108 protein-coding genes, 5 tRNA genes, 1 other RNA gene and 1 pseudogene (1 of these 115 running past the window's edge) are annotated in these 111,683 nt (G+C 52.2%); 51 read left to right on the forward strand and 64 right to left on the reverse strand.

The window, feature by feature from the left end; genetic code table 11:
* The 3 genes from ACXJJX_RS08105 to ACXJJX_RS08115 form a co-directional block, all read right to left on the reverse strand.
* Positions 1 to 349, reverse strand: a 349-nt coding sequence (locus tag ACXJJX_RS08105) for a hypothetical protein (RefSeq protein ID WP_456433996.1), incomplete at its 3' end; no start/stop codon positions are given.
* Between the two features lie 8 nt (positions 350 to 357).
* On the reverse strand, positions 358 to 1,284 hold the full coding sequence (locus ACXJJX_RS08110; RefSeq protein WP_456433998.1) for a hydrogenase small subunit: 927 nt from the start codon (positions 1,282 to 1,284) through the stop codon (positions 358 to 360).
* A 9-nt stretch (positions 1,285 to 1,293) separates the two neighbouring features.
* Entirely contained in the window at positions 1,294 to 2,760 is a 1,467-nt protein-coding gene (locus tag ACXJJX_RS08115) for a nickel-dependent hydrogenase large subunit (protein ID WP_456434000.1), read from the reverse strand.
* Positions 2,761 to 2,919: 159 nt separating this feature from the next.
* On the opposite strand from ACXJJX_RS08115, the gene ACXJJX_RS08120 reads away from it, so the two are divergent.
* On the forward strand, positions 2,920 to 3,198 hold the full coding sequence (locus tag ACXJJX_RS08120) for a two-CW domain-containing protein (RefSeq protein ID WP_456434002.1): 279 nt from the start codon (positions 2,920 to 2,922) through the stop codon (positions 3,196 to 3,198).
* Between the two features lie 278 nt (positions 3,199 to 3,476).
* Here ACXJJX_RS08120 and ACXJJX_RS08125 read toward each other — a convergent pair whose 3' ends face one another.
* Both ACXJJX_RS08125 and ACXJJX_RS08130 read right to left on the reverse strand, forming a co-directional pair.
* Entirely contained in the window at positions 3,477 to 4,595 is a 1,119-nt protein-coding gene (locus tag ACXJJX_RS08125; RefSeq protein ID WP_456434004.1) for a CARDB domain-containing protein, read from the reverse strand.
* A 321-nt stretch (positions 4,596 to 4,916) separates the two neighbouring features.
* Positions 4,917 to 5,120 (reverse strand): cold-shock protein, encoded by a 204-nt coding sequence (locus ACXJJX_RS08130; protein WP_166031811.1) that lies wholly within the window; start codon positions 5,118 to 5,120, stop codon positions 4,917 to 4,919.
* Positions 5,121 to 5,372: 252 nt separating this feature from the next.
* Between ACXJJX_RS08130 and ACXJJX_RS08135 the strand changes: the two genes are divergently transcribed.
* From ACXJJX_RS08135 to ACXJJX_RS08145, 3 genes are all read left to right on the forward strand, one after another.
* Positions 5,373 to 6,803, forward strand: a complete 1,431-nt coding sequence (locus ACXJJX_RS08135; protein ID WP_456434007.1) for a 4Fe-4S binding protein — start codon at positions 5,373 to 5,375, stop codon at positions 6,801 to 6,803.
* A 77-nt stretch (positions 6,804 to 6,880) separates the two neighbouring features.
* Entirely contained in the window at positions 6,881 to 7,864 is a 984-nt protein-coding gene (locus ACXJJX_RS08140) for a bifunctional riboflavin kinase/FAD synthetase (protein ID WP_456434009.1), read from the forward strand.
* Positions 7,865 to 7,872: 8 nt separating this feature from the next.
* On the forward strand, positions 7,873 to 8,847 hold the full coding sequence (locus tag ACXJJX_RS08145; RefSeq protein ID WP_456434011.1) for a polyprenyl synthetase family protein: 975 nt from the start codon (positions 7,873 to 7,875) through the stop codon (positions 8,845 to 8,847).
* Here ACXJJX_RS08145 and dut read toward each other — a convergent pair.
* The 14 genes from dut to ACXJJX_RS08215 form a co-directional block, all read right to left on the reverse strand.
* Positions 8,844 to 9,293, reverse strand: coding sequence for a dUTP diphosphatase (gene dut, locus ACXJJX_RS08150; protein WP_456434013.1), 450 nt, complete (start codon positions 9,291 to 9,293; stop codon positions 8,844 to 8,846). The two genes, ACXJJX_RS08145 and dut, sit on opposite strands and share 4 nt — an antisense overlap.
* Positions 9,290 to 10,540, reverse strand: coding sequence for a M16 family metallopeptidase (locus ACXJJX_RS08155; RefSeq protein ID WP_456434015.1), 1,251 nt, complete (start codon positions 10,538 to 10,540; stop codon positions 9,290 to 9,292). Before ACXJJX_RS08155 ends, dut begins: the two co-directional genes overlap by 4 nt.
* Complete coding sequence (gene pnp / locus ACXJJX_RS08160; protein ID WP_456434017.1) at positions 10,541 to 12,676, reverse strand: polyribonucleotide nucleotidyltransferase; 2,136 nt, start codon at positions 12,674 to 12,676, stop codon at positions 10,541 to 10,543.
* Positions 12,677 to 12,705: 29 nt separating this feature from the next.
* Positions 12,706 to 12,975 (reverse strand): 30S ribosomal protein S15, encoded by a 270-nt coding sequence (gene rpsO / locus ACXJJX_RS08165; protein WP_456434019.1) that lies wholly within the window; start codon positions 12,973 to 12,975, stop codon positions 12,706 to 12,708.
* Positions 12,976 to 13,062: 87 nt separating this feature from the next.
* A complete protein-coding gene (truB, locus tag ACXJJX_RS08170) occupies positions 13,063 to 13,983 on the reverse strand; it encodes a tRNA pseudouridine(55) synthase TruB (protein ID WP_456434021.1) in 921 nt (306 codons plus the stop codon).
* Between the two features lie 7 nt (positions 13,984 to 13,990).
* On the reverse strand, positions 13,991 to 14,950 hold the full coding sequence (locus ACXJJX_RS08175; protein ID WP_456434023.1) for a DHH family phosphoesterase: 960 nt from the start codon (positions 14,948 to 14,950) through the stop codon (positions 13,991 to 13,993).
* Positions 14,934 to 15,299: a 30S ribosome-binding factor RbfA gene (gene rbfA / locus ACXJJX_RS08180; protein ID WP_456434025.1), complete on the reverse strand. Its 366-nt coding sequence runs from the start codon at positions 15,297 to 15,299 to the stop codon at positions 14,934 to 14,936. The genes ACXJJX_RS08175 and rbfA overlap by 17 nt, the downstream gene beginning before the upstream one ends.
* Complete coding sequence (locus ACXJJX_RS08185) at positions 15,296 to 15,574, reverse strand: DUF503 domain-containing protein (RefSeq protein WP_456434027.1); 279 nt, start codon at positions 15,572 to 15,574, stop codon at positions 15,296 to 15,298. Before ACXJJX_RS08185 ends, rbfA begins: the two co-directional genes overlap by 4 nt.
* A 14-nt stretch (positions 15,575 to 15,588) precedes the next feature.
* Positions 15,589 to 18,285, reverse strand: coding sequence for a translation initiation factor IF-2 (infB, locus tag ACXJJX_RS08190; RefSeq protein WP_456434029.1), 2,697 nt, complete (start codon positions 18,283 to 18,285; stop codon positions 15,589 to 15,591).
* 13 nt (positions 18,286 to 18,298) lie between these two features.
* On the reverse strand, positions 18,299 to 18,562 hold the full coding sequence (locus ACXJJX_RS08195) for a YlxR family protein (protein ID WP_456434228.1): 264 nt from the start codon (positions 18,560 to 18,562) through the stop codon (positions 18,299 to 18,301).
* A gap of 32 nt (positions 18,563 to 18,594) precedes the next feature.
* On the reverse strand, positions 18,595 to 19,818 hold the full coding sequence (nusA, locus tag ACXJJX_RS08200; RefSeq protein ID WP_456434031.1) for a transcription termination factor NusA: 1,224 nt from the start codon (positions 19,816 to 19,818) through the stop codon (positions 18,595 to 18,597).
* Positions 19,819 to 19,833: 15 nt separating this feature from the next.
* Positions 19,834 to 20,295 carry a ribosome maturation factor RimP gene (rimP, locus tag ACXJJX_RS08205; RefSeq protein ID WP_456434033.1) on the reverse strand — a complete coding sequence of 154 codons (462 nt, stop codon included), beginning with the start codon at positions 20,293 to 20,295 and terminating at the stop codon, positions 19,834 to 19,836.
* 117 nt (positions 20,296 to 20,412) lie between these two features.
* Positions 20,413 to 20,488, reverse strand: a tRNA-Gly gene (locus ACXJJX_RS08210).
* A gap of 49 nt (positions 20,489 to 20,537) precedes the next feature.
* A complete protein-coding gene (locus tag ACXJJX_RS08215; protein WP_456434035.1) occupies positions 20,538 to 22,253 on the reverse strand; it encodes an FAD-dependent oxidoreductase in 1,716 nt (571 codons plus the stop codon).
* Positions 22,254 to 22,397: 144 nt separating this feature from the next.
* Here ACXJJX_RS08215 and ACXJJX_RS08220 point away from each other — a divergent pair, with 144 nt between their 5' ends.
* Positions 22,398 to 22,871 (forward strand): DUF2934 domain-containing protein, encoded by a 474-nt coding sequence (locus tag ACXJJX_RS08220; RefSeq protein WP_456434037.1) that lies wholly within the window; start codon positions 22,398 to 22,400, stop codon positions 22,869 to 22,871.
* On the opposite strand, the gene ahbA is transcribed toward ACXJJX_RS08220, so the two are convergent.
* Positions 22,868 to 23,848 carry a siroheme decarboxylase subunit alpha gene (ahbA, locus tag ACXJJX_RS08225; protein WP_456434039.1) on the reverse strand — a complete coding sequence of 327 codons (981 nt, stop codon included), beginning with the start codon at positions 23,846 to 23,848 and terminating at the stop codon, positions 22,868 to 22,870. The genes ACXJJX_RS08220 and ahbA overlap by 4 nt on opposite strands.
* An 84-nt stretch (positions 23,849 to 23,932) precedes the next feature.
* On the opposite strand from ahbA, the gene ACXJJX_RS08230 reads away from it, so the two are divergent.
* The 3 genes from ACXJJX_RS08230 to ACXJJX_RS08240 are packed head-to-tail and all read left to right on the forward strand — an operon-like array spanning position 23,933 to position 26,610.
* Positions 23,933 to 24,844 carry a glycosyltransferase family 2 protein gene (locus ACXJJX_RS08230; RefSeq protein WP_456434041.1) on the forward strand — a complete coding sequence of 304 codons (912 nt, stop codon included), beginning with the start codon at positions 23,933 to 23,935 and terminating at the stop codon, positions 24,842 to 24,844.
* Between the two features lie 46 nt (positions 24,845 to 24,890).
* A complete protein-coding gene (locus tag ACXJJX_RS08235; protein WP_456434043.1) occupies positions 24,891 to 25,664 on the forward strand; it encodes a dihydroorotate dehydrogenase electron transfer subunit in 774 nt (257 codons plus the stop codon).
* Positions 25,657 to 26,610 (forward strand): dihydroorotate dehydrogenase, encoded by a 954-nt coding sequence (locus ACXJJX_RS08240; RefSeq protein ID WP_456434045.1) that lies wholly within the window; start codon positions 25,657 to 25,659, stop codon positions 26,608 to 26,610. Before ACXJJX_RS08235 ends, ACXJJX_RS08240 begins: the two co-directional genes overlap by 8 nt.
* Here ACXJJX_RS08240 and ACXJJX_RS08245 read toward each other — a convergent pair.
* From ACXJJX_RS08245 to ppsA, 6 genes are all read right to left on the reverse strand, one after another.
* Positions 26,552 to 27,088: a VanZ family protein gene (locus ACXJJX_RS08245; RefSeq protein WP_456434047.1), complete on the reverse strand. Its 537-nt coding sequence runs from the start codon at positions 27,086 to 27,088 to the stop codon at positions 26,552 to 26,554. The genes ACXJJX_RS08240 and ACXJJX_RS08245 overlap by 59 nt on opposite strands.
* Positions 27,085 to 27,903: a ComEC/Rec2 family competence protein gene (locus tag ACXJJX_RS08250; protein ID WP_456434049.1), complete on the reverse strand. Its 819-nt coding sequence runs from the start codon at positions 27,901 to 27,903 to the stop codon at positions 27,085 to 27,087. Before ACXJJX_RS08250 ends, ACXJJX_RS08245 begins: the two co-directional genes overlap by 4 nt.
* Complete coding sequence (locus ACXJJX_RS08255; RefSeq protein WP_456434051.1) at positions 27,900 to 29,000, reverse strand: SO_0444 family Cu/Zn efflux transporter; 1,101 nt, start codon at positions 28,998 to 29,000, stop codon at positions 27,900 to 27,902. Before ACXJJX_RS08255 ends, ACXJJX_RS08250 begins: the two co-directional genes overlap by 4 nt.
* Positions 29,001 to 29,018: 18 nt before the next feature.
* Positions 29,019 to 29,363, reverse strand: coding sequence for a phosphomannose isomerase type II C-terminal cupin domain (locus ACXJJX_RS08260; protein WP_456434053.1), 345 nt, complete (start codon positions 29,361 to 29,363; stop codon positions 29,019 to 29,021).
* An 87-nt stretch (positions 29,364 to 29,450) separates the two neighbouring features.
* On the reverse strand, positions 29,451 to 30,968 hold the full coding sequence (gene wbaP / locus ACXJJX_RS08265) for an undecaprenyl-phosphate galactose phosphotransferase WbaP (protein WP_456434055.1): 1,518 nt from the start codon (positions 30,966 to 30,968) through the stop codon (positions 29,451 to 29,453).
* Between the two features lie 187 nt (positions 30,969 to 31,155).
* A complete protein-coding gene (gene ppsA / locus ACXJJX_RS08270) occupies positions 31,156 to 33,597 on the reverse strand; it encodes a phosphoenolpyruvate synthase (protein ID WP_456434057.1) in 2,442 nt (813 codons plus the stop codon).
* 224 nt (positions 33,598 to 33,821) lie between these two features.
* Here ppsA and ACXJJX_RS08275 point away from each other — a divergent pair, with 224 nt between their 5' ends.
* The 18 genes from ACXJJX_RS08275 (at position 33,822) to ACXJJX_RS08360 (ending at position 49,084) form a co-directional block, all read left to right on the forward strand.
* A complete protein-coding gene (locus ACXJJX_RS08275; protein WP_456434059.1) occupies positions 33,822 to 34,265 on the forward strand; it encodes a hotdog fold thioesterase in 444 nt (147 codons plus the stop codon).
* Positions 34,265 to 35,779 carry an Rne/Rng family ribonuclease gene (locus tag ACXJJX_RS08280; protein WP_456434061.1) on the forward strand — a complete coding sequence of 505 codons (1,515 nt, stop codon included), beginning with the start codon at positions 34,265 to 34,267 and terminating at the stop codon, positions 35,777 to 35,779. Before ACXJJX_RS08275 ends, ACXJJX_RS08280 begins: the two co-directional genes overlap by 1 nt.
* A 12-nt stretch (positions 35,780 to 35,791) precedes the next feature.
* The gene (locus ACXJJX_RS08285; protein ID WP_456434063.1) at positions 35,792 to 36,553 is read left to right on the forward strand and encodes a fumarylacetoacetate hydrolase family protein; all 762 of its coding nucleotides are present in this window, start codon (positions 35,792 to 35,794) and stop codon (positions 36,551 to 36,553) included.
* Between the two features lies 1 nt (position 36,554).
* Positions 36,555 to 37,721 carry an LL-diaminopimelate aminotransferase gene (locus tag ACXJJX_RS08290; RefSeq protein WP_456434065.1) on the forward strand — a complete coding sequence of 389 codons (1,167 nt, stop codon included), beginning with the start codon at positions 36,555 to 36,557 and terminating at the stop codon, positions 37,719 to 37,721.
* A gap of 2 nt (positions 37,722 to 37,723) precedes the next feature.
* A complete protein-coding gene (gene folK / locus ACXJJX_RS08295; protein ID WP_456434067.1) occupies positions 37,724 to 38,224 on the forward strand; it encodes a 2-amino-4-hydroxy-6-hydroxymethyldihydropteridine diphosphokinase in 501 nt (166 codons plus the stop codon).
* Positions 38,221 to 38,475, forward strand: a complete 255-nt coding sequence (locus tag ACXJJX_RS08300) for a YHS domain-containing protein (protein ID WP_456434069.1) — start codon at positions 38,221 to 38,223, stop codon at positions 38,473 to 38,475. The genes folK and ACXJJX_RS08300 overlap by 4 nt, the downstream gene beginning before the upstream one ends.
* 61 nt (positions 38,476 to 38,536) lie before the next feature.
* Positions 38,537 to 39,091 (forward strand): transglycosylase SLT domain-containing protein, encoded by a 555-nt coding sequence (locus tag ACXJJX_RS08305; protein ID WP_456434071.1) that lies wholly within the window; start codon positions 38,537 to 38,539, stop codon positions 39,089 to 39,091.
* A gap of 124 nt (positions 39,092 to 39,215) precedes the next feature.
* Positions 39,216 to 39,425, forward strand: a complete 210-nt coding sequence (locus ACXJJX_RS08310) for a hypothetical protein (protein WP_456434073.1) — start codon at positions 39,216 to 39,218, stop codon at positions 39,423 to 39,425.
* A gap of 145 nt (positions 39,426 to 39,570) precedes the next feature.
* Positions 39,571 to 40,674, forward strand: coding sequence for an inositol-3-phosphate synthase (locus tag ACXJJX_RS08315; protein ID WP_456434075.1), 1,104 nt, complete (start codon positions 39,571 to 39,573; stop codon positions 40,672 to 40,674).
* A 164-nt stretch (positions 40,675 to 40,838) separates the two neighbouring features.
* Positions 40,839 to 42,563, forward strand: coding sequence for a DUF505 family protein (locus tag ACXJJX_RS08320; RefSeq protein ID WP_456434077.1), 1,725 nt, complete (start codon positions 40,839 to 40,841; stop codon positions 42,561 to 42,563).
* A gap of 88 nt (positions 42,564 to 42,651) precedes the next feature.
* On the forward strand, positions 42,652 to 43,119 hold the full coding sequence (locus ACXJJX_RS08325) for an Hsp20/alpha crystallin family protein (protein ID WP_456434079.1): 468 nt from the start codon (positions 42,652 to 42,654) through the stop codon (positions 43,117 to 43,119).
* A gap of 33 nt (positions 43,120 to 43,152) precedes the next feature.
* Positions 43,153 to 43,548, forward strand: a complete 396-nt coding sequence (locus tag ACXJJX_RS08330; protein ID WP_456434081.1) for an Hsp20/alpha crystallin family protein — start codon at positions 43,153 to 43,155, stop codon at positions 43,546 to 43,548.
* Positions 43,549 to 43,622: 74 nt separating this feature from the next.
* Positions 43,623 to 44,111 (forward strand): YqhA family protein, encoded by a 489-nt coding sequence (locus ACXJJX_RS08335; protein WP_456434083.1) that lies wholly within the window; start codon positions 43,623 to 43,625, stop codon positions 44,109 to 44,111.
* An 84-nt stretch (positions 44,112 to 44,195) separates the two neighbouring features.
* On the forward strand, positions 44,196 to 45,143 hold the full coding sequence (gene wtpA, locus ACXJJX_RS08340; protein WP_456434085.1) for a tungstate ABC transporter substrate-binding protein WtpA: 948 nt from the start codon (positions 44,196 to 44,198) through the stop codon (positions 45,141 to 45,143).
* Entirely contained in the window at positions 45,140 to 45,919 is a 780-nt protein-coding gene (locus ACXJJX_RS08345) for an ABC transporter permease subunit (protein ID WP_456434087.1), read from the forward strand. The genes wtpA and ACXJJX_RS08345 overlap by 4 nt, the downstream gene beginning before the upstream one ends.
* Positions 45,900 to 46,619: an ABC transporter ATP-binding protein gene (locus tag ACXJJX_RS08350; RefSeq protein WP_456434089.1), complete on the forward strand. Its 720-nt coding sequence runs from the start codon at positions 45,900 to 45,902 to the stop codon at positions 46,617 to 46,619. Before ACXJJX_RS08345 ends, ACXJJX_RS08350 begins: the two co-directional genes overlap by 20 nt.
* Before the next feature lie 211 nt (positions 46,620 to 46,830).
* Positions 46,831 to 47,775: an aspartate carbamoyltransferase catalytic subunit gene (locus ACXJJX_RS08355; RefSeq protein ID WP_456434091.1), complete on the forward strand. Its 945-nt coding sequence runs from the start codon at positions 46,831 to 46,833 to the stop codon at positions 47,773 to 47,775.
* Positions 47,759 to 49,084, forward strand: coding sequence for a dihydroorotase (locus ACXJJX_RS08360; RefSeq protein ID WP_456434093.1), 1,326 nt, complete (start codon positions 47,759 to 47,761; stop codon positions 49,082 to 49,084). The genes ACXJJX_RS08355 and ACXJJX_RS08360 overlap by 17 nt, the downstream gene beginning before the upstream one ends.
* Here ACXJJX_RS08360 and recR read toward each other — a convergent pair.
* The 9 genes from recR to ACXJJX_RS08405 form a co-directional block, all read right to left on the reverse strand.
* Positions 49,020 to 49,625 carry a recombination mediator RecR gene (gene recR, locus ACXJJX_RS08365; RefSeq protein WP_456434095.1) on the reverse strand — a complete coding sequence of 202 codons (606 nt, stop codon included), beginning with the start codon at positions 49,623 to 49,625 and terminating at the stop codon, positions 49,020 to 49,022. The two genes, ACXJJX_RS08360 and recR, sit on opposite strands and share 65 nt — an antisense overlap.
* Positions 49,626 to 49,632: 7 nt before the next feature.
* A complete protein-coding gene (locus tag ACXJJX_RS08370) occupies positions 49,633 to 49,944 on the reverse strand; it encodes a YbaB/EbfC family nucleoid-associated protein (protein WP_456434097.1) in 312 nt (103 codons plus the stop codon).
* A 3-nt stretch (positions 49,945 to 49,947) separates the two neighbouring features.
* The gene (gene dnaX, locus ACXJJX_RS08375) at positions 49,948 to 51,474 is read right to left on the reverse strand and encodes a DNA polymerase III subunit gamma/tau (protein WP_456434099.1); all 1,527 of its coding nucleotides are present in this window, start codon (positions 51,472 to 51,474) and stop codon (positions 49,948 to 49,950) included.
* A 15-nt stretch (positions 51,475 to 51,489) separates the two neighbouring features.
* An RNA gene (gene ffs, locus ACXJJX_RS08380) (signal recognition particle sRNA small type) lies at positions 51,490 to 51,588 on the reverse strand.
* 15 nt (positions 51,589 to 51,603) lie between these two features.
* A tRNA-Ser gene (locus ACXJJX_RS08385) sits at positions 51,604 to 51,696 on the reverse strand.
* Positions 51,697 to 51,712: 16 nt separating this feature from the next.
* Positions 51,713 to 51,805 (reverse strand) — tRNA-Ser (locus ACXJJX_RS08390).
* 4 nt (positions 51,806 to 51,809) lie between these two features.
* Positions 51,810 to 52,268, reverse strand: a complete 459-nt coding sequence (gene tadA, locus ACXJJX_RS08395) for a tRNA adenosine(34) deaminase TadA (RefSeq protein ID WP_456434101.1) — start codon at positions 52,266 to 52,268, stop codon at positions 51,810 to 51,812.
* 58 nt (positions 52,269 to 52,326) lie between these two features.
* Entirely contained in the window at positions 52,327 to 52,509 is a 183-nt protein-coding gene (locus ACXJJX_RS08400; protein WP_456434146.1) for a DUF8180 domain-containing protein, read from the reverse strand.
* Entirely contained in the window at positions 52,502 to 52,699 is a 198-nt protein-coding gene (locus ACXJJX_RS08405; RefSeq protein ID WP_456434149.1) for a CooT family nickel-binding protein, read from the reverse strand. The genes ACXJJX_RS08400 and ACXJJX_RS08405 overlap by 8 nt, the downstream gene beginning before the upstream one ends.
* A 140-nt stretch (positions 52,700 to 52,839) precedes the next feature.
* On the opposite strand from ACXJJX_RS08405, the gene ACXJJX_RS08410 reads away from it, so the two are divergent.
* The 4 genes and pseudogenes from ACXJJX_RS08410 to ACXJJX_RS08425 all read left to right on the forward strand — a co-directional run.
* Positions 52,840 to 54,603 (forward strand): AMP-dependent synthetase/ligase, encoded by a 1,764-nt coding sequence (locus ACXJJX_RS08410; RefSeq protein WP_456434150.1) that lies wholly within the window; start codon positions 52,840 to 52,842, stop codon positions 54,601 to 54,603.
* On the forward strand, positions 54,603 to 55,748 hold the full coding sequence (locus tag ACXJJX_RS08415; protein WP_456434151.1) for a class I SAM-dependent rRNA methyltransferase: 1,146 nt from the start codon (positions 54,603 to 54,605) through the stop codon (positions 55,746 to 55,748). The genes ACXJJX_RS08410 and ACXJJX_RS08415 overlap by 1 nt, the downstream gene beginning before the upstream one ends.
* Before the next feature lie 145 nt (positions 55,749 to 55,893).
* Complete coding sequence (locus tag ACXJJX_RS08420; RefSeq protein WP_456434152.1) at positions 55,894 to 56,652, forward strand: carbonic anhydrase; 759 nt, start codon at positions 55,894 to 55,896, stop codon at positions 56,650 to 56,652.
* A gap of 238 nt (positions 56,653 to 56,890) precedes the next feature.
* A pseudogene (locus ACXJJX_RS08425) lies at positions 56,891 to 56,998 on the forward strand (hypothetical protein); the annotation flags it as partial.
* A gap of 42 nt (positions 56,999 to 57,040) precedes the next feature.
* Here the strand turns inward: ACXJJX_RS08425 and fbp are convergent.
* Positions 57,041 to 58,183, reverse strand: coding sequence for a fructose-1,6-bisphosphate aldolase/phosphatase (gene fbp, locus ACXJJX_RS08430; protein ID WP_456434153.1), 1,143 nt, complete (start codon positions 58,181 to 58,183; stop codon positions 57,041 to 57,043).
* Positions 58,184 to 58,205: 22 nt separating this feature from the next.
* Positions 58,206 to 58,688 carry a 2-C-methyl-D-erythritol 2,4-cyclodiphosphate synthase gene (ispF, locus tag ACXJJX_RS08435; protein WP_456434154.1) on the reverse strand — a complete coding sequence of 161 codons (483 nt, stop codon included), beginning with the start codon at positions 58,686 to 58,688 and terminating at the stop codon, positions 58,206 to 58,208.
* A gap of 125 nt (positions 58,689 to 58,813) precedes the next feature.
* On the opposite strand from ispF, the gene ACXJJX_RS08440 reads away from it, so the two are divergent.
* The 5 genes from ACXJJX_RS08440 to ACXJJX_RS08460 all read left to right on the forward strand — a co-directional run bounded on the left by ACXJJX_RS08440 (position 58,814) and on the right by ACXJJX_RS08460 (position 64,345).
* Positions 58,814 to 59,872: a class I fructose-bisphosphate aldolase gene (locus tag ACXJJX_RS08440; RefSeq protein WP_456434155.1), complete on the forward strand. Its 1,059-nt coding sequence runs from the start codon at positions 58,814 to 58,816 to the stop codon at positions 59,870 to 59,872.
* On the forward strand, positions 59,869 to 60,699 hold the full coding sequence (locus ACXJJX_RS08445; RefSeq protein ID WP_456434156.1) for an ATP-grasp domain-containing protein: 831 nt from the start codon (positions 59,869 to 59,871) through the stop codon (positions 60,697 to 60,699). The genes ACXJJX_RS08440 and ACXJJX_RS08445 overlap by 4 nt, the downstream gene beginning before the upstream one ends.
* Before the next feature lie 69 nt (positions 60,700 to 60,768).
* Complete coding sequence (locus tag ACXJJX_RS08450; protein WP_456434157.1) at positions 60,769 to 63,567, forward strand: Hsp70 family protein; 2,799 nt, start codon at positions 60,769 to 60,771, stop codon at positions 63,565 to 63,567.
* A gap of 45 nt (positions 63,568 to 63,612) precedes the next feature.
* A tRNA-Leu gene (locus ACXJJX_RS08455) sits at positions 63,613 to 63,701 on the forward strand.
* A 245-nt stretch (positions 63,702 to 63,946) separates the two neighbouring features.
* Positions 63,947 to 64,345, forward strand: coding sequence for a pancreas/duodenum homeobox protein 1 (locus tag ACXJJX_RS08460; protein WP_456434158.1), 399 nt, complete (start codon positions 63,947 to 63,949; stop codon positions 64,343 to 64,345).
* A gap of 1 nt (position 64,346) precedes the next feature.
* On the opposite strand, the gene ACXJJX_RS08465 is transcribed toward ACXJJX_RS08460, so the two are convergent.
* Positions 64,347 to 65,477, reverse strand: a complete 1,131-nt coding sequence (locus ACXJJX_RS08465) for a KamA family radical SAM protein (protein WP_456434159.1) — start codon at positions 65,475 to 65,477, stop codon at positions 64,347 to 64,349.
* A gap of 238 nt (positions 65,478 to 65,715) precedes the next feature.
* Here ACXJJX_RS08465 and ACXJJX_RS08470 point away from each other — a divergent pair, with 238 nt between their 5' ends.
* On the forward strand, positions 65,716 to 66,876 hold the full coding sequence (locus ACXJJX_RS08470; RefSeq protein WP_456434160.1) for a 3-deoxy-7-phosphoheptulonate synthase: 1,161 nt from the start codon (positions 65,716 to 65,718) through the stop codon (positions 66,874 to 66,876).
* A gap of 1 nt (position 66,877) precedes the next feature.
* Complete coding sequence (locus tag ACXJJX_RS08475) at positions 66,878 to 67,588, forward strand: type 1 glutamine amidotransferase (RefSeq protein WP_456434161.1); 711 nt, start codon at positions 66,878 to 66,880, stop codon at positions 67,586 to 67,588.
* An 18-nt stretch (positions 67,589 to 67,606) separates the two neighbouring features.
* On the opposite strand, the gene ACXJJX_RS08480 is transcribed toward ACXJJX_RS08475, so the two are convergent.
* The 4 genes from ACXJJX_RS08480 to ACXJJX_RS08495 all read right to left on the reverse strand — a co-directional run bounded on the left by ACXJJX_RS08480 (position 67,607) and on the right by ACXJJX_RS08495 (position 70,304).
* Positions 67,607 to 68,182: a GumC domain-containing protein gene (locus ACXJJX_RS08480; protein WP_456434162.1), complete on the reverse strand. Its 576-nt coding sequence runs from the start codon at positions 68,180 to 68,182 to the stop codon at positions 67,607 to 67,609.
* Positions 68,183 to 68,226: 44 nt separating this feature from the next.
* Positions 68,227 to 68,634: a Wzz/FepE/Etk N-terminal domain-containing protein gene (locus tag ACXJJX_RS08485; RefSeq protein WP_456434163.1), complete on the reverse strand. Its 408-nt coding sequence runs from the start codon at positions 68,632 to 68,634 to the stop codon at positions 68,227 to 68,229.
* Positions 68,635 to 68,718: 84 nt separating this feature from the next.
* Complete coding sequence (locus ACXJJX_RS08490; protein ID WP_456434164.1) at positions 68,719 to 69,792, reverse strand: NAD(P)/FAD-dependent oxidoreductase; 1,074 nt, start codon at positions 69,790 to 69,792, stop codon at positions 68,719 to 68,721.
* Complete coding sequence (locus tag ACXJJX_RS08495) at positions 69,789 to 70,304, reverse strand: type 1 glutamine amidotransferase domain-containing protein (RefSeq protein WP_456434165.1); 516 nt, start codon at positions 70,302 to 70,304, stop codon at positions 69,789 to 69,791. The genes ACXJJX_RS08490 and ACXJJX_RS08495 overlap by 4 nt, the downstream gene beginning before the upstream one ends.
* 220 nt (positions 70,305 to 70,524) lie before the next feature.
* Here ACXJJX_RS08495 and ACXJJX_RS08500 point away from each other — a divergent pair, with 220 nt between their 5' ends.
* Both ACXJJX_RS08500 and ligA read left to right on the forward strand, forming a co-directional pair.
* On the forward strand, positions 70,525 to 72,204 hold the full coding sequence (locus ACXJJX_RS08500) for a phosphoglucose isomerase-related protein (RefSeq protein ID WP_456434166.1): 1,680 nt from the start codon (positions 70,525 to 70,527) through the stop codon (positions 72,202 to 72,204).
* Between the two features lie 10 nt (positions 72,205 to 72,214).
* Entirely contained in the window at positions 72,215 to 74,242 is a 2,028-nt protein-coding gene (ligA, locus tag ACXJJX_RS08505; RefSeq protein ID WP_456434167.1) for an NAD-dependent DNA ligase LigA, read from the forward strand.
* Here ligA and ACXJJX_RS08510 read toward each other — a convergent pair.
* From ACXJJX_RS08510 to trpC, 11 genes are read right to left on the reverse strand one after another with little or no spacing between them, the layout of a single operon-like run.
* The gene (locus ACXJJX_RS08510; protein ID WP_456434168.1) at positions 74,239 to 75,267 is read right to left on the reverse strand and encodes a bis-aminopropyl spermidine synthase family protein; all 1,029 of its coding nucleotides are present in this window, start codon (positions 75,265 to 75,267) and stop codon (positions 74,239 to 74,241) included. The two genes, ligA and ACXJJX_RS08510, sit on opposite strands and share 4 nt — an antisense overlap.
* 58 nt (positions 75,268 to 75,325) lie before the next feature.
* A complete protein-coding gene (locus ACXJJX_RS08515) occupies positions 75,326 to 75,925 on the reverse strand; it encodes a D-sedoheptulose-7-phosphate isomerase (protein ID WP_456434169.1) in 600 nt (199 codons plus the stop codon).
* Positions 75,922 to 77,115: an aspartate aminotransferase family protein gene (locus ACXJJX_RS08520; RefSeq protein ID WP_456434170.1), complete on the reverse strand. Its 1,194-nt coding sequence runs from the start codon at positions 77,113 to 77,115 to the stop codon at positions 75,922 to 75,924. Before ACXJJX_RS08520 ends, ACXJJX_RS08515 begins: the two co-directional genes overlap by 4 nt.
* Before the next feature lie 16 nt (positions 77,116 to 77,131).
* Entirely contained in the window at positions 77,132 to 77,935 is an 804-nt protein-coding gene (gene dapB, locus ACXJJX_RS08525) for a 4-hydroxy-tetrahydrodipicolinate reductase (protein ID WP_456434171.1), read from the reverse strand.
* Entirely contained in the window at positions 77,929 to 78,690 is a 762-nt protein-coding gene (locus ACXJJX_RS08530) for a DUF4412 domain-containing protein (RefSeq protein ID WP_456434172.1), read from the reverse strand. The genes dapB and ACXJJX_RS08530 overlap by 7 nt, the downstream gene beginning before the upstream one ends.
* 25 nt (positions 78,691 to 78,715) lie before the next feature.
* Positions 78,716 to 79,651: a 4-hydroxy-tetrahydrodipicolinate synthase gene (gene dapA, locus ACXJJX_RS08535; RefSeq protein ID WP_456434173.1), complete on the reverse strand. Its 936-nt coding sequence runs from the start codon at positions 79,649 to 79,651 to the stop codon at positions 78,716 to 78,718.
* 15 nt (positions 79,652 to 79,666) lie between these two features.
* Entirely contained in the window at positions 79,667 to 80,506 is an 840-nt protein-coding gene (gene dapF / locus ACXJJX_RS08540) for a diaminopimelate epimerase (RefSeq protein ID WP_456434174.1), read from the reverse strand.
* A complete protein-coding gene (gene lysA, locus ACXJJX_RS08545; RefSeq protein ID WP_456434175.1) occupies positions 80,499 to 81,761 on the reverse strand; it encodes a diaminopimelate decarboxylase in 1,263 nt (420 codons plus the stop codon). Before lysA ends, dapF begins: the two co-directional genes overlap by 8 nt.
* Positions 81,762 to 81,777: 16 nt before the next feature.
* The gene (locus ACXJJX_RS08550) at positions 81,778 to 82,800 is read right to left on the reverse strand and encodes a fibronectin type III domain-containing protein (RefSeq protein ID WP_456434176.1); all 1,023 of its coding nucleotides are present in this window, start codon (positions 82,798 to 82,800) and stop codon (positions 81,778 to 81,780) included.
* Positions 82,793 to 84,181, reverse strand: a complete 1,389-nt coding sequence (gene argH, locus ACXJJX_RS08555; protein ID WP_456434177.1) for an argininosuccinate lyase — start codon at positions 84,179 to 84,181, stop codon at positions 82,793 to 82,795. Before argH ends, ACXJJX_RS08550 begins: the two co-directional genes overlap by 8 nt.
* Positions 84,182 to 84,190: 9 nt before the next feature.
* Entirely contained in the window at positions 84,191 to 84,955 is a 765-nt protein-coding gene (trpC, locus tag ACXJJX_RS08560; protein WP_456434178.1) for an indole-3-glycerol phosphate synthase TrpC, read from the reverse strand.
* 140 nt (positions 84,956 to 85,095) lie between these two features.
* On the opposite strand from trpC, the gene ACXJJX_RS08565 reads away from it, so the two are divergent.
* The gene (locus ACXJJX_RS08565) at positions 85,096 to 85,431 is read left to right on the forward strand and encodes a hypothetical protein (protein ID WP_456434179.1); all 336 of its coding nucleotides are present in this window, start codon (positions 85,096 to 85,098) and stop codon (positions 85,429 to 85,431) included.
* On the opposite strand, the gene ACXJJX_RS08570 is transcribed toward ACXJJX_RS08565, so the two are convergent.
* From ACXJJX_RS08570 to ACXJJX_RS08585, 4 genes are read right to left on the reverse strand one after another with little or no spacing between them, the layout of a single operon-like run.
* Positions 85,409 to 86,212: a sugar phosphate isomerase/epimerase family protein gene (locus ACXJJX_RS08570; RefSeq protein ID WP_456434180.1), complete on the reverse strand. Its 804-nt coding sequence runs from the start codon at positions 86,210 to 86,212 to the stop codon at positions 85,409 to 85,411. The genes ACXJJX_RS08565 and ACXJJX_RS08570 overlap by 23 nt on opposite strands.
* Positions 86,202 to 87,242: a 2-phospho-L-lactate transferase CofD family protein gene (locus ACXJJX_RS08575; RefSeq protein WP_456434181.1), complete on the reverse strand. Its 1,041-nt coding sequence runs from the start codon at positions 87,240 to 87,242 to the stop codon at positions 86,202 to 86,204. Before ACXJJX_RS08575 ends, ACXJJX_RS08570 begins: the two co-directional genes overlap by 11 nt.
* Positions 87,239 to 89,032, reverse strand: coding sequence for a RiPP maturation radical SAM C-methyltransferase (locus ACXJJX_RS08580; protein ID WP_456434182.1), 1,794 nt, complete (start codon positions 89,030 to 89,032; stop codon positions 87,239 to 87,241). Before ACXJJX_RS08580 ends, ACXJJX_RS08575 begins: the two co-directional genes overlap by 4 nt.
* A 15-nt stretch (positions 89,033 to 89,047) precedes the next feature.
* A complete protein-coding gene (locus tag ACXJJX_RS08585) occupies positions 89,048 to 90,778 on the reverse strand; it encodes a hypothetical protein (RefSeq protein WP_456434183.1) in 1,731 nt (576 codons plus the stop codon).
* Positions 90,779 to 91,010: 232 nt separating this feature from the next.
* Here ACXJJX_RS08585 and ACXJJX_RS08590 point away from each other — a divergent pair, with 232 nt between their 5' ends.
* The gene (locus tag ACXJJX_RS08590) at positions 91,011 to 91,844 is read left to right on the forward strand and encodes a GGDEF domain-containing protein (RefSeq protein WP_456434184.1); all 834 of its coding nucleotides are present in this window, start codon (positions 91,011 to 91,013) and stop codon (positions 91,842 to 91,844) included.
* Positions 91,845 to 91,861: 17 nt separating this feature from the next.
* Here ACXJJX_RS08590 and ACXJJX_RS08595 read toward each other — a convergent pair.
* From ACXJJX_RS08595 to hypF, 5 genes are all read right to left on the reverse strand, one after another.
* Positions 91,862 to 91,936, reverse strand: a tRNA-Val gene (locus ACXJJX_RS08595).
* 48 nt (positions 91,937 to 91,984) lie between these two features.
* Complete coding sequence (locus ACXJJX_RS08600; protein WP_456434185.1) at positions 91,985 to 94,087, reverse strand: PAS domain-containing hybrid sensor histidine kinase/response regulator; 2,103 nt, start codon at positions 94,085 to 94,087, stop codon at positions 91,985 to 91,987.
* A 172-nt stretch (positions 94,088 to 94,259) separates the two neighbouring features.
* A complete protein-coding gene (locus ACXJJX_RS08605; protein WP_456434186.1) occupies positions 94,260 to 94,856 on the reverse strand; it encodes a hypothetical protein in 597 nt (198 codons plus the stop codon).
* 156 nt (positions 94,857 to 95,012) lie between these two features.
* Complete coding sequence (gene hypD, locus ACXJJX_RS08610; protein ID WP_456434187.1) at positions 95,013 to 96,080, reverse strand: hydrogenase formation protein HypD; 1,068 nt, start codon at positions 96,078 to 96,080, stop codon at positions 95,013 to 95,015.
* Entirely contained in the window at positions 96,049 to 98,343 is a 2,295-nt protein-coding gene (gene hypF / locus ACXJJX_RS08615; RefSeq protein ID WP_456434188.1) for a carbamoyltransferase HypF, read from the reverse strand. The genes hypD and hypF overlap by 32 nt, the downstream gene beginning before the upstream one ends.
* A 91-nt stretch (positions 98,344 to 98,434) precedes the next feature.
* Here hypF and ACXJJX_RS08620 point away from each other — a divergent pair, with 91 nt between their 5' ends.
* The 10 genes from ACXJJX_RS08620 to priA all read left to right on the forward strand — a co-directional run bounded on the left by ACXJJX_RS08620 (position 98,435) and on the right by priA (position 110,339).
* The gene (locus ACXJJX_RS08620) at positions 98,435 to 98,632 is read left to right on the forward strand and encodes a YgaP-like transmembrane domain (protein WP_456434189.1); all 198 of its coding nucleotides are present in this window, start codon (positions 98,435 to 98,437) and stop codon (positions 98,630 to 98,632) included.
* Positions 98,633 to 98,647: 15 nt separating this feature from the next.
* Complete coding sequence (locus ACXJJX_RS08625) at positions 98,648 to 99,331, forward strand: 2,3-bisphosphoglycerate-dependent phosphoglycerate mutase (RefSeq protein WP_456434190.1); 684 nt, start codon at positions 98,648 to 98,650, stop codon at positions 99,329 to 99,331.
* Positions 99,328 to 100,926, forward strand: coding sequence for a carbon starvation CstA family protein (locus ACXJJX_RS08630; protein ID WP_456434191.1), 1,599 nt, complete (start codon positions 99,328 to 99,330; stop codon positions 100,924 to 100,926). Before ACXJJX_RS08625 ends, ACXJJX_RS08630 begins: the two co-directional genes overlap by 4 nt.
* Positions 100,914 to 103,679, forward strand: a complete 2,766-nt coding sequence (gene glnE, locus ACXJJX_RS08635) for a bifunctional [glutamate--ammonia ligase]-adenylyl-L-tyrosine phosphorylase/[glutamate--ammonia-ligase] adenylyltransferase (RefSeq protein ID WP_456434192.1) — start codon at positions 100,914 to 100,916, stop codon at positions 103,677 to 103,679. Before ACXJJX_RS08630 ends, glnE begins: the two co-directional genes overlap by 13 nt.
* 78 nt (positions 103,680 to 103,757) lie before the next feature.
* On the forward strand, positions 103,758 to 104,840 hold the full coding sequence (locus ACXJJX_RS08640) for a type IV pilus twitching motility protein PilT (RefSeq protein WP_456434193.1): 1,083 nt from the start codon (positions 103,758 to 103,760) through the stop codon (positions 104,838 to 104,840).
* 2 nt (positions 104,841 to 104,842) lie between these two features.
* Positions 104,843 to 106,006 carry a type IV pilus twitching motility protein PilT gene (locus ACXJJX_RS08645; protein WP_456434194.1) on the forward strand — a complete coding sequence of 388 codons (1,164 nt, stop codon included), beginning with the start codon at positions 104,843 to 104,845 and terminating at the stop codon, positions 106,004 to 106,006.
* The gene (locus ACXJJX_RS08650) at positions 105,981 to 106,625 is read left to right on the forward strand and encodes a hypothetical protein (RefSeq protein WP_456434195.1); all 645 of its coding nucleotides are present in this window, start codon (positions 105,981 to 105,983) and stop codon (positions 106,623 to 106,625) included. The genes ACXJJX_RS08645 and ACXJJX_RS08650 overlap by 26 nt, the downstream gene beginning before the upstream one ends.
* 8 nt (positions 106,626 to 106,633) lie before the next feature.
* On the forward strand, positions 106,634 to 107,293 hold the full coding sequence (locus ACXJJX_RS08655; RefSeq protein ID WP_456434196.1) for a Fe-Mn family superoxide dismutase: 660 nt from the start codon (positions 106,634 to 106,636) through the stop codon (positions 107,291 to 107,293).
* The gene (gene galU / locus ACXJJX_RS08660; protein ID WP_456434197.1) at positions 107,293 to 108,165 is read left to right on the forward strand and encodes a UTP--glucose-1-phosphate uridylyltransferase GalU; all 873 of its coding nucleotides are present in this window, start codon (positions 107,293 to 107,295) and stop codon (positions 108,163 to 108,165) included. The genes ACXJJX_RS08655 and galU overlap by 1 nt, the downstream gene beginning before the upstream one ends.
* 11 nt (positions 108,166 to 108,176) lie before the next feature.
* Complete coding sequence (priA, locus tag ACXJJX_RS08665) at positions 108,177 to 110,339, forward strand: replication restart helicase PriA (protein ID WP_456434198.1); 2,163 nt, start codon at positions 108,177 to 108,179, stop codon at positions 110,337 to 110,339.
* On the opposite strand, the gene ACXJJX_RS08670 is transcribed toward priA, so the two are convergent.
* A complete protein-coding gene (locus ACXJJX_RS08670; protein WP_456434199.1) occupies positions 110,336 to 111,034 on the reverse strand; it encodes a class I SAM-dependent methyltransferase in 699 nt (232 codons plus the stop codon). The genes priA and ACXJJX_RS08670 overlap by 4 nt on opposite strands.
* A protein-coding gene (uppP, locus tag ACXJJX_RS08675) for an undecaprenyl-diphosphatase UppP (protein ID WP_456434200.1) crosses the window boundary here: on the reverse strand, positions 111,031 to 111,683 show its final stretch. It continues 1,111 nt past the right edge of the window; 653 of the gene's 1,764 nt are visible here — the last part of the coding sequence; its start codon lies off the right edge, out of view; it ends in the stop codon at positions 111,031 to 111,033. Before uppP ends, ACXJJX_RS08670 begins: the two co-directional genes overlap by 4 nt.

Below are 111,683 nucleotides of genomic sequence, written 5' to 3' on the forward strand. Positions count from 1 at the left end.
CCTCCCCAGAAAACTCCTTGAGCAGAATCCCATAATCTTGACCGACATTTTCTGGAGATGAAGAATAAAGAACCCTACCCTGAGCATCGATTAAAGAAAGCTCTTTTATACCCTGTTGGTTGGCCACCGTCTTAAGAAGATGTTCAAAAGTCTTCATATTACCTTTTCTCAGAGAATCTACAGCACTAGTAACGCTTATTTGGGCAATATTGTCGACCATTTCAAAAAGCTGGCTTTGATAGAGACGAATCATCCGGTCAAATCCCCAGATGTAAACCGCAAGGAAACATAAAGAGTTGATGATGACCAGACCTATCATTTTATGTTTTAATCCAAGGCGTAATTTCATAGGTCACCTCACTCATCAGTCTGAATGACGATTCGAGCCGGATCTGGATAAAATCCTTCTTCTTTCCCCCAGGGCCAGTCAGGGTGGGCACATCCCACACAAGGAGTGTTGGCCGCCACACACCAAGAAGTCCCTCCATTCCAACGCCTTAAGGGACAGTCCGCACGGGTGACCGGCCCCCGGCAACCCATTCGAAAAAGACAGAATTTTTTCTGGTTGTAGTCTGTAGCGTAGAGATCTTGGACAAAATATTGGTAACGTTGGCAGTTATGATGAATGATATCCTCGTAGTACATGAGAGGACGATTGTCCTTATCCAGTGGTGGTAACTTTCCATAAGCCACAAAGTAGGCCACCGTACCGGTAAATCTTAGCGAATTCATGGGACAACCTGGGATGCGAACCACAGGTTTTCCCAGGCCCCTCTCCTTTACGAAATCAAATATTGAAACAGCTCCAGTCTCTGGGTTGGCCCTAGGGATACCCCCATAGGAGGCGCAGGTTCCGCAGGCAATCACGGCGGCAGCCGAGACAATAACCCTCTCCAAGAGATCAATCAGAGATTGTTCGGCCACGGTACAGGCCTCGGGCATCTTGGTGGGGATGGCCCCTTCAAAGCACAGGACAAATTGTCCCTTTGAGCTCACCTCTTCTATAATCTGGAGAACCATCTCCCCCTGGGCGACCGAAAGGACGGGATGAAACTTTAGATCAACCAGGTTAGTAAGTATGGGTACTAGAGAGGGCGAATCACCATAGACCAGGGAGACGCTGTCTCCCGAACAAGCCTGACCGGTAAGCCAAATAACCGGCACTTCTTTGCGGGCAATCCGGATAAAGGCCTCAGCAAAATCAGACCCTAGGGCCGCATTTCCACAAAAGGCAAGTGCCAAACGACCACAGAACTTCAAAAAATCCCGCCGGTTAAGGTTCATGTCTTCCTCCTAATGAATGCTACAGGCCAAGCAGGGATCAAAACTTCGGATCACCCTCCCCACCTCGATCAGCCCCTCTTTATAGGCCACAGGAGTCCCCAGAATGGCTTTTTCTGCTGGGCCAAGCCGACCCTGTTCATCACGAGGAGAGAAGTTCCAGGTAGAAGGGACTACACACTGATAACGAACGATGCGACCAGAACTGGCCTCAACATAGTGGAGAAGCTCTCCCCGGGCGGCATTAGATAGACCCACTCCCTGACCACTCACCGGAGCCTCAGGGTTGACCATCCGGATGGTCGGCCCTTCCAGGTCAAGGGCCTCAAGGGCCTGAGGAAGGAATTCAAAAAGCATTTCGGCCTCTGTCGCCCGGGCTAAGTGGCGCCCCATGGTAGAGAAGGCAGCATCTGGGCCCTGACCAAGATTCTTTAATCGGGCCAAAAGACGGCTTTGGCCTTCTGGCGTAAGATATATTCGGGAAAGAGGTCCGGTCTCCATAGGGTGTCCATCGTATCTGGGAGCCTTGATCCAGGAGTAAGCTCCACCTTTGTTGGGAATTGGCCTAGTTACTCCTTGGCTAAAGGGGAGAGAACTTCCCTCATAATAGGAATAGGCCACGTGTTCCGTGATTTTGGTCAGCTCAAAAGGATATCTCTGGCCCTCGATGAGAACACCGGGGCTAAAAAGAGGCCTTCCCAGTGAGGCAAATCCCCCATAAGATATGAGGTTTTGATATCCCCGGCCAATTTTAAAGTAGGCCGGATATAGACGAGCTAAACTCATAACATCAGGCAGATACGTAGTGAAGGTAAAGCGCCGGAGCCTGTCGACCAGATCGGCCACCTTAGCCAAGCGATCAGGGGTGAGTTCAATCGTAAGGCCTCCGGGGAAGACCGTATGGGCGAATGGAGCCTTTCCCCCCAGAATGGCCAAGGCCTTGGCCCCGGTAACAACCACCTCTAAAGCCTCAAGATAGTGGACTAGAAAAGGCAAGGCCCTAGAAGGGTCCTGAAGGTAATCCCCTGGAACCTTGCGGGTAAAAAGATAAGGACCCTTATTTTTTACCCATTCTTTTAATCCTTTAAGCTCCGGATCCTGTCCTCTGTAGGCCAGGATGGCTGCAAAATCGACATAGTCGGGAACGGCTAAATGATAAAAATGAAGCACGTGATCGCTGGCCATGTGAATGGCCAAAAGGATGTCCTGGAGAAGGGCCCCATTGGGAGGGAGCTCAATTTTGTAGAGGTCGGCTAAAGCCCTAGCCGAGGCAATACCATGGACTTCGTGGCAGACCCCACAGATACGCTGGGTAATCCTCAGGGCGTCAAAAGGTCTACGACCAGAAAGAATGTTCTCAAAGCCTCGATACATTTCTCCCTTGACCCAGACGTCAACCACCCGCCCATCTCTTATCTCAGTCTTGACAGCAAGATGTCCTTCTATCCTAGTAAGTGGCGCTAGTGTCTTTATGGCCATGGCAACCCCTTCTCCGAAATCTCTAAGCCTTTAGAAAGAAAATATCGACCTGCACACAAAATCCTTAAGGATTTTTGAATCTTCTATTCAGTTTTTTCTAGCGGTGCCGATTATCCTGAAAAGACGAAAGCGCCAAAATTCACTTTCAGGAGGGGATCTATGGGTAAAAAGCTTAACTGTTGGGAGTTCAAAAAGTGTGGCCGTCAGGGAAAGTGCCCAGCCTCAACCGAAAAGAAGGCCCATGGCATAAACGGCGGGCAAAATGGAGGAAGGGCCTGTTGGGCTATCGCCGGAACTTTTTGTGGGGGGAAGATCCAAGGAGTCTATTCCCAGAAGTTGGCCTCCTGCCTCAAATGCGATTTCTATAAACTTGTCCTCCAAGAAGAAGGAAAAAATTTCATAGGAGGACGAGAAATCGTCAAGAGACTCGAGAACTAGAAAGCCTTTGTCTCCAGGGCCAAACCTTTGTCTTGTTTGAAATTTGGATGGACCTTGGCCAAGGCCACCAGTAGCCCCAAAACGCTTTTAATAAGGCCTTGTACATAGAGTTACGCTGGAATGTGCATGAGGGCTACACCTCAAGGCTTCTTGGACCCTGCCTGGGCCATTTTCAACAATAATGACTTTTTATAAGTCAGAGAAATCCGTCAGTATCAAAAGCTTGTAGAAGCGGAGCCGGCACTATCCATTTCCAGGTGGACAGTTTTCCTCCCGATCTACCTCTTCTTCCCCTGACACGATAACCTGACCTCAAGTTTATTATTAGTTTCATTTTTTTCTTGGAGGACGTTATCCTTATCTACTACCGCCCGAACATTTGCTTTACCTCTGAGATATAAATTTGATCTATAAATCAGCACCCCACCCGGATTTATTAAGCTTTTATCAGAATCAATCGTTCTAAGAGCAACACCTCCCCATCCCCGTCCATTCATATAAAGATAGACATTAAGGTTTGAAATCCAAGCAGATTGCGGAATAAATCCGCCCTGATTTTTTATCTTAACTAAAACTCTACAATCACTCCCTAAGTATATTTTTTCAATATATAAGTCCGGAAGTCCAAGACAAGTTAGCTTTTTCTCCATAATATTGTTTTTAAGATCAGCATCAATTATCTTAGGTCCTACGTTAATTTGAGCTTTAATCCTAGCATCCTTGGGAAGGATCATATTACTTCTATAAACTACACTCCCTCCTTTTTTGAGGAGCTTTTTCTGTGGATCAAAATGATCTAAAGACACACCTCCCCAAAATTTTCCGTTTTTATAGAGATTAAGTGTTGGGCTATCCTTTTTCCAAAATCTAGAAAACAATCTACCAGGACCCTTGTTCACTATAGTTATCAATACATGGCATTCTTGATCAAGACTTATATCCTCTATAGCTAAATCTGGATAAACAGATCGTATACCTTCCTCTCCACTCACAGGATAAGCCACCAACACTTCAACTCTCTGCTTTCTTTTTACATCAAAGTTGGAAACAGATATCATAAATTTTTTAGTTTTTTTAAGCAAAATATCATCAATTGAATATTCAATTCTCCCTTTATCTCCTCTAACCTGAGCAAGAAGCTTGTTATCTCCCTCTTCAACAGAAAATAACTTAACAAAAACTAATCTTTTATGCCCTTTTTTAACCTTTAAATAAATACGAATTACACCTGGACTATTAACATTAACATAGAAAAGACGCGTAAATGGATTGGAAGAAGAATTAGCCTTTTCTAAAACAAGATCATATTTCTTCACCTTGGCTGCAGAAATTTCTCCCCAAAATATGGGGTTTAAAAAGACCAAAATAAAAATGACAATCTTCCATATTTTTTTCATCAAAATTCCTCCTTTTTTTAAGGATGACCTTTCAATGGCCAAATAATAGCTTTAAACAGAAAAAGTTCCTACCCTGGAAAAGATTTTTATTAAGTCATTATTTACAACAGCTAAAATCTTAAAATCAAGATTTTTCTAGAAAAATCTACCACAATTCACAAAATATAAGGTTATAGTAAATATTATAGTAAATAATTAAGCTCTTAAAAGGTAGTTTTAACGATTTGGAGATTTGAGATTAGGATTAGGAGGCTTAGGTGGGAATGGAGTGGAAAATTAAAAAGGGGGGCTTTGAGCCCCCCTTGAGTGACCTAAGGGAGTCTAGTCAATAATGACTACATTGGCCGCCTGCTCCCCTTTGGGGCCGTTCTGGATGTCAAATTCCACCAATTGACCCTCCCTCAGGGTGCGGAAACCACGCCCCTGGATGGCTGTGTAGTGGACAAAGACATCACCACCGTCCTCTCTGGAGATGAAGCCATAACCCTTTTTGTCGTTGAACCACTTAACTCTTCCTTTGGCCATTACAACTGTCCTCCTTAAAACTTTAAAACTCTGTAAGCCGTAATGGCCGCCCCAAAGGAGGCATAACCAGCTTACAACTTACAAAGGTCACTTTAGACCCCTACCTAAACTTTGTAAAGGAAAAAGTGTTTTTCTCCTAGGTAACACTTTAAATATCCTGTTTTTTGGGTAATCTTAGGTTTAAATTTGAATTTTTTCACTGAGGGTATAATTTCTCCAGATTAGAGAAGACCTTTTCTAGGAATTTTTTCTTTGAACCGAACGGCTCCTCCCGAAGAAGAATTTCCCCAACGCCCCGAGGCCGGAAGGTCCCGGCTCAAAGAGATCCTGCGGACCATACTTATCTACGATCCAGAAGCCAGGGTAAATCTCTTTGAGGTATTCCCGGCCCTGAGGAGCTTTTTTGCGAATCGACGCTACTTTGCCTGGATCAGGACCGCTACAGACATTCTTTTTGCAAGCCTCATCTTTGCCGGCCTCTTCGGCCCCCAAGATCCGGAACGCAACGCCATGCTTTTTGTTGCCTGGGGCCTCTGGTGGACAAGCGTGGTTATTTCCTGGTTTTTCTTAGGGAGAATGTGGTGTGCTTTTTGTCCCTTTCCTGGCTTGGGACGTCTGCTCCAGGGGCTTTCTTTCTCGCGCAAAAAACTCCCCCCACACTGGTTCTCCCGATACTGTGCCTATATTGCCACTGGCCTCTTGGCCTTCATCATCTGGATTGAGGCCGTAACCGACATGAAGCACTCTCCCATGGGAACGGCCCTCTTACTCCTCTCTATCGCTGTTGGGGCTACAGTCCTAGCCATCTTTTATCGGGGACAAGCCTGGTGTCGGCATTTCTGTCCTATGGGAAAGATCATTGGCTCAGCAGCTACCCTTTCCATCTTGGAATTCCGGGCTGATCACAATCGTTGCCGGGGATGCCGAACCTTCGAATGCAAAAGGGGGCGAGCCGGTACTCCAGGATGCCCAGTCTATTTGGGAGCTTTCAATGTCCGCAACAACCTTATCTGCCTCATCTGTGGTCACTGTGTTCCCCTCTGCCAAAGGGGATCTCCCCGGCTCAATATTCGCCATTCTTTAAACGAGCTCATCCTCAATAAGGGGCGCTATCTCACCTGCACCTATATTATTCCCTTCCTTATGGGCTCTCAGGTGGCCCGATTCCTTCAAGACAGTCGTTGGTACCCAAACTTCCGGAATTTTCTCGGAGGCTCTGAGGCCGTAGCCTTTACCCTCATCCTGACTGCCGGTTTCATCTTTTTCCTGGGGCTTATCAAACTTGGAGCCCGACTTTTTACCGTCCATGAAGACGAACTTTTCGGACGTTTTTCCCCTATGGTACCTGTACTTGTGCCTTTGGCCTTTACCGGAGAGTTAGCCTACCGGCTGGAGTACTTATTAAGGGAGGCCGGAGACTTCCTACCTACCCTGGGAAGGCAATTTGGCTTTTCCTGGGAGCATCTGGCTTTTGAGATCCCTTCAGGCCTCATCGGAGGGCTTTCCATATTTATACTCATTCTAGGGGCCCTAGGCGGGCTACATGTAACCTATGTTTTTTATCGCCAAGAGTTTGAAGGCCTAGTTCCCCAAAAGAACTATTTCCTTATCAATGTCTTGGTGCTCCTCAGCCTGGGAATATATATCTGGATCGGTAAATATTTGGGGTCTTTTTTCCTTTAATTTAAGGATTTGCCAAAAGGCTGAAGACGTCTTATAAATCCATGGCCAACTCCCAAAGATTTGGAGGCTTTAGATCTATGGAGATAATGGAGGGAACAAAGGGCCTCATTCGTCGCCTGCGGAATCCAGTGGTCACTATCGGTAACTTCGATGGGGTCCATCTGGGTCATCAGGCCCTCTTTCAGGAAACGGTCCACCGGGCGCAAAGGTCTGCGGGCGAATCAGTAGCGGTGACCTTTCATCCTCATCCGCTCAAGATTCTCCGACCAGACAATCCAGTTAAACTCATCTGTACCTGGGAAGACAAGGTAGAACTCATCCGCCGGGCTGGGATCGACGTCCTTATCTGGTTTAGGTTCAACCAGAATTTTGCCCAGATAAGCGCTGAAGACTTCGTGCATCGCTACCTAGTAGCGATGCTGGGAACAAAAACCTTAGTTGTTGGCTATGATTATGCTTTTGGTAAAGGGCGTCAGGGCAACATCGATTTTCTTAAAGAGGCCGGGAGAAAATACGGCTTTGAGGTGGTCGTTGTCCCCCCACAGAAGATAGACGATCTGATTGCTTCAAGCAGTAAGGTTAGAGAGCTTGTGGCCAGCGGCCAGATGGCCACAGTAAAAAAACTACTAGGACGTTACTATCAGATCCGAGGAGTTGTCATCCCGGGGCATGGCCGCGGTAGCCGTATCCTAGGCATCCCCACAGCCAACCTCAGGATCTCCGGCGAAGAACTCTATCCGAAGATCGGAGTTTATGTGGTCCAGGTCATTGTTGGGGAACGATGCTATGGAGGAGTTATGAATATCGGCTTCAACCCCACGTTTGCCAATGGTGATCTCTCTGCGGAAGTCCATATCTTTGACTTCAACCAAAACATTTACGGCCAGGAGATAAAGATAAACCTCATCGAACGGCTGCGAGACGAAAAGAAGTTCTCCTCTCCAGAGGAACTGGCCCAACAGATCCGAGCAGATATCGAAAAGGCCCGTAAGATCTTGGCCCGAGAGGCTGGAGCCATGGCTTCGGCCTGTATGGAAGAAATAAAGGCTGCTGCCAGTTAGGATAATCTATGGACAAAGAAAGTCTTCTCAAGGCCGTCTCCCCAGAACTGGCCCGTATAGAAGAACAATTGCGGGCCAATTTTGCCTCCTATGTTCCTTTTATCAATGATGTCAGTCAGTACATCCTTTTTTCCGGAGGCAAGCGCCTTCGGCCCCTATTGATGGTCCTTGCGGCCAAACTCTTTGGACCTCCGGATCCGGAGGTCTATCGAGTTTCGGTAGTCTTTGAATATCTCCATGCAGCCACCCTCCTCCACGATGATGTCGTTGATGAGGCCCACATGCGCCGGGGGCGAACTGCCGCCCGAAAAGTCTGGGGGAACCAGGCTGTCATTCTGGTTGGGGACTTTCTTTACTCCAAGGCCATTCGCATCCTTGTTGAACACGGAAACCTTCAGATGCTTGATGTTGTTTCGGAGACTACGGTCTTAATGAGTGAAGGAGAAGTCCTTCAACTTCTTAACGCCGACAATATTCAGACCTCGGAAGAAGACTATATGGAGGTCATCCGGCGCAAAACGGCTGTTTTGATCGCCGCGGCCTGCCAGTGTGGGGCCCTGATAGCCGGGGCTAAAGGACCGGCTGTGCGGGCCCTAAAAGGCTACGGACTCAATCTGGGATTAGCCTTTCAGATCGTCGATGACCTGCTTGACTATCAAGGGGCTGCTCAGGAAACCGGGAAGGATATCGGCAATGATTTCAAGGAGGGTAAGGTCACCCTGCCCCTGATCATTGCCCTCAGCAGGGCCGATAAAGCCGACCGAAGGCGTCTGATAGAGCTCATTCAGGCTGAAAGGGCCGATGAGGCGGCCTTTAAAGAGGCCTATAGCCTGATTGAAAGATATCAGGGCTTCGAAGAGACTCGCCAGAGGGCTGAAGACCTAGTCTCACGGTCTCTTAACTATATAAAAGAACTCCCCGAGGCCCCGGAGAGGGAAATCCTTGTCGGTATTGCCCGTTATGTGCTTACCAGACGGAACTAACGACCAGTGTGGCCAAACCCCCCTGGGCCCCGGTCAGTAGGGTCAAGGTTAGAGACCGAGACAAGCCTGGCTCGAGCTACCGGAGAGATAACCAACTGGGCAATCCGTTCTCCGCGCTTTATGACCACCTTTTGCTGGCCTAAATTAATGAGTCCGACCTTGATCTCCCCCCGGTAGTCAGAGTCAATCGTCCCCGGAGAGTTGACAACTGTCAGGCCAAACTTTATGGCCAAGCCACTTCGAGGTCTGACCTGACCTTCAAAGCCCTCCGGGATGGCCATCCTGATCCCTGTAGGCAGGAGGACGATCTGTCCAGGTGTAACGGTCACCGGTTCTGAAATGGCAGCCAGAAGATCAAGCCCTGAAGCTCCAGAAGTCATGTATTGAGGGAGAGGAAGATCTTTGGCATGGGGCAAGACCTCTATGGGAATAAGGATCTCTTTCATGACCGGAAGGCCACCAATTTCTCTTCGTCAAGGGGACCAAGAGCCACCAGTGAAAGGGCCTCTCTGGCCAGAAAGTCTCGAGCCACCTGACAGATATCCTCCGGAGTTACAGACTCAATTCGAGAAATAGCCTCTTCGTAAGGGACATAGCGTGAAAAGAGGATCTCGTTTCGGGCCAGCCTAGTCATACGAGTGTCAGAGCTTTCGGCCGAAAGCAGAAGGCCCCCTTTGACATGATCCCGGGCAGCCGAAAGCTCCTCCTCTGTAATATGGTTCTCCCGAAGACGGGCGATCTCTTCGAGAATGATGGCCACAGTCTGGTTGGCGTTCTCCGGAGCCACACCAGCATAGATCCCAAAAAGACCGACATCCTCATAGAGCGAGAGATACGAATATATAGAATAGGCCAGACCCCGTTTCTCCCTTATCTCTTGGAAGAGACGGGAGCTCATCGAGCCTCCCAAAATAACATTGAGTAGAAGCCCAGCGTAACGCCGTTCGTCCCTGGCCGCAGGACCAGGACCTCCAAGAACCAGGTGGACCTGTTCAAGATCCCGAGGATAGATGGCCACAGAGGATCTGATCTCCGGGGTAGAGCGGGCTGAAAGACCATCTTGAGGCGGAACCTCGGCAAATTGAGCCGCAACCATTTCTACAAAACGGGGGTGTTCAAGGCTGCCGGCCCCAGCAATGACGATCTTTTCTGCTGTATAGGCCTGTTGAAGATACTCCCTAAGGCCAGAAGAGGTCATCCGGGAGACAGTCTCTCGGGTACCCAAAACAGAAAACCCCAAGGGATTGTCTCCAAAGACGAGCTGACCAAAGAGATCATGGACGAGCTCATCAGGGCTGTCCTCAACCATGCTTATCTCCTGGAGAATCACCTGCCGCTCCCTTTCAAGCTCTCTTTCTTCAAAACGGGAATGAAGGAAAATATCGGCCAGGAGATCCAGAATTCGGGGCAGGTGTTCGTCGAGGACCTTGGCGTGAAAACAGGTGTTTTCACGAGAGGTAAAGGCATTGGAAAGTCCGCCCACCCGGTCGATTTCTTTGGCAATGTCGAGGGCTGAACGACGCACCGTGCCCTTGAAGACCATGTGTTCGATAAAATGGGCAATACCGTTTATCTCCCTGGTCTCGTCTCGACTGCCGACGTTGACCCAAATGCCCACAGATACCGAACGAAGACCGGGAATCCTCTCTGTAACAACCCTGAGACCGTTGGGAAGGACGGTTTTATGATACATCTAGGTGATGTCCACCGAGTCTTCGTCCTTCTCTTCCCTTAGGCGACGCATAGATTCCTCAAGGGCGGCCCGACGGGACAACTTTATGCGGCCCTGACGATCAATATCGATAACCTTGACTAGAACTTCATCCCCTTCCTTGAGGATATCAGAAACACTTCGGACCCGACCTTTGTCCATCTGGGAGATGTGGATCAACCCGGTTGTTCCCGGAAAAATTTCTACAAAGGCCCCAAAATCGGTAATCCTGGTCACCTTACCCAGATAAAGTTTGCCAACTTCGGCCTCCTGGGTGACGTCCCTGATCATCTTTATAGCCTTCTCTGCAGCCTCCGTATTGGGGGCAAAGATGCGTACCAACCCTGAATCTTCGACCTCGATTTTTACATCCTCACAGGCAGCAATAATCCCCTTAATGGTCTTGCCTCCTGGACCTATAAGATCACGGATTTTGCTGGGACTTATCTGAATGGTTGTAAGCCGAGGAGCATAGGCCGAAAGGGTCTCCCGAGGCTTACTGATGACCTCTCGCATCTTGCTGAGGATGAAGCGACGGGCCTCTCTGGCCTGGGCCAAGGCCTGGGCCATAATCTCTTTAGTAACACCAGTGATCTTGATATCCATCTGGAGGGCAGTGATGCCTTTGTCTGTCCCGGCAACCTTAAAGTCCATGTCCCCCAGATGATCTTCATCACCAAGGATATCCGTCAGGGTGAAGAATTGATCCCCTTCCTTGATAAGCCCCATGGCCACCCCGGCAACCATATCCTTGATGGGCACCCCCGCATCCATAAGTGAAAGAGTACCCCCACAGACAGTGGCCATGGAAGAGGAACCGTTTGACTCCAGAACCTCCGAGACCACCCGAATGGTGTAAGGAAACTCCTCTTGATCTGGAACCACGGCCAAAAGGGCCCTTTCGGCCAAAAGCCCATGGCCAATATCTCGACGCGAAGGTCCCCTAAGAGGGCGGACCTCTCCTACACAATATGGTGGAAAATTATAGTGGAGCATAAAATGTTTAAAAACCTCTCCACCTGGAGCCTCAATCCTCTGTTCATCCTGAGTACTACCCAAAGTAACAATCACCAACACCTGGGTCTCTCCTCGGGTAAAGAGGGCCGAACCGTGGGTGCGTGGCAAAAGGCCAACCTCACAGTTAATGGGACGAACATCGGTAAAGGATCGACCATCAATTCGCCGGCCTTCCTTGGCAATCATGGCCCGCATCATTTCCTTTTCTATCTCTTTGAGAAATCCCAAGACTTCCTTTTCCCGACCGGAAACCTCCTCCCCTAAGGTCTCAAGAACCTTATTTTCAAGTTCCTGGCGTTTGCGGGCCCGTTCGACCTTTGCAACAGTGGTGATCACCTCCCGCAGATCTTCAGAGAAGGTTTCCTTAAGCCGTAAAAGGAGTTCCTCATCGCCTTTAGGCTCTTCAAAGGCCATCTTTGGTCGACCACAGCCCTGACGCAATTCTTCCTGAAGATCTATCAGACGTTTGATCTCCTCATGGGCCCGAAAGAGGGCCTCGAGGACCACCTCCTCTGAGACTTCCTTGGCCGATCCTTCGACCATGCAAATGGCTTCTTTGGTTCCAGCAACAATCAGGTTTAGGTCTGAATCCCTGACCTGAGAGGTTGTCGGGTTGATGATAAACTCCCCATCCACCCGACCAACTCTCACTCCAGCCACCGGTCCAGCAAAGGGTATATGGGAGAGATGAAGGGCGGCCGATGCCCCGGTGATGGCCAGAATATCAGGATCAATTTCTGGATCCACCGAAAGTACCGTGGCAATGATCTGGGTATCATAACGGTAACCCTTGGGGAAAAGAGGGCGCAGGGGACGATCAATTAGTCTAGCAGTGACGGTCTCCTTTTCGCTGGGGCGGCCAATCTCCCGACGGAAATAACTTCCGGGAATACGACCAGCAGCGTAGTACATCTCCTGATACTCTACCAACAGGGGCAGAAAGTCTATCCCCTCCCTAATCTCTTTAGAACTCACCGCCGTCACTAAAACGACCGTGTCTCCGTAGCGAACAATTACCGCCCCACTGGCCTGTCTGGCTACCCGTCCCGTCTCGACGATGAGCTTCCGGCCACCTATCTCCAGTTCAGCTGTTTTGATCATAGACTCTTAAGTACTCCTTCCTGAATGCTTTAACCCCTCAAGCCGAGCTCTTTGATGATCCTCCGATAGCGATCAAAATCCGTCCTTTTAAGATACTGCAGGAGACGGCGACGCTGGCCAACCATCTTTAAAAGCCCCCGACGAGAGTGATGATCCTTTTTGTGAACTTTAAAGTGTTCAGTAAGATGGTTGATGCGGGCAGTAAGCAGGGCAATCTGAACTTCCGGAGAACCAGTATCGGTATCGTGGAGTTTAAACTTCTCAATTACCTCCCGCTTAACCTCTGGTGAAAGACCCATATCTTCCTCCTCAAATTTCCGATTTTGCCAGGCTATTTCTAACACCTACTCGGCCCTCTGACAACGGATGGGCCTCATTATGGCCAATTAGGGATTAAAAACTCGCACCAAGTCGATCTCACCACTGTCACCAGGTTCAGGATACATTACCACCGCTACCAAATCATCATTGACCATCAGACGGAGCCAGGGAATACGAGGGACCCTGACCACCTTTTGAACCCGAAGAAGGTTCCAGATCATCCCAACCCGAGGTCTGAAGCCATGACGGATGCGCCGGGCAAGTTCCTCCCCAATGACTACCGAAGGAATAAAAGAAAGAGCCCGAGGGATAGGAACAAGGTGTTCTTCAAGTTCCCCGACTGAAGCCTTGTCCAGAATCTCCTTAAGCCCCATAGCCTGAGAAATATCAAAGGGCCCCTTTTTAGTTCGCCGCAAACCCTTAAGACAGGCTCCACAGCCCAAGACTTGCCCCAGGTCATGGACCAAGGACCGGATGTAAGTCCCCTTACCACAGGCCACTCGAAAATAGACAAAGGGGGCCTCGTAGGAGAGGATCTTAAACTCCAGAACCTCAACCTTCTTGGGAGGCTTGATAACTGGGGCACCCTTGCGGGCATATTCATAAAGGGGTCGCCCCTTGTGTTTGGCCGCTGAATAGGGAGGAGGACTCTGTTCAATAAGGCCAACAAAGTTGGCCGCTACCCGCTCAAGATCCCCAAGTTCAAGGGACGGAACCTGACGACGGGCTACCACCTCACCCAAGGCGTCATAAGTGTCGGTTTCAATGCCTAACTCCATGACACCTTCATAGACTTTATCTCCCTCAAGGATGAATTGGGCAAGTTTGGTAGCCTTTCCCAAACAGACAGGAAGAACCCCGGTAGCCAGGGGATCCAAGGTTCCCCCGTGGCCTGCCCGCCGGAGCTTGAGCTTTCTTTTAAGAAGGTCGACCACCTTAAAGGAGGTCATCCCTTCAGGCTTATCAACCACCAAGACACCATTCATTCCTACTTCAGACCTCTCTCAACAGCTTTCCAGCGGCCTTCAATAGGGCCATTTTGATCTCCCTGGCTGATGACTTCTTCTTGAAACCTGCTGCCTGAACATGACCACCGCCGCCAAAGTCTTCGGCCAGCCGGGCGACATTCACCCGCTGGGAACGCAGGCTCACAGAGACCTGCCCTGGGTGTTCCTCTCGCACCAAAACCGCCAATTCCACCGTATCAATTGAACGGATCAAATTGGCAAAGCTTTCGGTATCAGATCCCCGAGCTCCGGTCTCAGCAAACATCTCCGGAGTGATAACCATCAATCCCAAGCGCCCTTCATAGTGGAGCTCCAGGCTGTCCAAGGCTCGGGCCAGGAGACGAAAGCGTCTCAGAGGATAGTGTTCAAAAAGTCCCTCAGCGACCTTGGCTGGTTCAACCCCAGCGGCCACCAATTCTGAAGCCATGGCAAAGGCCTCCTGATTGGTCTGTTTGAAGCAGAAACAAACAGTATCGGTAAGAAGGGCAGCATAGAGATTAGTGGCAATACTGAGGGTAAGGGGCCAGGAAAGGGCCTTGAAGATTCTAAAGAGGATCAACCCCGTAGCCGGGGCCTGAGGATCAAGAATGGCTATGTCTCCCAGATCACCCGAGGAAGAATGATGGTCGATGACCACCACCTTGGCCCCAGAGAGGTGCCTTTTCAGAGCCCCTATACGGGAGGCCTCGGCACAATCAAGAAGCACCAAGACCTCAAAGCCTTCCTCCGGGATCCTTGAGCCGACGGCCTCTATGCCCGGAAGCCATTGGTATTGAGAGGGAATCTCATCGTCGACAAAAAGGCTGACCTCTTTTCCTTTGGCCTTTAAAGCCTCGGCCAAGGCCAGAAGGCTCCCCAGACCATCTCCATCTGGATGAACATGAGTCGTCAGGCAGAAGCGCTGGCTTGAATCTATCAAGTTGGCAAACTTAGCGACTTTGTCCATCCTTCTCCCTAGCTTTGGCAAGGAGAGCATCTATCCTCGAGAGGGCCTCCTGGCTCTGATCCAGCTCGAATTCTATCTCTGGCATGAACTTCAACCTCACTCGGTTGGCTAACTCCCGTCGCAGATGTCCCTGGGCTTGACGCAATCCAGCAAGGACCCTTTGACGTTCGGATTCACTACCATGAATATCAAAGAAAAAGACCGCCCGCTTTAGATCAGGACTCACCTGCGCATCAACCACAGTGATAAAGGCCTCTTTGAGACGGGGATCCTTGAGGCCTCGCTGAAGGATAAGAGAAAGTTCCTGTCTAAGGAGTTCGGCCACTCTTTTGGCTCGCTGGCCCTTCATAGGCTGATGATCTCTATCCTGGTCTCGATCACCTCCACCTCTCCAAAGGCCTCGATGTAATCCAAGGCCCGGTCGAGAATGGAGTTTATAAGGCGCTGGTCATTGCCAACCGTGGTCAGACCTATCTGGGCCCGTTGCCAGAGATCGTGATCATCTACCTCGGCCACCGAGACGTTCTTGAACCGGCCGTTTATCTGACGAAGGAGACTCTTAATAACCTGCCTTTTGCCCTTGAGAGACTGATTCTCTGGTATGAAGAGCTGTACCTTGGCCACTCCGACAACCATTACTAAAGCTCCGGTTTGATCTCGACCATCTCGAAGGCCTCAATGAGGTCACCAACCTTGATATCATTGAAGTTCTCAAGACCTACTCCGCACTCATAGCCCGCCGAGACCTCCTTGACATCTTCCTTGAAGCGCCTCAGAGAGGCAATCCGACCGGTATAGATGACCACGTTGTCCCTCAGGAGGCGAATCTTGGCTCCCCGCTCAAGGCGCCCCTCGCGAACATAACAACCGGCCACCACCCCTACCTTGGGGACTTTAAAGGTGGCCCTAACCTCCGCCACACCGATGATCTTCTCCTCATAGGTGGGTTCAAGGAGACCGACCATGGCCTTCTTGACATCATCGACCACATTGTAGATGACATCATAAAAACGCACATCCACCTTCTCCTGTTCGGCCAGTTCCTTGGCCTTGGAAGTCGGCCGGACATTGAAGCCGATGACCACGGCATCAGAGGCCGAAGCCAGCATAATATCACTTTCTGAGATGGCCCCGATGCCCGAACGAATGATGTTGACTCGTACCTCCTCGGTAGAAAGCCTTCTTAAGGCCTCAGCCAAGGCTTCAAGGGTCCCCTGGACATCGGTCTTCAGGATAATCTTAAGTTCCTTGATCTCACTTTCTTTGAGCCTCTCGAAGAGTTTTTCCAAGCTAACCTTGGCCGTCTTGGCAGCCTCGGCCTCCCTCAACTTCCGCTCCCGATACTCGGCCACATCTTTGGCCACTTTTTCGGATTCAACGACAATAAAGTCATCTCCTGCCTGAGGGACTCCAGAAAACCCAAGGACCTCTACCGGATGGGCCGGTCCGGCTTCTTTTACCTTCCGCCCTCGGTCGTCAAACATGGCCCTTACTCGACCATAGTGATAGCCGGAGACAAAGGGATCGCCGATCTTAAGGGTCCCTTCCTGAATAAGAACAGTAGCCACTGGTCCCCGTCCCTTATCAAGCCGGCTCTCTATAACCCGACCTCGCGCCGGACGCCCCGGAGCAGCTTTAAGCTCCATGACCTCGGCCTGAAGCAGAACCAGCTCTAGGAGATCCTTGATGCCGATTTTCTTCTTGGCCGAGACCTCTGCAAACAAGGTCTCCCCTCCCCAGTCTTCAGGAACAAGGCCCAACTCTGCCAGCTGGCTCTTGACTCTTTCGGGATTGGCCTCAGGCTTATCAATCTTGTTTATGGCCACCACCACCGGCACTCCAGCGGCCCGAGCATGGTCAATGGCCTCCCTGGTCTGATCCATGACCCCATCATCGGCGGCAACAACCAGGATGACGATATCGGTTACTTGGGCACCACGGGCCCGCATAGTAGTAAAGGCCTCATGTCCGGGGGTATCAATGAAGACGATCTCCCGACCGTCGTCGAGCTTAACAAAGTAGGCTCCAATGTGCTGGGTAATGCCGCCAGCCTCCCGGGCAACCACGTCTGTCTTGCGGATGGCATCAAGGAGGCTGGTCTTCCCATGGTCGACATGCCCCATTACCGTAACTACCGGAGGTCTTGGTTTAAGCTCTTCAGGACGCGGAGGTTCATACTTGAGAAGCTCTTCCTCCTGAATGCCCGCCCGCTCTACCTCATGGCCAAACTCTGAGGCCAGAACGGCGGCAGTATCATAATCTATGGACTGATTGACGGTGGCCATCACTCCGAGTTCCATCAGCTTACGGATGACCTCTGAGGCTTTGACCCCCATCTGTTTGGCCAACTCTCCCACCTGGATAGACTCATAGATCTTGATCTTTTTCTTGGCCGGACGAGGCGGAGGAGAAGGAGGCGTTTCTTTGGCCTCTTTAGCCTTGCCCTTCTTGGCCTTTTGGGTCTCGGCCTTAGTCTCGGGCTCTTCCGCCGGAACTTCTGGCTGGGGTTCTTCAAGGGAGACTTTTTCAAGTTCCCTTTCAAGCTCTAAAAGCTCCAGACCCTCTTTAAGCTCGCTGACTTCGCTCTTTGGCCGGGCCACTCGCTTTTTGGCCTTCTTCCGGGGAGCTCCAAGATCAAGGCCCTCAACAGTCCGCTTGGCTTTCTTCTTGGCCTTCTCCTCAACAGAAGGGACAACACCCGGAGCCGGCTTGGCCGGAGGAGGAGTAGGCCGGGCCCCAGAGGTCGGCCTGGGCCTGGCAGGCGAAGGGGTCGGAGCCTTCTTGACCACTTTAGCCTCTGGCTCCGCCCGCTTAACCACCCGAGCGTATTCCCGATGCTCGGTCATATCGACCACACGTGGAGCCGGGGGTTTAGGCTTCTCGGCCAGTTCTTCCCGAGGGGTCTCTTCTTGAGGCTTGACCGGAGGCAAAATCTCCTTCGAAGTCTCTTTGGCCTCAGGAGCGGTTGTTTTTTCTTCCTTAGGAACCTCTTCGACCTTGGGTTTACGGATAATCTTGAGCTTCAGACGAGGTTTAACCTCCTTTGGAGACGTGGCCTTCAAGACCCGGGCCTCCTCTGATGGAGCCTTGGCCTCCGAGGGCTCCTGAGCCTGGGGCTGTGGCCGACGGCGAATAACCAGGGGCCGCTTGGCCGCATGGGAACTGTCCTCTTGGACCGGACGCCCCAGTTTCTGCCGAACCATGGCCACTTCTTCTTCGGAGAGCATGCTACTGTGACTTTTTACCTCCAAGCCAATCTGACGTATCTTGGCCAAAAGTTCTTTGCTCTCCAAGCCTACCTCTTTGGCCAGTTCGTAAACCCTCATCTTCGCCATTTTTTGTTACCCCCTAGCCCCGACCTCCGGGGACTGACGAATATTTATTTGGGCCGCAATCAGCCCTAATATCTTTAATCTCTTCTGGAGAAAGTCGAAAGGCCCGTGCTAAAATCCGACGCCCTCTTCTTCGGAAAACCTCCGACCAGCACTCCGGACAGACGTAAGCCCCCCGACCGGCAAGAACCTTCCTTTCATCCTTAAAGACCACACCTTCCCGTACCACTAGCCGGTGCAGCTCTGCCTTGGGTAGATGTCGTCGGCAAAAAACACACATCCTTATGGGAATCGCCGCCACACCTCTTTTGTTCAGAAGGCCCTGGCTGCCTGGATCAGTCTTTCGGCCTCCTCTGGGCTGATTCCAGCAATCTCGGCCACCTTCTCCGGCTCGCTCTGGGAAAGAACCTCAGGCGAATTGATGCCCGCATCATACAGCTTAGCAGCCAAAGATTCTTCTATTCCATCAAGAGAAAGAAGGGCCCTGAAGCCCGGATCCTGACGCCGGGCATACTGAGTCTCGCTACAGACATCGATCTTCCAGCCCAAAAGTCTTGAGGCCAGACGCACGTTCTGCCCCTGTTTACCAATGGCCAGCGAAAGCTGATCATCAGGAACTATCACTTCCAAGGCCTTGTTGGCCTCATCAACGATGACCTTGGAGCACTCCGCCGGAGAAAGGGCATTATAGACATACTTGGCCGGGTCCGGACTCCAGGGGACAATGTCTATCTTTTCTCCCCGGAGTTCCTGAACTATGGCCTGAACTCGCGACCCTCTCAGGCCCACACAGGCCCCAACAGGATCGATGTCGGGATCGCTGGAGACCACCGCGATTTTGGCCCGAGATCCAGGTTCTCGGGCCACCCCCATTATCTTAACAATGCCTTCCTGGATCTCTGGCACTTCAAGCTCAAAGAGCTTGGCCAGAAAGTCTGGGTGGGAACGAGAAAGAACTATCTGGGGATCACGACTGGCCCGTCGGACCTCGATGATCAGGGCCCGGAGGCGATCTCCTCGACGGTAATGCTCTGTGGGAATCTGTTCAGAAACCGGAAGGATAGCCTCCGTACGCCCCAAGTTAATAATGATGTTGCCCCGGTCAAAACGCTGGACACTACCAGCAACAATGTCCCCAACCCGGTCTTTGTATTCTTCGTAGATGAGGTCCCTCTCAGCGCTTTTGATCTTCTGGATGATTATCTGTTTGGCTGTCTGGGCCGCAATCCTTCCCAGATCCCGAGTATCCAGCTTAACCCCCAAGCTGTCTCCCAGTTGGCTTTCCGGATCAAGCTCCCGGGCCTCCTCAAGGGAAATCTCTGTCTCTGGATCCTGGACCTCCTCTACCACCGTGCGGAATTGAAAAACATCTACCTCTCCTGTCTCCTCATTGTACTGGACCTCCAAATCCACCTTCTGCCCATATTTCTTTCGGGCCGCTGAACGAATAGCCTCCTCCACGGCCCCGATGAGGATGGCCCGATCGATACCCTTTTCTTTACTGACCTGGTCAATGATCCTCTTAAGGTCATTCATATATCCACCACCTCACTATTTGAATTCAAACTTTAAATGGGCTTTCTCTACGGCCGAAAAAGGGATCTCCACCCTCTGTCCATCGGCGAGTTCAAGGGATATAAGGCCATCTTTGATCCCCAAGATGATGCCAGTAAAGTTTCGGCGCCCCTTGAGAGGTCTTTTGGTGGTTAATTTGGCCTTGCGACCAGCAAAACGCTCGTAATCCCTCTCCCTGACCAAAGGCCTCTCCACCCCTGGGGACGAGACCTCTAGGTTGTAAGCATGATGGATGAAATCCTCGGCATCAAGAAGGTCTCCAACTACTTCACTCACTTGGACACAATCCTCAAGATTGACCCCGCCGTCCTTGTCTATCAGGAGGCGAAGGACCCACCCCTGAGGTTCCCGGCGAAAATAGACCTCTACCAACTCCAGACCCAAGGCCTTGAGGATAGGTTCAACCAGCTCTTTTACCCTAGAGACGATCTCTTTCATTGGCTCTATAAACAAAAAAGTGGGCAAAAAGGCCCACTTTTTTGAAATCTCCTTTGATTGGCCTACCTAGGCCCACAAAAGCAAGACGCCCCTCGGCGCCTTTTATGGCCTTTAGTTTGGAGCGGGCAACGGGATTCGAACCCGCGACCTCAAGCTTGGGAAGCTCGCGCTCTGCCAACTGAGCTATGCCCGCCCAAAGCAAAAAATATAGTAAAAGTAGCCCCGTTATGTGTCAAGGGGCCCTATTCCTTGAGAAGATCGACACCTTGGCGACGAAGAACGTTCATGCCTCCCTGGATGACCCAGTTCCGGGAAAGACCTACCTGATCCAGAAAACGCTGGACCTCATAGGACCTCATTCCGGAATTGCAGACCAGGAGGAGGTCTTTATCCTGGGGAAGCTCCTGATAGCGTTTACGGACGTGATCATAAGCCATCCAGATCCAGCGACCGGGATACTTGGCCTCGTAGGGTTCAGCTTCTTTTTTATGGCGCAGATCGACAAAAAAAGCGGTCTTGTCGCCGGATCTCAGCCGCTCCACAGCCTCATCTACCTCCACAACCCGCATCCTCCCGGAGACGATATTGTCAGCCACGTTGGCCAAGGCATTGAGGGCGTCCATGGCATTGGCAAATGGCGGGGCATAAGGAAGCTCAAAGTTTGAAAAATCAGCAATAGTCGCCCGATGGCGGATAAGGGCTGCGGCCATTCCTACCCGGGCGAAAACCGCATCTCCAGCCGGCCCCACTCCTTGAACCCCAAGGACCCGCTGAGTACGAGGATCAAAGACCATCTGGAGATGGATAACCGCTGAACCAGGATAGAAATGGGCCCGATCAGTCTGATTATGGAGGGCATGACGGGCCGGAAAGCCTTCCTGACGGGCCCACTGTAGGGAAAGACCAGTGCCTGCCACCGAGAGATCAAAGACCTTCATGACAAAACTGCCCAAACACCCTTCGAAGATCTCCGTACCCCCGGCCAGATTGGTACCGATAATGCGGCCATGTTTGTTGGCCAGTGAGCCAAGAGGTAGGGGGAAACGCTTTCCAGTGAGAAGATGATAATTTTCAATACAGTCGCCGCCGGCATAGATGTTCGGATCAGAGGTCTGAAGGCGATGATTGACGACAATGCCTCCAAAGGGGCCAATCTCCAGGCCAGCCTCCCGGGCCAGTTGGCTGTTGGGCCGAACCCCCACCGACATGATCACTAGATCAGCAGGATAGACACCTTCCTCGGCAACTACCGCCCTTACCCGACCGCCTTCTCCCTGAATCTCTTTAATCCGGGAGTTGGTAACCACCTTGAGTCCCTTTTCTCGCAAGTGGGCCTCAACCATCCTGGCAAAAACGGGGTCAACTATTCGAGGCAGGACTTGGGGCATATACTCAAGTACCGTAACCTCCACTCCCCAAAGATCAGCCAAGGCCTCACTCATCTCCAGCCCGATGGCCCCACCACCAATAACCACCGCCCTTTCTACCTGACCTTTGGCCAAACGATCTTTAATTTCGATAGCCTTGTGGAGGTTGGCTATGGTAAAAACTCCATCAAGATCCTTTCCCGGAATAGGAAGGACGAAGGGATAGCTTCCGGTAGCAATCACTAGTTTATCGTAGGCAATAGCCTCTTCTTTGCCGGAGTCTAGATATCTTACATGGACAAGCTTATTTTTTCTGTCGATAGCAGTGGCCAAGGTCCTGGTGAGAACTTCTACCCCCTTGGCATTTTTAAAAAAGGTCTCATTACGAAGCATATGAAAGGTCGTCGAGCGAAGCTCTTTCTCATCGGCAACGTCACCGGAGACGTAATAGGGGATTCCACAACCTCCATAAGAAATGAGCTCGTCTTTATCAATCAAGATGACCTCGGCATCGGGCCGAAGACGCTTAACCCGGCAAGCCGCTCGAGGACCGGCGGCCACAGCACCTATAATCACAAATCTTTCAGACATGACAGACCTCCCGGATAATTAAAGTTGGAATTCAAATTATTTGTCTATCATAGATGACAGAACCGGGGCAACCTAAAGACAGCCCCCTGAAATCTAACTCAACGAGATGGGGAGTGAATTTTAAACAAAAAGGGAGGATGAGTGATGAAAAAAGACCGAATTTTAAAGAAGGACTGGCCAGAGTTTCTAAGGGGTTTCAATGCCGAGAACCAGTTTCGTCCTGTACGCCTTCTGGTAGACGAACACCTCATGGCCGAAGGGCTACCGTTTATGGGAATAGTCCATGAGGAGAAGAACAAGACGGTAGAGTTCTATGTTGGAGGGACTGATGCCGACCATGTAGAACATCTCATCCATTCCCTCCGATCCCCACGAGCCATCTATGCCCTTAAGGAAGACGGAAGGATCCTTGGTCTTGAGGTCCAATCGGCCCGGGATCCCAAAGCAGCTATTGAATTCATCGGTGGCGCAGAAGAGGCCAAGAGGGTCAAAAGGGAGTTAATTGAAAAGATTGCCTACTCAATTTATGAGAAAAGAGGCCGAGAGGCTGGCCGCGATCAGGAAGATTGGTTCAGGGCCGAAGAGCTCGTGACTAAGATAGCCAAACGCTTCATCTAGGGTTCCTCCCAGAAGAGTTTGAGGCGGCTCTTTTTGAATTCCTTAAGGCTATAAAGGACCAGCGGCTCTTTAAGCCTGGAGAGGGTGATCATCTTCTCCACTATGGCCCGACAGTCTTCCTGATTGCGTCCATGAATCATGGTATAGAGGTTGTAGGGCCAATGGGGATAGGATCGCCGCAGATAGCAATGGGAGATCTCAGACAGGGCGGCAAACTGTGGCCCAACGAGGTCTATTCGTTCTTCTGGACACATCCAGGCCACCATGGCATTGCGGGAGAATCCCGCCCTGGTATGTCGCAAGAGGGCGGCAAAACGACGAATCACCCCTTTTGAGAGCATTTTTTTTATCCAGCCAATAAGAGTCGCCTCCTCAAGGCCAAGCCCGACAGCCAAGGCCTTAAATGGCTCCCTGACCAAGGGAAGGTCTTCCTGAACGGCCCGAGCGATGCGTTCCTCCTCAGGGCTCAAAAGCACCCTGGTCTCAGTAGAAGCAATCTTTGGACCTTCAGGGCCGTTGTTAGACTCAAGATCCAGGATGACCGCAATCTTAAAGGTCTTAACGATGGGTAAGATGAGATAATCTCGGGCCTGGGTCTGACGGACGAATTCTCTTATCTTTCCCTCAAGATCCTTCCCTGGAGGCACAGCCACTGTAAACCAGAGATTGAAGCGATGATTGCGCAGATAATTGTGACTGACCCCGGGATAGGCATTGATTATCTCTGCAGCCTGCTCGATTCCGGACTCCGGAAGGCTTAAGGCCGCAAGGCTGGAACGATATCCGACGGCTGACGGCTGGAAAATAGCTCCTATCAGCCGGATAAGACCTGCCTCTTTAAGGCGAGCCAGGGACCAGAGAACCTCTTCTTCAGAAAGACCAAGGCTTTCGGCTAGACAGAGATAGGGACGCGACTTAAGAGGAAAATCGCGCTGAACTAAAGAGAGAAGTTCTTTCTCCCAATCTTTAAGTTCCATGGGCTAGAACTTAATCAAATTTGACCTTGTTTGGCAAACAAAAGCTGGTTATGAGCAGGGCAATAAACGTCTGTGAGGAAGTATATGCCCAAGGTAGCGGTAGTGATTCCCTGTTATAACGCCGAGACCTTTATCCCAAAAACCTTAGAAAGTGTTTTGGCTCAGGACTTTCCTGATTATGAGATCATTGTCGTTGATGACGGAAGCACTGATTCTACCAGGGCTATACTCCAGGAATACAATAGGCTTTCAAACCTAAAGATCATCCATCAGTCCAATGCCGGCCCTGCCCAAAGCCGCAACACCGGCATCAAAGCCTCGGACTCAGACTACATTGCCTTCCTTGACAGCGATGACCTCTGGCACCCCTTTAAGCTCAGACAGCAGGTGGAAATCCTTGATAACAATCCCGGGGTTGGTCTTTGTTATACGGGAGCGCAAGTCATAGATCTTTCAGGAAAAAGACTTCCTCAACGGGACCGAAAAACAGCCCTTCCGGTCTTTAATAGTCACCGTCGGGCCCTAGAGGCCCTAATGGTAGAAAACTTCATCGTCACCTCCAGCGTTCTCATCCGACGAGGGGTCCTCGAAAAAACCGGACTGTTTTCTGACCAATATCTATATGCCGAAGATTGGGACCTCTGGCTGAGAATTGCTAAAGGCTTTCCCATATTCGGGATCCCGGAGGCCCTGTGTCTCTACAGATGGCATGAAAAAAGCTTCTCCTCAAAAAGGATCGCCCTCCTTGAATCCTCCTACAAGCTGACCCGAAGAAGCCTCTCCTGGCTATCTTCTGAAGGAAGATCAGGCTTTTTAGAAAAAAGGCTACTCCGACGTCTCGGCCTTATAGCCTCGGATATAGGAAAACTTTACCTCAAAGAGAAGAAAAGAACCTCGGCTCTCAGATGGCAGTTAAAATCTATTAGACATCTGCCAACCCACCCTAAACCCTGGCTCCGCCTTCTAAAGGTACTCCTTTTGCCCTTTGATAGTTGATTCTAAAGGTTGGCCGGAAGACTATCCCCTGCTATATGTTTTGAAAATGGAGACTCAAGCTTATACCTCAGCCCCGCCCAAAGAGATTAAGGCCAAAGTTGTTGGACGTCGTCCCTTAAAAAAGGGATATTTTCTCCTTCGCCTGGAAACTCCTCTTCTTGGTTTGGCCCTTCCTGGTCAGTTCATTATGTTGAGGCCCCCGGGAGCTGACCCTCTTCTGCCTCGCCCTTTTTCCATCCATGATCAAGAAGGTCCTTACATCGATCTCCTTATTCAGGTCCGGGGACGATTTACTAGATACTTAAGTCAGGTAGGCAAAGGGGAGGTATTCCAGCTAGTTGGGCCCCTGGGAAAAGGCTTTCCTGAACTTGAATCCCAGGCCATCTTGGTAGCCGGAGGCATTGGGGTGGCCCCTTTTGGACTCTGGCTGAAAAGGTTTGGCCCAGCCCCTCTGATCTACGGAGCCCGGAAGAAAGACGACCTTGTCCGGCTCTCTTTTTTTAAAAGGCTCTCGGCCCCCCTTATTCTAACCACTGAAGACGGCTCTCAAGGAAGAAAGGCCCTGGTCACCGGGCCTCTTGAGGAACTTTTGCAACAAAGGCCCTCTTGGGTTTTGGCCTGTGGTCCCTTACCCATGCTTGCAGCTGTGGCCAGATTAGCCGAGAAAACCTCGACCAAGGTCCTTCTCTCCCTTGAAGCCCAGATGGCCTGCGGCACAGGGCTCTGTCTGGGATGTGTAGTCAAGAAAAAAAATGGAGGCTATCTCCACGTTTGCAAAGAAGGACCGGTAGTCTTGGCCGAGGAGGTGGCTTTTGATTGATTTGAGTGTCAGCCTAGCCGGCCTGGAGCTAAAAAACCCCGTCATCCTGGCCTCAGGTACCTGGGGGTATGGAGAGGAAATCTCAAGATTTCTTGATCTTTCGACTTTCGGAGCCGTAGTCACCAAGGGCATCAGCCTTGAGCCCCGGCCCGGTAATCCTCCTCCCAGGCTGGTGGAGACTCCTTGCGGGCTGATCAACGCCATTGGCCTTGAAAATCCTGGCCTTGAAGTCTTTTGTCAAAGGGTCATCCCCTATTTAAGGAACTTCGGCATCCCCATTGTTGCCAATATCTTCGGCGAAACTCCACAGGAATACGTAGCCCTGACCCACGCACTTTCACCCTTGGTGGAGGCTATAGAAGTCAACGTCTCCTGCCCTAACGTCAAACGGGGAGGGCTCCTCTTTGGAGCCGATCCTGAAGGGCTGGCCCAACTGACCGCAGAGGTAGTAGCCGCAGCTTCGGTACCAGTCATTGTCAAGCTTCCTCCTCAAACCATAGGAATCGCCGCCTTGGCCCAGGCAGCCGAAGCAGCCGGAGCCCAAGCCATCTCTCTCATAAACACTGTTCCAGCCATGGCCGTAGACATCCATCGTCGTTGTTCCCGACTGGGAATCTTAAGTGGAGGGCTCTCTGGGCCGGCGATAAAACCTTTGGCCCTTAGGCTGGTCTATGAGGTTTGCCAGGCGGTAAAGATTCCGGTGATTGGAATCGGTGGAATCTGCAAGGCCGAAGATGTCATCGAGTTTATGCTCGTGGGGGCTAGTGCTATTCAAGTAGGAACAGCAAACCTCCTCTCTCCCACAGCGGGACAAAGCATCATTGAGTCCCTACCTTCAGTCCTTAAGGGGCTTGAGGAGGAAAAGATTTCCGCCATCATTGGAACCCTTAGCCCCGAAGGTGGGAACGTGGCAGAAGACCTGAGGGGTCAACCAAGCCCTGCCTGAAGCCCGCTCCCAGCCCAGAGGCCAGGGCATTGATAGCTACATCGCGGATATCAAAATGCCTCAAGGGATGGAAGCCCTGAATAATCTCATCTCCTAAACCACACAGAGCAGAAATGGCCAAAGCCACCCAGAAAACCCCTTTTTTGAGCCGAAAAGACAGAGCCTGGTGGAGACAGAAGGCCAGAAGTGAATACTGGAGAAGGTGGACTCTTTCCTCAACGATCCGAAGTTGAGATCCGAATAAGGCCATCAGGGAGAGAAAAAACAGACTCTTTATGAAGACCTTCTCTCCCTGCCCCCGAAGCAGAGGGTAAAGAATTAGACCTCCAGCCATAAGTAGCCCCAGGGAGAGCCAGAGTCCAAAGGCCTCTCCAAGGCCTGATTTGGTCAGACGGAGAACCTTGGGCCCCAAGGGGATACTCAAATAAATAAGACCCAGAACCAGGAAAAAAAGTGCCCAAGAACCACGCTCCCTCACTCAAGTACCTCTATCTTTCCGTTGGGAAGGATCATTAGGCTAAAGGTTCCCTTCTGGCCGGTAACCCAAACCTTCCCGACCAGCGCCTCAAGCCTGTCCAGGACCTCTTTTGCCGGATAGCCCCGAGGGTGATCCCTAGCAGCACAAACCACGGCCACCTTTGGGGATACCGCTTTCAAAAAAGACTCACTGCTGGCATCAGCAGCTCCATGATGAGAGACCTTTAGGACCTGAGCCCAAAGCCTATCACCATAGATCTTGACCAAGCGCTTCTCTGTTGAGGCGGGAATATCTCCGGTTAAGAGAAGGCGGCCTTGACCCTCTTCAATCAGGAGGACAAGGCTGTCGGTATTGAAGTTTCCGGAATACTCCCGGGGCCACAAAACCTTGATGGAAAGATCACCTATAAAGAGCACCTCTTCTGCCCGAAGAGGACGATAGTGGGGATGTTCTTTCCGCCAGAGGCCATACCAGCGAAGAAAATCATCCCTAGGGAAAGATGGCAGAGGCTGTCCATTGTCGCTAAAAGAGGCCGGATAAAGGTCACCGTAAAGGCAAAAGACACCGGAGTAATGATCAGGGTGAGGATGGGTGACGATCAGGAGATCAAGCCTGGAGACATTTTCTCGTCTAAGGCTTGCCTTTAGGTTTGAACAGGAGATTACCGGTCCGGAATCGATGAGAATATTTTTCCCTTGAGTCTTGATCAGAATGGCCTCTCCTTCAGGAAGATCGAAGAAGGTAACCTGAAAGGCTTCTAACGGGACCAGAGGCCAGATAAATTTTAGGGCTAATAGCAGTAAAAAAAACCTCATTTCAGTGAATGGCCCCCAGACGAACAACAAGAGGAACTACAGGAGCAAGAGGCCGTCGATGGACGCTGGAGCAGATGGAGCCGTATCTTCAGGGCCAAGTGCCAGGACAGGAGCCCGAGGAGCAAAAAGGCCGAAAAAACAGCTCCCCAAGAGGCTTCCTCCAGCCCCTGCGACGAGGAGGCCCTTAAAAAGGCCCCGGTAGGGAAAAGCCGATCCAGGAGATAGCCTGAAGCCAAAGCCACCCCCACTATACTGGCCAAAAAGATCCCCAAGGCCCTCAGACCAAGGCTAGCTCCGATCACTGAAAGGGCTGTAGTGTTGGTGGCTGGACCACACATGAGAAAGACCAGGGCCGCCCCCGGAGAAAGACCTTGAAGCAGGAGAGCATAGGCCAGGGGGACGGAGGCCGTAGAACACATATAAAGGGGCAGACCGGCTAGAACCATGAGAAAAAGCTGACCTAGCCCCGGTGAAACCAAGCGGCCAAGAAGGCCGGGGGGGAGAATAACAGCCACCAGAGTAGCGATGATCAGACCCCCCAAAAGAGGGAGGGCAATCTCAGCCAGCAGTTCTCCAAAACCATAAGAAAAGGCCGCCCGAATTCTCTGAAAAAACGAATGCCCGCCCTGACAAGGCTCCTGACCACAGACCCCACAAAGCCCCCGAATGTCGGCCTTCTCCTCCGGAGCCTCCTTGACCAAGGCCTCTGTGAGAAGACCTCCTAGAACTCCAGAGACCAAGGCGGCCAAGGGTCTGGCCACGGTAATTACCGGTCCTAACATGGCATAAGTTACCATAATGGAGTCAATGCCGGTCTGAGGAGTGCTTATGAGAAAGGCCACCGTCGCCCCTTTGGTAGCCCCCTGGCGATGAAGGGCAATCCCCGTGGGGAGAACCCCACAAGAACAGAGAGGAAGAGGGATACCGAAGAAGGAAGCTTTAAAGATCCCCAGCCAGCCCTGACCACCAAGGTGTCTGCCAACCTGTTCCGCCGGGACAAAGACCCTCAGAAGGCCGGCCACTAGAAGCCCAAAAAGAAGATAGGGGGCCATCTCCAAAGTAAGCTCCCAGAATTCGTAAAAAATACTCCCTAGCAAGGCATTCCTCCGAAAAACTTACTTCAGACGACCAAAATCATCCTCCAGACGAACGATATCATCTTCTCCAAAATAATCTCCGGTCTGAATCTCAATAAAAACCAGCTCCTCCTGGCCAGAATTGGCTACCCGATGAGGTGTGCCCACCGGAATGTCCACTGCTTGACCAGGAAGTAGGAAGATCTCCTCCTCACCCAAGGTCACTCGGGCCTTCCCCCGAACCACAAACCAGTGTTCGTGACGGTGGTGATGATATTGCAAAGAAAGCCTTTTACCAGGATAGACAACGATCCTTTTGACCTTATGGTCCGGCTCGTCTGAAAGAACCTTGAAATAACCCCAGGGGCGATGATCTTCAAACATCTGACCTCCTTAATAGGGTTCTCAGGGTTTGCGGATCTGAAGGGAAGAATTTTAACCTAAAAAACCCTTTAAGGTAACACCGAAGCCCTAGCAGCTTCCTTCTCGTTTTAAGACCGCCCGGATGGTACGGATGAGGATGGTGAGGTCAAGCCATAGAGACCAGTTCAGTACATACCAGACATCCATTTTGAGACGATCCTGAAAGGTGAGATTGTTACGACCCGAGACCTGCCAAAGGCCGGTTATGCCTGGTCTGGTCAGAAGAATAATATTTTCAAAGCCGTTCATATCCTCTTGTTCTTCAGGGAGATAGGGCCTTGGACCGACCAGGGACATCTGCCCCTTTAAGACATTTATAATCTGAGGCAGTTCATCAAGAGAGGTCTTCCTTAAAAACCTTCCGACCCTGGTCACCCGGGGGTCGCCATGGCGGAGCTTTCGGTATTGAATCCACTCTCTCCGGGCCTCGGGGTTTTCCTTCAGATAATCTTCTAGGAGGGCGTCAGCGTTTTTATACATGGTTCGAAACTTATAGATTCGAAAACGCCTACCGTTGTGGCCTAAACGTTCCTGAGAAAAAAGTGGTCCTCCTCTAGAATCAAGGACTATCAAAAAGGAGATCAGGGCCATGATCGGCAGGAAAGCAGGGAGGAGACAAAAGGCCAAGAGGAGATCAAAACACCGTTTTAGAATCTGATTTACGGGGGACTTGAGGTTATTCTGGATCTTGATAAGCAGAAGTTTTTGATTAAAGAGGCAGGAAAGCTCGGCGTTCAACATGCCAATGTCGCGCAACTCCGGGACAACAGAGACCTCTTTGACCAGGCTTTGAAGATAGGCAAAAATTTCTGAAATCCGGTGCGGGGAAAACGAGGGCATGGCGATAAAGACACTATCAACCCCCAGGAAGCGAACGAATCTTCCTGCCCGTTCAATAGGACCGTAGACCTTTTTGCTGGCTATCTTTCGACCCCACTTCCGGGAATCATCATCCAGGAAGCCCACCACCTCGTAGCCAAGATACCTCTCCCGGTCTAGTCCTTGGGCCAGGGTAGCTCCCAGATGCCCCGCTCCGAGGATAAGGACCTTGCGTCGAAAAAGAGCAAAGCAGAAAAGGCATCTTTTAATAAGGTAGCGTCCCAAAGGCACGGCCACCATACTGAAGACAAAAAAGAGCCCGATCTGGATCCGCGAAATCTGAAAAACCTTTCCCATAGAAATCAGGGCGAAGACAAAGATAAAGCCCAAAAAAAGGGCCGCCATGATCTCTTTGGTCTCCTCCCAGAAAGGAAGGCGTCGATCATAGGTCCGACGATAGGCAAGGGCCAAGGGAATGGGGATAAAGGTCCACCAATAAAGTTTGAGGTTATTAAGGGCAGAGTCTAAAGAAAGGAAAGAAAAGGCCTCTAAGTTCCCTAAATAAAATCTTCCTAAAGAGGCCAAAAGGGCAGCCAGCCCCAGGGCCAAAAGATCAACCCCAACCAAGGCCAGATAATATTCCAGACGCTCCCGACCCGGCTTGGGAACTACCAGGGGATAGGAGCGAAAGACCTGCCCCCAGATATCTCGCCTCTCAAGGCGCCTTTTATCCCCGGAGAAAACCACCGACCAGAACCTTATAAATTTAAATTAAGAATTAACCTCTTGTACCCCACCTTAAGGTAAAGGAAAAAGCCTAGAAAACGTGGTTATGATGAAATTTTTTCGCTAAATTGTCAAATTTTAAAGAATATCTCTAAAAGGAAGGGGCGCCAAGCGCCCCTTCCTAGCCCAATTGATAGGGTTTAAAAACTTACTTTATTCCCAGCTCTTTTTCCTTCTCGGCCACGATCAACCTGGTCTTTACGGCCGTATCTGGGGTAAGACTCATGGAGTCAATACCACACTCCACCAGAAAGGCGGCAAAATCCGGAAAATCACTGGGAGCCTGACCGCAGATACCAATCTTACGGCCCACCTTCTTGGCTACCTGAATGACCTCACGTATAAGCTTCTTGACGGCCGGATTACGCTCGTCATAGAGGTGAGCCACAAGCTCGGAATCTCTGTCAAGCCCTAAGGCCAGCTGGGTCAGGTCGTTGGAGCCGATAGAGAAGCCATCAAAGACCTTGGCAAACTCCTCGGCCAAGATGACATTGCTGGGGATCTCACACATAACGTAGATCTCCAGGCCATTTTCTCCCTGTTTGAGGCCGTATTTATCCATCACCTTGATGACCTTGCCCCCCTCTTCTACCGTCCGGCAGAAGGGAATCATTACCTTAACGTTGGTCAGGCCCATCTCGTCTCGAACCTTCTTCAGGGCTTTACATTCCAAGGCAAAGGCTGGCTCAAAATGAGGATCATAATAACGGGAGGCCCCACGCCAACCTATCATCGGATTGTGTTCTTCTGGCTCATAGAGATAGCCTCCAACGAGGTTAGCATACTCGTTGCTTTTAAAATCAGAAAGGCGGACGATGACGTCGTTGGGCCAGAAAGCCGCCGCTATGGTTCCCACACCCTGAGCCAGTTTATCCACAAAGAAATCGGCCTTATTCTCATAGGCTGAGGTGTGTTCGTTGATATACTTGACCACCTCTTTAATTTTGGCATCCCGCCGGGCCTTACGTTTGAGCTCATCATAGTTGATAAGGGCCAGGGGGTGAATGCCAATATGGGAGTTGATGATGAACTCCAGTCGGGCCAATCCCACACCATCGTTGGGGATCTGAGCCTGGGTGAAGGCCTGCTCAGGGATGCCCACGTTCATCATTATCTTGGTCTTAGGACGGGGAAGTTTCTCAAGGTCAATTCGCTCCACTTCGTAATCAAGGAGCCCTTTATAAACGTAGCCTTCCTCACCCTGAGAGCAATCAACGGTGACATCCTCCCCGGACTTGATGACCTTAGTAGCGTTGTCTGTGCCCACGATACAAGGAATTCCCAGCTCTCGGGAGACAATAGCTGCGTGACAGGTCCGGCCGCCGCGATTGGTGACAATGGCTGCGGCAATCTTCATAATAGGCTCCCAGTCGGGATCGGTCATGTCGGTAATCAGGACCTCACCCTTCTGGAAATCATGGATATTGGCTACACTTTCAATCACTCGGGCTTTACCTTGACCAATCTTGCTTCCTACAGCCTTACCGCTACAAAGAACTTCGCCCGTCTCCTTGAGACGATAGGTCTCAAAAAACTTTTGATCTTTCTGGGCATGAACAGTCTCCGGTCGGGCCTGGACTATAAAGAGTTCCCCAGTGCCCACGTTGGCTCCATCTCCATCCTTGGCCCACTCGATGTCCATGGGCTTTTGGTAGTGTTCCTCGATAATGATCGCCCACTCAGCAAGCTTAAGGAGCTCATCATCGGAAAGGACAAAGCTTTGCCTCTCCTTTTTAGTAGTCCGGACGTTTTTGGTGGGTTTGTCCGGATTATCAGTATAGATCATTTTCTTTTGTTTGAGCCCTAGCTTCTTAGAAAGGATAGGACGTTTACCCATTTTGAGGGTGGGCTTGAAGACGTAAAATTCATCGGGGTTTACGGCCCCCTGAACCACATTTTCCCCTAGCCCCCAAGAACCGGTTATATAGACAACATCGCGAAAGCCGCTTTCGGTATCCAGGGTAAACATAACCCCTGAACAGGCAGCATCACTACGAACCATTTTCTGGACAGCAATAGAAAGATAGACATCAAAATGGCTAAAGCCCTTGTCTTCTCGGTAGGAAATGGCCCGGTTGGTGAAAAGGGAGGCAAAGCATTTCTTGGCAGCCTCAAGGACCCTCTCCGCACCCCGGATATTCAGATAGGTTTCCTGCTGGCCGGCAAAGGAGGCATCGGGAAGGTCTTCAGCAGTGGCCGAAGAACGAACGGCAACGTCGACGTCTTTCCCGTACTTTTTCTCTAGCTGTTTATAGGCCTTAACGATAGCGTCTTTGAGCTTTTTGGGAAATTCGGCCTCCAGGATGGTCCGGCGGCAGGCCTCCCCCCGACGCATCAGATCGCGGATATTGTGGGTATCAAGCCCTTTGAGAATCTCTTTGATCCGGTCTTCAATGCCAGCTTCCCGAATAAAATATTTGTAGGCCTCGGCCGTGATTGCAAAACCATCAGGAATTTTGACTCCTTTGGGGGTAAGATTGCGATACATCTCCCCCAAGGAAGCATTCTTGCCCCCGACCAAGGGAACATCTTTAATAGAGATCTCTTCGAACCAAAGGATTAAAGGACCTACACCAGCCATGCGAATCATCCTCCCTTCTCAAGAGACTTAATAAAATTTTTCTGTTGGGCCTAAAAAGGCTTGATTTAAAGCATGTTTGAGTGAATAAGTTTTCACTCAGCCTGCCACCTTACCAACTGCAAACCTTTATTGTCAACCAAGCCTGCGGCGAAAAAACACCCCGGGCCCTTTATAATAAGGACTCTTTGGGCTATATCCTCTGAGGGTCGGAGATTTTAATTAAGGAGACGACAATGACCAAAGATGAGCTGGCTTGGAAAGTGGCCAGATACATGAGAGAGCATGATAAGGTCGCTGTAAGCTATGAGATGGAGATCAAAGAGGTCTCTCCTGGAAGGGCCACTGTAAGCATGGTTGTCCGGGAAGACATGCTCAATGCTGCCGGTGTTACCCATGGAGCAGTAACCTATGCCTTAGCCGATTTTGCTTTTGCTCTAGCGGCTAACAGCCACGGCCGGATTGCCTTGGCCATCTCTACCTCTATGTCTTATCCGGCTTCCAGCCGGGCCGGAGACACGCTCCTGGCCCAAGCCTTCGAGGAGGCCCTCACCCGACGAACGGGTCTATACAGGGTAGAGGTCAGGCGCAAAGATGGGACTCTAGTAGGCCTTTTTACCGGCACAGTCTTCCGCCGGGACGACGACTTTCTGGGACTTGTCGGCCAGGAGGGAGATTAATGGCCGAGTTAATCATCAACGCTGCCCCCTATGAGACCCGGGTGGCCTTGGTGGAAAACAGCAACATCGTTGAGCTCTATATCGAGCGGCCTGCTGAAAAAGGTTGTGTGGGCAACATTTATAAAGGGCGGGTGGTCCGGGTACTACCGGGGATGCAAGCTGCCTTTGTGGAGATCGGGCTCTCCAGAACGGCCTTTTTATATGTAAGTGATATCTGCGATCAGACCAAAGAGTTCGAACGTCTCATGGGTGAAGACGACTCCGAAGAAGACCTGAGCCCATCTTCGGTAAGCACTCATTCCATAGAAGACCTACTTCGGCCAGGCCAGGAAGTCTTGGTTCAGGTGGCCAAGGATCCTTTAGGTAACAAAGGGGCCCGGGTAACCACTCACATCACCCTTCCAGGACGCCACTTAGTCCTGATGCCCACAATGGGCCATATCGGCATCTCCCGACGCATTGAAGACGAAGCCGAAAGGAAACGCCTCCGAGAGATCATCGAACGCCTGCGGCCTCTCGGCACCGGTTGGATAGTGCGCACAGCGGCCGAAGGGGTGGAAGAGGCCAAGTTGGCCAACGAGATCGACTTCCTCGTCAAGCTCTGGCAGGAGATAAAACGCCGCTCCGAAACCCACTCCTGCCCCGGCCTTATTTATGAGGATCTCGACATCAGTCTTCGGGCTGTTCGCGATCTCTTCGCCCGCGAGGTCCAGCGCTTGGTGGTGGACAATGAAGAGGTCTATCTCAAGATCCTCAATTTCATGGATATCTTCGCTCCCCATCTTCGGGCCCATGTAGATCTTTATCAGGGAGAGGTTCCCATCTTTGAGGCCTTTGGCATAGAAATGGAGGTCTCTCGGGCCCTGTCCAAGAAGATCTGGCTTAAAAGCGGCGGCTATATCATTATCGAGACCACAGAGGCTCTTACCGCTATTGATGTCAACACCGGACGTTATGTTGGCAAAAGAGATCTTGAGGAAACCGTCCTCAAGACCAACCTGGAGGCTGTAAAGGAGATTGCTTATCAGCTTCGGCTCCGAAACATTGGAGGGCTGATCATCATCGACTTTATCGACATGGAAAAGGAAGAAAGCCGAGAGAAGGTTTTTACGGCCCTGAAGGAAGCTCTTAAGAGGGACCGTTCCCGGACCAATATTCTCAGGATGTCAGAACTTGGTCTCATCCAGATGACCCGCCAGCGTCTCCGAGAAAGCCTCTATGACCTTCTATGTGAGCCTTGTTTCTATTGTGAAGGCTCCGGACGCCTTAAAAGCCGCCGGACCGTCTGCTACGAGATCTTCCGGCGACTAGAACGGGAGGCCCGAAGACGGATTGCCAAAAGCATCCATCTTAAGGTTCACCCCCAGGTGGCTGAACTCCTCCTAAACGAAGAGGCCATCCACCTTGAGGCCCTAGAGAAGGGCTTGGGGAAGACTATTATTATTACCTCTTCTCCAGATCTTCACCTTGAAGAATACGAATTGGACTATCTCGATGTGGACATGAAACATTAAAGAGGTATTAGAATGAGAATTGTCCGCTTTCAAGATAAACAAAGACCACGTTATGGAATCCTCGAAGGTCAAGAAATTCAGCCACTCTCTGCAGCCCCCTTTGATGGAGGGCACCCATTAGGTGAGTCCCTTCCTCTTAAAGAGGTAAGACTCCTGGCGCCAGTGGCCCCGAGCAAGATTATCGCCCTTGGTCTCAATTACCGAGACCACGCCGCTGAGCTAAATATGCCCCTGCCTCAGGAGCCGCTAATCTTCCTTAAACCTCCCACGGCCATTATTGGCCCGGAAGAGGCCATAATCTATCCCCAGATGAGCCAGAGGGTAGACTATGAAGCCGAACTAGCCATTGTTATCGGCCGAAGGCTTAAAGGCGCCTCCCCTGAAGAGGCCCGGGAGTCCATCTTCGGCTACACCTGCTTCAACGACGTCACGGCCCGCGATCTCCAGAAAAAAGACGGACAATGGACCAGAGCCAAGTCCTTTGATACCTTTGCCCCTATGGGCCCCTGGATCGAGACCGAACTTGATCCCAATGACGTTCTGATTGAGGCCTATCTCAACGGTAGGCGGCGGCAGTCTTCTCGGACAAGTCAGCTGGTCTTCCCCATCCCTGAAATCGTCAGCTTTGTCTCCCAAATCATGACCCTTCTGCCCGGAGATGTCATCGCCACCGGGACCCCGCCGGGAATAGGTCCTATGCAGCCAGGAGATGAAATAGAAATTCGGATCGAGGGGATTGGTTCTCTCAGAAATTACGTCAAAGAAGGAGGATAGCATGGCCTTTGAACTCTCAGAGCGACTCAAGAAGCTCCCACCCTATCTCTTTGTAGCCATAGATGAAGCCAAGGCCCGGGCCATCGCTGCTGGGGTAGACGTCATTGATCTGGGTGTTGGTGATCCGGACCTTCCCACTCCAGAACACATTGTCGAGCGTTTGGTAAGGGCCGCAAAGGATCCAGCCAACCATCACTATCCTTCAACCCAGGGGATGGCCTCTTTCAGAAAGGCCGCTGCCCGGTGGTGTCAGAGACGCTTTGGCCTGGATCTTGACCCTAACCGGGAGGTCGTCTCCCTGATTGGCTCAAAAGAAGGTATTGCCCATATGCCTCTGGCCTTTGTCAATCCAGGAGACATAGTCCTCGTCCCTACTCCGGCCTATCCTGTCTATCATATCGGGACCCTTTTTGCCGGTGGTCAGACTTATTATCTCCCCCTGAGGGAAGAAAATAGCTTTTTGCCGGATCTTGAAGCCATCCCCTCTGAGGTCCTTGCCAAGGCCAGAATGATCTGGCTCAACTATCCCAACAATCCCACCTCTGCTGTAGCCACCAAAGAGTTTTTTGCCAAGGTGGTCGATTTTGCCAAGGAACACGACCTTATCGTCTGCCACGACGCCGCCTATACTGAGATCTACTACGATGACTTCATCCCTCCAAGCTTTCTAGAGGCTCCTGGGGCCAAAGAGGTGGGCATTGAATTTCATTCTCTCTCCAAGACCTATAACATGACCGGCTGGCGTATAGGTTTTGCCATTGGTAATCCCGAACTGATCGGAGCCTTGACCAGGGTCAAATCCAATGTAGATTCCGGGGCCTTTCAGGCCATCCAGGAGGCGGCCATCGAAGCCTTAAGCAGTGACCAGTCCTGTGTGGCCCGGGCTCGGGATATATACCGCCAGCGCCGAGACGTAGTCGTCAATGGTCTACGGGATCTGGGTTTCTCGGTAAAGGCTCCTAGAGCAACTTTCTATGTCTGGGCTTCTGTCCCAGAGGGATATACCTCTGGAGAATTCGCCACCCGTGTTCTCGAAGAGGCTGGAATTGTGGTTACCCCAGGGGCCGGATTCGGTGAACCCGGAGAAGGCTATTTCCGGATTGCCCTCACCGTAGGTCAGGAACGGCTCTCAGAGGCCATTGAGCGGATAAGGAGGATCAATTTCTAGCCTTGGCCCGGATCTATGTCGGAATAGGCTCTAATCTAGGAGACAAAAGAAAGAACTGCCTCCGGGCCCTCTGTCTCTTGGAGGAGGCTGGAATCTTCATCCTTAAGACTTCGTCTTTTTACCTTACTGAACCAGTAGGATTTAAGTCCCCAAATTGGTTTATCAACCTGGCAATTGAGGCTGAGACCGACCTTGCCCCCGAAGAGCTGGCGACCGTCCTTTTTAAGATAGAGAGGTCTTTGGGAAGAGTTCGCCCTCGCCAAGGGATATCCGACAGGATCATCGACCTTGACCTTCTTTTTTATGATGAACTTGTCCTCAGATCCTCGTTCCTGACCATTCCCCATCCTCGGGCCCACCAACGCCACTTCGTCCTCAAACCCCTGGTAGAAATCGCCCCGAATCTCTGGCATCCGGTCTTTAAAAAGACGGTCTCCCAACTCCTCTCCGAACTTAAAGATCCAGAAATCGTAAGCTTTTGGGATCCAGAGGAAAAAGAATGAAGATCTTTCTCCTCCTGGCAGCCGTCGTTATCCTTTACTATCTCTTCTGGCGCCCCCAGGGGAGAGACCAATCTCCTAAAAGGCCGGATGATCTCTCTCAAAGGCTGGTCCAGGATCCAGTCTGTGGAGTCTATATCCCGGAAAAGGAGGCCATAAAGTGCATAATCCAGGGGGAAACCTATCATTTCTGTAGCCATAGATGTCGAGAACTATTCCTTGAAGGCAAAGGCAAGCCTGGACAGGAGGCCTAAAGCCCAAAACCTCAGCGGTCGAATCTCCAAACTAAAGGCCCTTCTTATCCGGAGGAAAGAGATGCTCCGGAAAGCGCTCTTGTCTTTATTTGTTTTCATCTTCAGCCTTAAAGGCCCCCCAGTCATTGGTGGACAGATTTATTATTTTATAGATGACTCTGGCCGAATCCACTTCAGCAATGCTCCAACGGATCCTCGTTTTCGCCCCTACCGACCCCTTGAGGCCGACCTCAGCCTAGAGAGACATATCGTTGAGGTCTCCCATCGTTACGGTCTTGATCCCGAACTGGTTAAAGCAGTAATAGAGGTAGAGAGCAACTGGTCTAAGTGGGCTATTTCTCCTAAAGGGGCTATGGGGCTTATGCAGATCATGCCCTCAACCGCTAACATCCTCAAACTTTCTGATCCCTTTGATCCCTACCGAAATATTGAGGCCGGGGTCAGATATCTCAAAAACCTCTATGATGAATTTGGCCGCTGGGATCTGGCCTTGGCCGCCTATAATGCCGGGCCGGGAAGAATAAGACGCCAACGGGGGATCCCCCCAATCCCCGAGACCCGTCTTTACGTCCAGAGGGTCCTCAAGCTATGGCGTCAGAATAGATTGCCAAAATAGTTCGATTTTTCCTTAAAAATCGGCCAAAAAACCGCTCCAAATCCCCCTAAAAATCTTTACAACCCCACACCCCATTGGTATGATGCCGGCCAGATTTCCCACAGGCAGTATGTAGGAGGAAAACGTGAAAATATTTTTTGATCCCGATATACCAGAGAGTATACGTGATGAAATAGCTGCTCTTATTAAAGAGCAAATTACATCGTCTTGTAAGTGTGGTTGCGACGAAATATATGTATCCATGACGGATAACATTTTGGATGTTAAGTGTTATGACTGCGGTGAGAGTTTTTTTGAGGTTGCCCTTGAGGCTGAAGAAGAGAGTCAAGGTTGATGTTAATTAACTTTCTTTTTCTTATAGTTTTGCCTTTCTGGGTTTTTCCCTTTTTAAACCCTCATCTAAGTTAGCTTAGAACCATATAATGATCTTATTTACATTGACTTGATATTTACTTTGAACTTCCTTCAAGGAGGAGGCTATGTCCAAGATAAAGCTGGCGGTAGCTGGTGTTGGTAACTGCTTTTCAGCCCTCTACCAGGGCATTCATTATTACCGCCACAAGTCTCCAGAAGAGGCCATTGGCCTGATGCACTGGGATCTTGGGGGGTATAAGCCTTATGATATCGAAGTTGTCGCTGCCTTCGACATTGACGCCCGGAAGGTCGGTCGAGATCTCTCTGAAGCCATCTTTGCTCCTCCCAACTGCACAACGGTATTCTATCGGGACCTTCCACCCTCTGGAGTCAAGGTCTCTATGGGACGCATCTTGGACGGCCTCTCAGACCACATGAAGGATTTTGCCCAGGAGCGTTCCTTTGTTTTGGCCGAAGACCGGGAGGCCACCAAAGAGGACATTGTGGCCATCCTCAAAGAAAGTGGAGCCGAGATCCTGATCAACTATCTTCCTGTGGGCTCTGAAGAAGGTTCCCGTTTTTATGCCGAATGCGCCCTGGAGGCTGGTTGTGCCTTCATCAACTGCATGCCGGTCTTTATCGCCAGTGATCCTGAATGGGCCAAGCGTTTTGAGGAAAAGGGCCTTCCTATCGTGGGAGACGACATCAAGAGCCAGCTTGGGGCCACCATTACCCACCGAACTCTAGCTGCCCTTTTTGCCAAAAGAGGAGTCAAGATTGACCATACCTACCAGCTCAATGTTGGAGGCAATACCGATTTCATGAACATGCTCAAACGAAGCCGCTTGGCCTCCAAAAAGCATTCCAAGACCGAGGCTGTCCAGGCCATCCTCTCGCATCCCCTCCCATCCGAAGATATTCACATTGGGCCAAGCGATTATGTACCCTGGCTCAAAGACCGCAAAATCGCCTTCATTCGAATCGAAGGACGCCTCTTTGGTGATGTCCCTATGGAACTCGAGCTTCGCCTTGTAGTGGAAGACTCCCCTAACTCTGCAGGAGTAGCCATCGATGCCATCCGCTGTTGCAAGCTGGCCCTCGACCGAGGCAAAGGAGGAATACTTTATTCCCCTTCGGCCTATTTTATGAAGCATCCGCCCAAGCAGTTCTCTGACGATCTGGCCTGCCAGATGGTAGAAGACTTCATCTCCGGAAAAAGACAAGATTAATCCTCATTTAAGATTAGCTCCCCAAAAGGGGTAAGGTTTGAGAAACCTTACCCCTTTTTGCTTTTGACCTTCAGCCTTGATCTTACCCAAAGGGTGATTACCGTTTGGGCCGGAAGGTCCTACCAAACAGCTTCCCCAGGAAAATTCTTCAGGAGGAAAAGACGATGATTTTAACCATAGGACACCTGCGTACTCTAAGGCGCTTAGAAAATAGGATTCGAGGGCAAAAAATAGCCGGCCTTGATCAAACAGATCATCAACGGCTAATCCATCTCTGTCTGAGCGGGCTGGTCTTCAGGGATGGAGAAGATTTTGGACTTACCAGATCCGGCCAGCTTATCCTGGAGACCTTTGAGCAGCTTGAAAGAAGAGGTTTCCTTGAGCTTGATGGCCGTGACGAAGAATATCGTCTTTTGAGCTCCAGGATCATCAGCATGTTGGAAGTGGCCAATAGGGCCCAGGGGCGTACTGACTTCTCGGCTTCCATCAATCAAGCTTTAGAGGAACGAGGGTTGGCCAGAGAGGGCCGTCTTCAGCCCCTGGCCCTGAGCATCCTTGAGGCCTATCGGAGTGCTGTCGTATCCCTAGCCATCACCCCCTCCCTGGCCCAAAGCCTCAAAAAGATGCCTCCAGGGCCGGGTCGGAAATCGTTGCTGGTAGATATCCCGGATGAACACCTCCTGGAGCTGGAGGCCCAAAGGCTAATGGTTTTCTCCATCCCCGAGGGGGTCTACTATAGTCTTACCGGCGTTGGCAACCAGATCCGGGCCGCTCTTAGGGCCGGATTAGTTCCGGAGATAACCATAGATCAAAAGCTCCTCCAGGATCTTCTGGAGGATCGAGCCACTGAGACATTAAAGGCCTTGGGGGCAGTTGATGAGACCGGCGGACTGACCTATCCCGGCAAGCATCTCCTCAATGCCGCCCAGCTCTTCTTCGAACCCATTACAGTCAATCCTGCCCTTGACCTTGATCCCATTGACCTGACCGTCCTTGAAAGCCTCTCCGGCCACAAAACAGAAGGTTTTAGCCCTGAAAGCCTTAAAGAACGTTTAGAGAACGCCGGCCTAAGGGACGAAGTCCGGATCCGCCAAGCCCTATATCGCCTGGAAGGCTTTGCCCTCCTTAAAAGGAGCCCGAGTGGCAGATTGAGGCCTACTAATCTGGGGGCTCGACTGCTTAATGAAGGTGATCTCCGACAGGCTCCAGTGGACGCCAGAGAGGTCATGGCCCTGACAACCACCCGCATGGAAAATCTCTCTCCAGATGAAGCCTGGATTAGATTGGCTGAGTCTCACCGAAGCCTAGGACAGGGATACCCTAGCAAAAGGGGGCAGTGTCTGGCAGAGGTAGCCTCTCGAATAGAAAGACTTCCGGTGATAACCGCCGAGGAGCTAAAAACCTTGAGGAAACTCCCACTATGGCGAGGATTCTCCCAAGAGGAACTTCTGGCCACAGGGATCGATTCAACCGAAGAGACCGCAAGGGCCCTGCGAAGACTCATTGCCTCGGGACTAGTCGACGTCTGGCCGGGGCTTCTCTATACCTTATCTCCTGCCGGGGAGAAAGTTAAACAGGGGCTGGCCGGCGTACCCGATGGGGTGGTCTTTCCCCTTACTCCTCACATCTGGCGGCTTCTTTTGGCCTTGAGGGCCGTTGGCCGCTCTCGGCCTGGCGGCCGAAAGATCAAGATCCACGAGGATAAGATCCAAGAAGCCCTTCAACTCTCTGGCCTTGGGCCGGAGGCCTTCTCTGAGGCCCTGGAGACCGCCCGGCTCTGCCGCTATGTCTCTGGCTATGACATTTTAGAACCAGGCGTCCTTCTCCTTGAGGGGCTAGATCTTCTCAAACACCTAGTCACCCGTTGGGAGGAGATAATGGCTGTTTAGGTCTTGCCTCAAAAAAAGAGGTGCTTATCTTTTAAACGCAAAATAAAAGGAGAAATTGGGCAAAATCAAAAGAAAGGAGAGTGATATTATGCTTTCTAGCTTCTGGTCAGATGTATTCGACCCTTTTCGTGAATTTGACCGTCTTCAAGAGGAGCTGGACAGACTCTTTGATCTCACGCGGGCTATTTCTCCCATCAGGGGGGTAGTACGAGGAACATTTCCAGCAATCAACGTGGGGGAGACGACCGATGAGGTCAAGGTCTATGTCTTTGCTCCTGGGGTTGATCCCAACAAGGTAGAACTTACCATTGAGGGCAATCTCCTCTCCATATCCGGAGAGCGGGATGCCAGCGAGGGGCTTAAGGTCCGTGAAGTCAAACCAGAGCGTTTTTATCGACGAGAGCGTTTCTCTGGCCGTTTCCAGAGGATTATCTCTCTTCCGGAATCCATTGATCCCAACAAGGTAGAGGCCCGATATAGCGACGGGATTATCATCATTACTGTGGGAAAAAAAGAAGAAGTCAAACCGCGGCAGATTCCAGTAGAGATCAAATAAAAATCACCATCTTTGCTTAAGGAGGGATGCAATATGGCTGAGACCAAAGAAGTGGCCACTCGTTCAGAGGCCTCTCCGGCTGAGGCCAGCAGACGAATCCGGCCCATGGTACCATCAGTAGATATCTATGAGGATGAGGAAGGCATTGTCCTTTTGGCGGACATGCCAGGGGTCTCCAAAGATGGCCTGGAGCTCAAGATAGACAAAAACGTCCTCCATATTCGGGGGGAGATCTCCCAGATTGCCGGTGAAGAGGTGAGTCCCCTCTACGCCGAGTTTGTCGGCAAGGAGTACTATCGAGCCTTTACCCTAGGGCCAGAGGTGGATCAGGACAAGATTCAGGCGACTATGTCTGGTGGGGTCTTGCGTCTATTTCTGCCTAAGGTTGAGGCTGAAAAACCCCGCAAGATTGAAATTAAGGTAGGCTAGGATCCTCATATAGGGAGACCGACCCCAGGGGTCGGTCTCCCGAATTTTATAACATAAATGAAGGAGTTCCCTCCTTGATCTTTGTCTTAAGGCTCAGTTTTTTATTCATTAAATTGGCAGTTATTCTTCTGGCCCTAGCCTCCATAGCTACTACCTGCTGGGTAAGCTTAAAGGCCACCTACGACATAATTCATATGGCCTATGAGGCCACGCGGGCCAATTTCGCCCATGTTTTGGTCAACATGGTAGCCATTGTTGATGGCTATCTCTTGGCAGTTCTTCTTTTCCTGGTAGCCTGTTCCCTTCATGAACTTTTCTTTAAGGAAATACCTTGGCTTCCAAACTGGCTTAAGGTCAAAAATCTCGAAGACCTAAAACATAATCTCTCCAGCGTGGTCACGTTGATGTTAGCCGTCATCTTTATGGAACATCTCTTCTCTTGGCAGAAGCCCCTGGCTACCCTTTACTTTGCAGGAGCTATCTTTTTGGTCATGGTAGCTCTCATCCTCTATTTAAAAGTCAAGATAGAAGCCCTCCGTTTCGGACTCAAGGGTAAGGTCTAAGTCCTCTTATAGACACCACCGCCTTTGCCGGTAATAATAGCTCTGTTTTTTTGAAAATCCTTAGATCTACTTTAGGAGCCGGCGATGAAGAAGGTCCTTGCTCTCTTTGTCTGCCTTCTGATGTTCCCTGGCCTAGCGGAGGCCCGAAAGCTGGTTATCATCTTTCATGCCGGAAGTCTAAGCTCTCCTTTGGCCGCCATAGAAAAGGCCTTTGAGGAGCGCTATCCTGACATAGACGTCCGCCGCGAGGCCAGCGGCTCACTCTTGGCCATAAGGAAGATCACTGATCTTGGTAAAAAGGCCGATATCGTCATCAGTGCCGACTATCGCTTGATTCCCCAATTTCTCTTTCCCCATTTTTCCGAAGAGGCCTATATTTTTGCCCAAAACAGTATGGTCCTTTGTTATCGCCAGGAGGTTACCCCTCCTGATCCTCAGAACTGGGCCCAACCACTTCTTGAGCCCCGGGTACGCTGGGCCTTTTCAGACCCTAACCTTGATCCCTGTGGCTATCGTTCCCTGATGAGCTTGGCCCTCTGGACCCTGGAAAACCAGGAGTTGATCCCCTTTAAAAAACTTCTTAGGGAAGAACTGGGCCTTGAGCTGGTCTCCAAGGGCAGGTCTCTGGAGATAATTCTCCCCTCTTCCCTGCGGCCTTCAGGACCTCGAATAAAGGTTCGGCCAAAATCCGTAGAACTTCTGGCCCTCATTGAGGCTGGAGTGGTGGATTTTGCCTTCGAGTATCGAAGCGTTGCTATGGACCATGGACTAGACTTTGTGGAGATACCCGCTGCCCATAACTTAGGAGAGGTCTTAAGGGCCAAAGAGTACCAAAAGGTCTCGGTCCGTCTCAAAGACGGCAAACTTATCTCCGGAGGTCCTATTGCCTACGGGCTGGCCATAGTCAAGAGGGCTCCTCATCTAAACGAGGCCCGTATTTTTCTCGAATTTCTGTTCTCTCAACAAGGCCAGAGCCTTCTTAAAAGACACCATCTTATACCCGTTTATCCTCCCAAGCCCCTGAGACCATGATTAGCCGCAGTCTTGCCTGGGTTTTAGCCCTTCTGGGGCTTGTCGTCCTGGCTGGCCCCTTAGGGTATCTATTTTACACTACTGGTCTCTCCGGCATTATTGAGGCTTTAAGAGACAAGGAGGTCATTCAGGCCTTAAGGATAACTTTTGGGGCCGGCTTTCTAGCTACTTTGGCTGCCCTGGTAACCGGTGTCCCTCTAGCTTATTTTCTGGCCCGTTATAAAAACGCACTAACCGACTTCCTTGAAGGCCTCATCAATCTCACGGTGGCCATCCCCCACGTAGCCGTAGGGATCATGCTCCTGCTGGCAGTGGGGCCCGGAAGCCTCCTGGGAAAGAGCTTGGCCAAAATGGGGCTTTATCTTACCGACAGTCTGCCGGCCGTCGTCCTGGCCATGTGGTACGTAAGTTTTTCTTATCTGGTGGCTGCCGCTTCAGTGGGTTTTCGTCAGGTGCCCCAGGAGCTTGAGCTGGTAGCTGCCAATCTCGGGGCCGGCCGGCTTTATACTTGGCGCCGGATTATCTTTCCTCTAGCAGCGCCCGCCATCTTCAGAGGGGCCCTGCTCTCTTTCGCCCGGTCAATCAGTGAGATGGGTTCTCTTCTCATTTTGGCCTATCATCCCCGAGTGATGACGGTTCTCATTTTAGAACGCTTTCAAGAGCAGGGGCTTCGGGCCTCTCAGGAGATTACAGCCTTTGTCCTTCTGATTAACCTTTTCCTGTTTTTTTTCATTTTTTGGGGGCTTAGGAGGCTTTATGGTTCAGGCCAGGGTTAAGAAAAGCCTTGGAGAATTTTCTCTGTCCCTGGAACTTACCCTTAAGGCCGGAGCCTATCACGTAATGGTCGGCCCTAGTGGTTCAGGCAAAAGTCTCACCTTGCGCCTGTTGGCCGGTTTCCTTCAGCCAGACGAAGGCCAGATCATCCTTGAAGGAAGGAGTATTACCTTCCAGCCTACCGAAAAAAGAAGAATCGTCTATCTTCCACAGAATCAGGCCCTTTTTCCCCACCTTTCTGTCTATGAAAATCTGATCTTTAGCCACAAAGCCCGCGGTCAAAGGCCTCCCCAAGCCTTCCTCGACGAGCTGGTAAGGACCTTGGATCTAAAGGGATTACTTCGACGCTATCCCCGAGAACTATCCGGAGGACAGGCCCAGAGAGTGGCTCTAGGAAGGGCTCTGATGGCTGATCCCAAGGTCCTCCTACTTGATGAACCCCTCTCTTCCTTAGATTTTCATCTCCGTCTAGAAATGATTCGCCTTCTTAAAGATCTCAGGGAACGCTTCCAGTTGACTATCCTTCACGTCACCCATGACCCACTTGAAGCCTATCTTCTGGCTGACTTGATCTTTGTCATCGAGGACGGCCGCCTCATCTATAAAGGAAGCTGGAAAGGACTCTTGGAAAGACGAGTCCAAAGCCCCTTTATCAACTTAGTCTCGGCCTTCTTCCGAGAGCTCAATCTGGCAGAAGACTAGTCTTCTGAAACAACTTTAGCGAGTCCGAAAGCAGGGTTCCAGCCAAAGTTCATTCTGCCGGGGGCGATCAATACAATCCCTTGACCCCGGCCAGGGGCTTGTGCTAGAGATTGGCCACCGATGGTAAGCAATCCAAGAAAAAGTTGTCTTCGTCAGGAATAAAGGCCTCAAGCCTTTTTCGGCTTGAGGCCTTTATTTTAACCTCTACGAGATGGGAAAGACGATCTTCCGACATCGCCACATTTTGGGAATGGCCGAACTCAGTAGAGAAGACATCGAGCTTATCCTCGAGACGGCCTCATCCATGAAGGAGATCATGTCCCGTCCCATCAAAAAGGTCCCTACTCTTCGAGGGAAAACCATCGTTCATCTCTTCTTTGAGCCTTCTACCCGGACTAGAATTTCCTTTGAGATGGCGGCCAAAAGATTATCGGCGGACACCGTAAGTATTACAGCCTCTGCAAGCTCGGTCGTCAAAGGAGAGACCCTCATCGATACGGCCAAAAACTTAGAGGCCATGGCTCCAGATATCATTGTTTTAAGACATCCCTTTTCAGGAGCCGCTCATCTTCTAGCTCGCCACGTCCAGGCCTCAGTCATAAACGCTGGTGATGGCTCCCATGAACACCCCACCCAGGCCCTTCTGGATCTCCTGACTATCCGGGAAAAAAAGGGCCAGATCCAGGGCCTTAAGGTAACCATTATCGGAGATATAACCCACTCCCGTGTAGCCCACTCTAACATTCTAGCTCTTAAAAAACTGGGAGCTCAGGTCTGGGTATCTGGCCCAGCGACCATGATTCCTCCCGAGATAGAAGCTCTTGGAGCCAAGGTGGCCTACAAGGTGGAAGAGGCCGTCGAAGGGGCCGATGTCATCATGGCCCTTAGGATCCAAAAGGAACGTCAAGGTCGGGATCTTATCCCCTCATTGAGAGAATATGCCCATTTTTTTGGATTAACCCCCGAAAGGGTCTCCTTGGCATCCACGGACTGCATCATCATGCACCCCGGCCCAATGAACCGGGGAGTGGAGATAAGCCCAGAGGTGGCCGATGGCCCCTATTCGGTCATCCTTGATCAGGTAACCAATGGAGTTGCTGTCCGGATGGCTCTGCTTTATCTCCTGCTGGGAGGTGGCCGTGAGACTGCTGCTTAAAGGTGGGCTGATAGTTGACCCTGTCTCCGATTTAGAACAGGAGGGAGACCTCCTTATTGAGGACGGCAAGATTAAGGCCATCGCCCAAGACCTCAACCCAGAGGGGGCCAAGATTATCGACTGCCGGGCAAAGATCGTGATCCCTGGTCTGATCGATCTCCACGTTCACCTTCGAGAACCTGGAGAAGAATACAAAGAAACCATCGACAGCGGCACTATGGCCGCCGTAGCCGGTGGTTTTACTGCTGTCTGTACCATGCCCAACACAAAGCCCCCCAATGATTGTGCGGCTGTTACCAGATTTATTAGGGATCAGGCCACCCAGAAGGGCCACTGCCGGGTTTATCCGGTGGCCGCCATAACCGTCGGCCAAAAGGGAGAAAGACTTACAGAGTTCGGCGATCTTAAAGACGCCGGGGCCGTAGCCCTCTCCGACGACGGTCGGCCAGTGGCTGACGCCGGACTTATGCGTTTGGCTCTGGAATACAGCAAGAATTTTGATCTTCCTATTATCTCCCACTCGGAAGAGTTGACCCTTTCCGCCGGAGGCCAGATGAACGAGGGCCAACTCTCCGCCCTCTTGGGCCTAAAAGGTATCCCGGCCGCAGCCGAAGAGGTGGCCGTCTTTCGCGATGTCTCCCTGGCCGCCCTCACCAAGGCCCCCGTTCATATTGCCCACGTAAGCACCAAGGGAAGCTGTGAAATAATCCGCCGGGCCAAAGAGGCCGGAATCCCGGTGACCGCTGAGACTGCTCCCCATTACTTCAGCCTCACCGAAGAAGCGCTAGCCGGCTACAACACCTTGGCCAAGGTCAATCCCCCCTTGAGGACAGAGGAGGACCGGGAGGCCATCATTGAGGCCCTGGCCGAAGGGGTCATAGATGCCATTGCTACTGACCACGCCCCTCATAGCATTCTGGAGAAGGAGATCGAGTTTGCTCAGGCAGCCTGCGGGCTAATCGGCCTGGAGACCTCCCTCCCTCTGACTTTTAAACTAGTCCGAGAGAAGAGGATCACCCTCAGGCGAGCCGTAGAGCTCCTCTCCTCCGGTCCTGCCCGCATCTTAGGCCTGCCCGGGGGGACATTAAGGCCTGGAGTTCCGGCCGATGTCACCGTAATCGATCCAGATCGTCTCTGGAGGGTTAGTCCCGAAAGCCTCCATTCGCGGAGCAAAAATACACCCTTTTTAGGGAAGGAGATGCAGGGCCAGGCAATTATTACCTTGGTCGGAGGAAAAATCGTCTTCAGGCGCCAAGGTCCCGGCGACCCTCAAGGGCCAAACGTAGGGTCATCTCATCAGCATATTTGATCTCCATACCCATGGGTACACCGCAGGCGATTCGAGAAACCCTAACCCCCAGCCCGACCAAGACGTCCCGGAGATAGGCCGCAGTGGCTTCCCCGGGGGCCGTAGGCGAGAGGGCCAGGATAACTTCTTTTATTCCCTCTTTTGGAATGCGGCCGAGAAGTTCCTTGACCCTTAACTCTTTAGGACCAATGCCATCTCGAGGGGAAAGCAAACCGTGAAGGACATGATAGCGTCCCTTAAAGACACCAGCCTTCTCCAAGGCCTCAAGGGCTGCAGAATCCTCGACCACACAAAGTAGTTCTCTGTCCCTGGAAGTGTCGGTGCATATGGGGCAGGGATCATCTTCAGTAAAGTTAAGGCAATAAGAACAAAGAGAGACTCTTTCATGGAGGCGAGCAATGCTTTCAGCAAGCTCTCGGGCTTCTTCCCGGGGCCAGCGGAGGACCTGAAGAGCAAGCCTAGTGGCCGTCTTTTCTCCAATCCCGGGAAGCCTCGAGAGGTTGTTTATCAGTCGTAAAAGGGCCGGAGGATAAGCGGCCATAGACCCTTTAGAAAAGGCCGGGGATCTTCATGCCCCCGGTAAGTTTGGCCATCTCTTCCTGGACCATTTGTTGAGACTTGCGTAGGGCATCGTTAACAGCAGCAACAATGAGGTCCTCAAGCATCTCCACCTCCTCTGGATTGACCACCTCCGGATCAATCTTAACCGAGATTAACTCCTGACGACCATTGACTACAGCGGTAACCATCCCTCCGCCGACACTTGACTCCACCGTCCGCTGGGCCAACTCCTCCTGGAGCTTGGCTAGTCGGGCCTGCATCTTCTGGGCCTGACGCATGAGATCTTTGATATTTTGCATAGCTTACTCCTTTCGAGAATAGGTTTTGACTCCTGATATCCGAGCATTAAAAATCCTAACCGCCTCCTGGACAAGAGAATCTTGCAAGAGTCGACGGCGTAATTGCTGGCCATTGTTCTGGGATGGCTCCTCATAGAAATCTATCTTTAGTTGGGCTTGAGGCCCAAAATAATCCTTAAGAAGGGTTTCCAAAAGCCGACGGCGATCAGGATGTTCAAGAAGACCGCCTTTGGGGACCTTAATGGCCAAGATCCCTTTGTCCCAGATCTTATCCTTTACCTGCTGGCGAAGGCAGATGGCCAAAGGAGGACTTTTTCCGCGCACAAAGGCTATAAAGCCCGTAAGATCTCTGGAAGAAGGGTCTGAAGTCCCCCGGGGGGCCGGGGAGCTGCTAGTGCCGCTTTTAAGACGTTTTAACTCCTTGAGGACCTCTTCCAGGGAGACGACATTTTTTACTTGAGAAGCCTTAAGAACAGCCATTTCCAGAGCCAGACGAGGAATGGCCGAGCGCCTTACCTGTTCGTGCTCGCGAAGAAGGATTTGAAAGTAAAGATGAAGGGTCTCCGGAGAGATCTTCCGAGCCAGGGCCTCAAGACGCCCTATTTCCTCTGGAGGTAGATTAATAAGTTCCTCATCGGCCCCACAGAGACGAATAACCATAAGATCCCGAAAGGCAACTACCAGATCTTCAGAAAGCCGGAGAAGATCATAACCAAAATCGGCAGCCCGGCCGATTACGGAAATGGCCCCCTTAGAATCGGCCTCAAGAATGGCGATGATCAGCTCCTGGATGACTTCTCGACTGACGAGCCCCAAGGTCTCAATAACCTGAGCCTCGGTCCGGGCCCCAGCAGCCAAGGCCTGATCAAGCAGGCTCAGGGCATCCCGGATACTACCTTCGGCGGCCTGGGCAATAAGACTAAGAGCTCCTTCCTCTATCTCTAGACCTTCAGCAGCCGCTATCCGACGGAGATGATCCATCAGACGCCTTACAGGAAGGCGCCGGAACTCATAGCGTTGGCATCGGGAGACGATAGTCAGGGGAACCTTGTGGGCCTCAGTGGTGGCCAAAACAAAATAGACATGGCCCGGGGGCTCTTCCAAGGTCTTAAGAAGGGCATTGAAGGCCTCCTTGGTGAGCATATGGACCTCATCTATTATATAGATCTTATAGCGAGCCCTGGCCGGCAGAAAACGAATATTTTCCCTAAGCTCCCGGATTTCATCGATCCCTCGGTTTGAGGCCCCATCTATCTCATGGACATCTACAGCCCGGCCAGCGGTGATCTCCTGACAGAGAGAACACTGATTACAGGGATTCTCTGCTGGCCCTTGCTCACAGTTCAGGGCCTTGGCCAGAATCCGGGCCACGGAGGTCTTCCCCACCCCACGGATGCCGGAAAAAAGCAGGGCATGGGCCACCCTCCCGGAGGCCAGGGCCTTCTTCAGGGTAGAGGTAATGTGATCCTGACCAACAACCTCGTCAAAGGTCTGCGGACGATATTTTCTGGCTAGGACTAGGTAGGCCATAAAAAAGAAAAAAAGGGCCGTCGGGCTCCCCTGCGGCACACGAAGGGCCCTGCTACCGTTGCTCCCTCCCGGGCCTGGCGGGGTTCACAGGGATTCGTTGCGCAGGACCCAACGGCCCAAAAATAAAAATGGCGGAGAGGGTGGGATTCGAACCCACGGTACGCCTTGTGGGCGTACACACGATTTCCAGTCGTGCCCCTTCGGCCGCTCGGGCACCTCTCCGCATAATGACGCCTCATGGCGGAGGGGGTGGGATTCGAACCCACGGTCCCCGTTTAAGGGGACAGTCGATTTCGAGTCGACCCCGTTACGACCACTTCGGTACCCCTCCGGGCCTAACGACGCTCTTTGAAGAAGGCCTGGATGATCCCCCGACACTGCTTTTCAAGCACGCCAGAGACAACCTCCAGACGATGATTAAGCCGGGGGTCTCTTGCAATCTGGTAAAGGGAACCACAGGCTCCAGATTTGGGATCCCGGGCTCCAAAGACCAGCCGAGACACTCGAGCCAGCACCAAGGCCCCCGCACACATAGGACAAGGTTCAATGGTAACGTAGATGCTTGTTCCCAGGAGTCGGTAATTGGCCAACCTTTGGGCCGCTTCCTTTAAAGCCAGAATCTCGGCATGAGCAGTAGGGTCAAGACGCCTGATAACCTCATTGTGCCCCCGGCCGATGATCTCACCTTCAGCCGAAACCACCACTGCCCCTATCGGGACCTCATCAACCAGACGGGCCTTTTCAGCCTCTTTCAGAGCCTCGGCCATGAAGAACTCGTCCAGACCTTCTCTCATTTGTAAAAGAGCAAAAATCCGGGACAAAAAATAACATGAGCTTTAAAGAGCAACAAGATTAGAGTTTTTCGGCCGCCCTCTTGAGAGCCTCGTTGGCAGCAAAGATCAATTTGGCAGCCTCTTTAAGATCTGAAGCGGCCTCAGCGGCCTTCTCTGCCCAGGCCTCAAATTCTCTGGCGTGTTCTTCGTTATGTTCTATCCAGTGAGGGATAAGAACCTTGAGTCGCTCTCGATCATCCATCTTTCTCTCTCCTTATATAGACGATGTGTTTGAGAAAATCGATCTTTTCAATGGTCCCTTCAATGGTCTTGGGAGGATCAAAGAAGGTCCGCAGGCTGACCTGCCCCGAAGAGGCCTCCAGCCAGATGACGTCTTTCATGACCTCTTCTTCCCGATCGCCCTCTAAGAGGACTACCTTGGCCTGACACATTTTGGCTCCTTCCTTCAGAAACTCTTCAGGCCTCTACTCGGTAATTACTCTTGGCACTTTTTTCAAGATTTTATTTGGCCTCTCTCCTTATAAAGAAGGTGTGGAAGACAGATCCTGGATCGGGTAATTAGGGGCTAATCATGGCCAAGACGGTTCCCCAGCTCATTTTTGAGGTTGCTCAAAGGCATGGTCATCTCCCAGCCCTTACCTTTCGAGACGGGGCCAAGTGGCGAAGCCTCTCCTACAGAGAGCTAGTGGGAAAAATCGGCTCTCTGGCCCACGAACTCCAGAAGAAAGGGCTTTGCCCTGGAGATAGATTAGCCATCTATATAGACTCTGGGGTCAATTGGCTGTTGGCTGACCTAGCGGCCCTAGCCTCGGGCCTGGTAACTGTGCCTCGGGGGCTATCGAGCCCTGAAGAAGAGCTAGCCGCCCTTATCGAACACTCCGAGGCCAAAGCTGTAACCGTTGAGAAAAAGGGCCTAAGCCGATTAGAGAAGGTCCTCAATCTTCTGAGACATCCCCCTCAGGTCTTTGTCATCTCTGAAAAGAGAATCCCCGAAGGAACCATCCCGCCACTTATACCCAGGGCTGAAGATCTGGCCACTATTGTCTATACCTCCGGGACTACAGGTAACCCCAAAGGAGTAATGCTCACCCAGGCCAATATTGTCTCCAATGTTTTGGCCTGCCAGAGCCTGCTGAACCCTCAGGCCGGGAAACGTTATCTTTCGGTCCTCATGCCCTACCATATGCTGGAAAGAACAGTAGAATATCTACTCCTGGCCTCTGCTGTAGAGATCATCTTCAGCGACAAGCGCCATTTCCGTGAGGATTTAAGAACCTTTTCTCCCCATTATTTAGTCGGAGTCCCCAGACTTTGGGAGGTCTTCTACCAACGTATCCACCAACAGGTCTCATCTCGAGGTCTTAAGACTTGGTTCCATTGGGCCCTCAAGGTCTCCCTCCTGAACCGCCGGGCCCGGAAAAAGATTACCGGAGAAACCGAGGCCCCTAGTTTTGAAGACGGTTTAAAAGGGGCTGTTGTCTTTGTCTTGACGGCCTTCCCACGACTTTTGGGTGAGGTCATCTTTTTCCGGAAGATCAGAAGGGCCTTCGGCGGCCGGATAGAGATGGCCATTAGCGGAGGAAGTAGTCTGGCCCCTGAACTCGAGGATTTTTATGAAGCCATCGGAATCGAACTCCTAAATGGTTATGGTCTGACAGAGACCTCACCGGTCATCTCTGTCCGCTACCCAGGTCGAAACGTTCCTCGCACCGCCGGTCCCCCTCTTCCTGGAACGACGCTCCGCCTTTTAGCTAAGACCGAGGGACGAGCAGAGATCCTCATCCGTGGCCCCCAGGTAATGAAGGGTTACTGGCGCAACCCTATGGCCACCAGGGCCGTCTTTACCGAAGATAACTTCTTAAAAACCGGTGACCTAGGCTATCTTACCCCTCGGGGAGACTTGGTCATCACCGGGCGGATAAAAGATATCATCGTTCTGTCCAGCGGGGAGAATGTCGATCCTGAGCCTCTCGAGGCCCTTCTCTTTAAAAGCCCTTACATCTCCCAGGTAATGTTGGTCGGCCAAGACCAAAAGGTTCTAGGGGCCCTGGTTGTCCCTGATCGTCAGAAGCTCCTTGACTGGGCAAAAGAAAAGGGGCTCCCCCAGGATTTTGTCCTCCTTTGTCAGAGGTCAGAAGCCCGCGAATTCATCCACCAAGAGATAAAAAATATCCTTTCCAAAGCCAGGATCCACCCCTATGAACACGTAGGCCTTGTGCGCCTCATCCCGGAAGAATGGACTTTAGAAAACGGCCTTCTGACCTTCACCCTTAAGAAAAAACGGACCCTTATCGCCCAAAGATATGCTTCCCAGATAAAGGATATGTATTCCTGATGGAAGAAGTCCGTCTCAACAGACAAGGGCTGAGAAGGATTCTTTCCGGTCACCTTTGGCTGAGAGAAGACGACCTTGAGGAATCCCAGAAGGGTCTCCCTGGAGGCTGGGTCATCATCCTTACCCCTCGAAGGGAGCCAGTGGCTACCGGTTATTTCGATCCCCACGGCCGGATTCTCCTCCGGGTAGTAGCCCTAGAGGTTATCAAGCCAGATAAGGATTTCTTTAAGAGGCGCCTCAAAAGGGCCCTTTGTCTTCGACGCAAGCTCTTTCCCGAAGAAGAGGTCTTCCGGCTCGTCTTTAGCGAAGCCGACGGACTCCCCGGCCTCATTGTTGATCGATACGAGGAGCTGCTGGTCATTCAGGTAACTACTCTGGGAATGGCCCACTTTCTTGAGGAGATTGTCTCCGCCCTTGAGGATCTCTTTCCCCAGGCAGCCATCTTTTTAAGCCCTGGGGAGGGCCTCAAAGGCCAGCTGGATAAAGACTTTCTTAAAGGAAGACTCACCTTTCCCTATTGGGTAAGGATCAATAATCTCTTCCTGCCGGTCGATCCCCTTTTAGGACAGAAGACCGGCCTTTTTCTTGATCAGCGTCAGAATCAACAGGCCTGGAGCCATCTTTTCTCCGGCAAAAAGGTCCTGGATCTCTTTTGCTACCTTGGCTCCTGGGGCCTTGTAGCTGCCTACTATGGGGCCAGAGAGGTCCTCGGCGTTGACCGCTCAGGTTGGGCCATCTCTCAAGCGACAACCGCAGCCCAGAAGAACAACCTGACCAGAAGGATCCGCTTCCTTCAAGAAGATGTCCGCAGTTTTCTCTCCCCCTTATCGGGGGCCTACGACCTGATAATTCTTGATCCTCCGGCCCTGATCAAAAAAAAGCGCCATTTTGCCGCCGGGCGCAAGAATTACCTCCAGCTTAATCGCTTGGCCATAAAGGCCCTTAAGAAGGACGGACTCCTCATTTCCTGCTCCTGTTCCCACCACCTAAGCCTTGCTGATCACCAAAGACTAGTCCACGAAGCCGCCTGGAGTCTCGGCCGCCAAGCCATACTTCTTGAGGCCCGAGGTCAGGGAGCAGACCATCCCGTTCTCCTGTCCATACCGGAGACAGCCTATCTCAGCTGTCTCCTGGTTCGCGTCTAGCCTAAGGAGCCTCTTTCTGCCAATAAAGATTTTCAACAAAAGACTAAAAAGTTGTAGTAAATGCAAAAATATAATAGAAAACATTCTCATCGGGGAAGGGGCGGGGTGCCCAATAAAAATAAAATTTGGAGAAAGGAGGCGGAAGATGAAGAGCTTATCGTTATTTTTGGCAATTTGCTTTCTTCTCTTGGCCGGTCAGGTGTGGGCCTCAGGAGGCCACGGGACCTCTGGGCCAACCCCTCCAGAGGCCCTGGAGAAGATAGTCAAAGGCAATGACGAGTTTGTCTCTAGCCACCATCCCGAATACTTTGCCCCTTATCAGACCTCTCAACATCCTTTTGTCACCCTCATAACCTGCGCCGATGCCCGGGTACACATGTCAGCCCTACTTAAGGATCCTATCGATAAGATGTTTGTTATTCGCAACATCGGCAATCAGCTAGCGGTCTCTCACGGCTCCATAGACTATGGAGTCCTTCATCTCCACACCCCTATACTTCTCATCCTCGGCCACACCCACTGCGGTGCAGTCAAGGCAGCTATGGGAGACTACAGCAAGGAGACCGAGGCCATCCGCAATGAACTGGATCATCTCCATCTGCCCCTTTCGGCCGACGATGGTCGGGGAAGCTTTGAAAGCCGTTGGCTTAAAAATGTTGAGCGTAATGTAGACTGGCAGGTAGCTCAGGCCATCTCCTTCTATCACGATCTGGTAAAGGAGGAGAAGTTGGTTGTCGTTGGAGCCATCTATGACTTTATCAACGCCTACGGCAAAGGCTACGGCCGAATGGTCATCATCAATGTAAACGGAGCCACCGACCCTGAAGCCATCAAGAGACACTCTGTCACCAGCCAACTCTCAGAAAAACTCAAAGGTCTGGCCATAGCCGGACATCACAAATAAAAAAACGAACTGGTCAAAAATCCCCACGCCCCTTCCCTGCCCTCTTTAGGAATTCTGATGACTCCCAAGTTGGCCTTCCTAGCAAAGATGCCAATCTAGACAAAGGGAAGACTTGTCTTTAGGCCCTAATATCGCTATTCTGCTAAATATGGCTTGGTCACCAAAGGGAGAGAAAAAATTGAAGTGTAGAGTTTGTGGCACCAAATTGGAGCTTTTTCGTAACTGACGGTCGGTTTACTTCCGCTGTCAGGTTTGCCAGCGGACGTATCAATTATCTGAATTAAGTGATGAGATAGACGAAGAAGTGGAGGCAATTCTGGCCTACATTCGCTGCGATCGTCTCTAGAGGCTCATAGATAGGGGCCCGGGTTGGGCCCCTATCTCACTCCTAATCCATATCCTCCTTCTCGAGGATCTTGGCCCCAGTGGCCATCTTCTCACCAGAGTCTGTAAAACGATCCTTGAGTTTCTCCATGACTTTAGGAAGGGTGGTATATTCCATCTCTTCTGGTGGCAGACGGTGAGGCTCAAAGATCCCCTGACGGCGGAGCCTGTTGGCCATATAGGAACATTCATGCCGGGCCATGTCAAAGGCTGGATCATCGAAAAGATCCACTGGACCAATCAATCGGCCATTACAGATCTGGTAGCCAGCAGCAATTACCCTGGGGGGGCCGTCAAAACGGGTCGGCTTGGCCTGCTTAAAGGGAACGGGCATAAGCGGTCCGGTATGAGAGCCCCGCATCCACCCTTCAACTAGCCAGGGACGCCCAAATGGTTCTAGGATCTCGCCGATGGCTGGGAAACCGCTCTGAGATCTTACAGCCAGGACAGGATCGTCTTTACCCACATATTGACCGGCCATAAGGGAGAGCCTCTGGGTCGAGGCCGCTGCAGCAATCTCGCCGTCAGAATTGCGATAGACGGCCCTGACAACATATTTGCTCACCGAGCCGATCAAGGCCAAAAGATCATAAAGCTCAGCCGGTGTCTTCAATTTGACCACCTTACCTGAATAGACGTCCATAATCTCAAAGGTAAATCCCCCGTGCATGGAAGGATCAATCACCAATCCAGCGGTATTCATCGGATCAGCAAACATCTCATAGAGAGGAAGATTCCAGGCACTGGGAGCCGTCTTGTCAGCAAAGAAAACAATCACCGGCTCGCTCTTTCTCTCCTCAAACTCCATCTCGGCAATACCCGGCCCGAGACCTCGGACATTACCGGAGAAGGCATCAGAGAGGAGGTCCTGCCCGGCTCCGTAAAGTTTAAGGCCCCTGGCGACCTCGGTCCCAGCCACAAAGGCATCCCAGGCCAGCTTATGAATCCTCTCGTTATCAACCCCTTGTTGATGAGTCATCACCAGAGCAATGTCGTCTCCACAGGTAAGGACCGAGATGTCGATGAGAAGATCCCCCTTGGCCGCCTCGGCCATCTCCTTGACCTTAGCAACCACCTCCGGATGGGTAGAAGAGTGGCCAACATAGCCTCCGATGTCGGCCTTGATGATGGAAAGTGTAATCTTCATAAAAATACCTCCTTTCTGTTTCTCAAATCTTTTTGACAATCAGAACCACGGCATGGGCAGCAATAGCCTCGCCCCGACCGATGAAGCCTAAGTGTTCGGTAGTGGTGGCTTTGATGTTTACAGCAACCCCTCCTCCAAGGGCTACTTTAAGCCGTCTTATCATCTCTTGACGATAGGGGGCAAGCTTTGGTTCCTGACAGATCACGGTAATATCGGCATTGCCCACCGCCCAGCCCCTGTCCGCCAACAGTTTGGCCACTTCTCCCAGGAGCTTAAGGCTTTCTATATCACGAAAGCGGGGATCTGAATCCGGGAAAAAGTGGCCGATATCTCTAAGACCAGCAGCTCCCAGGAGGGCATCACAAAGGGCATGGGTGATTACATCGGCATCAGAGTGCCCCAAAAGGCCTCTGTGATAAGGAATGGAGACCCCGGCCAGAATCAAGGGCCGCCCCTCTACCAGGGCGTGAACATCATAGCCATGGCCTACACGAAAGTTTATCATCATCATCCCCTAAAAGGTCTCATGCAATGAATAGGTATTCACGAAAATAGTTTCAAGAGCTCTGATTGAATTGGGGCTCAGCAGAGATTACCTTAGCCGAAGTAAAGAAAGCAAGGAGGACGGAGATGGCCAGTATTGACAAAATCGCTGAACTCTTAGGGGAAGAGGCCCATTATCTCCTGGAGCATCGCTGTCAAACTATCCCTAAGGAGATGCTCCATCTGCCAGGGCCGGATTTTATAGACCGGGTAGTTGCCTTAAGTGATCGTCCGGTGGCGGTCTTGAGAAACCTCCAGGCCCTGTTTAATCACGGAAGGCTGGCCGGGACAGGCTATCTTTCTATCCTTCCGGTAGACCAGGGGATAGAACATTCAGCCGGGGCCTCCTTTGCCCCTAACCCCATATATTTTGATCCTGAGGCCATTGTACGCCTGGGGCTTGAGGCCGGATGTAACGCTGTAGCCTCAACCCTTGGGGTACTGGGAAGTGTGGCCCGAAAATATGCCCATAAGATCCCTTTTATCCTCAAAATAAACCACAATGAGCTTCTTTCTTATCCTAACCAGTACGATCAGACGCTTTTTGCCAACATCGACCAAGCCTTCAATCTGGGGGCCATTGGAGTAGGGGCGACCATCTACTTCGGATCGCCCAACTGCCGACGCCAGATAATGGAGATCAGCGAGGCCTTCCGTTACGCCCATGAGCTTGGGATGGTAACCATCCTCTGGTGCTATCTACGAAACGAGGCCTTCAAAACCAACCAGACCGACTATCATGTCGCTGCTGATCTAACCGGTCAGGCCAACCACTTAGGAGTAACCATTGAAGCCGACATTATTAAACAGAAGCTGCCAGAGACAAATGGCGGTTTTCTGGCCCTTAAATTCGGCAAGACCCATCCGCTAGTCTATGAAAGACTGACTAGTGACCATCCCATAGACCTCACCCGCTACCAGGTAGCCAACTGCTATATGGGACGCGCCGGCTTGATCAACTCTGGAGGACCTTCGGGGCAGAACGATCTGGCCCAGGCTGTGCGTACAGCTGTAATCAACAAAAGGGCCGGTGGCATGGGACTTATTTTAGGACGTAAGGCCTTCCAGAAGCCGTTCGAAGAAGGAATAGCCATTATTCAGGCCGTCCAAGACGTCTATCTCTGCCCGGAGGTAACGGTTGCTTGAAGAGGAGAGAAAAGCCTCCGATTGTCTCTTTAAACCCCCTCTACGAGGCGGATGTTTTTCTCTGGGCCAAGGGTTTCTTGGGAGAGGAGGAACTGAGCCTGCTTTCCAAGGCCAGGGCTATCGTGCTTCCCCAAGCCCTTCGTCCAGAGATCTATTGGCTGGCCCGAAGCCTAGCCCCGGTCTTTCCCAACTACGACTTCCGTTTTCGCTTCCCGGGCAAGGTGGGACAGGCCCTAGCCTTCTCCCGGCTTAAGATTCCCCATCCCAGAACCATTGTCTGCCTCCAACTTGAACCCCTCCTAAGAAGACACCCCCTTTCTGCGCCCCTGGAACTTCCGCCCTATCCCTTTGTCCTTAAAGCCGATCTGGGGGGAGAAGGGGGAGGGACTTGGCTGATCAAAGACAAGCAAGGTTTGACAGAGGTTATTTCCAAACTTAAGACTCTAGAGCTCAGAGGCCGGGAGGGTTTCATCATCCAGGACTACCTGCCAGGGCTCAAAGAAGACCTGCGAGTGGTGGTCATCGGCTCCAAAATCATCAGCTATTGGCGGCGTCAAAAGGCCTTCTACCATCACCTAGCTCGAGGGGCAGAGATAGACTACGAATACCAACCGGACCTCCAGCGCCGGGGAAGGGCGTTGGTTAAAAAAATAATTAAAAAAACAGGAATCAACCTGGCCGGCTTTGACCTAGCCTTCTCTGACACCGGCTTCCCCCTGGTCCTGGAGATAAATTTTTCCTTCGGCCGTCGGGGCCTGGAACCTTTTGGAGGTTTCGAGAAGCTTTTCCTGGAGGCCATAGAGCAGTTCTTTCAAACCCTATCCTAAGTTGCCTTTTGGCAAGAAGGTCAAGATAAATTAAAGTTAAGATCTGAAACTTTTAGGGCTGGAGCTTTCATGGTTCGCTATCTGGTAGGAATAGACTTGGGGACTACTAATTCAGCGGTGGCCTATGTAGACCTCCAGGAACCAGGGCCCAGGCCCCAGCTGAGGCTTTTTGAGATTCCCCAGCTAACCGGTCGACAGCGTCTATCTCCCCATGCGGTCCTTCCCTCCTTTCTCTATCTCCCTGGAGAGTTTGACCTTGAGCCCGGAGCTTGCGCCCTGCCCTGGGATAAAGAACGGAATTATATAGTCGGAGTACTTGCCCGCGAACAGGGGCTCAGGGTCCCCAATAGGTTGGTCTCTTCGGCCAAAAGCTGGCTCTGCCACGGAGGGGTAGACCGTCAGTCACCTATCCTTCCCTGGGGAGCAGGAGATGAGGTTCCCAAGGTCTCCCCTGTTGAGGCCTCGGCCCGCTATCTCCAACACATCAAAGAGGCCTGGAACTGGACTATGGCCAGGGATAATCCTGAGGCTCGGCTTGAGAATCAGGAAGTCATTGTCACCGTACCGGCCTCCTTCGATGATGTGGCCCGCGAGCTCACCCTGGCCGCTGCCAAGAACACTGGGCTTTCTGTAACCTTGATCGAGGAACCTGTGGCTGCCTTTTATGCTTGGCTTTCGGCAAACGAAGAAAATTGGACCGAGATAATCAAGGAGGGTCAACTTATTCTTATCTGCGATGTCGGCGGAGGAACTACTGACTTCACTCTCATCGAGGCCATCGCTGGCCCGGAGGGGCCAGAGCTTAAGCGAGTAGCTGTTGGCGACCACATCCTTCTTGGCGGTGACAACATGGATCTGGCCCTGGCTCGGCTGGTAGAGAGAAAACTCTCCGGGGCCCGGCTCGACCTCGTCCGCTTCCAGATGCTCACCCACCAGTGCCGCGAGATCAAAGAACGTCTCCTTTCAGAAAGTGGTCCAGAAGAAGAGGCTGTAAGGCTCACGGGGCGAGGAACTGCCCTCATCGCAGAGACCTTAGTGGCCAAGATCTCAAGAGACGAGGTCCTCTCTCTTATCTTGGAGGAGTTCTTCCCTTTTGAGGAGTGGAGTGAAGGCCTAAAGAATTTTAGGTCCGTCCCCGGAGGTCTTCGAGAATGGGGGCTACCTTATGCTCGAGAAAGCGCAATAACCAAACATTTGGCCGCTTTTTTATATCGACACGGTCAGAAGGCCCCTCATTTTGTCCTCTTCAATGGCGGGGCTATGAAGCCAAGCCTTCTCAGAGAAAGAATCCTTAAGGCCCTGGGCCAATGGTTTGGTAGCGAGGCCAGGGAACTTAAAAACCCGTCTTTAGATCTGGCCATCTGTCTGGGGTCGGCTTATTACGGATTAGTACGCCGGGGGCTGGGGATAAAAATAGGAGGTGGTGTCCCCAGATCTTACTATCTAGGGGTGGCTCCCAAAGAAGAGGGTAAGCTTTCGGCCGTCTGTCTCGTCCCCCAGGGCACAGAGGAGGGTTGTGAGCTTGAGCTTCCCCGGAGCTTTGAGGTTATTACTAACCGCCCGGTCCGCTTCAGCCTCTACCACGCTACGGATCGTCAGAAAGACCAGCTGGGGGAGGTCATCACTGTTCAGCCAGGTGATTTGGCCGAACTTCCTCCCCTGGTCACCGTCTTAAAATACGGTAAACGGAAGGAAGCAAAACGGATTCCCGTCCGGGTAGGGGCGTTGCTTACCGAGGTAGGGACTTTGGAGATCTTCTGCCGCTGCCTTAAGACGCCCCATCGCTGGCGCCTACGCTTTGAGCTCCGCCGGGAGAAGACCGCTCCCCAATCCCTCCCCCCTCTTCCTACCGGAGTGGTGGTTGAACCAACCGAACAAGATAGACAGGGCAGCCTGAAGAGGCTTCCTGAGGATTTACGTCGGCGCACTGAAAAGGCCGCCTTGGCCTTAAAAGAGACCTTCTCTGGACAGGTTCCACCAGAGGCCCTGCCCCGAAGACTTCGGGAGATCCTGGAGATGGAAAAGGATCAGTGGCCCCTTGAACTCTTAAGGGCCTTGGCCGATACAGTCATTGGACTCAAGGACGAACGTAAGAGGACTGTAGCCCACGAAGTCCGGTGGCTTAATCTTACGGGCTTCTTCATGCGCCCTGGCTATGGTGATCGGCTTGATCCCTGGAGGATTAAGCAACTCTGGGCCCTCCACTTTGAAGGCCTGGCCCATCCTCGAGATGTAAACTGTGCCCGGGAGTGGTGGATATTCTGGCGAAGAATAGCCGGAGGCCTTACCAGTGGCCAGCAAAACCAAATCCTGGCCCGAATCAAGCCCGTCCTTGTCCCCAGCCGCAAGAAAAAGGGCCGCCCTAAAATTCGCTTCTTTCGGGAAGAAAGGCCTGAGATGTGGCTTCTAGCCGGCAACCTAGAACGTCTCCCATGGCAGACCAAGGTGGATCTGGGCCGGGCCCTACTTACCGAAATCGGTCGAGGGCTTTCCTTGGCCCTAGGCTTTTTGACCTTATCCCGTCTGGGAGCCCGAGAGCCACTCTATGGACCGATCAATGAGGTCGTCCCTGCCCCCGAAGTCTCCCGCTGGATCCTGAATCTTATCGAAAGGTTTACCCCTCCGAAGAAGGCTGGCAGAGCCGTCTTAGCCCTGGCTCAGGCCCTGGGCCACATGGGCCGAATGACTGGAGATCGGGCCCGGGACATCGACGAAGAGACAAGGCACCGTTTGATAGCCTTCTTGGAGATGATCCCGGGGACCGGGGTGATTGTCAATCTACTCAAAGAGGCCCGGCCTTTGGAGAGGACCGAGGCTACCAGACTCTATGGGGAGAGTCTTCCAGAGGGCCTCATCCTCAAAGAATAAGGATTGACAGCCAGAATGGTCTCGGTAATTTAAAAATCGTGTCGTGCCGAAGTGGCGGAATTGGCAGACGCGCTAGATTCAGGATCTAGTGGGCGTTTATGCCCGTGGGGGTTCGACTCCCCCCTTCGGCACCAAGTCAGACATATTTCTTCAATCCGCCCTTCTCCCCTTAATAAGTCAAAACCATAAAAACTTGGTAAGGACAAATTCCTGGCGGATTATTCTGAAATTGATCTATTTTCTGCAAATCTTGCCATTTTACTTTCCTAAAGAGTGGCTCTTCCTCGTGAGGTGGATTTGCATTTTGAAACACCAAGATTAAAGTCTCTCGATAGCTTCTAAAGAATGAAAATATCTTCTATTATGGGAGGCCCAAGAGATGGATGATCGGCTTAAGGAAATCCTTTCAGATTCCTTCCTCTGCCAGCTCTTCCCTCCAGAAAAGGCAGATCAGTTCTTTGAGGCCCTTTTTGGCGACCCCGAGGAGGGGGCCTACGATATCTGTCTAGTCTATCGCTTCTTTGATGAAAAAAGGGGACTGATAAAGCTTGATTTTGAGCTTCGGCAACGCCCAGGACGGTGTTTGGCCTGTCACTTGACCTATGGCCTCCCTGAGGTCTTTGCCAGACACCCGGTAATAAATGTCTCCGGATTAGTAGAGGAGATCAGTCGGAGACTTCCAGGGCTCAGGGTTGCTGACTGGCGACTAGGGCCCACTGAAGAGCTGACCCCTTCACTTCACGCCGTCCCTCTTTGGCTAGAAGTGGTTAAGGCCTGAGCTACTCCGGCCCATAACAGCTACTGGCCAGACTTAAAGGGTACTCTTCTACAGCCTCTTTGTAATCGTCAAACCAATAGGCTTCGGGATTGCGCTGGTAGATCATAAAACGGGCACTATCGAAATTATCTGCAGCCCGATGGAACTTAAAGAAGACCTTTTCAGCCGTAAGCCCGACGATTTCTATTTTCCCCAAGGCATGGGACATTACGTAACGGGCCCTCTTGTCCAACCCTGAACATAGGGCCCGGGCCCCTTCAAAGATTTGGTAAGCCTCTTCAATGGGAACAGCGTAGGGCTTGTTACCGATGGCTGGCCGACACTGAAAGGCATAATAAGGAGCCACTCCGATAGCAGAAAGCCTCCGGAAAAGATCGGCCAAGGCCTGGGGGGAGTCATTCACCCCCCGGATAATAGGAGTCTGATTGAGAATTACTGCCCCGGCCCTAAGGAGCATGTGGACGGCTCGCTCGGCCTCTTTAGTGATCTCCCGAGCGTGATCAAAGTGGGCCATAATGTAGATCTTCTTCTCTGTCGTGCTGTAACGGCTGATTGCCTCCAGGAGACGACGGTCGTGGATGATCCGAGTCGGATTATAGGAGAGACATTTCGTCCCCAAACGAATTATCTGAAGGTGTTTTATCTCCCTCAACTTGGCTAAGGCTTCCTCAATCCTTGGAGTCGGAAGGGCCAAGGGATCCCCCCCACTCAAAATGGCGTTGGTTATCTCGGGGTGATCCTTTATATAGCGGACAGCCTCATCTATATCGACAACCCTCTCCCGTTTTCCCTCTAAAAAAAGACGTTTTCGGAAACAATACCGACAAAAACCAATGCAAAGATTACTAAAGAGAATCAGAGCTGTTGAATTATATTTATGCTGGAGGCCAGGGATAACCGTATAGGAACTCTCATTGGAAGGATCAAGGCGCCCCCAGCTGTCACATTCCTCCTCATCGGGGAGGATAATTCGCCGTAGCGGATCCTGAGGGTCATCAAAATCAATTAGAGAAAGATAATATTCGGTAGCCTTAAAGGGAAAAAAGTTAGTTACCCTCTCCAGACCGTCAAGGTTTACCTCCGAGGTAAAGACTTCAATATCCCTGATGTCTGTGATAAAATTTCCCAACATCGGAACACCTCTTTTTTGTTTTTTTAACGTTAAGGGGCGGAAAATTTAAGATAATATTTACAGAAAAAAACTAGGTGAATAATAATTATGTCCCAAATGAAATTGGTGGGATCTTTAAGCGCAAAAACATCACCTTTTCCCTTACCAGAGGATTGCCCCTTTGACAAGTTTAAGCCCCTTGTTTTATTAGCAAATGGCAATAATTAAAAAAATAATTAGTCTCTTTAGGGGTTGAAAGATGATCATCATCCTCAAACAGGATATAGATCCCCATGGTCCGGAGGTAAAGCGTATCCTTGAAGTCCTTCATCAGTATGAAGGCATTTCCACTAGGCTCTCGGGTATCCGGGGCACAACGCGAACAGTCATGGAGCTTTACGTCATCGGCCCCACGGCCCACATCCCTGATGAGGAGATCCAGGCCCTGCCTGGAGTAGAGAAGGTCATCCGGGTCTCCAAGAAATACCGCCTCATTGGCCGCCACCAAGAGGATCTTGAGGGCTTTGGCTTTGATTATAATGGCCTTCACTTTGATCAGGATTCCTTTCACATCTTTGCCGGCCTGTGTGCCGTAGATAATCCAACCAACGTAGAGAAAATCTTTGCTGCCCTAAAGGAAATGGGTGTTACCACCAGCCGGATGGGGGCTTACAAGCCTCGTACAAGTCCCTATTCCTTCCAAGGCCATGGGAAGAAGTGTCTTCCCTGGCTCTTTGAGCTGGCCGGCAAATATGGCATCCGCTGCATCGCCATGGAGGTAACCAAAGAAACCCATATTGATGAGATCCGCGAGGCTTTGAAGGACACCGGGCATCCTACCGGGGTCATGCTTCAGATCGGAACTCGCAATGCCCAGAATTTTGAGCTTCTCAAAGCCGTAGGCCAGCAAAAGGACTTCCCGGTACTTTACAAGCGAGGGATGGGGCTCAGTCTTGAGGAGTCACTTAATGCCTGTGAGTATATTGCTAGTGAGGGGAATCGAAACATCGTCTTTTGCCTCCGAGGGGTGAAGACAAATCTTGGTGACCCTCACCGTAACTTGATTGATTTCGGCCACGTACCAGTAGTCAAGCGCTTAACCAGGCTTCCGGTTTGTGTGGATCCGACCCATTCAGTAGGGATCAAGGAATGGGCCCCAGATGGAATACTAGACATCTTCCATGCTGCTGCTCAGGGGATAATTGCCGGAGCCAATATGATTTTGGTGGAATTTCATCCCCGGCCAGAGGAGGCCCTCTGTGATGGCCCTCAGGCCTTGACCTTAGAAGAGTTACCCCACTTTGTGGCTGATATGGCTTTGGTCCGGGAGACCTATCTGCGTCGGAAGGATCTTGCCGCCCGATATTCCCTTAAGGCCTGGAGCCCAGGAGTTGGCCTTAGAGAAGCGGAGGCCCACTAAAATGACCAAACGACTCCATTACCTCCAACACGTCCCCTTCGAGACCCCCGGTCTTATCATTGACTGGGCCAAGAGTGCCGGCTTTGAGATCTCCAAGACCGCCCTTTACAGTGGGGATGGTTTTCCTCCTTTAGGAGAGATAGACCTGCTGGTGGTTATGGGAGGCCCCATGGGCGTCCACGATGATGAAGCCTATCCCTGGCTCAAAGAAGAGAAGAACTTTCTCTCCCAGGCCCTTAAAGAGAGGATTCCCACCTTAGGGATCTGTCTAGGAGCTCAGCTTTTGGCTGCTATCCTGGGTGCTGGTGTCCGCCGCAATTCATATAAAGAAATCGGCTGGTTCCCGGTAGAGCTCACCAAGGCCGGTCGGGATCATCCTCTCTGTCAGGATATCCCTGATCGCTTTTTAGCCTTTCACTGGCATGGGGACACCTTTGACATTCCTGCCGGCGGGGTACATCTAGCCCGCTCCGAGGCCTGCGAGAACCAGGCCTTCCTTTATGAAGACTACGTCTTGGGACTTCAGTTCCACCTTGAAGTCGGTCCGGAAAATGTTGCTGCCTTGGTTGAACACTGCGAGCACGAGATCACTGAGGCCCCTTTTATCCAGAGCAAAGAGGCCATTCTCGGAGAGCCTGATCTCTACGAACAGATGCGGCCTGTCCTTTACGAACTTCTGGGTAATTTTCTGGAGCTGATCGAACTTGATTAGACCTTATCTTGGCTGATCTTACTTATCTTGGCTGATTTTATCTCGGTTCTTCTCCCAAAACTCAAGGAAAAAAGCCAGAAATATCGCCATAAAAAAAGATGATACCAGAACAACAGCTATAATGAGACCCTTTTTAGGTTTAACCGGACCAGGTGAGGCAAAAGGGGGCTGAATTATCTCTACAGGCGAAAGAAGGGCCAATCTGCCCTTCCAAGTTTCAATCCGGGCCTTAATATCCATGGCCTTCTGATCCAAAGAGGTGATTTCTTCCCGAAGATCCATTACCTCTTTATTTAGGTCGTTCAGATAGCGATTCAAATTGGTTGAAAAGATGATGCTCTGTTGGATTATATTCGACTGAAGAAGAAAAAAAGCCGTCTTTTCGGGAACTGCAAGTTTTCTGTTAGCCAGGATCATCTCTGCGGTTTCGTTTTCTATTTGCCGCATTTTTTCCTTACCCTCTTTTAAGTTTCTCCGGTACTCTTCAAGGGTCTCGATCAGCTCTTTCTTTTTTCCCTCAATCAAACTCAGGGTCTTCTTCAAGGTCTCGATCCTAGTAGTTACCTCCTTTTGAGAGACCTTAAGCCTACCCATCTGGTCTGTCTCCGGGGCAGAAATAAAAAACTGGACCACTTTGGCTAGAATCTCTTGTCCTTGAACTGGAACATACTCAGGGTTACTAAAGTTCCATTACGGACAACTCTAGCCTCTATCTTGGGAATGTGTTGCCCATCCTTAAACTCCTCAAGGAGGTAACCCAAATAGGCCCCCTCATCCACCCAGGCTTTAAGATCATTTACCGTCCAGTCAGAAATGGGGTTTCCTTTTTCATTGAAACCGGTCACTCCTGGACGGAGCTGCATAGATATCTTGTATTGAGAAGGGACAAAGACACAATATAGCCCTGCAGCTAGCAGAGAAACGAAGACAACTCCCACAATAAACCATCTTCTCTTCCAAAGGACACCAAAGAGTTCGGCAAGATCAATCTCGTCTTCTTCATAAAACGAAGGAATCTCCGGCGGAGATACTCTTTTATCCTCCATGGTCTCCCTCGTTTGGCTTCAGGACTAATCTGGCAGGAGAAATTAGCACATCTGGTCTTGAGGCACCAGCCAAATAACCAAAAATTATATCCGGATGTCCAAAAAATACTTCTTGCCAAGGATCTTCTTAAGGACTACAGCTAGCATCCCCGAAAAGGAGACCCTATCTCCCAGGGCGGCTACCGCCTCGGCCTCCCCCAGGCTTACAACCAGGCCTTTATAGGCAAACTTTGGCTCAGGAGGCCAGTCTCCAGAGACAATCCTGGGCAGATTATCTCCCAGGAACTTGCCCTGTTGGACGGCAATCTGCCCCAGCATGGGAAGATTCGTACCGGCACAGTCTCCAATAACAAAGACATCCTCCTGCCCCCTGGCCCGAAGATACTCATCCACTAGGGCCCGTCCTCGTTGGTCCACCTCAAAGCCGCTTTCTTCCAACAATCGGTTAGCCCGGACTCCGGCAGCCCAGAGGAAGAGATCTCCAGGAATCTCCGTCCCGTCTTTGAGAATCAAACGGCCATCGGCAATAGCCTCCACGGCCACCCCGGTGTGGACCTTGACCCCCCGCTCCTCAAGGATCACTCGGGCCTTGTCCCGGGCTTCCCGGGGGAGTCCAGCGAGGAGGTCGCTGGCGGCCTCAACCAGATGGATCTCAAAGTCTAGTTTAAAACCAAGGTCTGTGGCAATCTCCCCGGCATACTCAACCCCGACAAAGCCTCCACCGCAGATGACTATCCGTTGTCCTTCTTGGAGGTAAAGATAACGTCTCAGGAGAAAGGCATCTGGCAATTCTCTCACAAAATGAACCCCTTGGGCTGGAAAACGGACATCAGGTTCCCAACCAAGGGAGATCACCAGGGCCTTATTCCAGGTAAGGGTGAGAAGATCGCGGCCATGGTCAAGGACGACTATCTTCCGGCCCTGAAGATCGATCTCCTTAACCTCCCCAACCAAGACCCTCTTAAGAAGAGGTTTAAGCCAAATGATGCCCTCTTCTTCACAGATGGATCCGGTAATCAGCTCAGGTAGAAGAGCAGCTAGGGTCTGATAGGGAAGACGATTTACCAGGAGAAAATCCTCCCCCTGACGCCCCAAGCGATAGGCCAAAGGGACTCCGGCGTAGCCTCCGCCGAGGATAAGATAGTCGGCCTTGATCATGAGTCTCCCCTCCTGGAAAGAGCCTTTATTATCTCCCGCATAAAGAAGGGAAGGTCCCCGGGCATCCTCGAAGTAATGATGTTCCTGTCGACAACTACGGGGCTGTCCTCGTAGAGGGCCCCGGCGGACCGAAGCTCCTCGGCCACAGTTTTGTAGGCGGTAGCCCTCCGGCCTTTGAGGAGGCCCGCAGAGATCAGAACCTGAGGTCCATGGCAGATGGCCGCTATGGGTTTGCCGGCTTCGGCAAAGCGGCGTACCAAATCAAGGACCTGGTTGTCCTCCCTTAGGGCTGCCGGGGCCTTGCCTCCGGGAATGAGAAGAAGCCGATAGCCATCTGGGGAGACCTCATCTACGGCCAGATTGGCTGAGATCCTATAGCCTCTTTTGCCAACAATCTCCCCCCATTCTAAAGAAGCAATATCCACCTGATAGCCGGCTTCGATAAGCCTGTACATAGGGCAAAGAAGTTCAGTGTCTTCAAAGTTATTGGCCGTAAGGATTAAAACCCTCATACTAAAGCCTCCTTAAACAAAGAACAGATAGGGGCACGCGCCATCAAGAAGCTAAGCCCCGGGAGAGGCCTGTCAAGTTAAGGATAGAAAGAGTAAAAAGTTTTTGCATAAAGAGGGGATATTAGCTTTAATATCTTGCGCTACTGAATCTGCTGGTTCCACCTGGGCACTCATTTCTCTTTTCATAGGCCCTGGTTCAGAATTTTCAAGGAGGTCTGAAATGTTTGTTCGCCCTTCAAAGCTTACTGATTCCGAAAAATCTCTCTTACTTCATCGACTCTGGGAGAAGGACCCTAGTCTCTGGAGTAGCGATGAAGAGGTCCAGAGGGCTATCGCCAATCGTCTGGGCTGGCTTGATCTCCCCCAGACCATGCCGGCCAAGATTGAGGAGATCCAGATGGTCTCCCAAGGGATTAAAGATGAATTCGAAGCCGTTTGTCTCCTAGGTATGGGGGGATCGAGTCTTTTCGCCCTCACCTTAAGTAAGATATTCGGTCCCGAGGCAGGCTATCCCTACTTCTTTGTCCTGGACACCACGGACCCCGAAGAGGTGGCCAAGATTGAAGAAGATTTTGATCTGACCCGGGTCCTCTTTGTTGTGGCCTCCAAGTCAGGCACCACCATTGAGGTAGTTAGCCTTTTTAAATATTTTTGGGCCAAACTTGAGGAGCTCAAAGAGCGTCCTGGAGAAAACTTTGTAGCCATCACTGACCCTGGCACCCCTTTGGCCCAAACGGCCCAGGAGAAGGGGTTCCGACACCTGTTTTTAGCCCCCCCTGATGTCGGAGGGCGTTTCTCGGCCCTTTCCTTCTTTGGGCTTGTTCCTGCAGGTCTGTTGGGACTTGATATAGAGAGGCTTCTCTCCAAGGCCCAAGAGATGGCTACCGTCTGTGGGCCGGAGGTGGCCTGGGAATATAACCCCGCGGCCAATCTGGCCGAGTACCTAGGGGAGAACTTTATCCTTGAACGTGACAAACTGACCATCCTCTCTGATCCCCTCATCCGGCCTTTCAGCCTCTGGATCGAACAACTCGTGGCCGAAAGCACTGGTAAGACCGGCATTGGCATTGTCCCCATTGTAGGAGAGGCCCCAGGGTCTCCTACCGTCTACGGTCCGGATCGCTTCTTTGTAAATATGGGGCTTGAGGGGCGCCGTGATGTCTACGGACGACTGCTCTCAGAGCTCAAACAAAACAGCTTCCCCTTGGTCAATCACTGGTGGGAAGATCGATATGAAATCGGAGCCGAATGCTTCCGCTGGGAGATGGCCACGGCCTTGGCCGGATATTTCCTGGATATCAACCCCTTTGATGAACCAGACGTCATCCGGGCCAAACGTAAAACCGCTGAGATCCTTAAGCTCTTTCAGAAAACCGGAGACTTTGGGGTAGAGTTCGGTCTTGATGAGCGCACCGGACATGCCTTTATTACCTCCCGGATCCTGGGAGACACGCCCAGTCTCAAGTTGGCAATAAGGAAGTTCTTCCTGAACCTCTCTCCCTGGTCCTATGTGGCCTTCTTGGCCTATCTTCCTTATGCTGCTGAGCTAGAGGAGTTCTTTACTGATCTTCGAACCATGGTCCGAACCAGACGCCAGTGTTCGACAATGTTCGGCTTTGGCCCCCGGTATCTCCACTCAAGCGGTCAACTCCACAAAGGAGGCCCTAGAACAGGCTCCTTCTTCATCTTTACCCGCCGAGGCCGGAAGGAAGAACAAAAGGTCCCAGGAGAGGCTTACACCCTCTGGGATCTCCAATTTGCTCAGGCCTATGGAGATTTCCAGGCCCTCTCAGACCTCGAACGCCAAGTCATTCACATCCACCTAGGAGAAGATTATCGTAAAGAACTGGAGGCCTTTGCCGAATTCCTCAAAGAAACCATTGAGCTTGCAGAATTCTAAGGGAGGGGCCATGGCCGTCCCCAAGGAGATTATTGAGCGAGTCAAGAGACTGCGAGAGGAGATCAACTACCACAACTACCGTTACTATGTCCTTGACTCCCCGGTAATCTCTGACGCCGAATACGATGCCCTGATGAGAGAGCTCCGGGAACTCGAAGAGAGGTATCCTGAACTCATCACCCCGGATTCCCCTACCCAAAGGGTGGGCTTTACCCCGGCGGAGGAATTCCGTCAGGTGCCTCATTCTACTCCTATGCTCTCCCTGGATGATGCCTTTGACGAAGAAGAAGTCCTGGAGTTTGACCGTAGGATCAAACGTTTTCTTAATTTCCCAGAAGATGAGGAGATCGAGTACACCTGTGAACCCAAAATAGACGGTCTGGCAGTAGATCTAGTCTATGAAAACGGCCTTTTTACGGTGGGCTCAACCAGGGGGGATGGCTATGTGGGCGAAGACGTGACCAACAATCTCAAGACCATCAAGTCCATACCTTTAAGGCTTCTTGGCCTCGATAATGTTCCTATCCCTCGGAGGATCGACGTCCGAGGGGAAGTCTACATGGACAAGGAAAGGTTCAAGGAGCTCAACGAAGAGCGACTCCGTCGTGGAGAAAGCCCTTTTGCCAATCCCCGTAATGCCGCCGCCGGATCCCTGCGTCAGCTTGATCCGAACGTCACCGCCAAGCGCCCCCTTGACATCTTTTGCTATGGAATCGGTTTGGTGGAGGGCTACACTTTCAAGAGCCAGTGGGAGATCCTGACCACCCTTCCCAAGTGGGGTTTTCGGGTCAACCCGCACGTCCGATTGGTGCGAGGGATCAGGGCCGCCATTGAGTATCACCGAGAGATGGAGGCCCTAAGGGATAAACTTCCTTATGAGATCGATGGAGTGGTCGTCAAGGTCAATGACCTTAAACTTCAGGAAAAGCTAGGCACTAAGGCCCGAAGCCCGAGGTGGGCCCTGGCCTTTAAGTTTGAACCCACCCAGGCCACTACCCAGGTGCTCGACATAGTCGTCAGCGTGGGACGTACTGGAGCAGTAACCCCTGTGGCCGTCCTCAAACCTGTCAAGGTAGGTGGGGTGATAGTTTCCCGAGCCACCCTCCACAACGAGGATGAAATTCGCCGCAAAGACGTCCGCATCGGCGATTGGGTCTTGGTCCAGCGGGCCGGAGAAGTCATCCCGGAGATTGTCAGTGTCATCAAGGAACGGCGTACTGGTAAGGAACGCCCCTTTGAGATGCCCAGACACTGCCCTATCTGTGGCTCAAAATTGGTTCGCAGACCTGGAGAGGCCATCTGGCGTTGTCCTAACAAGAACTGCTATGCCCAACTGGTACGTTCGATCATCCATTTTGCCAGCAAAGGGGCCATGGACATCGAAGGTCTAGGACAAAAAGTGGCCAAACTCCTGGTAGATATGGGCCTTGTGCGAGACATAGCCGATCTTTACCAGCTCAGGCTAGAAGATCTGGAACAACTCCCGGGATTCGCCCGCAAGAAGGCCAAAAACCTTATCCGGGCCCTGGAAAAAAGCAAGGAGACAACCCTTGCCCGTTTCATCTACGCCCTAGGCATCCGGCATGTCGGTGAGGTAACCGCTCAGATTCTGGCCGAACGTTTTCGTGACTTAGAGTCCCTGATGAACGCCAGCCTCGAAGAGCTCCTCTCCATTGAGGGCATAGGCCCTGAGGTGGCGACCTCCATCGTTGAATACTTTCAGGACGAACACAACCGGAAGCGTATTCAACGGCTCTTAGAGGCCGGAATTCGCTTCAAAGACATCCAGGAAGAAAGGCCCGAAAAACCCCTCTCTGGCCTCTCCTTTGTCTTCACCGGGGCCCTCTCCTCAATGAGCAGACAAGAGGCCAAACGCCGCATCCAGGAGCTTGGTGGCCGGGTGGCCTCTTCGGTCTCCCGTCAGGTAGATTATGTCGTCGTAGGGGAAAACCCTGGTTCAAAATACGAACGGGCCCGCCGCCTGGGTCTAAGGATTATAAATGAGGAGGAGTTTCTAAAACTTATCGGCTTGGCCTAATCACCCTCCTTCATAAAGCTAGGATAGGGTGTGGCCCAGGATTCGTCATCGAAATAAAGCTCCTTAAGATCCTCAGGAGGGTCAAACTCCGGTATCTTCAAGGGAGCCACAGCCTCCATCCGGACAAAGGCCGACTTATACCAGTCACAGTCAGGCATAGGAAGCTCAAGCTGGCGCATAATCTCATAGGTCTCGTAGAATTCTTCCCACTGATTCTCCCGTTCAGGATAGATGGCAAAGTCCCTGAGAATATCAGTGATGACCATTCCGGCCTTGAGAACAAAGGTCTCCAGTCGATGCCACTTCTTAAGGCTTGCTTCTCGATGAGTAAATCCCATATACCCTGCCGCCCCCGGCCCTTTCAAAGTCTCAAGACAGCGGCCCACAAAGAGAAAAAGGCCTTTATTGGTCTCCACCGGATCGGTGACAAAGGTATCATAGGCCCCTTTTTCTTCATCAGGAAGGCTCTCAAGGACATTGTATTCCCTAACGGCGATATTCTTAAGCCCTCGCCTACTGGCAAACTCTCGGATGAAACCTGTCAAACGTTCATCTACCTCAACTACGGTCACCCTTCTGGCCATTCCGGTAAGGCCAATGGCCACCGAAAGTAGATCGTCATCTCCGAGGATGAAGATCTCTTGATCCTCGATATCTCCTCGCTCATACATATAGGCTAGTCTAGCCACTGTATCCTGAGGACGGACAAATCCCTGATCAAAATCACTTACCGGAAGAGGACGGTCTTTGGTTTCCTCCAGAAAGTGCTCCAAAAGTTCTTGGAAATAACCCCGCAGTTCTACCCCGGTTCCACAACGCCGGCAGATGACCTCCCTTCGAGGCTGATAGGCGACCTCGGCTTTTAGACAAAAAAGACCATCCTGGTAAGAGATCTGCCCTTCGTCAAGCAAGTCCTTTAAGGCCTCGATGAACTCTACCAGATGGGCATCCTGAAGATTGACCAGCTGCCAGAAGCTCAGCGGGCAGGCCTTGAGGGCTCGAAGGATCTGATATCTGGTACGCATAATAATCTCCTTTGAAGGCTTTCAGGTTTGGAAGGGATAACAGAAGAGGCCAAGTCTTTCAATCTTTTGTCCGGCCGAAGAGGGTCTCTTCTATAACTTCGCAGATAAGATGGATCCAAAAAATATGGGCCTCCTGGATGCGGGGTGTCCTACCTAGGCCCACAGGGATGGTGATCTCGGCCACCTCAGCCAACTTTCCGCCCCCAGGGCCGGTAAGGGCCGCCGTCTTAAGACCCCTTTGCCGGGCCGTCAGAAGCCCTAAATAGACGTTTTCAGACTGACCACTGGTGCTGATCCCCAAAGCGATATCCCCAGGACGCCCCAGGGCCTCAACCTGACGGGAAAATACCCGAGAGAAATGATAATCGTTACTGATAGAGCTTAGAACAGAGGTATCCGTTGTCAGGGCTATAGCTGGAAGGGGAGCCCGATCAAAACCGAACCGGTTAACCAGCTCAGCGGCCAGATGTTGGGCATCGGCCGCACTTCCCCCATTTCCGAAGACCAGAAGTTTTCCTCCCCTGGGGAAGGCCTCCAGACACCAGCGACAGAAGGTCTCTGTGGGGCCTAAGGCCCCTTCAATCAGGGAGGCCTTGGCGGCAATGCTGGCCTCAAGGGCCTTTTGAGCCCGCTCTTTGAGAAGAAGGGCTGATTTCATCGGATTCGCCTCCGCAGGACCTCCCTAAGGGCTCTACCTAGGGCGTCTATCTCCCGGTAGGCTACTGTAAGAGGGGGAAGAAGCCTTAAGACCTTCTCCCCAGCAGGAGCTGTGAGGATATTTTGAGAAAAAAGTTCTTCAACCAGCTCCTTGGCTGGAAAGCCAAGCTCAATCCCCCAGATGAGTCCCCTTCCCCGAATCTCTTTAATGAGAGAAGGAAAATCTCTGGCCAGGGCCTCAAGGGTCCGCGACAGTTGGGCCCCTTTAAGCCTTACCTCTTCCAGAAAGTCTGGAGCGAGGATGGCCTCCAGTACAGCTCTAGCCCCGGCGCAGGCCACAGGATTGCCCCCAAAGGTGGAGGCATGGGTCCCGGGTTCAAGGGCTGCCAGAACCTCCCGACGGCCCAAAAGGGCTCCTATAGGGAGCCCCCCACCCAGAGCCTTGGCCAAGGTGAGGAGATCAGGTTCCACCCCCAGGCCTTGATAGGCAAAAAGGTACCCTGTCCGCCCAAGACCGACCTGGATTTCATCAAAGATGAGAACCAGATCGTGTTCGTTGCAGAGTTCCCGCACTCCAGTGAGATACTCCGGAGAAAGGGGCTTGACCCCTCCTTCTCCCTGGATAGGTTCAACAATTACCGCACAGGTAGCCGGACCAATAGCCCGAGCCAGGGCCTCAAGATCCTCTGGAGGCACGTGTTTCACCCCGGGGACTAACGGTTCAAAGCCTTCCCAGTATTTGCTCTGCCCAGTAAGGGAAAGAGCCCCCATGGTCCGGCCATGAAAGGATCCCCAGAGGGCAATGACTTCGTACCTATCTGGGCCATATTTCTTGTAGCTATAACGGCGAGCACACTTAAAGGCCGCCTCCACCGCCTCGGCCCCGCTGTTGGCAAAAAAGACCCCATCAGCAAAGGAGTGTTCACAGAGGATCTGGGCCACTTCGGTCTGGGGACCTGTCCAATAGAGGTTTGAGGTATGGAGGAGGCGGTCGGCCTGCTCCTTTATGGCCCTTACTACCTGATCCGGACAGTGTCCCAGAACGCAGACCGCAATACCGGAGATAAAGTCAAGGTACTCCCGTCCCTCCTCGTCCCAGAGGCGCGTCCCCTTGCCTCGGACGAAGGCTACCGGGAAACGCTGATAGGTCCTGGCCACATAGATCTCCCCTCGGTCAACAATTATCCCCACAAAAGCCCCCTGCGGCCTACTTAAGCCCTAGGACGTCGTGCATGTCATATACTCCATTGGGACGACCAACCACCCATTTGGCCGCTCGGACAGCCCCCCGGGCAAAGGTATCCCGGCTTGAAGCCCGGTGGGTAAGCTCCATCCTTTCGCCTGTACCGGCAAAGAAAACGGTGTGTTCTCCAACGATCTCTCCGGCCCGGATAGTCTGGATCCCTATTTCTTTCTTGGACCTCTCGCCGATGATTCCCTCTCGACAAAAACGAAAGGCCGAATCATCCCAGCCTAGTGTTTTGGCGACAACATTGCCAAGGGCTATGGCTGTCCCGCTGGGGGCGTCTTTTTTCATCCGGTGGTGGGCTTCGAGAATTTCGATGTCAAAATCTTCTCCCAGGACCCGGGTGACCATCTCCACTAGTTTATAAAGAAGATTGATCCCCAGGCTCATGTTATAGGCTTGAACCAGGGGAAAATGTTCTCGGGCCAGCCCGTGAACCTCGGCCAGCTCTTCCTTCTTAAAGCCTGTCGTCCCAATGACCATGGCCTTGCCGTATCTGGCATTGATCCGAGCATGGGCCAGAGAGGCTTCATGAAAGGTAAAGTCAATGATTACATCACCCTGATCAATGACTTTCTCTAGAGAATCCTCCACTACTAGGCCCATCCTGGGAAGTCCAACCACCTCACCAATATCTTTACCCACAGCCGGAGAATCCGGATGTTCAAAGGCCCCGGCCAGCTCAATGCCTTCAGTATTAACGATATTGTGAATGATCCGGCCGCCCATCCGCCCGGCAGCTCCGGCAACAATGGCCTTTACCATGGCCGACCTCCTTGCATCTGAGGATAAGAAGCCTTCTTGTAGTTTTCCGGAATACTGAAAAAATCCCGAGAAAGCTTCTTCTTCTCCGCCCTGATGACTTCCATTACCAACTCTCCCTGAGAAGTACGCTCCTTTAAAGGATAACCCAACTCTTCATACTTGTCGGCCTCAATGGTGGGGAGGGCATCATCAGACCAGTTCTCAGGTACAGAGGCTTTGGTTATCTCGGCAAGCTTCCTCAAGTTACAAACCCGAGCCATCTCCACCGCCAACCACTTCGAGGCCCAGATCTCGCTTACCGGCTCTCCATTTTTATAGATAATGAATTTTTCTGCCCGCCATCCGGCCACTTTGCCCTTCTGACCGGTCTTTTTATAGACCACTTCTGGGGCCACGGGCGGGGCTTCTTCCTGGGCTTGATCGTCCTTACCTCCGAAGAGACTACCAAACTTTTTGCCTATGGCCCCCAAGGTCTTCTCCACCTTGTTTAAACGTTTCTCCATGGCCTCAAGGTTTTTCCGGCTCTCTTCTACAGAGATGGCATAATAGGTCTTCTCCGCAGGGATCACTGTGTAAAACATCTGCCCTTCAGCATCCATGATAGTATAGTTATCCTCAGTGCCCATACGAAAAAGAGAACCTTCACAGGCAAAGAGGAATCTTTCTCCCTGAGCAGTGCGAGACTCTATAATCATCCCTGCAGAAGCCACCGTCGTCCACAACAACAAGAGTAGAAAAAAGAATATTTTCTTCATCTTCTCCCCCTAGATATTTGATTTTTTAAATAAGTTTGTATCCTGCCAGAAGTTCTTTGAGCTTTTCGAGATTGGTCTCGCTCATCGGGGCCAAGGGAAGCCTCACCTCAGGAGAGGGCAGTTTGCCCATCAGATGGAGGGCCGCCTTGGCCGGCACAGGATTAGTCTCTATAAAAAGCCCTACAAAAAGGGAAAAATATTTGTGATGGAGACGTCGCGCCTTGTCCCAATCCCCTTTAAGACAGTAGTTCATCATCTGGGCCATCTCCTTGGGAATAACGTTGGAGGCCACGGAAATTACCCCCCGCCCCCCCAAGGCCATGGTAGGAAAGGCTGTTGGATCGTCTCCCGAGAGAACAATAAACCGAGGACCGCAGAGTTGAATGATCTTTGAGACCTGTTTGAGATCGCCAGAGGCCTCTTTGATGCCGACGATGTTTTTGATCTTGGCCAGCCGGGCTACGGTCTCCGGTAGGAGATTGACACTTGTTCTCCCAGGAACGTTGTAAAGGATGATGGGAATCTTGATGGCCTCGGCCACGGTCTTGTAGTGTTGATAGAGGCCCTCTTGGGTGGGCTTGTTGTAATAGGGGGTGACCATAAGGACGCCGTCGGCCCCGGCCGCCTCAGCAAACTTGGCCAGGTCCAAGGATTCGGCAGTGTTGTTAGAGCCAGCCCCAGCAATCACTGGCACCCTCCCGGCCACCTGATCAATACAGATTTCAATGACTCGTTTGTGCTCATCATGGGAGAGGGTGGCTGACTCGCCAGTGGTCCCCACGGGGACGATCCCGTGAGTGCCGCTTTTGATATGCCATTCGATGAGCTGCCGGTAGGTTTCTTCGTCTATCTGCCCCTCTTTAAAGGGAGTAACAATGGCCACAATGGCCCCTTCAAAGGCCTTGTTTGCTCCTTTCTTTTTGGCACATCCCTTAGTTTTTGACTTACACGCTCTGGCCATCTTCTTCCTCCTTCCTTAACTGATACTTGGCTCCTCAAAGGCCTCGGGAAAAAGCTCCCCTTGATAGATGAATCTGGCTATGCCCTCAAGGAATACTTCTTTTGGCCCGTGGGCATCAAGAGAAAAATGAACCTTAAGCCTTTCCCCACCCCTGGTAACCACCTCTACTGGTGAGGCTAGAGCCCCCTTGGCCGCAAAGACCAAGGCAGCGGCACAGGCCCCGGTACCACAGGCCAAAGTCTCAGCCTCAACCCCGCGTTCATATGTGCGAATCAACAGCTGTTTTTTGTCCCGGGCCACGAAGTTGACGTTGGTGCCCGCCGGGGCAAAACGGGAGTGGAAGCGAATCTGTCTTCCAATCTCTTCAACCGGAACCTGATCGATATTGACGACCTCTATGACTACGTGGGGTACCCCGGTGTTGATGAAACTCAAGGAAAGGCGTTTCCCATCCTCAAGGCTAAGGGCCTCATCGAGGATGAGGCCCTGTGGCCGGGGCATCTCCAGTTTGACCCAGGCCCCAGAGACCTCGGCCCGAACAAGGCCGGCTCCGGTCTCAAAGACCATGGTTGCCGGAGCAATACCAGAAATATAGGCAAAACGAGCCGCACAGCGGCCGCCATTGCCACACATCTCGGCCTCGCTCCCATCGGCATTGAGGAATCGCCAGGAAAAATGGGCCTCAGGGGATCTGGCCGCCTCAATAAGGATGAGCCCGTCGGCCCCCACGGAGAAGCCTCGCCGACAAAGACTTCGGGCCAATTCTTGGGCCGCCTGAGGATGAATGCGACCGTCAAGGTTGACGATGAGAATAAAGTCGTTACCACTGCCAGAGAGTTTGGCAAACCTAAGCACGGCTTCCCTCCCAAGGGATTACCTCTCCACGGACAAGATCATCATAGGTCTCCCGGACCCGAACCAAATAGAACTTATCCTCCTTAACGATCACCTCGGCCGGCCGAGGGCGAGAATTATAGTTGGAAGACATGACAAAACCGTAGGCCCCGGCACTCATTACCGCCAAGAGCTCTCCGGGTCTCACTGCTGGGAGAAGCCTTTCTTTGGCCAAAAAGTCCCCAGACTCACAGATCGGCCCCACTACATCCACCACAGCTGAAGGTCTCTCCTGCCTCCGGACAGGGATAATCTCGTGGTAGGATCCATAAAGAGAGGGTCGGGCCAGATCATTCATGCCGGCATCAACAATAACAAAATTTTTGGCCCCGGTATCTTTGGTGTAAAGAACACGGGTAACCAAGATCCCCGCATTGCCGACAATGACCCGCCCAGGCTCAAGGATCAAGGTATAGGGCAAGCCTTTGAGCTCACTTACCAAGGCCTGCCCGTAGTAAGTGGGATGGGGTGGGGTCTCATCTCGATAAGGAATCCCAAGACCACCACCGAGGTCAAGATAACGGATCTCAAGACCTTCGGCCTCAAGGCGACGGACAAACTCTTTGAGCCTCCTGAGGGCATCTATAAAAGGGCTGAGCTCAGTAATCTGTGAGCCAATATGACAGTCGACACCTATGGGTTCAAGCCCCGGGGCCTCCTTGGCCAAACGATAACCCTCAAGGGCCTGATCCAGGGGCAGACCAAACTTGTTCTCCTTAAGGCCCGTAGAGATATAGGGATGAGTCTGGGGATCGACGTCTGGATTGACCCTCAGGGCCACCTGGGCCACCTTACCCATAGCCTCAGCCAGCCGACCAATAAGCTCAAGCTCCTGCAGAGATTCCACGTTGAACATGAGGATACCGGCTTCAAGGGCGGCCTGGATTTCGGCCTCGGTTTTACCTACCCCAGAGTAGACGATCTTTTGGGCCGGGATCCCGGCCTTTAAGGCCCGGTAAAGCTCTCCCCCGGAGACAATATCGGCCCCTGAACCAAGACGGGCCAGATGAGACAAAAGGGCCAGATTGGAGTTGGCCTTAACCGAATAGCAGACCAGATGTTTCACCGAGGAAAAGGCCTGATCAAAGGCCCGATAGTGGCGTTCCAGGGTAGCCAGAGAGTAGATATAACAAGGGGTGCCGACGGCCTCGATGATCTCTCTCACCGGAACACTCTCACAGTAGAGTTCTTGGCGGGGATACCAGAAGTGATGCATAGCCAACACCTCTCCTCTATTTGATCTCCACCTCGGCTGGAGCCGAGGGAAGGCTTTCATTGGCAAAGGGGGATTCATCTACAGCCGTTACCTGATAAAAATAGATCCCAGGGCCGGGGACCGTCTTATCTATGTACTCCGGTCGGGCCACAAGGCCTTGGTGCACCGGAACAAAGGCCCCTCCGGGGCGGGCCCGATATACCCGATAGCCAGCCACATCTGGCTCAGGAGACTCTCTCCAACGCAACCAGACCCCACCAGGCACGGAAACGGCCACTAAACCCTCTGGAGGCGACGGCGGGGTTAGGTCCTGGGGGATAGCGCACTTAACGATACTTGGGGCCCCTTCGATCCAGGTACCCTCAAACTGGATAAGAGCAGCCACTTGATAGCAGTAGGTCTGACCGTTTTCCAGCTGGCTGTCAAAGAAGGCCGTCTCTTTTACCAAAACCGGAAGAGGTCTCAAGGCCCGGGGGGCCGGACCACGCCAAAGTCGATATCGAAGAGGCATATCGATAGGCTTTCCATCAAGATAGTTCAAAGGTGGTTGCCAGAAGAGATAGACCTTCCGGTCCCAGGCCTCGACAGCAAAATGCCTGGGGGACTGAGGAGGACTGTGCCAGGAGAAGGACACAGGGGCCGAATAGGCCCCCAGGGACCGAAATCCCCTCACTGCTCGGACTCGATAAAGATAGCGGCTCCCCGAGCGAAGTTTCCGATCTTCGTAGCTTACATAGGGCTTCTGCCCCAGGTCTTTGTCTGCAGGGACGAATATCTTGAAACTTCTGGTAAGCTCTTTGTCTAAGAGCTCTTCAGTCTTCAGGATCTCAAAGCCCTTAAGATGACCAATCGGAGTCCCCGCCAGGGTTCGGCGAGGGGCTTTCCAACGGAGGCGTACCCCCTCAAGGAAAAGCTCATAGCGCAGTTTGGTAACCGGCCTTGGAGCTACCTCCTCAGGGGCAAGGGGTGGTGTCTTGCGGCCGCACCCCCAGAGGGGCAAAAGGATCACCACCAGAATCAGTCCCAGAAGCCTAGCCATCTTCTGTTAGCCTGTCTCTGGCCTCAGCAAGGGCCTCCCTGACCCTCTCCGGAGCAGTTCCCCCAAATGAACGCTTGGCCTTAAGCGAACCCTCAATGGAGAGCCTCTCCAGAACGTCTTCAGTGATAAGTTCCGAGAAGCGGCGCAACTCCTCAAGGCTAAGATCCCAGAGTCTGAGCCCCCTTTGGACGGCATAAGCAACGATTTTACCGGCTACAGCGTGGGCCTCTCGAAAGGCTAGTCCCTTTTCCACCAGATAGTCGGCCAGATCAGTGGCCGTAAGAAAGCCCTCTTCACAGACTTCCCGCATCCGTTGGCCCCGAGGGCGGAGGTGGATGATGATCTCGACCATAATACTCACCGAGGCCTTGACCGTATCTATAGCCTCAAAAAGGGGCTCTTTGTCCTCCTGCATATCTCGGTTGTAGGCCAGGGGCAGGGCCTTCATGGTAGTTAAAAGGGCCATCAGGTGGCCAAAGATCCGCCCAGATTTGCCTCGGATGAGCTCTGGAACATCGGGATTTTTCTTCTGAGGCATAATAGAGCTTCCGGTACAGTAGGCATCTGGCAGATCAACAAAGGCAAACTCTGAGGTCATCCAGAGGATGAGTTCCTCGCTCAGGCGAGAAAGATGGACCATTATCAAGGAAGCCGCTGCCAAAAATTCAATGATAAAATCCCGATCGGAGACAGCATCAAGGCTGTTGGTGCAAGGACCGGCAAAGCCAAGTTCACGGGCCACAAAATGGCGGTCTATCGGGAAGCCCGTGCCGGCCAGGGCCGCTGCTCCTAAAGGACAATAATTAAGGCGTCTCCGGCAGTCTCGAAGGCGGCCGCGATCCCGGTCGAACATCTCAAAGTAGGCCAGCAGATGATGAGCCCAGAGGATGGGTTGGGCATGTTGAAGATGGGTAAAACCGGGCATGACCACCTCGAAGTGCTCTTCGGCCTTAACCACCAAGGCTTCCTGAAGACCTTTGAGGCGTTCAAGAAGGTCGTCTATTTCGGAGCGAAGATAAAGACGAACATCTGTGGCCACCTGATCATTGCGAGACCGGGCTGTATGAAGTTTGGCCCCAGCCGGGCCGATCATCTCCGTAAGGGCAGCCTCAATATTCATGTGGACGTCTTCCAGATCTGGCCTCCAAGGAAAGCGGCCGGCTTCGATCTCCTGCCAGATCTTATCCAGCCCCTGGATAATCCTCTGGGCCTCATCCTGGCTGATGATCCCCTGACGGGCCAGCATTAGAGCGTGGGCTTTGCTTCCCAAGATATCCCAATAGGCCAACCGCCGGTCAAAATGGACCGAAACGGTAAACTCCTCTACTGATCGGGCGGTCTTCTCCTGAAAGCGGCCTCCCCAAGGTTTCTTCTCAGCCATAAGCTCCCCCTAAACCCTCCCCAGAAGCTCTTTAAGCTTGGCCTCTTTGTCCTTTTGCTTCATAAGGCTCTCCCCGATAAGGGCGGCATCTACCCCGGCGGCCTCCAAACGGAGAATATCTTCCCGTCCTCTGAGGCCACTTTCGCTGACTACCACCACCCCAGGGGGGATAAGGGGTCTTAGACGGAAAGTGGTTTCAATGTCCACCTCAAAAGTGCTCAGGTTGCGATTATTTATCCCGATAATCTCTGCTCCCACCGAGAGGGCCACCTCCAGCTCTTCCTCATTATGGACCTCAACCAAGGCCTCAAGTCCCAAGGAGCGAGAATAGGAAAGAAGCCGGCTGAGGTTCTCCGGAGTGAGGGCCGCCACGATAAGAAGAATGGCATCGGCCCCCATATACCTAGCCTCCTCAATCTGGATCCGGTCAACAATGAAATCCTTTCGAAGCACCGGAAGAGATACCGCTGATTTGATCTCAGAAAGGTAGGAAATATCTCCCTGGAAAAACCTCCGATCCGTAAGGACGGAGATGGCCGCCGCCCCTCCGGCCTCGTATTTTTGAGCAAACTGCCGGGGTTCAAAGTCTTTGGCAATAAGCCCCTTGGAGGGGGAGGCCTTTTTGAGCTCGGCGATGATGGCTACCCCAGGGGCTTTGAGGGCCGTCTTGAAGGGACGAATCTCCGGAAGGGCCAAAGGCTTTTTGAGCCCTCGGGCCTTTAAGGCTGCTATCTCCTCCATTTTATGGGCCAGAATTTCGGCCAAAATGGTCATCCAGAACCTCCTGGCCGAGGGATATTAACCCAGGATGAAAAAGAGAGCAAAAACAGAGTTTGCCTTTTGGACCCATGCTTTGCTAAAAGTTTATATTAAATGGTTTGAAATGGTAACAAATCATTGAATTTGGGGTTTCCATGTCAGCCCTGTTAGGCAAAAGGATCCTTCTTAAGCTTGACTTTCGCCAGCCCGATGCCTTTCTTGGCCTCATGGTTGAGGGGCTTAACCGGAGAGAGTTTTTCGTAGCCACAGACAATCTCCTGCCCCCAGGCACCAAGGTAACCTTGGAGCTCCTTCTCCCCCTGGACTTTCCTCCCTTGAAGGTCAAGGGCCAAGTGGAATGGCACACCAAGCTCCCCTACGTCCGCAAAAGACGCCCGGGAATAGGCATTCGCCTGGAGCCCCTAAGCCCTATAGATCTCGAACTTCTGGAGACCATCAGCCGAAGACTCAGAAAAGAGGATATTTCCTGAAGACCTCAAGAAGTCCTTCAAGGCTGGGATAGACATCCTCTTCCCGATGGGGCTCCAGGGTAAGAAGAGGGCGAATTCCTTTAGCCTGAAGATAGGCAAAAAGTCCCTCGAAATCGATCTCCCCGGCCCCAATGGGGAGATGATCATCCCAGGAGCCGGTATTGTCATGAAGGTGAAGCTGCCCCAAATAAGGACAGAGGTTATCCAGCCAGTCCATAAGATCTGATTTGCTGAAGGCTTTCTGGTGGCCAGCATCAAAGCAGAATCCCAGATACTGAGAGGAAATCTCTGAGAAGAGATGGCGATGAAGATCGGGGCCAGGTTCAAAGACGTTCTCTACCATTAAGGGGACGCCATAGGCCTCGGCCAGCAAAGCCAGTTTGGAGAAGGCTTCGGTGGCCCTCTTGAGCCATTCCTTCTCCTGACCTCGATACCACTGAGGGACAAAACCGGTATGGCAGACCACAGATTGGGCTTCAAAGAGTTCGGCCACCCGAAAGGCCAGGGACAGGCGACGTTGGGCCACCTTCCTTACCTCTGGATCAAATGCGGCCGGAAGGACCTCAAGAAAGGGGGCGTGGATAGTGGTTTTAAGACCCTCGGCCTTGATGATTCGGGCTATCTTCTGAAAACTCGGCCAACGAAAGCCGAAGCTAGTTCCATCATCAAGACCTATTTCGGGATTTATGCGGTGTTCGAGGATTAGGGGAAGATACTTTTCGTAGAGAAGGGGAAAGGGAACACAGATAAAGACTGAGGCTTTAAGGCTATCAAGATCCATCGAAGACCTCCTTATAGATGGTGAGCAAAGCCTCAAGGAGAAACTCCCCCTGGTAACGTCCAGCCTCTTGGGGAATATCCAGCCAGAAGGCCTTAGGACCAGAGATCTTTTCCCTGGGCCAGGTGTTATCAAAGAGGATCACATCGACAATGTCCCCAGAAAAATGAGACCAGATCTCGTAAAGAAGACGAGGCCCCAGGCCTAGACGTTCTGGATCCCTGGGGCTCCCAGGGACAAGGACTACCGGGACACAACTAGAGGAAAGAGCCTCCTTGAGACCAGAGACCAGAAAACAGGCCACCAGACTGGTAAAAAAACTCCCTGGGCCAATGACAATAAGATCGGCCTCAGACAAAAACCTTGCTGCCTGGGGGCAAAGCGGTGGCTCGATCCGCTCCCCCAAAGGACCAACCAGGAAGATCTCTTCCAGAGAGGCAAGGCAGATCTTGGTCAGCCGATCCTGACCAACGATCAGCCCCTGGCCGGGAAGCCTGACGACAAGGTCCCCCAGCTCTTCGGTGACTAGAGAAAAGGCTGCCGGAGTACGTAGGAGCCCGGCCAAAAGGGCCCCTGAGGCTCTAAGGCTACCAAACAGATAGACCCCTCCTACCAGGGCCAAGTTGCCCATACAGGACCCGGCCAGGGGGAAACCACGGGCCCGGGTCTCAAAGGCCGAAAACAGACCTCGCACAATCTCAAATTCACCGCCCTGGAAGGAAAGAATCTGCTCGAGCAGACCTTGGTACATTTCCTGGGCCTGGATGGAATCGGATGGCAGACGCCGATCTAAAAGATCAACCAAAGGCCACACCCCGGGGAATTCACGATCAGCCAAGGCCAGCAGGCGATTCCGCAGATCTCCGGGCGGGGCCACACCTAGATAGCGCCTAAGAGAGCCACTTGAACCCCCAGAATCAAAGGCGGTGATCAAATGGTAGGAATAAAGCCTCCGTCTTACCAAGGCCGGTCCCAAAGAGGCGATCCCGCTGCCCCCACCAATAAAGGCCAGTCGCGGTCTAGGACACCTCAAGCTCTCCTCCTGATAGCCAAGGCCAGATAAGTTTCTGCCTCTTGGAAAATGAGCCTTTTGACCCAAAGGGCCTTTAAAAAAGGGAGCAGTCTGTCTTCGGCTAGACCAGAAGATTCGATGATTTCCTTAAGATGGCGCGGAGTCTCCAAAAAGAGATAGATCTGACGAGAGGCTCCTTTCAGTCGATGATGTCGCACGGCCCCGTTCGGCAGGACCTGACGGATAAGGAGAAAGTTACCCCCGTCGCGATAGGAAAGAAGTGGGCCTTCTCCTTTGAGGCGACGGTGGGCCTCGGCCCAGGCCTTGGTTTTTTCAAGTACTGGACGCCAGAGCCTTTTTTGTTCAACAACACCCCCACTGTAGCCCCAAGCAGGCAGGACCAAATTTTTAAGAAGTGAACGAGGGAAGAGATAGCGATAATAAGGATGGGGATAGAGGCGCTTGAGACCATATTGACCGGGGTCCCGGAAGACCGGGGAACCATAGCCCAACCAGAAGGAGACCGCCTTTAGGGGACGATAGGGGAAGACGTAGTCAAGGGCCAGAAGGGTCTCGGCTACCTCCTCGGGGCTCGAGGAAGGGAAACCAGTGATCAGGTTACCATGGAGGATGAGACCAGCCTCCTGGGCAGACTTCATTATAGCCACGTTGTCCATGGCGGTAGTTCCTTTGCCCAGACGCCTAAGAAGGGAGCTGCTTAAGGCCTCAATGCCCACCTGGATCTCAACTAGCCCCCCACGGTGCATCTCTTCAAGCTCCCCTGCTCTGTGGTGGGCTCGTAGTTCACAGAAGATTCGGTAATCCCGACCATCGGCAGCCAAGGCCTTAAAGAAGGCCCTGGTTTTGGCCGGGGGGAGGACATTGTCCATGAGGGCAAAATCAAGGAGCCCCAAACCCTGGGCATAGGCCCGAAGCTCGGCTGCCATCCGTTCTGGACTCTTGACCCGATAACCCCGCCACTGAAGGTTGAGATTGCAAAACCGGCACTTTCCCCACCAGCATCCCCGAGAAAATTCCAGGGGAATTACTGGAAAAAATCTCTTTTCAGCCGGAAGGAGGGCCAGATCTTGGAAATAGTCGGAAAAGTCAGGAGGTGGCAACTGCTCAAGATCATCCACCTGGAGCATCCCCCCTCCCCAGATCTCTCCCTTTTTCCGGAAGAAGACCCCCTCTGGAATCTCTCCCCGCCGGCCGGCCAGAAATTCGGCCAGCAGGGCAAGGGGGAGCTCACCCTCGCCGCTTATAACGTAATCTATAAAAGGAAAGGCCTTAAGAAGAGAAACTCCCATCTTCCCGGCACAACTTGAGCCTCCAAAGAGGATCGGAATCTGCGGCCAACGTTCTTTGAGCCTTCGAGCTGCATAGAGGCTGGCCGTAAGCTGATTAAGGCAGACGGAAAAGCCCACCAGAAGGACCCCTTTAGGAGAAAAAGCCTCCAGGAAACCTTCCACAGTTCTTTTAAAGGCTGAGACTAAAGAAGGAAAGATATCCTTGGGAAGGCCCCGGGCGGGAGCCTTTTTCCGAAACAGGGCCTCGGCCCTAGGGGCCATCTCTTCAAAGAGGGCAGCTGCTCCCACAGGCTCAGAGAGCCAGGTCGTCTGGGAGATGGAATAGTAAACCTCAGGACCGATGGCCTCCAGGAGCCGAAGATAAAGATGATGGGCCCGGACAGGCCAGCCGGCCTCTTTCAGAAAGGCCTTAAGGGTTGCCAGCTGGATGGAAGGGCGATTGAAAAGGGGCCAAGGCATAGAGACCAACACCAACCCCGGCCATTGTCCTGCTCCCGGCATAAAACCTCAAAAAAATTAAGGGCTCAAAGGAGTCCCCTGAGGGGGGCCACTGGCCGTTCCCCTAGTGGTTGGAGCCACTAAGGGAAAGGCCAGAAGATAACTCTCTCCCTCTTGGGTAAGGGGGTTGCCCTTTACCACCACGCAGTAGAGTTCCTTGCCCCAGATGGCAATCCCCTGGATGGGGGCCTCAAGGCGCCCGGTCAGAGGGATGAGCTCATAACCGGTGGCCGTATAGATCAGGCAGATCACCTCCCCGGATTCGTAAGAGGGAAGGTTGGGCAGAATATCTCGGTGACTGGAGACATTGCGGACCAAGATGACCTCCTGGCGTCCGTCTCCATTTAGATCCCGCACCAAGGGCTCGACCTCGGCAGAGATGGTCTGTTTATAGAAGGCCTTTTTCATTGAAGAACTGGCCGCTACCGTATAGATGGAGCCTCCGACCTTGGTATTAGAGGTCCAGACCTTGCGCCCTCTTTCGTAGATCCGGAGCTTATGCCCCAAATCCATAAAACAGGCCTCTCTGACCCTGTTGCCGTTAATATCGGCAAAGGCCGCCAAAAGGACTCTAAAGCCCCCGGGGACCTTTTCCGTCTCTAGATAAGAGATTTTGTCCCAGCCGGGCTTAAGGCGATAGACTGTAGGGCCAAAAAGGCTTTCTCGATCGTAGGCCTGCCCTAAAAGGGTCTCTTTAAGCCCATCACCGTTGAGATCAAAAAAGGCCAAAAAGAAGTTTATATCCGAGACCGCAGTCTCCAGACGGCCCTCCCTGAAGCGCAGAAGCTTAGACCTCATGGCCTCACCTGGAACGTAGACATTAAGGGCTATCCAGCCGTCGGGCCCCAAGGAAAAGTTGACCATCTTGCCAAAGCCCGTGTGCTTGTAAGTAGCCAATATCCGCCCTCCAAACTGAGAGACAAAGAGCCCATTAGGGGTCATGTAGACGACTTCCGGACGACCGTCATTATCAATATCACCCATCTCGAAATCGACAATTACCGCCGGTATCTTGGCCACCCGGCGGAACTGAGGAGCAGCAGGCATCTGATAGCGAAGGGTGGAGTAAGGATAAGGCCCTGAGGGAGGCGCCTGGGGAGCAGGTGGGGCAGAGACCCGGGGGGCCGGAGGAGGAGCAGGGGTCTGTCTTCCAAGCGGCCAAGTATAAGCATTGAGGAGCTCTAGAGCCTGATTATAGACCCTTAGACCGTTGGTGTCGGCCACCAAAACAAGATCGATATCCTCACGTGAAAGAAAAGATGGATTTAAATCTCGCCAGGAAACCCCCGGAAGATTTACAAATTCGGCCTCCGAAAGGGCCGCCCGAAGAGAGGGCAAGACCTGTTGGGCAGAACCTGGGGGATCTTCAAGAAGGAGAACCCTGATATCCGCAAAGCGGACAGCCGGTTGCCCCACCTTAGGCTCACCCTTCTTCTCCAGGATTCGCAAGACCGAAAAGGTCTCTTCTACCCTGATGGCCTCAGCCTTAGCCAGGGGTTCTTTGAGCCGGCCGATCTCCCGTTTGGTCACCGGATGGATGATCTTCTGACCTTCCTGATAGATAGTAAAGAGGTCTCCCCGTCTAACACCGTCTTTCTCTCCTTTGTCTATAAGGACCGTGTCCTTCTCCACGTTAATTACCAAGGCCGAGAGGGGAGAGAAGTTTTGGGCCAAGCCTTCCAACCCCTCAGCCCAAACAAAACCAGAAAGGACAAAAACTATCAGCAAAGATAAGAAAATCCTGCGCATCGGGAAACCTCGCTTAACTAAAGACTTAAGTTTCTTTTTTTAACAGAAAGCCCCTTTCCTTCAAAGGGCTTTAAATGCTTAAGCCCGATTCTTACTGTCCCGGAGAGAAAAACATCTAAATAGTGATCAAGCTAATCCCTGAGGCTTAAACTTTTTCTCTAGACAGACGATTCCCTTATATATCCCTTATCAGGGTCTAAAATTTTCGAAAAATTCAATTATTAAGGAGGAAATGATGGTGGAGACGGCCACAGCCACCGAGGCCCAAGGATTTGCCGAAAAGATCAGACTCCAGCACGAGGCCCTCATGGCTGCCTGGGTCGCCTTCCTCAAGATCCAGAAGGAGAAAAAGGTCCCCTACCCGGCCATATACCAGAGGAGTTTCTCTGAGGCTTTAAGACTCGAGAAGAAGAATAATGCCCTTCTGGAGATCCTTTCTGAGAGTCGTTCTATAATGGAGGGTCTTCTCGGTGAACTCCAGGCCTCAAAGGAGGAGTTCAGCCCCCTTAAAACCTATTTTTCCCGGATGCAAGAACACATCAGCCGGATAAAGACCCTAGAGGAGGAACTCTCCTTTCTGAGAGAAAGCTATCTCCGGGACCATCTGACCAAGCTCTGGAATGAGCGGGCCTTGGAGAAGTTTTATCTAGAGGTAATCCGGCCTCACATCTTCCAGGAAGACTATGTCTTTATTTATTTTGATCTCAACAAGTTCAAGGCCGTAAACGACTCCCTCGGGCATCAAGCCGGGGATGAAGTCCTTAGGGCCTTTGCCCGCTACCTAAAGAGCCAGTTTAAAACCCGAGATTTTGTCTGCCGCCTCCATGGAGACGAATTCGTGGTGGTGGCCACCGGAGTAACCTTGGAAAAAACCATTCCCTTCCTGAAATATCTTGCCGGACAGACACTGAGTCTCTCCTACAAGGGAATCCCGATCTCTCTTTCTTTTACCTTGGGGGCAACCAACGTCATCGCCAGCGACTCCCTGGCAACCATCCTTGAGCGGGCCGATGGGGCCATGTACCACCACAAACACCGAGGCCAACTCAAGTGGGTGAGAGTCTAAAGTAAGGAGGTAAAAGATGGTGGGCGGTGCAGGATTTGAACCTGCGACTTCCACCGTGTGAGGATGGCACTCTACCACTGAGTTAACCGCCCAAAGCTTTAAAATTTATACCCCACCACCCCAGGCTTGTAAACCGCCCCCTAGCCTTTTAGGGCCTTGGCCACGGCCATCGAGAGCTCTTTGATACCTACCGGCTTATGAAGCCAAGCAACATCCTTGAGATCCTTTAAGAAGCGTTGGTCTTCTCCTAAAGGATAGCCACTTAAAAGAAGAACTCGGACATAGGAATTAAGGTCTTTAAGCCTTCTCAGGAGTTCAAGGCCGCTCATCTCCGGCATAACCATATCGGTGATCACCAGGGCAATCTCTGAAGCCCTTTCGGTATAGATCTCCAGGGCCTGGGCCCCTCCTCTGGCAGAGATCACCCGGTAACCTAAGGCCTCAAGACTGGAGCGCAGGGCCTCAAGGACCGAGTCCTCATCCTCAACCAGAAGGATAGTCTCCCCTTGACCAGAAACGAGGGAATCACTCTGGATGGCCCGAGGCCTCTGTTGGCCAGTTGTCTGGAGATAGATGGTCATTGTGGTCCCCTGGCCTGAGACCGTATGGACGGTGAGACAACCTCCGTGTTGTCTGACGATGCCTTCGACTTGGGGCAATCCGAGTCCGGTGCCCCGCCCTCGGTCTTTGGTGGTAAAGAAGGGCTCAAAAATATGAGGCAGAACTTCAGGAGGGATGCCACTTCCGGTATCTGAAACTGAGATAGCCACCCAATCTCCCGGGACCATATCATCACAGGGGAGGGATTCAGCAGAGGCAAAGGAGACCTTCGAGAGGCTCAAGGTGAGCTGGCCCCCTTCGGGCATGGCATCACGGGCATTTAAAGCCAGGTTAATCAAGGCCTGTTGGAGCTTAGTGGCGTCGGCCTCGACTAGATATTCACCAGGAGCGATTTCAAGTCTTAGGTCTATATTTTCAGGAATGGTTCGTTTAAGGAAAACGACCAGCTCTTTAAGAAAAGAGGAGACATCCAAGGTCTCAGTCTTTAAGACCGATTTCCGGCTGTAATCGAGGATCTGTCTGGTAAGCTCAGCTGCCCGTTGCCCTTGGGAGATGATCAGCTCCAGTTTTTTTCGGGCCATCGGTGAAATCTGAGGATCAAGGCTTAAGAGTTCGGCAAAGCTGATAATGCTAGTGAGAAGATTGTTGAAGTCGTGGGCAATACCGGCAGCCAACTGTCCCACCGCAGCCAGCTTCTCTTGGGCCAAGGCCCGGTCTCGCAACTGCCGCTCCCCGGTAATCTCCCTTATTACTACCACCCACCCGCTTAGCTGACTTCCGACTTTAAGAGGGCGGGTGGCCACCGTGAAGGCCCGAAATGATGGCTCCTGGATCTCAAGATCCCTGGGGGCCTCGCTCCTTAAAAACTCTTCAATAGGCACTCCGGCCAACCCTCTCAACTCCCCTTTGGAGGAGACCTCACCTAATAGGGCCAAATAATCCTGAGCCAGAGGATTGGCCACCTCGACCCTGAGGCCATCATCAAGGAGCAAGACCCCTTCGGGCACAGAGTCCATGATCCGTTGGATCTTATCCAGGAGTTGGCGGATCTCTTCTTCGGCCATCCGACGATGGGTGAGATCACGAGAGATGTGGACGATGTAACCCACCTGACCCTTTTCATCCTTTACCGGGAAGGAAGAAACCTCCACATAACGCTTCTCTCCCCCAGCCCCCCAGTGAATATGCTCAAAGATGGCTGGCTCCCCCGTCTCCAGGGTATAAAAGACCGGACATGGACACTCCGGCGGCTGGCAGGGCGAGTCCTTCTGATGGGTCAACTCATAACAGGGGCGCCCGATCACCTCCTCTCTCAAAAGACCTACCTCCTTCAGGAAGACTCGGTTGGCTTCAATGATTTTAAAGGTTCGGGGATCGATCAGACAGACGGCCTCGTTTATACTGTCAAGGATAAGATCACAGGCGGCCTCCTCCCTGACGGCAACCTCCTGACGCCGGCCGGCAATATATAAAAAGACAGCATAGACCCCAACGGCTAAAAGAACAATCAGATGCATCCAGAGCTCATGGAAACGGCTATCGGGAAGATGGAAAGGGCCTCTTTGATGAAAGAGGACCAAATCCACCAGGGCCCCGAAGGCCCAGATGGATCCTCCCAGGCAAAGGGCAAAAAAAAGCCTCTGCCAACGTCTGGCCTTGGTTCCCAAAACACCCTTGACCATACCCCCTCCAAGGGAGAAAGGCCCAGCAGGACCATAAATCATAAATTTCGTGTTTACTGAAACATAATCGGTTTAAATAGTTTTGGATATTAATACTTTCAGGTATCCTGCCAAGCAGATTTTTACCTGGACGGAGAAGGTAAAAAGATGATTTTGGTCAGGATTCTGGAGTTCAGTCCTTCTCAGGGGAGAGCTCGATCTCCTGGCAGGTCGATTTTCCGGCAGGCCATATAAAACTGGCCCCGAAGGCCCTGTATCCCGGAGCTGTAACCGTGAGTTTGACTTTTAGTCTTCCTTCAGGCCCGGGTATGATGGGGATGCCATGGTGGTTGCGCCATTTTTTCTTCTCCCCCGGGCCGGGGAAGAGGACAAAACAGCCATAGTCATCAGTTACTGTCTGGCAAATCCCTCCGGCCCAACGAAGGCAGACCCGGGCTCCGGCAATCGGATATTCATTCTGATCCACCACCCCGCCCTTAAAGAGGGTTGCTCCCTCAGGGAAAGGATAGAGCTCTGAAGGATAAAGGGTGATCTCAAGCGGGGCTCTAGGGCGGTCTTTTATCCGGAAATCCTTATCCCGAAAATAAGGGCTTCTGAAGGCCACTGTTACCGGAAAGGAAGGTATCTCAAAAAAGACTACCAAGCCATCTTCACAGCGGCCTTCAAGATGGCTGGCCTCCTTGATGAAGCAACGGAATGGAAGAGATGGTTTTTCTCCGGTAAAGGCATCCTTGACCCTGATTATTAAAGATGCACCCCTTTCTTTCATTTCCCCTCCCCGCCAATAAAAAAGTAATAATTAACTTAAAAATTAACGCAGAATAGCGATATAATTCACAATTGTTTGGCAAAAAACTAAAATAAATACTACCTAACTAACTGATATAGCTGTCTTCAGGCCTAAAAGTCAAGTCAACGGCTGATATCAGACATATTGAAACCAAGCTGCACAGGTTCCCTCGCTGGAGACCATACAAGGCCCCTGGGGTTTCTCAGGACGACACCCCCGACCAAAGAGAGGGCAGTCCGGTGGTTTTTTCCGACCGCAGAGGATTTCTCCGCAAAGACATCCCTTGGGTTCCTGACTCTGAGGAAGGGCGACATCGAGCTGGATCCAGGCGTCATAATCTTTATAAGCCGGACGCAACCTGAGGCCGCTGTCTTCAAGCTCTCCCAGGCCCCGCCAGAGGGCCGGAGCCTTTTCAAAGACCTCTTCAAGGAGCCTCAGGGCAGCCGGGTTGCCCTCGACAGGGACGGCCCGTCGATACTGGATCTCGACGCCAACCTGTCCTAGGTGGATCTGTCGGAGGACCAGCCATAGGCCTTCCATGATATCTAAGGCCTCAAAGCCGGTGATTACTGCCGGAAGGCCGAAGTCACGGGCGATAAACTCATAAGGTCTCCGACCAATAATGGCACTTACATGGCCAGGGAGGAGGAAGCCATCGATTTTTATCTTTCCGGAAGAAAGTAGGGCCTTTAAGGCCGGGGGAACTAGCCTATGGCTGGAAGCAACCAAAAAGTTTTTAAGGCCCCTTTTGCGGGCCTCAATGATGGTGGCCGCAACCGCTGGTGCTGTAGTCTCAAAGCCAACAGCGGCCAAAACAATCTTTTTCTCCGGAAACTGCTCCGCCAGATCAAGGGCCTCCATCGGAGAGTAGATAATCTTTACCTCTCCCCCCCGGGCTCGGGCCTCTTTAAGGGAACCCTCTGAGCCGGGGACCCTAAGAAGGTCACCGAAGGTGGCTACTACGGTGCCCTTGAGGCCTGAGGCGGCAACCAGAAAGTCTATCTCCCTGACGGGGGTGACACAGACCGGGCACCCTGGTCCGGAGAGAAGCTCTAGGCCTTCAGGGAAAAGGGTCCGGAGGCCAAAACGGAAAATATTTACCGTATGGGTTCCGCAGACTTCCATAACCCTCACCGGCCCGGAGAGAAGGTCTCTAAGGACGCAAGCCAAGCTATAGATTTTGTCTTTGGAATAAGGAGACATAGGCCACTTGTCCCAAAGAAATACCCCCGTCGTTTACAGGGATCTCTCCCGGAGCATAGGGGATAAGGCCCCGGGATTCAAGCTGACTCAAAAGCCCCTCAAGGAGGAGCTTGTTCTGAAAACAGCCTCCAGAGAGGAGAATCCGGATTACCTGAAACTGTCTAGAAAAAAAGACGGCCACCTCGGCCAAGGCGGCAATTACCGTGGAGACAAATCTTCCGGCAACAACCGGAACAGGAACTCCTTTAAGGCAATCAGCAACGATCTCTCTTATGGCGGGCCGCAGAGAGATTAGCCTCCGGTCTCCAGAATCTTTAAAGAGGTAAGAATAGGGTCTCTGGCCGGAAAGGGCAACGGATTCAAGCCTCAGGGCCGTCTGGGCCTCATAGAGGTTCTCGTTGCCCAGACCCAAAAAGGCGGCCACGGCCTCAAAAAGGCGGCCGGCGCTTGAAGTCGGTGGGCAATTAAGCCCTCTTTTAAGCATCTTTAAAACAAGAACTTTTTCCTTTGAAGGAAGGTACTGTGTAAAGGCCAAGGGAAGGTCATCCAGGTCTTCACCAAAAGTCCTCCAGAGACAGGCCAAAGCCATACGCCAGGGAGATCTTATAGCCGCCTCTCCCCCTGGCAGGGGGAGATATTCTAGATGGGCCAAGCGGCGGTATTCTCGGGACCCAATCCAGAATAGCTCTCCTCCCCAAATGGCCCCATCGTCTCCCAACCCAAGCCCATCGAGGACCAGGGCCAAAACAGGAGGCCTAAGATCACCTTCCACTAGGACGCTCAGAGCATGGGCCAGATGATGCTGAACCTTAAGGAGTTTGAGACCTTTCTGGCGACTGTATTCCTCGGCAAAGATGCTAGAGAGGTAATCGGGATGAAGATCGGAAACAACTATCTCAGGGGTCAGATCTAGGATCTTCAGGAGGTGTTGAAAGGTCTCCTTGAAGAAAGAAAGTCCTTTAGGACCTTCAAGATCACCAATATGTTGGCTGACAAAAACCTCCCCTTCCCGGCTTACGGCAAGGGTATTTTTGAGGAAAGGCCCCACAGCCAAGGTGGTCGGGATAGAAGCCGGAAGTTCAAATGGCTCTGGTGCGTATCCCCTGGCCCTTCTTATGAGCCTAGGGCGGCCGGCCATGACCCGAAGTACAGAATCATCAACCCTTACAGCAATCTCCCGGTCATGCAGAAGGAAGAAGTCGGCCACATCCGCCAAGCACTCGAAGGCCTCCTTGTTGGTTCGAGCAATGGGCTCTTGGCTTAAGTTGCCGCTGGTCATTACCAAATAGCAAAAGGGGGCCTCAAAGAGAAGATAATGGAGAGGAGTGTAGGGAAGCATGACCCCGATAATAGAGATTCCAGGGGCCACCGAAGGGGCTAAAGGGAAAGGATTCCTCTTTTTTAGGAGAACTATAGGCCTTCTGGGAGAAAGAAGGGCCCTTTCTTCTTCGGGGCAGATGACAGCCAGATTCCTGACCGAGGCCAGATCCTTGGCCATAACTGCCAGGGGTTTGGCCGGCCGGCGCTTCCTGGCCCGAAGCCGCCTTACAGCCCCTTCATCTTCGGCCAAGACCGCCAGCTGAAATCCTCCCAGCCCTTTAAGGGCGACTATCGCCCCTTCAGAGAGCCTGGCAACGATGAATCTGATAGGATCTTCGGTGGCCACTGGCCGACCATCTGGCTCCGTCACCCAAACTTTGGGCCCACAGACCGGGCAGGCGTTGGGTTCAGCATGGAAGCGCCGGTTGGCCGGATCAAGGTATTCCTGACGGCACTTCGAACAGAGCTCAAAAGGAGCCATAGTAGTCTGAGCCCGATCATAAGGCAGGTCAAGGATAACACTGTAACGAGGACCGCAATCGGTACAGTTGGTAAAGGGATAGCGATAACGTCGATCGTCCTTATTAAGAATCTCGGCCAAGCAGGCCTCACAGGTGGCCACATCTGCCGGGATATAGGTCCGACGGAGTCCAGGCTGGCTCTTGGCCACAAAAAATCCCTCTGGAGGACTACCCTCAAGGGGTTCGACCCTGATGGCCTTTATTCGGGCCAGAGGCGGAGCTTCATTCTTAAGGGCAGCCACAAAAGAAGGCAGATTCTTACCCCAGGCCTTGATCTCTACCCCAACTCCGGTATTAAGAACCCAGCCCTTAATAGCGTATCTTTGGGCCAACCGAAAGACAAAGGGGCGAAAACCCACCCCTTGAACCACCCCGGAGACCAAAATTCTCAAGGCTTCCATCTCCTCTTGAGGATATCCCATCCCCCTTCAGGGGACAAACACTTAAGCTCTTGTTTCTAGGCCTAGTTGGGATTAATTTCCGGAAGAACTATTTCAGATACGGAGGTGCCCTATGACTCCTCTTAGAGCTCAACGGCTCTTCATGGGAACTCTGCTCTTGGTTTCTCTTCTTCTTATCCACAATGGTTACAGCTGGGGAGAATACATCATCTGGTTTATGACCTTTATGCTGTATTTTTCGGGGATCACTGGATTTTGCCCTTCGGACGTGGTCTTTAAAAAAATCTTTGGCGGCGAGCTGAAACTCTGATCCTGAGGAGGGCTTGTGGCCAAACTAGTCCTTATCCGTCATGGCGAATCCCTCTGGAATAGAGCCAACCGTTTTACCGGCTGGGTGGATGTCCCCCTTTCAGAAAAGGGCCGCAAGGAGGCCCGAAAGGCTGGCCGTCTGATCCGGGGGATTGAGTTTGGGCGAGCCTATACCTCCCTTCTTATCCGGGCTATTGAGACCTTGTTGTTGGTCCTGGCTGAGGCTGGAGGGGGCAAGATCCCGATAATCAAACATCAGCAAGGACGGATGAAAGACTGGGGAGAGTATCAGGGAGACCACTCCCAGGAGATTTCCGTCTTTCAGGCCCTTGAGCTCAACGAACGTTATTACGGAAGGCTTCAGGGTCTGAACAAGACTGAAACAGCCGAAAAATATGGCCCGGAACAGGTCAGGCTCTGGCGTAGAAGCTATGATGTTCCTCCTCCGGGAGGAGAAAGCCTCAAGGAGACCGCTGGCCGGACCATCCCCTACCTTCAGAAGGAGATTCTTCCAGTCGTAAGGACAGGAGAAAACGTCTTAGTTGTCGCCCACGGAAACAGCCTGCGGAGTATCATTATGCATCTTGATGATCTTGGACCTGAGGAGGTCGTCCGCCTGGAGTTGGCCACGGGTGTCCCGGTAATCTATGAGATAGACTCTGACGGACAGATCAAGGCCAAGGAGGTCCTTAAGGCTTGAATGGGGCCATCCTCACCCTTTTTGCCGGAGGGGTTCTGCTTCTGGGTTATCTCTTCTACAGTCGCCTAGTCGCCCAATGGTTTGGCCTTCGAGAAGATGAGCCTACCCCGGCCCACCGTTTAGAAGACGGAATCGACTATGTTCCCGCCCCTCTGCCGGTGGTCTTTGGTCATCATTTTGCCTCCATTGCCGGAGCCGGCCCCATTATTGGCCCCATATTGGCCATCTCCTTCGGTTGGTTAGGGGTTTTTGCCTGGCTTGTCCTAGGAGTCATCTTTGCCGGAGGGGTCCACGATTTAGGAGCAATGATTGCCTCCCTTCGTCACCGGGGTCGTTCCATCGGAGAAATCATCAAGGCCTACATAGGCAGTCGGGCCTTCTTCCTCTTTCTCTCCTTTGCCTGGGCCACCTTGGTCCTGGTAATCGCTGCCTTTGTGGTCATTGTAGCCAAGACCTTTTCCGCCCGCCCCGAGGTAGCCAGTGCTTCTGTGCTTTTTCTCATCCTAGCGGTCATCTTTGGGGCGGCCCTCTACTGGCTGAGGCTCCCCCTCATACCAGCCACCCTGGTTGGGGTCTTCCTGCTTGCAGGGGCTATCTTTCTCTCCTTCCGTCTCCCCTTAGTCCTTTCCCAAAAGACCTGGCTCTATCTCCTTTTGGGTTACATTTTCATTGCAGCCACAACCCCTGTCCATCTTCTCCTCCAACCCCGAGATTATCTTAACTCCTTCCTCCTATACGGTCTTTTAGCCGGAGGGCTCATCGGGCTTGTGGTCAAACAGCCCCGGATAGAAATCCCTGCCTGGACGGGATTTAGCAATGAAATCGGCCCCTTTTTTCCCCTTCTTTTCGTCATAACTTCCTGTGGAGCCATCTCCGGCTTTCATTCCTTGGTGGCCTCGGGGACCACTGCCAAGCAGCTCTCCCAGGCCGGTCATGCCCGTCCAGTAGGCTATGGAGCCATGCTTCTAGAGACCGTTCTGGCCCTGGTTTCTCTTATGGCCGTGGCTGGTCTTTCTCTTGCGACCTACAAGGATCAATTGGCCACAATCGGTCCTATTGCCCTTTTTTCTCAAGGTGTGGGCCATTTTATGGCCGCCTTGGGGATTCCTTTTGTTTTAGGGCAATCTTTTGCTGGGCTGGCAGTCTCCGCCTTTGCCCTCACCTCTTTAGACACCGCCACCAGGGTAGCCCGGTTCACCCTGGAGGAGATGGTCGGCAGAGAGGCTGAGCTTATAGGCCCCTATAACCGCTTTTTGGCCACCACTATCACCGTAGCCAGCGCTGCCATTTTGGCCCTCTCTGGCAAATGGCGCACCATTTGGCCGATTATGGGAAGCGCCAATCAACTTCTGGCGGCCTTGGCCCTCCTGGCCCTTTTCGTATGGTTAGCCAGATCCAGACGACCCAAGGCCTTTGTTGGAATCCCGACGGTCTTTATGATTCTGGTGACCACCTCCTCGCTAGGGCTTCTTTTCTTCAAACAGTACAAGGCCGGCCATCTTCTCCTGGCCACAGTCAGCCTAGGGCTTCTGGTCTTGAGCCTGGTCCTGGTCTTAGAGGCCTCAAGGATCATAAAGATTTCATGGAAAGATTAGCCCAACTGGCCCGGAGACTGTCTCCAGACCCAGAGGCGGCCATGAGAGGCTGGGAAAGGCTGGTTTCGGCCCATCCCGATCTGCCTTGGAACGACCTCTTGGGACAAGAGAAGGTCCTCTCCAGCCTCCTCAGGCTCCTTGGGGCCTCAAACTATCTAACCAATGCCCTTGTCAACGATAAAAAGGCCCTCCAAGAGATATTCTTTGAGGGGCACCTCTTCCTCCCCAGCCTAGTAAGCCTGCGGAGAGAACTCTATCCACTGCCAGAAGACCGATCCGCCTTTGTCCGGCTTCTCAGAAAGGTCAAAAAAAGGGCCTTTGTCCGAGTGGCAGCCCTTGATCTTGGAGGTTTGGCCTTTGTCCGAATCGTCCGGAGCGTTACCGCTATTTACCAAGGCCTACTTGAAGCCGCTCTTGATTTTGCGGCCCGGCTGGTGGATCTTTCGTCTAAGGACTTGGTAGTTTTGGGAATGGGAAAGCTTGGGGCTCGAGAGCTAAATTACAGTTCTGATGTCGATCTTATCTTCCTGGCCAGCGGCACAAAGTCCCGGGCCAAGGTTATCCGCTTGGCCGAAACCTTTATCCAGCTCCTTTCGGCCTATATAGAAGGAGATATGGCCGCCCGGGTGGATATGCGCTTGCGGCCTGGCGGCAAAGATGGGGAGTTAGTCCACAGCCTTTCAGCGGCCCTGACGTACTATCGCTTTCAGGCCCGGGCCTGGGAGCACCTGGCCCTTATCAAGGCCCGCCCCGTTGCCGGAGACATGGAGGCCGGTCTCCATTTTTTAAGGGCCATTGAACCCACCGTCTTCAGGCGTTTTCTCGACTATACCTATCTAGAAGAAATTGCCCATCTTAAGGAGAAGATCATCCGGGAGACAGCCCAGAAAAAACTTCTCAGAGACATTAAGCTGGGCCCTGGAGGAATCCGAGAGATAGAATTCTTCGTCCAGGCTCTACAACTTATCTTTGGAGGCCGCCTGCCACAGATAAGAAGCCGAGATACCCTAAGAGGGCTAAAGCGTCTCTTTCGGACAGGTCTCATCCCTCAAGAGGCCCTGACGGACCTTTCCGAGGCCTATATATTTTTGCGAACCCTGGAGCACCGTCTCCAGATGACCCACTTCAACCAGACCCATCGACTCCCCGACCAGCCTCTGGCTCTAAGGAATCTGGCCCGCTCCATAGGCTTGGCTGATGAAGACCAGCTTAAGGAAGCTCTAGCCGAGATCCGCCGCCGCGTCGAAGGACATTTCAGGGCCCTGTTCCGTCCTACGGGTAAGACTACTTCCTCTCAGAGGCTTCGAGAGTTCCTCGATTCGGCCTTGGCCGGCGAACCTTTAGAGGAAGCAGCTGCCGAACTTGGGCTGTCCTCCACCGAGCCTCTGGCCTCACTGGTGGCCAAATTCAAGGGCCAAAGTCTCCTTAGCCAACGGAGGCGGGAGATCCTCTGGCCTGTGCTTGCAGAACTCATCCAGATGGCCATAAAGACCCCTCAGCCTGAAAGGGCCCTTGCCAATTTAGATACCTTTATTACCAGGGCCGGAGGACGCACCTCCCTCCTTTACCTCCTCAAGGACCGCCCGGATGTAGCCGAAAGGCTGATCTATGTCCTGGGAACAAGTCCCTTTCTCTCTGATCTCTTGCTTAAAGGCCCTATTCTGAGTGAGGCCTTGGTTTTAAGGATCGATCATCCAGGAGAGATCAAAAAAGAAGAGCTCTTTTATCAACTCCAAAGGGAAGACTACGGCGAGGCGGTGGCCAGTCTGAGACGTTTCAAGAATGAAGAGATCCTGGCCACCGGTTTCGCTGAACTAAACGGTCGTATTCAAGCCGTAGCCCAGAGGCTGGCCACTATTGCCGAGGTGGTCCTTAAGGGAGCCTATTTTCTCTCCCAGAGGGAGATCAAGCGCCGTATAGGCCGCCTTCCCCAGTCTATGGCCATCATGGCCTTAGGAAAACTTGGAGGCCGGGAGTTATCTTACCGTTCGGATCTGGACATCATCTTTCTTTACGAAGGGGGCCAAGAGGAGATGATTGTCTCTACCAAATTGGCCCAAAACCTCATCTCTGTTCTAACCATGCCCCTTGAAGAAGGGCCTGGGTATGAGGTCGATGTCCGGCTAAGGCCTGGGGGGAATAAGGGCCCTTTGGTGAGCGAGATTGAAGCCTTCTTGGAGTACCATCAAAGGGACTCAGATCTCTGGGAAAAACAAGCCCTCCTCCGATTGGCCTACCTTGAAGGGAATCAGGAATTGGGCCAGAGGGCCCTGGAGGCCGTGGGTCGGATCCTCACCAACCTGAAGATCGGTCGCAAGGAAGGGAAAAGGCTCCGGGAGATGCGGGAGCGGATAGAGAAGGAACGGTCCCGAGAAGAAAAAGGCCGCTTCAATCCTAAAGTTGGCTACGGAGCTCTGGCTGATATAGAATTCATTGTCCAGTGGCTCGGACTCCGTTTTGCCCCCCGCCTTGGAGGGCTCTTTCCTCCTAATACCCTTGAGGCCCTGAACGTCTTGGCCAGAGAGAAGATCCTGGCCCCGGAGACCGCTTGCACTTTAGGCCACAACTACCGCTTTTTGAGAAGGCTGGACCGACGGCTGGTCTTGTTCTATGACCGGAGGACCGAAGAGCGGGTTTATAGTGCCGAGGAGATCAGACAGGCTGAAGTCATTCTGGGACCTGGAAGTCTTGAAGAATACCTTAAGGTCCGAGAGATCAATCGACGCCTGTTCAATGAGATCCTCCCTTCGTAAGCCGCCAAAGTGTTAAGAGATTCTCAAGGGATGTCGATCAGAATTTAGGAATTACTCCTTGCCTTTAGAGATCAAGCTATGGCCAAGATAGACGCCTTCTTCAAGCTAATGGTCGATGCCGGAGCCTCAGACCTCCACTTGGTGGCCGGGGCAGTACCCCGGGTCAGGATCCATGGAGAGCTTCAGAAAATTAAGTACCCCCCTCTAGATAACGAAGAACTCAAGAGCATGCTCTATGAGATCGCCCCGGAGGATAAAATCAAGGTCTTTGAAGAGACCGGAGACGTTGACTTTGGTTACGAGATTCCCAAACTGGCTCGCTTCCGAGCCAATTATTTCCGTCAGAAAAATGGGGTCGGAGCGGTCTTCAGGCTCATCCCTTCAAGGATTCTTTCTGCCGATGAGCTGGGCCTTCCCTCCATCCTTACTAAACTGGCCTCCCTACCCAAAGGGCTGGTATTGGTTACCGGACCTACTGGTTCTGGTAAATCGACGACTCTGGCAGCCATAATTGACCACGCTAACAAGACCCGACGGGATCATATTCTGACCATCGAGGATCCCATCGAGTTTGTTCACGAATCCCAGAAATGTCTGGTCAACCACCGAGAAGTTGGTCTTCATACCAAAAGCTTTGCGGCCGCTCTCCGGGCTGCCCTTCGTGAGGATCCGGACATTATCATGGTCGGTGAGATGAGGGATCTAGAGACCATTGCCCTGGCCATTGAGGCGGCCATGACTGGTCACCTGGTCTTTGGAACCCTGCACACCATCAATGCCGCCAAAACAGTAGACCGAATCATTGAGATCTTCCCCCATCAGCAACAACCCCAGATCCGTTCCACTCTGGCCGATGCCTTAAGGGCCGTGGTCTCACAGACCATGTTCAAACGAGTGGATGTCCCTGGACGCTGTGTGGCCTTTGAGATTCTCATTGCCACTCCAGCGGTCAGGAATCTTATTCGGGAGGGTAAGACCTACCAGATACCCTCGGCTATCCAGACGGGGAGAAAATACGGAATGATCAGTCTTGATGACTCCATAATGGAACTTCTTAAGAAAGGCTGGATCAATCCCCAGGAGGCCCTGAACAAGGCGGTCGATAAGGCCCGTTTTCTCCCCTTCGTCAAAGGAGAGCTCACTGACTTTACGGAGGTCTAGGAGTGAGGGATCAGGATGTCGCCCATCTGATCGGCTATCTGGCCCGAGCCCGCGAGCGGGTTACAGATCTTAATTTTACCGTCGGCCGCCCCCTCCAGGTAGCTGCCGATGGCCGGCTCCACCCCGTCTTCTGGGACGAGGTCCCCATTGAAACACTTACCCCTTTCCAGACTGAGATCCTGGCTCTTTCTCTCATCCGGGGAAACGAACGGCTTCTCAAAGACTTGGTTACCACTGGCTCCTGTGATCTCTCCTATCGCTTGCCAGATGGCACCCGTTTCCGGATAAACATCTTCTCCCGTCAAGGATCATACAGCTTGGTGATGCGCAAGCTAGAGAGCCGGGTTCCAAGTATCAAAGAGCTTGATTTGCCTAAATGTTTTTATCAGATGGCCCGGGAGAAAAACGGGATCATCCTTTTCACTGGGGCCACAGGTACTGGTAAGACCACCTCTCTGGCGGCCATCCTGGACGCCATCAACGAGGAAGAAGCAGTCCATATCGTCACTCTAGAAGATCCGGTCGAATATGTTCATCAATCTAAAAAGGCTACCTTCAACCAGCGAGAGCTGGGCCTTGATTTCGATCACTTCGCCAGCGGCCTTAGGGCTGCTCTCCGTCAGGCACCTAACGTCATCCTGGTAGGGGAGATCCGTGATCGAGAAACCATGGAAATCGCCCTCACCGCTGCGGAGACTGGACACCTGGTCTTCTCCACCCTCCATACAGTAAATGCCGGGCACACTATCAATCGAATTCTTGGATTCTTCAACACCGAGGAGGAAAGACAGATCCGTTTCCGACTGGCCGATGCCTTAAGATGGATAGTTTGTCAGAAGCTTTTGCCCAAAGTAGGAGGAGGACGGGTAGCTATATTTGAAATCCTTTACAACAATCTCCGGGCCAAAGAGGCCATCCTTTTAGGAGAAGACGAAGGACGGACATTTTACCACATCATCCACGAAGGTAGCCCGTACGGGATGCAGACCTTTGATCAACACATCCTCCAGCTCTTCAAAGAAGGGCTGATCACCGAAGAGACCGCCCTAGCCTACTGTACCAGACGGGATCTTGTGGGCCGAGGTATAGATCTTATCAAAAGTGCTCGAGGCGAAAAAACCAGCGAAATGGAGTTGTCCCTTGACCTTGAAGGAGACCTCAAATAACCAAGAAGGACGGGAATTCCGTTGCCCGAGTTGCGGGGGGCGTTTCAGGCTCAAGGGCCAGACGGCCTTGGCCCGAAGCATCCCCTGCCCCAAATGCAAGGTCCCCCTTCAACCCCTCAACCGGGCCCCGGAGATCCCCAAGAAACCATCCTCTGGGGACGAGGATGAACTCTTTGATTGGCCCCGAGGACCAGCGGCCATCATCTATTGGGGATTCAATGACCCCAAGGATCCGGTTATCCGAATCCTTAGGGCCAGAGGGTTAGAGATCGTCGAGGTTGGCGACAAGAATCATTTCTTAAGGGCCCTGCGCTACACCCAGCCTGAGGCAGTCATTTTGGCCTTTGGGCCAGAAGACACCAAGGGAATCGAGATCTGGCAGAGCCTCTCCCAGCTTTCGACTCAGGAGCGTCGCCGTTTCTTCTCAGCCCTTATTGGGCCTTATAAAACCCTTGATGATCTGGAAGCCTTCCGGCTTTCGGTGGATCTGACGATAAATCCTCGGGATATTCCTCATCTGGCTGATGTTCTCTCCCGAGCCTGGCAGGAACGAGAGCGCCTTTACCGCAAATTCCTCGAACTTCTTGATCGCTTGCCAGCTCTGGCCTCTTTGGGCTAAATAGAGGCATGGATTTAAATCGACGCCAATTCTTAATGGCCGCCCTGGCTATCTCTAGCCTGGGGGCAACAAGAGGCCTCAGGGCTGAAGAATTCGCTAGCCTTGTCGGGCGGGTAAAAGGATTCTCGGCCACCCAGATCAAAACCCATCTCGCCTATCTCAGACTCCAAGAAGAAAAACTCTCGGAGGTGGAAGGCTACCTCAACGAGGTAGATCTTTCCCGAGTCAATTCCCTCTATAGCGACTATCGCTCCTTGATCAGGGCCTACAGCGAGTTGATCACTTCTGTCCACTGGCATAGGCTTTATTTCCAAGGGCTTTCCTTGGGTCACGAAAGCCCCCGCCCTAAAATCTCAGCGGCCATCAAAAAAACATTTGGTTCCTTTGAACGCTGGAAGATCCACTTCTACTCCCTCTGCCAGGCGGCCCGGGCCTGGGCGATAGTGGCCAAGGATCAGTCTGGAAGGATCCATCACTTCTGCCTTGACAGCGAATCAGAAGGGCTCTGCCCCGAGTATCAACCTCTCATAGTTGTCGATACCGCTGATCATGCCTATTTATTTGATTTTGGAAACGACCGGGCAGCCTATGCCGAGGCTATCATCGAGGCCCTGGCTTGGTCTGTCGTCGAGAAACGATTTCTGGCCACAGGAGGGAGGAACGACTGATGAAAGTCAGCAAAGCGGTAATACCTGTCGCTGGGCTAGGCACGCGTTTCCTGCCAGCCACCAAGGCCATCCCCAAAGAGATGCTCACCATTGTTGATCGCCCCACCATTCAATATATTGTCGAAGAGGTAGTTGCTTCTGGGATAAGAGACATCATTCTCATTACCGCCTCCCACAAGTCAGCCATCGAGGATCACTTTGACTATTCCTACGAACTTGAGGCCTACCTTACAGAGAAGAAAAAATGGGATCTTCTTGAAGAGGTCAAAAGGGTCTCCCAACTCATTGAACATATTATTGCCGTCCGCCAGAAAAAGCCCCTAGGCCTAGGGCACGCGGTGCTTATGGCCAAAAATGTTGTTGGTAATCAACCCTTTGCCGTTCTTTTAGGAGACGATCTTGTCGATGCCGAAGAGCCCTGCACCCTTCAGATGCTCAAGGTTTACCAGCGGTATCAGGCCCCTGTAATTGCGGTAAGCCCGGTCCCTGAGGACCAAGTCCACCGCTACGGCATTGTTGAGGGAGAAGAGGTTGAGCCTGGGGTCTTCCGGATCAAGCGAATGATCGAAAAACCTGCTCCCGGAACGGTTGATTCCAATCTAGCCATCATCGGCCGCTATATTCTTGTCCCTGAAATTTTCACCCTCCTAGAAAAGACCCCCCCTGGCCACGGTGGAGAGATTCAACTGACCGATGCCTTGGCTGCTCTGGCCAGAGAGAGACCCTTTTATGCCTATTGCTTCAAAGGAAGGCGCTATGACGCCGGAGACAAGTTTGGCTACCTTGAGGCCACCCTAGCCTTTGGCCTCAAACATCCCGAACTAGGCCCCCGGCTAGCTGCCTACCTCAAGGAGTTGGCCAAGACCTTATAGAGCCTTAAGACTTGTTTGCCGAGATCATCTTTCCCGTCTCAGGAAAGATCCGAAAGGCCCTCCTTGAGGGCCGAGTCCCTTTAGGGGCCAGAGTCCTGGCCCCTAAAGGGAGGGGCTACCAGGTGGGCATTGTCTTCAAAGAGCTCCTTGAGGCCGAAGATCTCCTTCCCGGGGATCCTCCCCTGCCCATCCTTGATGATCGGCCCATCATTCCCTCGGGGCTTTGGTCCTTTCTTAAATGGGTTTCTTGGTATTATCAGGCCCCCTTGACCAAGGTAATCAAAACGGCTCTCCCCAGCCCTCTTCTTAGGGCCCCTTCGGCCAAGGTGGCTCTTAGTGAAGAGGGGAAGGCCCTTCTGCCTGAGGGTCTGCCCCTGGTAGTTGGCCTTAAGCGGGCCGGCAAACGGGGGCTCTCACTGGAGACGATTAAGAGAAACTATGGAGAAGAGAGCCTCAAATTGACCAAAGAATGGCTCAAGAAGGGACTCCTTCAGGAGGTGATCAAAAAGCCCTCAAGGTCCTCCTCGGCTCTTAGTATCCTGGAGCCAGAAGATCTTAATCGGGTTAAAATCACCCCCTCCAAGAGTCAGAAGACGGCCCTTGAGGCTATTGTCAAGGGTTTAAAAAAGGGCTACCAACCCTTTCTCCTTCATGGGATCACTGGAAGCGGCAAGACCTGGATATACATCGAGGCTGCCAGAGAGGTCTTGGCTCAAGGAAAAAAGGTCCTTGTTTTGGTGCCGGAGATTGCCCTGATCGGGGCTATAGAGGCTGCTTTTGTGGCCGAATTCGGCCAAGATGTAGCTCTTCTCCACAGCTTCCTACCTCCAAAGGAACGATCTGAATCCTGGATAAAGGCCGCCCAAGGTGGCTATCCGATCATAATCGGAGCTCGCTCGGCCATCTTTGCCCCTCTTGAGGACATTGGTCTAATCATCATCGATGAGGAGCATGACCCCTCATACAAGCAGGAAGAAGGCCTTCGCTATCAGGCCCGAGATCTGGCCCTGGCTAGAGGCAAGCTGACCAAAGCCGGTGTTATCCTGGGATCGGCCACTCCTTCTATTAAGAGCTATTATTTGGCTCGGAAGGGAAGGCTTCGCCTTTTGAGCCTCAAAGAGCGCCCCAGCGGATCTCGTCTCCCTAGGGTTCATTTGATCGATCTCACTCGGGTAAAAAAGGTCGGCTATCTCATCTCTAGTCCCCTTATTGAGGCCATAGAAAAGAGGCTAAAACTCCAGGAACAGGTAATCCTTTTTATAAACCGGCGTGGCTTTGCCACTCTTGTGGCCTGTCAGCGGTGCGGCTACCAGTTCCGTTGTCTAAACTGTTCGGTAGCTCTAACCTACCATAAAGAGGAAGGAGTGCTCCGTTGCCATTACTGTGGTCTGGCCCTGAAGGCCCTCCCCCAGTGTCCGGCTTGTGGCCAGGGAAGGCTAGAGATTCTCGGGTTGGGCACAGAACGGGTGGTCGAGGAGATAAGGCGGCTTCTTCCTCAAGCTAGGGTGGAGCGGCTTGACCGTGATCTGGCCCGGAACCCGCGCCGTTTGCAAACGGTCCTAAAGGCCTTTGGTCAGAGGGAAGTCGACATTTTGGTAGGCACCCAGATGATCAGCAAGGGGCACCATTTTCCAGGAGTAACCCTGGTGGGGGTCATTCTGGCCGATCTTTCCCTCAATTTTCCGGATTTCAAGGCCCCAGAGAAGACCTTCCAGCTCTTGGTCCAGGTAGCTGGAAGGTCCGGCCGGGCCAGCACCGGCGAGGTGATCATCCAGAGTTTCAACCCGGGCCACTATAGCCTTCGTTACGCCCTAAGACATGACTATCAGGGCTTCTATGAGACCGAAATCAGCCTTCGGGAAGAGCTAAACTGGCCGCCGTTTTCCCGTCTGGCCAGTCTGATATGGGAGAGCACCTCAGCTGAGGCTGGGGAGAAGGTCGCCAGGGCCTTAGAGGCCTTAAGCTCCCAGGTGCCTCCAGAAGTGGAGATCCTGGGGCCAGCAGCTACCAGTCGTCCTCGCCTCAAAGGCCGGTGGCGTTGGCAGGTAATTCTAAAGGCCGCTTCGGTGGTAGCCCTCCACCAAGGCCTGGCCAAGGCCCAGGAACTGGCCCGCAAGGCTGGCCGCGGGCATCCCCTACGGTTGATTGTCGACATTGATCCCGAGGATTCCTAAGCCCCGTCTTTGGGGGTGAGTCTGGTGAGCAGGATCTCAAAGACCTCGTCTTCGGCCTTAAGACGCCGCCGACTCATGGCCAGATCGTATTCGATCTCGGCCTTAGCCAAAAAGGGCCCCAGAGTCCGAAGCCTCTCAGAAGAATGCGAAAGATATATAGTGCCGCCAGGTTTGAGGAATCGTCGGAAGAGGGTCAAGAGGGCTTCATATATTCGGGAGGAGTAAACCACTTCTGCCCCAACAATCAGGTCAAACTGCCCCATATCTTGGGGCGAAGACCAGTCCATCCGAGCGACTTCCACCTCTAGATTGTTGACAGCTGCTGTAACCCTCACAAAATCAAGGGGCTCTTCCTCCCCATCGGTAATGGTTACTTGATGGCCAGAAGCAGCAGCAAAAAGACCCGCCACCCCTAGCCCGGCTCCTATCTCAAGGATCCGCTTCGGGGGAGAGGCCTCGATAGAGGCCAAAAAATCGGCTAGAACCACTGCCCCTTCCCAGATTTTGACCCAGAAAGGAAAATTAGAGACCTCGGTGAGAACATCCCTTTGTTCAAGAAGGGGCTCTAAGTTGCCCAGCCGGAGAAACTGGATAGACCTACCCCGCACGGCAATGGGCTCAAACTCCAACTCATACCTCTGAGACAAACGTTCATAAATGGGTTTAACCTCTTCGGGAATGTTGATTTCAGTCATCTTTTCCTCCGATGATATCCTGGCTTGGCCATTAATCTAACCCGAACCTCTTTTTTCTTCTTACCTCGAAAAAAGGCCACCTTAACCACCTGACCCGGCTTTTTCTTGGAGATAATCCTTTCCAGCTCAGCCGCCGAGGCCACAGGTTGGCCGTCAAGGGCATAGATTATGTCCCCCCCTACAGACACAATCGTATTACCAAAAAGTACTTCCTCTTTACCCCCCTTGAGACCGGCCCGAGCAGCAGGACTATCGGGTAAGACCTTGAAGACCACCGCCCCTTTTTCAACCGGAAGCCCCTGGGCCCTGGCGAAGGCCGGCACCAGATCCTGTGCGACCACCCCGAACCAGGCCCGCTCAATATAGCCCTTTTCCAAAAGCTCCGGGAACACCGTCCGAATCTCCCGGACATCCACGGCCAGACCGATCCCGGCCCTTTGGGCCTCAGGGAAAAGACAAGTAGCCATGCCCAGAAGCCTTCCCTTTCTGTCAACCACCGCCCCTCCGCAGAAGCCAGGCGGCACCGGGGTCGAAAGTTCGATAACTCCCTTCAGGGAAATATCCTCCCAGACTATCTCTCGTCGGAGATCCCGCACCTGAGCCCCGCCAACAGCCAGGCCCCGCCCCCAGGGATTGCCCCAATAAAAGA

This window comes from Thermosulfuriphilus sp. (genome assembly GCF_054026695.1).

What these genes read in the sequence shown, in the direction of transcription:
- ACXJJX_RS08110 (WP_456433998.1), bottom strand. Translation starts at nt 1,284, where the DNA reads ATGAACCTTAACCGGCGGGATTTTTTGAAGTTCTGTGGTCGTTTGGCA.
- ACXJJX_RS08115 (WP_456434000.1), bottom strand. Translation starts at nt 2,760, where the DNA reads ATGGCCATAAAGACACTAGCGCCACTTACTAGGATAGAAGGACATCTT.
- ACXJJX_RS08120 (WP_456434002.1), top strand. Translation starts at nt 2,920, where the DNA reads ATGGGTAAAAAGCTTAACTGTTGGGAGTTCAAAAAGTGTGGCCGTCAG.
- ACXJJX_RS08125 (WP_456434004.1), bottom strand. Translation starts at nt 4,595, where the DNA reads ATGAAAAAAATATGGAAGATTGTCATTTTTATTTTGGTCTTTTTAAAC.
- ACXJJX_RS08130 (WP_166031811.1), bottom strand. Translation starts at nt 5,120, where the DNA reads ATGGCCAAAGGAAGAGTTAAGTGGTTCAACGACAAAAAGGGTTATGGC.
- ACXJJX_RS08140 (WP_456434009.1), top strand. Translation starts at nt 6,881, where the DNA reads ATGGAGATAATGGAGGGAACAAAGGGCCTCATTCGTCGCCTGCGGAAT.
- ACXJJX_RS08145 (WP_456434011.1), top strand. Translation starts at nt 7,873, where the DNA reads ATGGACAAAGAAAGTCTTCTCAAGGCCGTCTCCCCAGAACTGGCCCGT.
- dut (WP_456434013.1), bottom strand. Translation starts at nt 9,293, where the DNA reads ATGAAAGAGATCCTTATTCCCATAGAGGTCTTGCCCCATGCCAAAGAT.
- ACXJJX_RS08155 (WP_456434015.1), bottom strand. Translation starts at nt 10,540, where the DNA reads ATGTATCATAAAACCGTCCTTCCCAACGGTCTCAGGGTTGTTACAGAG.
- pnp (WP_456434017.1), bottom strand. Translation starts at nt 12,676, where the DNA reads ATGATCAAAACAGCTGAACTGGAGATAGGTGGCCGGAAGCTCATCGTC.
- rpsO (WP_456434019.1), bottom strand. Translation starts at nt 12,975, where the DNA reads ATGGGTCTTTCACCAGAGGTTAAGCGGGAGGTAATTGAGAAGTTTAAA.
- truB (WP_456434021.1), bottom strand. Translation starts at nt 13,983, where the DNA reads ATGAATGGTGTCTTGGTGGTTGATAAGCCTGAAGGGATGACCTCCTTT.
- ACXJJX_RS08175 (WP_456434023.1), bottom strand. Translation starts at nt 14,950, where the DNA reads ATGGACAAAGTCGCTAAGTTTGCCAACTTGATAGATTCAAGCCAGCGC.
- rbfA (WP_456434025.1), bottom strand. Translation starts at nt 15,299, where the DNA reads ATGAAGGGCCAGCGAGCCAAAAGAGTGGCCGAACTCCTTAGACAGGAA.
- infB (WP_456434029.1), bottom strand. Translation starts at nt 18,285, where the DNA reads ATGGCGAAGATGAGGGTTTACGAACTGGCCAAAGAGGTAGGCTTGGAG.
- ACXJJX_RS08195 (WP_456434228.1), bottom strand. Translation starts at nt 18,562, where the DNA reads ATGTGTGTTTTTTGCCGACGACATCTACCCAAGGCAGAGCTGCACCGG.
- nusA (WP_456434031.1), bottom strand. Translation starts at nt 19,818, where the DNA reads ATGAATGACCTTAAGAGGATCATTGACCAGGTCAGTAAAGAAAAGGGT.
- rimP (WP_456434033.1), bottom strand. Translation starts at nt 20,295, where the DNA reads ATGAAAGAGATCGTCTCTAGGGTAAAAGAGCTGGTTGAACCTATCCTC.
- ACXJJX_RS08215 (WP_456434035.1), bottom strand. Translation starts at nt 22,253, where the DNA reads ATGTCTGAAAGATTTGTGATTATAGGTGCTGTGGCCGCCGGTCCTCGA.
- ACXJJX_RS08220 (WP_456434037.1), top strand. Translation starts at nt 22,398, where the DNA reads ATGAAAAAAGACCGAATTTTAAAGAAGGACTGGCCAGAGTTTCTAAGG.
- ahbA (WP_456434039.1), bottom strand. Translation starts at nt 23,848, where the DNA reads ATGGAACTTAAAGATTGGGAGAAAGAACTTCTCTCTTTAGTTCAGCGC.
- ACXJJX_RS08230 (WP_456434041.1), top strand. Translation starts at nt 23,933, where the DNA reads ATGCCCAAGGTAGCGGTAGTGATTCCCTGTTATAACGCCGAGACCTTT.
- ACXJJX_RS08235 (WP_456434043.1), top strand. Translation starts at nt 24,891, where the DNA reads ATGGAGACTCAAGCTTATACCTCAGCCCCGCCCAAAGAGATTAAGGCC.
- ACXJJX_RS08250 (WP_456434049.1), bottom strand. Translation starts at nt 27,903, where the DNA reads ATGAGGTTTTTTTTACTGCTATTAGCCCTAAAATTTATCTGGCCTCTG.
- ACXJJX_RS08260 (WP_456434053.1), bottom strand. Translation starts at nt 29,363, where the DNA reads ATGTTTGAAGATCATCGCCCCTGGGGTTATTTCAAGGTTCTTTCAGAC.
- ppsA (WP_456434057.1), bottom strand. Translation starts at nt 33,597, where the DNA reads ATGATTCGCATGGCTGGTGTAGGTCCTTTAATCCTTTGGTTCGAAGAG.
- ACXJJX_RS08275 (WP_456434059.1), top strand. Translation starts at nt 33,822, where the DNA reads ATGACCAAAGATGAGCTGGCTTGGAAAGTGGCCAGATACATGAGAGAG.
- ACXJJX_RS08280 (WP_456434061.1), top strand. Translation starts at nt 34,265, where the DNA reads ATGGCCGAGTTAATCATCAACGCTGCCCCCTATGAGACCCGGGTGGCC.
- ACXJJX_RS08285 (WP_456434063.1), top strand. Translation starts at nt 35,792, where the DNA reads ATGAGAATTGTCCGCTTTCAAGATAAACAAAGACCACGTTATGGAATC.
- ACXJJX_RS08290 (WP_456434065.1), top strand. Translation starts at nt 36,555, where the DNA reads ATGGCCTTTGAACTCTCAGAGCGACTCAAGAAGCTCCCACCCTATCTC.
- ACXJJX_RS08300 (WP_456434069.1), top strand. Translation starts at nt 38,221, where the DNA reads ATGAAGATCTTTCTCCTCCTGGCAGCCGTCGTTATCCTTTACTATCTC.
- ACXJJX_RS08305 (WP_456434071.1), top strand. Translation starts at nt 38,537, where the DNA reads ATGCTCCGGAAAGCGCTCTTGTCTTTATTTGTTTTCATCTTCAGCCTT.
- ACXJJX_RS08315 (WP_456434075.1), top strand. Translation starts at nt 39,571, where the DNA reads ATGTCCAAGATAAAGCTGGCGGTAGCTGGTGTTGGTAACTGCTTTTCA.
- ACXJJX_RS08320 (WP_456434077.1), top strand. Translation starts at nt 40,839, where the DNA reads ATGATTTTAACCATAGGACACCTGCGTACTCTAAGGCGCTTAGAAAAT.
- ACXJJX_RS08325 (WP_456434079.1), top strand. Translation starts at nt 42,652, where the DNA reads ATGCTTTCTAGCTTCTGGTCAGATGTATTCGACCCTTTTCGTGAATTT.
- ACXJJX_RS08330 (WP_456434081.1), top strand. Translation starts at nt 43,153, where the DNA reads ATGGCTGAGACCAAAGAAGTGGCCACTCGTTCAGAGGCCTCTCCGGCT.
- wtpA (WP_456434085.1), top strand. Translation starts at nt 44,196, where the DNA reads ATGAAGAAGGTCCTTGCTCTCTTTGTCTGCCTTCTGATGTTCCCTGGC.
- ACXJJX_RS08345 (WP_456434087.1), top strand. Translation starts at nt 45,140, where the DNA reads ATGATTAGCCGCAGTCTTGCCTGGGTTTTAGCCCTTCTGGGGCTTGTC.
- ACXJJX_RS08350 (WP_456434089.1), top strand. Translation starts at nt 45,900, where the DNA reads ATGGTTCAGGCCAGGGTTAAGAAAAGCCTTGGAGAATTTTCTCTGTCC.
- ACXJJX_RS08355 (WP_456434091.1), top strand. Translation starts at nt 46,831, where the DNA reads ATGGGAAAGACGATCTTCCGACATCGCCACATTTTGGGAATGGCCGAA.
- recR (WP_456434095.1), bottom strand. Translation starts at nt 49,625, where the DNA reads ATGGCCGCTTATCCTCCGGCCCTTTTACGACTGATAAACAACCTCTCG.
- ACXJJX_RS08370 (WP_456434097.1), bottom strand. Translation starts at nt 49,944, where the DNA reads ATGCAAAATATCAAAGATCTCATGCGTCAGGCCCAGAAGATGCAGGCC.
- dnaX (WP_456434099.1), bottom strand. Translation starts at nt 51,474, where the DNA reads ATGGCCTACCTAGTCCTAGCCAGAAAATATCGTCCGCAGACCTTTGAC.
- tadA (WP_456434101.1), bottom strand. Translation starts at nt 52,268, where the DNA reads ATGAGAGAAGGTCTGGACGAGTTCTTCATGGCCGAGGCTCTGAAAGAG.
- ACXJJX_RS08400 (WP_456434146.1), bottom strand. Translation starts at nt 52,509, where the DNA reads ATGGATGATCGAGAGCGACTCAAGGTTCTTATCCCTCACTGGATAGAA.
- ACXJJX_RS08405 (WP_456434149.1), bottom strand. Translation starts at nt 52,699, where the DNA reads ATGTGTCAGGCCAAGGTAGTCCTCTTAGAGGGCGATCGGGAAGAAGAG.
- ACXJJX_RS08410 (WP_456434150.1), top strand. Translation starts at nt 52,840, where the DNA reads ATGGCCAAGACGGTTCCCCAGCTCATTTTTGAGGTTGCTCAAAGGCAT.
- ACXJJX_RS08415 (WP_456434151.1), top strand. Translation starts at nt 54,603, where the DNA reads ATGGAAGAAGTCCGTCTCAACAGACAAGGGCTGAGAAGGATTCTTTCC.
- ACXJJX_RS08420 (WP_456434152.1), top strand. Translation starts at nt 55,894, where the DNA reads ATGAAGAGCTTATCGTTATTTTTGGCAATTTGCTTTCTTCTCTTGGCC.
- fbp (WP_456434153.1), bottom strand. Translation starts at nt 58,183, where the DNA reads ATGAAGATTACACTTTCCATCATCAAGGCCGACATCGGAGGCTATGTT.
- ispF (WP_456434154.1), bottom strand. Translation starts at nt 58,688, where the DNA reads ATGATAAACTTTCGTGTAGGCCATGGCTATGATGTTCACGCCCTGGTA.
- ACXJJX_RS08440 (WP_456434155.1), top strand. Translation starts at nt 58,814, where the DNA reads ATGGCCAGTATTGACAAAATCGCTGAACTCTTAGGGGAAGAGGCCCAT.
- ACXJJX_RS08450 (WP_456434157.1), top strand. Translation starts at nt 60,769, where the DNA reads ATGGTTCGCTATCTGGTAGGAATAGACTTGGGGACTACTAATTCAGCG.
- ACXJJX_RS08460 (WP_456434158.1), top strand. Translation starts at nt 63,947, where the DNA reads ATGGATGATCGGCTTAAGGAAATCCTTTCAGATTCCTTCCTCTGCCAG.
- ACXJJX_RS08465 (WP_456434159.1), bottom strand. Translation starts at nt 65,477, where the DNA reads ATGTTGGGAAATTTTATCACAGACATCAGGGATATTGAAGTCTTTACC.
- ACXJJX_RS08470 (WP_456434160.1), top strand. Translation starts at nt 65,716, where the DNA reads ATGATCATCATCCTCAAACAGGATATAGATCCCCATGGTCCGGAGGTA.
- ACXJJX_RS08475 (WP_456434161.1), top strand. Translation starts at nt 66,878, where the DNA reads ATGACCAAACGACTCCATTACCTCCAACACGTCCCCTTCGAGACCCCC.
- ACXJJX_RS08480 (WP_456434162.1), bottom strand. Translation starts at nt 68,182, where the DNA reads ATGGGTAGGCTTAAGGTCTCTCAAAAGGAGGTAACTACTAGGATCGAG.
- ACXJJX_RS08485 (WP_456434163.1), bottom strand. Translation starts at nt 68,634, where the DNA reads ATGGAGGATAAAAGAGTATCTCCGCCGGAGATTCCTTCGTTTTATGAA.
- ACXJJX_RS08490 (WP_456434164.1), bottom strand. Translation starts at nt 69,792, where the DNA reads ATGATCAAGGCCGACTATCTTATCCTCGGCGGAGGCTACGCCGGAGTC.
- ACXJJX_RS08495 (WP_456434165.1), bottom strand. Translation starts at nt 70,304, where the DNA reads ATGAGGGTTTTAATCCTTACGGCCAATAACTTTGAAGACACTGAACTT.
- ACXJJX_RS08500 (WP_456434166.1), top strand. Translation starts at nt 70,525, where the DNA reads ATGTTTGTTCGCCCTTCAAAGCTTACTGATTCCGAAAAATCTCTCTTA.
- ligA (WP_456434167.1), top strand. Translation starts at nt 72,215, where the DNA reads ATGGCCGTCCCCAAGGAGATTATTGAGCGAGTCAAGAGACTGCGAGAG.
- ACXJJX_RS08510 (WP_456434168.1), bottom strand. Translation starts at nt 75,267, where the DNA reads ATGCGTACCAGATATCAGATCCTTCGAGCCCTCAAGGCCTGCCCGCTG.
- ACXJJX_RS08515 (WP_456434169.1), bottom strand. Translation starts at nt 75,925, where the DNA reads ATGAAATCAGCCCTTCTTCTCAAAGAGCGGGCTCAAAAGGCCCTTGAG.
- dapB (WP_456434171.1), bottom strand. Translation starts at nt 77,935, where the DNA reads ATGGTAAAGGCCATTGTTGCCGGAGCTGCCGGGCGGATGGGCGGCCGG.
- ACXJJX_RS08530 (WP_456434172.1), bottom strand. Translation starts at nt 78,690, where the DNA reads ATGAAGAAAATATTCTTTTTTCTACTCTTGTTGTTGTGGACGACGGTG.
- dapA (WP_456434173.1), bottom strand. Translation starts at nt 79,651, where the DNA reads ATGGCCAGAGCGTGTAAGTCAAAAACTAAGGGATGTGCCAAAAAGAAA.
- lysA (WP_456434175.1), bottom strand. Translation starts at nt 81,761, where the DNA reads ATGCATCACTTCTGGTATCCCCGCCAAGAACTCTACTGTGAGAGTGTT.
- ACXJJX_RS08550 (WP_456434176.1), bottom strand. Translation starts at nt 82,800, where the DNA reads ATGGCTAGGCTTCTGGGACTGATTCTGGTGGTGATCCTTTTGCCCCTC.
- argH (WP_456434177.1), bottom strand. Translation starts at nt 84,181, where the DNA reads ATGGCTGAGAAGAAACCTTGGGGAGGCCGCTTTCAGGAGAAGACCGCC.
- trpC (WP_456434178.1), bottom strand. Translation starts at nt 84,955, where the DNA reads ATGACCATTTTGGCCGAAATTCTGGCCCATAAAATGGAGGAGATAGCA.
- ACXJJX_RS08565 (WP_456434179.1), top strand. Translation starts at nt 85,096, where the DNA reads ATGTCAGCCCTGTTAGGCAAAAGGATCCTTCTTAAGCTTGACTTTCGC.
- ACXJJX_RS08570 (WP_456434180.1), bottom strand. Translation starts at nt 86,212, where the DNA reads ATGGATCTTGATAGCCTTAAAGCCTCAGTCTTTATCTGTGTTCCCTTT.
- ACXJJX_RS08580 (WP_456434182.1), bottom strand. Translation starts at nt 89,032, where the DNA reads ATGCCGGGAGCAGGACAATGGCCGGGGTTGGTGTTGGTCTCTATGCCT.
- ACXJJX_RS08585 (WP_456434183.1), bottom strand. Translation starts at nt 90,778, where the DNA reads ATGCGCAGGATTTTCTTATCTTTGCTGATAGTTTTTGTCCTTTCTGGT.
- ACXJJX_RS08590 (WP_456434184.1), top strand. Translation starts at nt 91,011, where the DNA reads ATGATGGTGGAGACGGCCACAGCCACCGAGGCCCAAGGATTTGCCGAA.
- ACXJJX_RS08600 (WP_456434185.1), bottom strand. Translation starts at nt 94,087, where the DNA reads ATGGTCAAGGGTGTTTTGGGAACCAAGGCCAGACGTTGGCAGAGGCTT.
- ACXJJX_RS08605 (WP_456434186.1), bottom strand. Translation starts at nt 94,856, where the DNA reads ATGAAAGAAAGGGGTGCATCTTTAATAATCAGGGTCAAGGATGCCTTT.
- hypD (WP_456434187.1), bottom strand. Translation starts at nt 96,080, where the DNA reads ATGTCTCCTTATTCCAAAGACAAAATCTATAGCTTGGCTTGCGTCCTT.
- hypF (WP_456434188.1), bottom strand. Translation starts at nt 98,343, where the DNA reads ATGGGATATCCTCAAGAGGAGATGGAAGCCTTGAGAATTTTGGTCTCC.
- ACXJJX_RS08620 (WP_456434189.1), top strand. Translation starts at nt 98,435, where the DNA reads ATGACTCCTCTTAGAGCTCAACGGCTCTTCATGGGAACTCTGCTCTTG.
- glnE (WP_456434192.1), top strand. Translation starts at nt 100,914, where the DNA reads ATGGAAAGATTAGCCCAACTGGCCCGGAGACTGTCTCCAGACCCAGAG.
- ACXJJX_RS08640 (WP_456434193.1), top strand. Translation starts at nt 103,758, where the DNA reads ATGGCCAAGATAGACGCCTTCTTCAAGCTAATGGTCGATGCCGGAGCC.
- ACXJJX_RS08655 (WP_456434196.1), top strand. Translation starts at nt 106,634, where the DNA reads ATGGATTTAAATCGACGCCAATTCTTAATGGCCGCCCTGGCTATCTCT.
- galU (WP_456434197.1), top strand. Translation starts at nt 107,293, where the DNA reads ATGAAAGTCAGCAAAGCGGTAATACCTGTCGCTGGGCTAGGCACGCGT.
- ACXJJX_RS08670 (WP_456434199.1), bottom strand. Translation starts at nt 111,034, where the DNA reads ATGACTGAAATCAACATTCCCGAAGAGGTTAAACCCATTTATGAACGT.